The following is a 114,737-nucleotide window of genomic DNA, read 5'->3' as shown; positions in this document are numbered from 1 at the left end:
ATCAGCGACTGGCGCCAACTTTCTGCCGAATGCCGTGCGGGGCGCCACAGGCTGAACATGATTTTTTCCATGAAAGCACCTCTTAGCTCTGGGTTGGCAGATGCCGGGATCGGTACAGCGCATAGTCGCGTTGCATCTGCTGCTCGCTCAGGCCAAAGGTCTCCAGGCTGTAGTCATGACCCGCACGCTTTTCCCGGCCGTTGCCAGACAGCCATTGCTGCGCATCGGTGCGGGCTTTCTCGGTGAAGGGCATCTGGGCGAACTGATAGACGGCCTCCAGCACCTCCATGGGCTTGGCCACGGTGTCCGAGAAGTGGATATCCAGAAAGCGCCGGCTGTCCTGCTGCTCCCGCACTTGCATGGTGTGGTGAATACCACGCGCCATGCGGCTGTTCCACTGGCGGCCTGCAGAGCTTGGGTCAGGCTGGTCGCTGTAGATCTGCCACAGCGTATGCGCCATGCTGGCCATGGAAGGGATGGTCTGCGCGGGCTCGCGATGGGTCAGAATGACCTGAGCCTGGGGAAAGACGGACAGCAGAATTTCCAAAGTGTGCAGATGCTGCGGGGCTTTGAGCAGCCAGCGCTGGCCTTGCGCTTCGCCGCGCTGGCTCTTTTGCCATTGCAGAAACTGCAGCATCTTCTTGAGCTGCGTATAGACGGGGCGCTGATCCTGCTGGTCGAGCCAGGCGGTGTAGCTGGGCACATCGGCGTAAGCGTCCATGGCGCAGAGAAAGGAATGCTCCATGAGCATGAATTCCTCGTCGCACAGCATGGCGCTCATGGGGTGGATGGACAGAATCTGGGGAATCGCCTCAATCGTCTGCGCCACTTCCGCCTTGGCCATTGCAATGCGGTTGGCGCAGTCCTGCGGGCCTTCGCCTTTCAGCGGCGCGGGGTAGCGGGTCTCCCACCAGGCTGCAGAGTAAAAGCGCGGGTCTACGGCCAGTGTTCGCTGCAGCATGGTGGTGCCGGTGCGCGGCAGGCCCACAATGACCAATGGGTCTTCGATCTCGATCTTCGAGATTTCGGGGAAGCGCTGGAGATAGTCCTCCATGAGCAGGCGATTGACCAACTGGCCCACGAGTCGCTCGCGCATCATGGCAATGCCGGTTGTCGACAGCTTGGCTTCGGTGTTCAGGGCTTGCGTCAGAACTTCCAGCGCTTGCCGGTAGTTGTCGTTGCCAAAATCTTTGAGGCCTGGTGCACGCTCACATGCAGCTTGCAGCAGTTCTTCGACGTGCAGAGTTTGGGGTGTCACAGGGGCATTCATACAGTCTCCAGCAACTGGTTTATCGAGATCACTTTGGTGGTGGGATGGCACTGCTCCTTGGCGCCAACCCAGCGCAGGCACATGGTTCCCTGGCGTACGCCGGCGGTCTGCAGCCAGTTGGCAATGCCGGGGTCTTTTTCGCTCAGCACCAGAGTGACGCCGCCGCTTTCGTTGTATTGCGCCTGGTGCTTGTTGATGCAGATCTGGTGGTAGCGGTAGTCCAGAGACTCCAGCCAGTAGTTATTGATCTGCAGATTCCAGAACGAGCATTCCGGCACCTTGTCGATACGAATGACCAGGGCCTGGTCCTCGCGCAGTTCCCAATGCGAGTGGTAGTAGAAAATATTGGGATCACCGCCCACGGACTGGCAGTAGGCCTGATCGGCTGGCGGCAACTGATTGCTATGTGGAAGATAGCTTTGTGCCCAGTCGGCAAATAGCTTCGCCGTGTTCTCGACAAAGGACGTCACGCGCTGCAGCGATTGCGCCAGAACCAAGGGATCCAGAGGGCCGGGGGTGTCCGTGGTGCCAATGCGCTCGATGGCGAGCTTGGCGGGCACTTCGCTCTTGCGATCCATGAAGGTTTGGCGCACCAGCAGCGACACCGAGGCATCTTCCATGGGCAGCCAGTTACCCGGCTGCGGGTCACGGCTGACGATGAGTTCGAAGTCACCGTTCTCGTCAGTCTTGAGCTGTGTGGCGTCGATAAACCCGGTGACAACCATGCGGCCATCGGTTTCATAGCCGCCTTTTTGCGTGCAAAAGCTCAGGTACGAAACCGTGCCACGGTTGCCATGAATGCGGTATTTCATGGACCCGTTGAGGCGTGAGTATTCGTAGATGTTGTCCGGGTTGTCCGCGCCAATCTTGGCGGTTTCGTGCGAGGTCTTGAAGAAGCTGGGAAACGCCGGGTCGGCGAATTCCACATGCATCTCCAGCGCGATGCGCAGCAGTCGGGTCAGATAGCGATAGCCTTCTGCCCGCGTTGCGGGGTCGGCAGGGGTTTCGGGACGCAGAATCTGCTGGCCGCAGCGTTTGAGGTGATCGCAGAACTGCGACCAGGTTTCGCCGCTGAGCAGTTGCTCATTAATGGTTTGGGTATCCATGATCTGGCTTTCTTTGTGTGCCGCGCACTGCCAGGTGGTGGCTGTGTGCGGTGGGTGAAAGAAGAAAGAGGGGCGTTGCAAAGGCTGGCAACGCCACAGTTCATCCAGTTTCTTCAGTCTTCCGCGGCGATGATTTCGCGGGCCACCAGTTCGGCGATGATCTTGTCCACCGCCTCTTGCGCAGTCATCGTGGGGGTGGATATATGAATGTCCGGAGACTCCGGCACTTCAAACGGTGAGTCGATCCCCGTGAAGTTCTTCAGCTCGCCACGGCGCACTTTCTTGTAGAGGCCCTTGGGGTCACGCTCTTCGGCAACGGAAAGCGGTGTGTCGATGAATACTTCGAGGAACTCACCATCCTTCACCAACTTGCGCGCCATTTCGCGTTCTGCCTGGAATGGCGAGATGAAGGCAGTGATGGCAATCAGCCCGGCGTCCACAAACAGCTTGCCCACTTCAGCGACGCGACGAATGTTTTCCACGCGGTCTGCATCGGTGAAGCCAAGGTCGCGATTGAGGCCGTGGCGCACGTTGTCGCCGTCGAGCAGATAGGTATGCCGGCCACGCGCATGCAAACGGGTTTCTAGCAGATTGGCAATGGTGGATTTGCCAGCGCCCGACAGACCGGTAAACCATAGCAAGGCTGGTTTTTGATGCAGGCGTTCGGAACGTGCTTCCTGGTTCACATTCACATGCTGCATATGAATGTTCTGCGAGCGACGCAGCGAAAAGTCGATCAGACCCGCGCCCACCGTGGCGTTGCTCAGACGATCGATCAGGATGAAGCTGCCTGTTTCGCGATTGTCCTTATAGGCATCGAAAGCGATAGGCTGGCTGCTGGACAGATTGCAGACGCCGATTTCATTGAGCGCCAGTTCCTTGGCGGCCAGATGCTCCAGCGTGTTGACATTGATCTTGTACTTGGGGGCGGCGAAGGTGACGGGAATCGTCTTGCCGCCGATCTTCATCAGATAGGGACGGCCGCCGAGCATGGGCTGCTCATGCATCCAGATCAGCGTGACCTGGAACTGGTCAGCCACATCGGAAGGTGCATCCGCAACCGCAATCACATCGCCCCGGCTGCAGTCCACCTCGTCGGCCAAGGTCATGGTAACGGACTGGCCAGCAACCGCCTGCTGCAGATCTCCGTCCTGGGTGACGATGCGCGCAACCTTGGTCACGCGCCCGCTAGGCAGGATGCGGACGCTGTCTCCGGGGTGAATCTGGCCGCTGGCAATGCAGCCCGCAAAGCCGCGGAAGTCGAGGTTGGGGCGATTGACCCATTGCACAGGCATGCGAAACGGCAGCTTTTGCTGGCGTGCTTCGTCGATTTCCACCGTCTCCAGATAGCCCATGAGCGTGGTGCCGCGGTACCAGGGCATGTGCTCGCTCTGCTCGGTGATGTTGTCACCACGCAAGGCCGACATGGGGATGGCCGTGATGTCTTCCAGATTGATCTTCTTGGCGAATTCGCGGTAGTCGGCCACGATATCGTTGAAGATTTTTTCGGAGTAAGCCATCAAGTCCATCTTGTTGACAGCCAGCACGATTTTGCGGATGCCGATCAGCGATGCCAGATAGCTATGGCGCCTGGATTGAGTCAGCACACCGCGGCGCGCATCTATCATCACCACGGCCACATCGGCGGTGGAGGCACCAGTGACCATATTGCGGGTGTACTGCTCATGGCCGGGCGTGTCGGCCACGATGAACTTGCGCTGGTCGGTAGAGAAGAAGCGGTAGGCCACATCGATGGTGATGCCTTGCTCGCGCTCTGCGGCCAGTCCATCGACGAGCAGCGCGAAGTCCAGCTCGCCGCCCTGCGTGCCGACTTTCTTGGAGTCCGCGACCAGTGCTTCCATCTGGTCCTCAAACAGCATCTTGGATTCGTACAGCAAGCGTCCGATCAGCGTGCTCTTGCCGTCATCCACGCTGCCGCAGGTGATGAAGCGCAGCAGGCTTTTCTGCTCGTGTGCCTTCAGGTATTTCTCGATATCTTCAGAGATGAGTGCAGATACATGTGACATCAGAAATACCCCTCTTGCTTCTTCTTTTCCATGGATGCGGCCGAGTCGTGGTCGATCATCCGGCCCTGTCGTTCCGAAGTACGGGTCAGCAGCATTTCCTGAATGATCTTGGGCAAGCTATTGGCGTCGGATTCGACGGCACCCGTCAGGGGGTAGCAGCCCAGGGTGCGAAAGCGAACATTGCGCATCATGGGAACTTCGCCACTCTTGAGCGGCATGCGCTCGTCATCGACCATCAGCAGCGTGCCGTCTCGCTCCACTACTGGGCGAGGCGCTGAAAAATAGAGGGGAACGATGGGGATGTTTTCGAGGTAGATGTATTGCCAGATATCCAGCTCGGTCCAGTTGGACAGCGGGAACACTCGGATTGATTCGCCTTTGTTCTTGCGCGTGTTGTACAGATGCCAGAGTTCCGGGCGCTGGTTCTTGGGATCCCAGCGGTGCTGGTCCGAGCGGAAGGAAAAGATGCGTTCCTTGGCGCGAGACTTCTCTTCATCGCGGCGCGCGCCACCAAAGGCGGCGTCGAAGCCATACTTGTCGAGAGCTTGCTTCAGGCCCTCGGTTTTCATGACGTCGGTATGAATTTGCGAGCCATGCTTGAACGGGCTGATGCCCATTTCAAGACCTTCTGGGTTGATGTGGACCAGCAGGTCCATGCCCAGTTTGGCTGCCATCTGATCACGAAAGCGATACATGTCCTGAAACTTCCAGGTCGTGTCCACATGCAGCAAGGGGAAGGGAGGTTTGGCCGGATAGAAGGCCTTCATCGCCAGATGCAGCATGACCGCACTGTCCTTGCCGATGGAGTAGAGCATGACGGGGTTTTCTGCCTCGGCAACAACCTCGCGCATGGCCTGAATGCTTTCGGCTTCCAGCCTTTGCAAATGAGTCAGCACCACAGATTTCTCCTTGGTTTTTTGTTTTGGGTGCTGCCAACTGTAGGAGTCCGTTAAATCAAATCTTTGCGCGAATTGATGTTTTAGAAGTTGCTGCGCCATGCTCGCCATAGGGTCCAGCTTCGTTGACGTTGGGGTTCTGGCGTAGGTGTTCTTCGGTACCAGCGATACGTCTTGTGCAGTCTTCAAGATGCTGCTGGCCAATTCGTTCGACTGGCTGAGCATCTCTGTGGCAGCAGGCAGATGAAACAGGCGCAGCCGGTCGTGGCTGTCGCTGGCAAGCGATGAAAAGGTGGCTGCGCGTTGCCACTGCATGGCGGCAAGCAGGGCAAAGATCTTGCCCTCGCTGGAGCACCTGAGGCGATCAAAAAAATCTTCCAGATGCGCAGCGCACAGGCTGCCTTCATACGGTTGCCAATACACCTTGCCGCGGTTGTTGACGGCACGCAAGATGCCATGCCTCAGGCGTCCAGGGCAGTTGTTATGGGCTCCAAAATCATCGATCCAGACAATGCTGGCGCTCTCTTTTCGGGCCTGCTCGCAAATATCCAGATAAGTGGTGGCGTACCAGCGCTGCACATTGCTGGATGCCTGCTTCATGCGCTTTGCAGGGCGGTCGGCATTCAGGTTCCAGCGCTGCAGGTACTGGGCGTTGGTACGCTCGGGCAAGTCAAGCTGCTGGCGCTGCAAGATCAGTTGCTGCATGGCTTCCAGCTGCCACAGCAAAAAAGGCAGGCCATGGTCGGCGGGCTGGGTGCTGACCAGTTGCACATAGATGTCCTGCTCCTGTATGGCCGACAAGGAGCGGCCTTCGCCAGGTTTGCGGCCTCGCTCGCGCACAAGGACAGCGCTCCATCCCCCTTCCAGCCAGGCTTTGTGGGCGGCAATGATGGTTGGTGTGGACAGGCCTGTTGCCTTACCGACTTCTTTGAGCGTTTTGCCTTCAAGCCGCAATTTCACGGCTTGAATTCGCAGTGGATTGATTTCCTGGACACTGAGTTTCTTACCAACAGCCATGCGCATTCCTGTTAAACATTCACTCGCTTATTCGCGAAGATCCAGACGCATTTACTGTCGGCCTGTCCTCTGATCGGCGCATAGGCCAAACGGACCACATGAATAACAAAACAGGAGATTTTTGTGACTCAGACTCGAAGCGCACTGCTTGAAGACGTAATGGCCATCACCCGTGAAGCGGGTGCTTTAATCATGAAGATCTATCGCTGCGACTTTGAGGTTCGGGGCAAGCAGGATGCATCGCCCGTGACTGAAGCCGACGAAAAGGCCGAGCGCCTGATTCTTGAGCGTCTGGGCACCTTGCAGTCGCAGTTTCCCGTCGTTTCCGAGGAGGCGGCTGCAGCGGGATATGTGCCTGAGATGGGGCAATGCTTCTGGCTGGTTGATCCTCTTGATGGCACCAAGGAATTCATCAACCGCAATGGCGAGTTCACAGTCAATATCGCGCTGATCGAAAATGGAACCCCTGTGCTGGGTGTCGTTTTCGCTCCAGCGCTGGATCGCATGTACGCGGGAGCCATAGGACTTGGCGCATGGCTGGAGGTGCAGGGAAAGCGCCAATCCATTGAATGCAGGAGCATTCCGGAGGATGGCCTTGATGTGGTGGCCAGTCGTTCGCACGGCGATGCTGACGCGCTTGATCAGTTTCTCAATGGACGCTTGGTGCGGTCACTCAAAAGTGCAGGTTCATCGCTCAAGATTTGTCTGATTGCAGAGGGCGAGGCTGACCTCTATCCACGCTTGGGGCGCACCATGGAGTGGGATATCGCTGCGGGTCATGCGGTGCTGGCCGCGGCAGGCGGCCAGATTCATGCGCTCAATGGAGATGTTCTGAGCTACGGCAAGCGAGATTTGAGTAATCCTCATTTCTATGCCTGCTCGGCAGATTACCGCTGATTTCAAGCTTTCGCGCAGCATTTTCTCCCGCCTTGAATGCCATGAGTGCGAGCACTCACAACCTCTGTGTTTTCTGATAGATGAACTTTGCTGCGACGCTAATTCGAGCTTGCCTGCTTTGCGGGTTGCTAATGAGTGCAGCCTGTGCCGACAAGGCTGCGTCTCGCCAACCCGTCAAAATCGTTGTCGGATTCGAAGCCGGTGGCGCTATGGATACCTTGGCACGCGCGTTTGCAACTCAGCTCTCAGCGCGATTGCAGCGCTCCGTCTATGTGGAAAACAGAGTAGGAGCAGGTGGAGCCATTGCCGCGAACTATGTTGCGAAATCCAGGCCCGATGGGAATACGTTGCTCTTGGCGTCGCCTGCCGAGATCTTCATCAATCCCATTTACACCAGAAGCCAGGAGTCGGGCGAAGTCGCTGACATGGTGCCGGTGGCCAAAATTTCCTCTGCTCCTATTGTTCTTGCCACGCGTGGCGACTCCGCAATACATCAACTGAGTGATATCGCAGCTGCAGCACAAAAAAATGCCCGTGGTCTGAGTTTCGCCTCCTCAGGAATTGGCAGCTTGCAGCATTTGGTGGGCGAGAGTTTGGGCAAAGCCCTGGGTGTGGAGCTATTGCATGTTCCATACGGGGGAGCTGCTTCCGCAACTGCGAGCCTGATGAGCAATCAAGTGGACCTGCTCTTTGCGGGGCTTGCTCCCATAGCCCCCCATCTGCAAAGCCAAAAGATGCACGCATTGGGCATCGCATCGGCCCACAGGTCTAAGCGTTTCTCCGATATTCCTACGTTTCAGGAGAAGGGGCTCCAGGGCGTCAGCTTTGAATACTGGCAAGGAATCTTTCTTCCCAAGGGAGCGTCATCCGAACTGGCTCTATTTCTATCCGCCGAGATCAACAACGTGATCAAAGAAACGGGCTTTGTGGATCAACTAGAAAATACAGGTTTTGAGGTTGCATACAAGGACCACAAGCAATTCAAACCATTTTTGCAAGCTGAGGGTCAGATCTACCGAAGCCTCATTAAGAGAGACAGTTTTTTATATTGACCCCGTGAATTCTTTGGGGCTCAAACTTAACTAGATCATTGGATGTAGAAATCGTCGCGCAGGATCTGCTCTTGCTCGGTTTGAACGGCAGCATGGAGTCTGCTGCGCTTGTTCCAGAGCCCTGGTGGCGGACCTCAAGCAAATAATCGGGCTGGAACTGACATTCATGGTCTCCTGCTGGCCAGAAACCTGGCGTTGACGGTAGCTCGCGATGCGGACATGAGCAGCAACCATCGTTGCCAAGCTACGGCAGGGGGATTTCCGTCCTTTGAAGAGTGTCCGGCGATGGGACATGAGACTTAAATGTATAAATGACGGGAAGTCACTGATCAAGAAAGACACCAGAAGAAGCCGCGATCAGGGCCTCATTTGCCCGCGGGCTGTTTCGGACAAGCCATTGCGCTGCACATGCTGGACTAGAAAATCAAGAAATATCCGGGTCTTGAGAGGCAGGTGTGTGCGGTGTGGGTAATAGGCATAGAAGCCCGGGAAGCTTGCCCAATAGGGTTTCAGTACTTCAACCAACTGGCCTGTGTTGAATGCGTCGGTCATGGATTCGCGCCAGCCGGTAATCACACCGATACCATCCAGGGCCGCGCGCATGGCCGTGTCACTATGGTTGACTGTCAGTGGCCCGCTCACGGAGCGCTCGCTCAGTTTGCCGTCGATATTGAATTCCCACTTGTAGACTGCGCCGCTGCTGCTCATGCGGTAGTTGATGCATAGGTGCTGCTCCAACTCGTCGGGGTGCTCGGGTGTGCCGTGTGTTTTGAGGTAAGCAGGAGATGCACCGAAACACATGGTCAGATCCTGTGTGAGTGGCACGGCGACCATATCGCCCTCCAGTGACTCGCCATTGCGTATGCCGACGTCAAATCCTTCTCGCACGATGTCCACAAAGCCGTCGTCATAGACCAGCTCGACGTGAATGTGCGGATGCAGTGCAAAGAACTCGGCGAGCATTGGCTCGACGAGCACCTGGCCAGCAGGATGGGAGATGGTGAGGCGCAGCGTGCCGCCTTCGACGCCAGCTTGGAGCTGAAGATCCTCGGTCGCTTCGCGCAGGTTGGTGAGGGCCGGGGAAATGCGCTCCAGATAGATTCTCCCGGCTTCTGTCAGATTGAGGCTGCGCGTTGTTCGATCGAAGAGGCGTACATCCAGACGGGTTTCCAGTTTCTTGATCGTCTGGGACAGTGCGGCCGGCGTGACCCCGATGGCGTGGGCGGCGTAGGTCAGACTGCGATGCTGAGCTACCTGCTCAAAGGCAGCCAGATAGGCGAGTATTTCGGGCTTCATGTTCTCTATTTTTAAGTAAAACTTAATAACTTAAATAGATTGCTTGACTTTTTCTTTTGCATTGCCTGGCGCAAACTGCCTCTGCTTCACGCGCTGCTCAGGTGCCTGCAGCAATCACCGTGTCGAAAAAGCAAACAAGAAAGCCCCCCATGCCTGTCAAATTCACTCTCAACGGCAAGCCCGCATCGGCTGATGTGGATCCTTCAACGCCCATCCTCTGGACCCTGCGTGACACACTGGGTATGACAGGGACCAAATTCGGTTGCGGCATGGCCATGTGCGGAGCATGCACTGTGCACTTGAACGGCCAGGCCATCCGTTCTTGCATTACGCCCATATCGGCGGCGCAAGGGCAAAAAATCGACACCATCGAAGCGCAAGCTGCAGACAAGGTGGGCAAGGCTGTCGAGGATGCGTGGGTTCGCAACGATGTGGCGCAATGCGGCTATTGCCAAAGTGGGCAAATCATGAGTGCGACCGCGCTGCTCAAAAGCAATCGCCAGCCAAGCGATGCGGACATCGATGCAGCCATGGCGGGCAATATCTGCCGCTGCGGAACCTATACACGCATCCGTGCAGCCATCCACGATGCTGCCAAAAACCTGTCGGCCTAAAAGAAGGAGCACATCCCATGCCTATTCCCAATCATCTTTTTGCCGACCTGCCCAAAGGTCTGCGTGTGCTGGCGGCTGACTCCATAGATGCAGCCCTAAAGCTCGAGCGGCGCGATTTCCTCAAGCTGGCGACGGCCTCGGGTTTTGCGCTGGGTGTATTTCCCGCGGCTGTGTCGGCACAGGCGAAGGGTAACGAACAGGTTTCTACAAGCGCACTCAAGCCTTACCAGCAGCCATCGGCTTTTGTGAAGATTGATCGTGATGGAGCGGTGACGATCACCATCAACCGTCTGGAGTTCGGCCAAGGCGTGCAAACCGGCCTGCCCATGGTGCTGGCCGAAGAGCTGGACGCCGATTGGTCCAAGGTGCAGAGCGCGCACGGCAATGCCGATCCCGCATATCTGGATCCGGTCATGGGAATGCATCTGACGGGCGGCTCCACTGCCATCAAGAACTCGTATGTCCAGTATCGTGAACTGGGGGCGCGAACCCGCTCCATGCTGCTGGCCACGGCTGCCAGGCGCTGGGGTGTAGACCCGCAGTCCTTGCGCACTCAGGCAGGACAGGTGATCGGGCCTCGGGGCAAGAAGCTGGGCTACGGCGAGTTGGCGGATGAGGCCATGAAGATGCTTGTTCCGCAGCAGGTGAAGCTCAAGGACGCCAAAGACTTTCGCATCATCGGTCATGCCACGGGACGGCTCGATGCACGCGCCAAGTCCAGCGGCAGACAGTCCTACGGCATCGACATGCATCTGCCGGGTATGTTGACCGCAGTTGTGGCACATCCGCCGGTGTATGGAAGCAAGATTCAATCGGTGGACGATGCGGCAGCCAAAGCCATCAAGGGTGTGCGTGCAGTGCTTCGTGTGCCCAGCGTGTGGGGGGGCGAGCTGGTTGCGGTGCTGGCCGATGGTTACTGGCCAGCCAAGCAGGGTCGCGATGCCCTGAAAATCCAGTGGGACAGCGCAGCGGTTGGCAAAGTCGATTCGGCTCGGCAACTGGCGCAGTATCGTGAATTGGCCAGGAAGCCGGGCGCACTCAAGTTCGATGCCGATGTTTCGGCATTGAACGGTGCTGTTCACAAAATCAGTGCCGAATATGTCTTCCCCTACCTTGCCCATACGCCGATGGAGCCGCTGAACTGCACGGTGCGTGTGACAGGTGCAGGAAAGGATGCCAAGGTTGAGCTTTGGTTGGGCACGCAGGCCCCGGGCTGGGAAGTTGCAACGGCTGCGCGCGTGCTTGGCGTGGCACCGCAGAATGTCCGAGTCAATGTTCAGATGGCGGGGGGCGGTTTCGGCCGCCGTGCCAACCCGCGCAGTGACTACGTGGCCGAAGCCTGCGAGATTGCCAAGGCTGCCAGAACATCTGGTATTGACGCACCGGTGCGCATGATCTGGAGCCGCGAGGACGATGTCAAAGGAGGCTATTACCGACCCATGCATGTGCATCGCGCCGAAATAGGTTTTGACGACAAGGGAAAGGTGATTGCCTGGGACCATGTGATCGTAGGCCAGTCGCTTGCCAAAGGCACGGCGTTTGAGGGCTTCATGGTCAAGAACGGAGTGGACACCACTACGGTTGAGGGAATGAAAGAGCCGTACGACCTGCCGATGCGACTCTCGGTGCATCACCCCGAGCTCAATGCGCCGGTTCTCTGGTGGCGCAGTGTGGGCTCTACGCACACCGCTTATGTGATGGAGACCTTGATGGATGAAATTGCCCGAGCTGTAAAGCAAGATCCTGTCGCATACAGGCTGCAGCAGTTTGGCGACAGGCATCCGCGTCACAAGGCCGCGTTGCAGCTGGCAGTCGAAAAGTCGGGCTACGGAAAGCGCCAACTGGCCGAAGGCAGAGCCTGGGGAGTGGCTGTGCACCAGTCTTTCGACTCGGTGGTTGCCTATGTGGTCGAGGCATCGATGAAGGATGGTGCTCCCAAGCTGCATGCGGTTACAGCTGGCGTGCATTGCAATCTGGCGGTGAACCCTCGGAGTGTCGAGGCTCAGGTGCAGGGTGGTGCCTTGATGGGCCTTGGCATGTGCTTGCCTGGGGCTGCGATCACTTTCAAGGATGGACAGGTGGAGCAGGGTAACTTCAATGATTACACCGTGGCCCGCTTAACCGATATGCCCACGATCTCCGTGCATATCGTGCCGAGTGCCGATGCGCCCACAGGTATGGGCGAGCCGGGTGTACCGCCATTGGCCCCCGCTTTTGCCAACGCCATCGCCAAGCTGAGCGGCCATACACCACGTGAGCTGCCTTTCCCGAAAGCGTGAGAGCATGAGCCCGGATCGCTAGAAAAGCTCCTGTTGAGAAGATGTGAGAGTGACGAAGTCCTCTCCGAGGGGGATCAAGATCGAGTCGGCAATCGGCTTGATCTGTTTCGCCAGATAGTGCTCGTAATCGATGCGTGAGCGGCGGATTTCCAAAGGCTCAGGGCCATTCTTGGTCATGACGTATTGGATCCAGCCGCCGTTCTGGTACTGCCTGGGTCGCCCCACGCGATCGTTGTACTCATCGGCAATGCGAGCGGCACGGACCTGTGGTGGCACGTTGGCTACGTAGGCATCCAGGCGATGTCGCAGGCGTTTGCGATAGATGAGCAGATCATCCTTCTTGCCCGCCAGTGTCGAATGGGCGTACTTGATGACAAACTCGCGGTAGGGGACACCTTGGAAGACTCGCGAGAGCAAGCCCTCCTGGAACTGCCGTGCAAGCAGTGTCCAGTCGCTGCGTGCCATTTCAAGGCCGCGGTAGATCATCGATTCGTTTCCGGCGGCATCCACACTCAAGCCGGCATAGCGCTTCTTGCTGCCGACGTCCGAGCCGCGGATGGTGGGCATGAAGAACTTCTTGTAATACGTGTCGAACTCGATCTCAAGAAAGCTTTTCAGGCCTTGCTCTTGGTGTAGTGTTTGAATCCACCACGCGTTGATGTCCTGGGCCAGCCTGGCAGCCACGGCATATGCCTCTTCGGTGGTATGGGACCGCTTGAGCCAAATAAAGATGGAGTCCGTGTCTCCATAAATAACTTCGTATCCGCGCTCTTCGACCAGATCCCTTGTGAGCTTCACCATTTCGTGGCCACGTAAGGTAATGGCTGAGATCAAATCCGGATTGAAGAATCTGCATTCCGACGCGCCTAGCACCCCAGCGAATGAGTTCATCACCAGCTTGAGCGCTTGCGACAGTGGTTCGTTCCTGGTGCGTTTGGCTTCATCTCGGGCCTGCCAGAGGGTGGTCACGATTTCCGGGAGACAGTGCTTCTCGCGAGAAAAGAGCGTGCCCCTTGGGCCTTTGATCAAAAGCTCAGAAGAGCTGGCATGTCGGCCCTCTACCAAACCCACGGGGTCGACGAGGAAGGTGCGGATGATTGATGGATAGAGACTCTTGTAGTCCAGAACCACGACGGAGTCGTAGAAGCCAGGCTTGGAGTCCATGACGTAGCCGCCGGGGGAGGACTTGCCTTGAACATCGCCCACGTTGGGCGCGACATACCCCATGCGGTGCATGCGTGGCAAATAGTGATGGCTGAATGCAGCAATGGAGCCACCGAATTGGTCAAGCTGCAGGCCCGTGGTGTGGGCGCGCTCCATCGCAAACTGCAGCAGCTTCGCCTTTTCGAAGATTCGTAGAACCAGCTCGCAGTCGCGTATGTTGTAGGCGGCAAGAGCGGGCTTGTCTAGCTGGTAGCGCCGCTCGATTTCGGCCATCTTGTCGTATTCGTCCCCGATGTCCTTGCCTTCGCCAAGAAGCTCTTGCGCGACGTTCTCGAGGCTGAACGACGGAAAGCTCCAGACCGCGGCCCTGAGCGCTTCAATCCCGTCAACGACAACTCGCCCTGGCATGGGAGCAAACAGATAGCCTTGTTTGCCGGGATGGGTTCGCCATGCAATGGGCTTGCGCTCACGCCCAAGGAGTAGAGGTGTTGCACATTCGTCCGCAGTTTTCTGCAGCACACGCAGGTCGAACTGAATGACATTCCATCCAATGATGACGTCCGGATCATTGCGTGCAAACCAGTCGTTGAGCCTGTCAATCATGGCTTTGCGTGTTGAGCAATGAATCAGCTCGAAACCAGGCGTTCTTAAGGGTTTGGCAGGAGCCTCACCCAGCATGAAAACGACGCGCTCCGCCATGCCGTCCAGCGCGATCGAATACAGATCTTGGTGCTGACTGGTCTCGATGTCCAATGACACGACCTTCAGAACCGGCCGGAAATCGGGCGCAGGAACAAGCTTGCAGTTCACCAGCGTCGCATGTTCTGTCCGTCCGCCTTGCAGCGTGACGCCCGCCGTGATGAAGCGCTCCATCAAGTAACGCTCATGCGGTCGAACATCGGCTTCCAGAAGGGGGATGCCTAGTTGCTGGAGAGTGCGTGCAAGTCGCCGTAATTGACGAAAACTCCTGGCATAGATACCCAAGACGGGCTCTTGCTGAAAACTCTTCAGTCCCAGTTCCCGCAATTCCGCTCCAGCCAGGGGCGGGAGTTGCGCCTCTACCGCTCCTTTGTGCCGGGCCTCGACGAAAGCCACAGATTTCTGAGCAGTCAGGAGGACCTTCAGGGGGCCTCTATCGGTTGCCAGCCAATACTCAAGCTCGACGCCCGCCGGTGTGTCTCGCCAATTGCGAGTAAGGATGAATCCCTGGCGTTTGGGGAATGGCACGACAGATTAAGCGAGCAAAGGTTTGACAGATTTGAATTTGGATTGTCGGTCACAACAGTACGCAGACATGCAGAGCAAGTTGTAGGATTGATACGTTTGCCTGCGGCCTTTTAAATTACAGCTGTCCAGCGGCTGTTGAGGAGTGCCCCTTGGTGTGGCAAAGAGGGGCATGATTTACGGGTGAAACTATGAGGGATTAGAGCCGCACAAAGTTGTGCTCTAGGCTTGCTATAGTTTTCAAGAGCAGTGGGCCAGTGACCACCGTCACCATTACCTGTCATTGGGCTTTCGTCCACCGAGTGACAGCAGTGCTTCGAAGATCGGCCAGCCGACAGAGCTTTACCTGGGCTATAGGGTTCATTACATCGCGAAAGTCTCCGGCCGCTCTGGAGGGCTACAAAGGAGGTGCGGCGCATCGTCGAGACGCAGGCGGTCATCTTGGCCTGTGCCAGACGTACCGACGAAGATCTGATGCGGATGGAGCAGCTCCTGGAACAGTTCGACGCGTCGGTAGAGGCCCCCGACGGCGAGCCGGCCAATTGGGACTATGCGTTTCACATGTCAATTTTCGCGGCCACCAAGAACACGGTGCTCATGCAGATGGTCAATCCGTTCTACGTGATGACGGCCAGCCGGCGCGCCGCGTTCTTCACCGACCGGACGCGGTGCCGGACCTCCAATGAGCAGCACCGCCAGCTTTATGAGCTCATCAAGCGGCAGGACGTAGCCGCGGCAGAGCAGGTGATGCTGGCCCACATCGGTCGCGTCGAGTCCCTGACCCAGCAGGCGCACAAGGAAAGCTAGTTGTCTCCCGGGCCGGGAATGGCCCGCTGTCTTGAAGAAGGAAGCTTCATGAAAATCGCCGATATCAAAGCCTATCCCCTCTCGTTTCGCGTGAATCCGAGCAAGGGTGTCAACCTTGGCCTTGGCAGGACCATCAAGCGTGACACGGTGGTCGTCAAGGTTACGACCGAGGACGGAGTCGTCGGTTGGGGTGAGTCCCATCACGGACGGGCACCGGGCGCTGTGGCCCATCTGGTTAATACGACCTTGCGCGAACTGCTGCGTGGGTACGACGCACGCGAGACAGTGAAGGCCTGGTCCCGCATCTATCGGATGCAGCTTTCCAGCCACGGCATGGGCACAGCCACGGCGATAGCCATGAGCGGTATCGATACGGCGCTGTGGGACATCAAGGCCAAGTTGGCCGGCATGCCGCTGTACCGCTTGCTCGGCGGCAGCGCTGGCGGTATCGACGCCTATGCCGGCGGCATTTCGCTGGGGTTTCAACCGCCGCAGCAACTGGTCGAGGAAGTACGCGCATTGGTCGAGCAGGGCTACCGCGCCGTCAAGTTGCGGGTCGGCGACACGCCAGCTAACGACCTGGCACGCGTGACGGCCGTAAGGGGGAGTTCGGCACCGCCTTGGAGATTCTGGTGGATGCGAACACCGCGTACATGCTGAACGACGTGCGCAAGGTGATGCCCGGCTACTGCGAGCTCGGCGTGGGTTGGCTGGAGGAGCCGTTCTCGCCGAGCGACTCCTTCAACTACGCCCAAGCAAAACTGTTGGGAAACGTGCCGCTGGCCGCTGGTGAGAATCACTACACGCGCTACGAGTTCACTCGGCTCATCGAGGACCGCGTGATTACCATCCTGCAGCCCGACGTGTCGAAGACCGGGTGCATCAGCGAGGTGATGCGCATCGCCGCGCTGGCGTCGGCGTGGAAGATTCCGATTAACCCCCATACCTGCACGACCGGCCTGAACATGGCGGCGACCATCCATCTGCTCGCCTCCATGGATAATCCAGGGTACTTCGAGGCCGACGTGGCCATTGAGAATCCGTTCCGCACCCAACTCACCAGCCTGCCTTATGAGCTGGACGCCGCAGGTAAGGTGTATCCCCTGGAGCAGGCCGGCTTGGGCATCGAGGTGGATGAGGGTTTCATCGCCGCACACCCCCTGATTGATGGGCCGTGCTTCGTCTAACGCACGTTGTCATCTGATGGTCTGACCGTATATCCCGCAGTTCATCAGGCTGGGCGTCAAGGAAGCGGTTTAGCACGGCCATCGAGAGTTTTGAACGCTGCACTATCGGCTAGCTGCAAGGCGGAATGATAGCCCCGAACAGCGACTGTGACGCTCTGGCGCGCCTTGCTCGGCAAGTTGCCAAATTGCTTGGCGAAGGCGGCGCTGAAGTGGCTGACGTTGGAGTAGCCAAGCATCATTGCCGTCTCGGTCACGTTGTAGCTCTGCAGCAGCTGCTGGGCGCTGCTCATCCGCTGCTCTTGAAACAGGGCGTAGATGGTGCTGCCGAAGTGGTCTTTGAAGCACTTCTTTAGCTTGCATTGGTTCATGCCGACGGCTTTTGCGAGCTCGGCAATGGTTGGAGGGGTGCTGAGATCCTGCAGCAGCAGTACCCGGGCGTTTTCCAGCTGCCGACATTCGCGCACGGAGAGTCGCCTGCAATCTTCGCAGTCGCGGAACGCGGCGAGATGCCAATGCAGGAAGTCGAGGGTCGCCGCGTGCAACAGGAGACGTTGGCACGGAAACGTGGTTAGTAGGCTGGCAACACTTTTGGCCGAACGAATCGATTTTCGGCAGAGCCCCGCATACCGGACGAAGAGTCCAGGATTGCTTTCGGGGCCGAGCATGGGGCGTACTTCTTCCCCCGCCAACTCACACAGCACGTCTGGCGTGACCATCACCGTCAGGTTCTCGAACCGGTCGCAATGCTGGATTTGGAACCGTTCGCCAGCCGAAAAGCCAAGAGAGACGTCTCCTTGGGACAGATCCAAAGGATGGCTCCCGACCCGTCCGGCGAACTTTCCAGCCAGTTGGCAGTTGAGGTGAATGAACTCGCAGTCGCCGTCAAAGGTCTTGGTGCTGGAGACAGCGTCAAGGCTGGTTGCAACCGTATGGCAGACTATCAAGCCCGGCTGCAACGTGACCATGCCGTGGTCGGCATCGGCGGGAGAGGAATACGCTGTCGATTCGTGTGCTGCACCTTCCATGTTGTGAAACCCGCCATGTTTAATTCGCTTTTTGTTGCGAATGAGAATCAATATCAAACATGGTTGATGGTTTTAGCAGACTTTGTAGAAGTTAACAAGTCAATTCCATGCAACGCTATCGAGCGCCATTCGTGCAAAGAATGCGAGCAGGTACCCCAACGGCCGTGGCGTAGGGCGGAACCGGTTCAAGCACGACGCTTCCAGCACCGACGGTTGCGGCAAAGCCGATTTCAATGTTGCCCAGTATCGTCGCGCCTGCTGCAATGAAGGCTCGGTCCCGTATCTTCGGATGGCGGTCCCCGTGCTCCTTGCCGGTTCCACCCAGAGTAACCTTCTGCAGAATCGAGACGTCGTTGCCGATGCTTGCGGTCTCGCCGATGACGATTCCTGTTGCGTGATCTATGAAAACGCGCTGCCCCACCGGAACGGCGGGATGGATATCCACGCCGAAGACTTCAGAAACCCGGCTCTGCAGCAGACGCGCAAGTGTGCTTCTTCGGGCGCTCCATAGTTGGTGGGCAACCCGGTGGCACTGCAGTGCATGGTAGCCCTTGTAGCAGAGAAAGGGCACCAACAGGTTCTCCGCTGCCGGGTCGCGAAGGAGGGTCGTGGCCAAGTCGTCTTTCGCGGCCTCCTCGGCGTCCGGTCCGTGTGCATAGGTAAAGCACTCCTGCCATATGTCCATGGACACCGTTTGGGACGATAGCTTGGTGCTCAGCAGGCAGGACAGCGCCTGCCAGAATGAGCCGCAGCAGAGAATGGATTTGTCGATGAGGGGCCGCAATACAGGGTCTTCCAGCGGCGCGTGCCTGGCCTCTGCTTGAAGCCGTTGCCATACGCACGTGACTGACGCGGTCGGGGGGCGGACCGCGGCCGTCGCCACTGTGGGACTGTTCCTCATACAAGTACCCATTGCTGCTTTTCGGCATGCTGCCGGTCGGGCGATAACGGGGTTTTGAGCACGATTCTGGCGGTTCCTGATGGTCCTGCCTGCCAGTCCAGCTCCAATCCGCTGTTGCTCGCCATGTAGGCGAGTGCCTCATGCTCCATTTGCCGCACAAGCGCCGCAAGTTCCGGGCAATCGAGTCGGGCGAACATAGCGGCGTATGCGCAGTAGGTGATTACGCAAACCAGACGGTTCCCCTCAGTATGGGTTTCATAGCGAAGCACGCCCAATTCCTGGCAGCCTTCCATGAATGCCAGCCAGTAGTCACGCACACCCTCGGCGGGCAGGTCCAGTGCCGTGAAGACGGTAGGGTCCGGCCACAGCCATCGCATTTCCATTCGTCCCGTCTCCAGGAACATCCGACCGTACAGCTGCAATGCCAACGTTTGTCCAAGCATGTCCCGCACTCGGGAGTAGCCCGACGTGAACATGCTGATGTCACGCGTGATATTTGGCCACCAACCGGCGCATGGGCCGACTGCTTCTGACCTGAACGACTTCAACGCCTTAAAGTGCTGCCGCCACCGACCCATGGTGAACAGGACGAATCCGAAAAATGACAGTCCCCTTCGTCTGCTCCGCAAGGTTTTCCAAACCTGGGAGCTCAGCAGAAAGCGCTTTTGCAGCGGGATCATCTTGGGGTGCTTGGGGCTGGCCGTGTACCAGTTGCAGCGGTAGTGGCGAAGCGCACGAACGTCGTGGCTGCTGACGCTGGCGACCCAGCCAAAGTCCAGCCCTTGCTCCGTCAGGCTGGGGATGTCCGCAGGCTTGCTGGTGACACCTCGGCGTGCCAGATGACCGCGCAGGCAAGCCCGCAAGTCTTCACCCAGATGGTCGACGGCATAGACGCCTTGGCATGCTGCAAGATCACCCGCCAGCCAGGCGTCGGCGACAGCGCAGGCCATCGCGGCGGTCAAGTCGTAGGACGACAGCACACCATGTAGCAGCAGTCCGCGCTGCGGAGCGTCGTCCGGATACACCCACAGCACGGTATCAGGGTCTGCATCCTTCTTGCGCTTCATTTTCTGGCCGCTCTTAAAGAACTTCCTGGCGAGCCGCTCAACGGTCTGCGGCGACGGTTGGATGCGGGCCAGCATCCGTGCGAACCCCTGTTTTAGATACTGGATGTGGTAGCGCGCATCCAAATTCGATACGACGCCGGCAAGGGCACTGCGGGACGAGGCGAGGCTGACGGCCTCCAGCGGCGAAAACGGAATGGTTTCGACGGGAGCTTGCTGCCCCGGGAACGAGAAGCGCTCGAGGCCATCCTTCCAAGGGGTGGGGATACTTTGATGAGCACCGGCTACGAGGGTCGCGATTTTGGGGCGGAAACTGGAGAGAATGGCGTAGGGACTTGTTTCCCCGCCACCGTACGCGGCCCCCATATCACCAGAGTCTATGGAGGCGAGATAAGCGCCAACTACCCGAAGAAGGCATCAAGAACCCGTAAGCGATTTTTCTTTTCGTCCACCAGTCGAGGGATATGACGGCAACTAGCCGCCCGACGTTTGCGCCTTCCACATCGCGGCGTACAGACCATTGCCTGCAAGCAGGGATTGATGGGTCCCAGCCTCGACCAAGGCACCTTGGTCCAGAACCAGTATCTGGTCGGCGTGTCTGATGGTGTTGAGCCTGTGGGCGACCATGATGACGCTGCGCCCCGCAGCCAATCGGCCGATAGAGGACTGGATGGAGTGCTGGGAGCGCGGGTCTACCGAGGCGGTTACTTCATCGAGCAGAAGCAGCGGCGCGTCCTTCAGCAGTGCCCGGGCAATCGACAGCCGCTGTCGTTCTCCTCCCGACAGGCTGAACCCCGATTCGCCGACCTTTGTCTGGTAGCCATCAGGAAGCCTGGCGATGAACTCATCACAATGGGCCGCCTCGGACGCCTGAAATACCTCCTCCTCGCTGGCCTGCTCGCGACCGGCACGCACGTTGTCGATAATGCTGCCGTCGAATAGCTGTACCTGCTGGAAAACCATGCTGACGAGGCGATACAAGTGGTCGGAGCCGATATCACGCAGATCCGAGCCGCCAATGCGTATCGCGCCGCTGTCGGGCATATGGAAGCGAGCAAGCAGATGCAACAGAGTGCTCTTGCCTGCGCCGGAAGGCCCAACCACGGCGGTGACGCTACCAGGCGGCACCACGAAGCTGACATCGCGTAGCACATGCCGGTCTCCGTAGGAGAACGACACGTGATCGTACTGCACGGCCAGACCGTCCGGCTGCCTGGCCAGGGCGGGCTCGGGCAGGAGCGGGATGTGCCATAGTTCATCGAGCTTCATTTCACTCTGGCAAGCATGGCGCAGCATCACCAGGTACTCGGCCAGCTCCAGCAACGGACCGATGAACTTGTACGACAGCAGAATGAAAGCGAGCCAAACCAGCGCGGGGTACTCGTGGGAGAACAAGCTCCAACCACCTGCAATGAACAGGACGACGAGGCCACACTCGACGACCAGCCTGAAGAGCATGACCGGGCCGCCACCCCATTTCTCGATCCCCAGGCTGAGCGCCTTAAGTTCGGCGAACGCCAGATCTAGCCGCTGCGACCACACGTGCGAGCGATTGAAGAGACGTAACGTCGCCAGGCCGCCGATAAACTCCACCAACATCCCGGACGTCGCCTTGAACCGCGCGTGTTTGCGCTGGACCGCTTGCTCGAACAGCCGCCGACTGGCAATCAGGGCGAACATGGCCAAGGGTGCGAGCCCAGCAAGCGCCAGGGCCAGGCGCCACTCGATAGCTGCCAGCAGCAGGATCGTCGTCAGCGCCAGGCCTACGGCGGCGACGAAATCTGCCAGAACATGGGCAAAAATGGTTTCGACACGGTTGATGTCATCGGTGAGCAGGTCGGCCATATGCCCCACCTGTTGTCCTCTCAGCACGCCGATCGGCATGTTACGGACCCGTTCGAGCAGCCCCTGTCGATAGCGTTCGATGATCTGGTAACTGTTCAGAAAGCAACATTTCTGGCCGCCGAAGGCGAAACCCCATTGCATGAGGAACAGGCAAACCAGGGCCAGAGCCAGCCATTGCGGACTGGTCACCCAACTGGCTGCCCAGGCATAGCCTGGCCAAGAAAGTTGCAGGACCGCGCCAAGCCATAGCCAGCACAGCAGATACGGCAGCACTTCGGAACACCGCTCCAGCACTCGCAGCGCCAATCCCAAGGTGAGGGCGGAGGTAGGTGCACCACTGCGCCGGATGATGCGTCGAATGCTTGTCCAAGAGGTGACTGCTTCCATGCCTCAATCTCCCACTGCAGTAGATGTTGCAGGCAATGCAGCCGGCTCTTGCCCCCCATCTTGGTAAGGCAGAGCGCCGCGCAGGCTCCAGCGCTCGGCGAACTCCTCATACATCCACATGGACTGGTAGTAGTCACTCTCGCTCATGAGTTGGTCATGGCGCCCGCACAAGGACAACGCACCTTCCTCAAGCACTAGAATCTGATCGGCTTGCTCGACTCCATGCAGTCTGTGGGCAACGACAAGCAAGGTCTTCTCTGGATACTCCTCGCGCAACGCCTGAAAGAACGCACGTTGCGTCAGGCTGTCGGCGAATGCCGTGGACTCGTCGAGCACCAGAACCGCCGCGTCGGCAAGCAGTGCCCGTGCGACCGCCAAGCGCTGGCGTTCGCCGCCGGACAAGCGGGTACCAAGTTCATTAAGCGGGGTGTCGTAGCCAGAAGGAAGCCCCTCGATAAGCGCCTGCGCCTGCGCCACGCGAACAGCCCGGCAGATCTCCGCCTCGGATGCTTGAGGGCGCGCGAGCACCAGGTTGTCGCGCACCGTTCCACTGAAGAGAAATACGTCCTGGGTCGCGAGAGCTATGCAGCGAGTACGCTCCTCGTCGCTGAGGCTGGCGATTGCCTTCCCGTTGAGCGTGACCGACCCCGACTCCGGCGTCAGCAAGCCAGCAATCAGTTGCGCGATGGTGGACTTGCCCGACCCCGACGGCCCCAGCAGCACATTGAAGGTGCCCGAGGCCAGGGACAGGCTCACCCCGGTCAACACCTGGCGTCCGCCGTAGCGAAAGCAGACGTGGTCGAGGTCGACCCGTACAGTGGCAGCCGCCGGCAGACTCGCTCGCCCCGGCTTGCGACTGAGCGCCAGTATCGGTGCCATCCTGCGCAGGCCTGCGAGAATCGGTGGCATGTCCATGATGAAGCGACTGACTTTTAGCAAGGGACGAAAAATCCCAGCCCCCAGCAGCACTGCCACCACCACCTGGGCAACATCGACTTCCCCCCGCGCATTAAGCCATGCGCCAAACGGAAGCAACAGGAGTAGGTGGGCACCCAGGACACTGGTGAACAGCGCCCACCCTGGAACAGTGCTGCGAGTGATCTGATCAGCTAGTTGATAGTAGGCATGAAGCTGCCGTCGCAGCAGCCGGAACCCGGAAGCACTGCGACTGAACACCTTGAGGACCGGCATGTTGCGCAGGTACTCAACGGTCACGTTGTTCAGGCTGGCAGTTGCCCGGCTGAACCGATCTTGGTTTTGACCCACTCCGCGCATGGCGAATGTTGAAGCTAGCAGGGCCAAGGGGCCGACTACCAGCGCCGCCATTGCCAGCCGCCAGTCGACCCAGAGCAAGGCTGTCGTGACACACAGTGGCGCCAATACCGCGGCGGCGACCTCCACGGTGTGATGAGCAATGAATGCCTCCATGCGCTCGACATCCTGGATCACAGACTGCTTCAGCGCGCCCGACCCCTGTGCATGTATCCAGTGCAAGGGCGCATTATCGAGCTTGGCCGCCAGACGGCTGCGCGCACTCGCCATGATTGCGTAGGCAACGTGATGGCTTATCAGGTAGGCGACGCCATAGGCCATGTACTTCAGCGCTATGCCACCCAGCAGCCAGGGAGCCAGAGCCAGAAGTTCCTGGGCGAATGCTTGAGGTGCCCTGAGCAGGGCCTCGACAGCGAAGTACAGGATGGCGAAAGGCGCCAGCTCAGCTAGCACAGCCACAAAGGTCAAAGCCAGGGCTGCCGTCATGGCCAAGCGGTGGCCCACCGACAACTCCAGCAGTATTCGCAGCGCGCCCATGCGAGTTAGGTCATTGCCCATCGGAGATTCGTCATGTGAAGGAATAGGGCGAGCTTACGAGCGGGTAGGGAGTTTCGGCCACCCGGAAAGGTCAGTGATCGAGAGCGAACTGATTCCCGATTCGGGGAGCGAACTTCTCAGGTAACGGGAAACATTGGGGTTGATATGAATCCTGGAAAGGAAGGCCTCCATGCGTACCGCTCGATCACTCCTGTCACTGTTCTTTGCCTTGGCATCCGCCACCGCACAGGCGCAGGGCTATCCACGGACCATCGTTGATGATCGCAATCAATCCGTGGTGATCGAACGCGCACCACGAACCGTCGCATCAATTTCGACCTTCGGGGCCGACGTCATGGCTGCGCTCAACCGACAGGTCGCAGGGCTTTCCACACTCAACAACCAGCGCTCCGCCTTCCTGGGAACTGCCGCAGGCAAGGCCGTTAATCTGGGCGAAGTGCACCAGACCAATCTTGAGGTTCTGACGAAACTGTCGCCGGATCTGACCATCGGCATACGCACGTATACGGAGCCCTTCGCCAAGAAGATCGAGGAGACTGGGGCGTTCCTGGCATTCGACCTGATCACTTTGAATGATTCTGTGAGCGCAGTGGAGCGAGCTACACGGGCGCTCGGTGCGGACAGCCAGGGAGCGGCTATGAACCGGGCATTCCTGGACGAGCTGGATGCAGCAGGCAAACGTGCGCCGGGAAAGGTTAGCGCGGTTTTCCTCTGGCATTGGGGCAATGCTCCGTATGCCTACTACAGCAACCACCTGACAACTCAGGTGATGGAGCGCCTGGGAGCAACCAACGTCCAGGGCGAACCGCCCAAGGGCATGGAATCCGCCGACTCGGCCGTGATAACCATGGAGACCCTCCTGCGGCTGAATCCGGATGTGATCATCTCATTCAAGGGTGATGCCGGACCGTTCGCCAAGCACTCAGCTTGGAGTCGCCTCAAGGCGGTCCAGTCCGGCCGGGCCTGGCGGGTCTCGGACCAGTACATCATGTCGCATGGCCCTATTGCCCGACGGCAGGTACTGCATGAAATGGCGCATCTGCTTTACCCGGGTGTGTTCCCCGTGCCCATGGACATTCCGGCTGCGGCCCGCGCCAAGCCCATGAATTTCGAGCGCTGAGCGGCCATGGACGAGTACGCAATTGATGCGCGGGTGCGCGTCTCTTCTCGGTTGCGGTCGGCCGGGATCACCTGCCTGAGCCTGCTGGCCATCGGCGCGATAGTGGTCGGGACCCTGGCACTGGGCGACTTCGGGATTCCGTTTGGCCAAGCGTTGAAGGTTCTCGTCCACGACGACGGCTCCGACGCAGCCTTCGTGATCCACGAGATTCGCCTCCCCCGGCTGTTGACCGCGACGCTGGTTGGAGCCGCCCTGGGGCTGGCCGGAGCCATCGTGCAAGCGATTACCCGCAACCCACTAGGCGAGCCCGGGCTGCTCGGCGTCACCGCCGGAGCTGCGTTTGCCATGGCTCTGTGCATGACCTACCTCAGTTTGCCCACGTCTGCCGAACTCGCCGTGAGTACCGTCGGTGGGATCGTCGCGGCGACGCTCACGCTTGCCATCGGTATGGGAGCCCGACTGGATCCACTGTACCTGACGCTGACGGGCATGAGCATCAATCTGTTCTTTGCCGCCGCCATCATCGTGATGATGGTGTCCGCCAACGTAGAGGTAAACGGCATCTACTACTGGCTGACCGGCAGCCTGATCAACCGGACCTGGGAGCATGTCGCGATGCTCTGGCCATGGGTTGTGTCAGGTTTGGTCTTGGGCATTGCGTATGCTGGGCGGCTGGATACGATGGTTCTCGACGAAGATGTGCTCACTGCGCTGGGCATGCGCGTGACAGCCTGGCGACTGTTGTTCGGCCTCGTGGTGGTGCTGCTCGCAGCTTCAGCAGTGGCTGCCGCGGGCCCGATCACCTTCATTGGACTGGTCGCACCACACATCGTCCGCCTCGGTCTGGGTTCCAGGGGTGTTCGCCATTGGGCCTTGCTACCGCTTTCGGCATTGGTGGGTGCCGGCCTAGTGTGTGCTGCTGATTTTGCCGCCAAATGGCAGGAGGTGCCGGCCGGCATCCTATGCGTACTTCTGGGCGGCCCAGTGCTGGTCTATCTGGTTGGCCGGAGGGGGACCTCCGATGCGTAGTCCGGCACACCAAGTGGCGATGTACTCAGGAGGCCGATATGCGGCAGTGCTGGCACTGTTGTGCATGGCATTGGCATTACTGGTGCTGGCTTCATTGTTCTGGGGCGCCGTCCCCCTTGCTGCGGGCGATGTCCTGGACGGGCTTCTCTCGCGCCATGCCCCATCGCTGGAAAGCGCCCTTGTCTGGCAACTGCGGCTACCGCGGACTGTGTTGGCGGTGCTGGTCGGAGTGCAGCTCGCCACCGCCGGCCACATCCTGCAGACCGTCATCCGCAATCCGCTAGCTGACCCAGGTGTCGTCGGCATATCCAGTGGTGCCGGGCTGGCTGTGGTCGCCTTGTTGCTGGTGACGGACTTAGCCAAGGCCGACTCGCTGATCGGTACCAATCATGCGTCAATGATGGTCTGGCTGCCAGTGGTCGCTCTACTCGGAGGGCTGGTCGCAGCGGGACTCGTTCTGAGCATGTCTTGGCGTTCAAAGCTCTGCCCGTTGCGCCTCACGCTCAATGGCGTCGCCGTGGGTGCCGTGCTCAATGCGCTGGTAATGTGGACCATCGTCGTCTGGGGCGGCGCACGCACCGAGATCGCGCTGATTTGGCTGGCAGGCAGTCTGTATGGTCGCGACTTCCTGCATGTGCAAGTTCTCTGGCCCTGGTGCTTGGTCGGCATCGTGGCCACCTTGGTTTTGTTGCGGCCATTGTCCTTGCTGCGCCTGGACGATGCGGTCTCGGCCAGCTTGGGGATGCGTGGAATCCGCTGGCGCGCTGCGGCCAGCATCGTGGCAGTCGTACTGGCCGCCAGCGCGGTGGCAGTGACGGGTCCCGTCGGCTTCGTTGGCTTGGTCACCCCGCACCTGTCCCGCCTGATCGTCGGACCGAATGAGCGCCGTCTCTTCGTCGTCAACATGTTGGTTGGCAGTCTCCTGATGCTCGGTGCTGACTGCCTCGCGCGATCCCTGATCAGTCCCCTGGAGATTCCCGCCGGTGCGTTGACCACGCTGATTGGCATTCCGGCCTTCCTCATGCTGCTGCACCGCCAACGGAGGCTTCGCGTATGACGCTGGCGGTAAATCAATTGAGGCTGAGCTACGGCTCGCGCGAAGTGCTCCAGGTGGCGGAGCTTCAGTTCGAGCCCGCCAGTATGGTGTGCCTGCTCGGGCCCAATGGCTGCGGCAAGTCAACGCTGCTCAGAGTTCTCGCAGGATTGAACAGGCCCACAGCTGGTGCTGTTTCCCTCGATGGAAAGCCGCTGGCTTCTTGGAGTCCGAAAGCACTCGCCCGGCGGTTAGCCTTCCTTCCCCAATCGCCGACCGTGCCGCAGGGCGTCACCGTACGCCAATTGGTCGCCCATGGACGCTACCCGCACCAGGGCTTGTTCGCGCGGCAATCCTCCCACGACCGCGAAGTTGTCGGGTGGGCCATGGAGTCTACCGGCATCTCGCACTTGCAATGCCGTGACATCGGCACGCTGTCCGGAGGCGAACGACAACGGGCATGGATCGCGATGATCCTTGCCCAGGAGTCGAGCATCGTCTTGCTGGACGAACCCACCACCTACCTGGACATAGGGCACCAGGCGGAATTGATGGAGTTGCTCGCATACCTGCAGAGGACGCGCCAGCTGACCGTCGTGATGGTTCTGCACGACCTCAACCAGGCGAGCCAATACGCCGACCGGCTGCTGGCTCTGCGAGACGGCCGGATAGTCGCCGACGGGGCACCTCTGGACATCGTCGACTCGCGGCTGAGTGAGCGACTGTTCGGCCACGTCACCCAGCGCATCGACCGCACCTGTTCCGGAAGGCTCGTGCCGTACTGCCTGCCCGTCGGCCCCGCAAGCCCAGGGCGCCCCACACACGAAGATGTGGCTGCTAACCCCATGGCTGAGCGGTCCGAAGTTTTGTCGTACTTAGAGGGAAAATCGTAATGACCAAGCTTTTATCACCCCGGCGACGGCGCCTGTGGGTGCTGGCTCTGACAAGCTGCACAGCGGTACCAGGTATCGCCTTGGCGCAACACGTCGGATTGCAAGAGGAAGATATCGTCGTCTTGCCGGAAATGAACGTCACCGCTCGGCGTACCGAAGAGCACGCCAAGGACTTGCCCTTCAGCGTGAACGTTATCTCCGGCGAAGAAGCAGAGGAGCGGCGCCTGTACAGTCTGGAGGACGCCCTGCGTCAGACTCCGGGCGTCGACGTGATCACCAACATGGGGATAGCCAACACCACGCTGCGTATGCGCGGTGTCGGTGCACTGCAGAAGATCAGCGGGGACGATACGTCCGTGGTGATCAATGTCGACGGTATGCCGATGTCAGCCTCCAATGCCACGTTGGATATCTTGGACGTGGAGCGGGTGGAAGTACTGAAAGGCCCCCAGGGCACCCTGTTCGGACGCAATGCCGAGGCTGGGGCGGTCAACGTGGTGACGCGCAAACCCACTTCATTCTTCGAGGGTAGCCTGCGCGGCGAACTCGGCCAGGACAATCAGCGGCTGCTGGAAGGCATGCTCAGTGGACCTCTGTCCGACTCCGTTTCGGCACGGCTGGCGATCCGCGCATCGGGACTCGACAACTACATCGAAAGCAGCCAAACCGGCAAGCCGTTGAACAAGCCTAGAGACTTCAGTGGAAGAGCGAGCCTGCGTTGGGACATCAGCCCGGACTCCGCGCTCAATCTCAGCGCAGGACGTGAAGTGCTGAAACATCGCGACTGGATCTATCTCCTGCATCCCTATGGTGATCGGCCCAAGAGCGATATTCCGTCGAATAGCGAGCGCAACCGCCGTGAGGTCGACCGCTACAACGCCGAGTTCACCCATCACTTCGACAATTCACTGTTCACAGCCCTGACCGGTTTTGCTCGGACGCACCATCGCAGTACCACGCCCATCTACGAGGGGCGTACCTATACGCAACTGATCGGGTTCCGTCCTGAAGCCATCTGGAACAACCTAGTGCGCGAACGCGTCTTCAACCACGAACTGCGCCTGAGCTCACGACCGGAAGCAGAGACGTTCTGGGTGGTCGGCGCCAATCTCTATCGTTCGGATCGGGACATGGACCGATTCGACTCCTACGACACCTTCTTCCTGGATAATCCCGCCGCCTCCAGTGCCAACCGGGACTTCAGCTCCAGAGCGCATGCGCTGTTCGCAGAGACCTCCTTCCCGGTGGCCCCGGCGACAAAACTCACCCTCGGCGGACGTTACACTTGGGAAAAAAAGCGCTACCACGCCCACTGGTGGGCAAATCCGGAAAATCCCAGCCCTATTCGTGAAGCCTGGGACACCCAATCGCTTTCCGACAACTATGCAACGGGCCGGGTGGCACTGAGCCATGCTTTGACCCCGCAGTTGAACCTCTATGGTATTTACGCCCGAGGGTACAAGTCCGGAGGTTTCGACGAAGAAGGCGTCGGCTTCACCTATGGCCAGCCGGATGGGCCCTACAAACCAGGGGCAGTGAACAGCTACGAAACGGGCCTAAAATTTGAAAGCGAGGACCGACGGCTGACCTTCAACTTGGCAACGTTCCTCAACCAGGTCAAGAACGACCACTTGCTGATGTTCGATCCGCAAACCATGTCGACCCGCAAGAGCAATCGGAATGTGACCAGCCAAGGGCTGGAGGCTGACTGGAATTGGATGATCAACCGCCACTGGAGCGTCAGCGGCGGTCTTGCGTACACCCGCGCCAAGATCAGGGGCGGCGGCGATGCTTCGGGTGCCGACGGTGTTGCGTCAGGAAGCAACGTGCCCGAAGTGCCTCGCTGGGGAGGAGTCCTTTCCATCGCCTATCAACAGCCCTTGGGCTCGATGTTCGGGCTTCCCTCGTCGCACTTGCATGCGCGACTCACCAACCGCTACGTGGGTAGCCGCGCCGGGACGCCCCAAAACAACTTTGACCTGGCGTCATACAACAAGCTGGATTTCAGGATAGGCATACGCAATCGCGATACCGAACTCTACGTCTGGGCAGACAACCTGCTCGACAAGCAGTATGACCTGTACGGCTACCACATCCCTGCGTACATGCCGGGTGGGGCGGATGCCAGGATTGGTGTGCCCGGCCGTGGTCGGACGCTGGGCATTGGCATGACCGTCCAGTTCTGAGAGCCAGGATCGTGGACCGCGACGAGGTCCGTACCTGGAGCATGGAGACGCATGAGGTACCTGAGTGGGCATTGCGGGAGCTCTCTCAGGTACTTGCTCCATGGGAGCGATATCGTGCAGACCAGTACCTTAGCCCCCTGGACCGCAGAGAATACCTCTGCGCACACGCACTACGTAGAGTGCTGTTATCCCACTGCTTTCATCGACCCTTACGCGACTGGATTTTTGAAGCCGACGCCTTCGGCAAGCCTGCCGTTCTCAATCGGCCGCCATGCGGCCGATTCGAATGCAATCTCTCGCACACGAGGGGCGTAGTGGCGGCGATTGCTGCACTCGACCGGGCCGTAGGAATCGACGTGGAGCGCCAAGACAGATCGCTGGAAATCGATCTCGCTGTCCTGGTTTGCTCTCCCGCTGAGGCGACCGTCCTACACGCCACGCATCAATCCAAGAAAAGAGAGAAGCTGCTACAGCTTTGGGTCAGAAAGGAGGCGCTGACAAAGACCATTGGCCGGGGCCTTTCGATGGCACTACCTCTCATGGAGGTGGGCGATCATGGCGTGACCATTTTCTCCAAATCCGTTCCGGACATAGACCGACCCAGCGATTGGCAGGTGTATGATCTGGCAGCGCCTCGCGACGCATTCTTCGCTGCTGCTGCACATAGCGGGGGGAGTTCCATTTTAACGAGGCACTCGCGCATCGCTTGGACACAACTCCGCCATCTGGTGCAGTTGTTTGGTTGATTAGCCTTCGACTCGCGACTAGAAGCCGAGAGACGTGACAAGACTGGGTGAAAGCTCATGGGCTGATGGAGAGGCTGGCTTCAAGCAGTACAAGCGTCAAGCAGCCCGCGATCTCCGCTCGGATGAGTCGCTTGCGTGCCTGCGTCCCGGTCTCGTGTGCCAGAAGACGGCGGCGCATGCGCAGCCATAGCCCGATCGTCACCACATACACCAGAAGGCGCCAAACGAAGAAGTAGAGCGAGGTTTCGCTCAGCCAGCGTTGCCAGCCGTCCAGACTGCCCAGCAACTGGATGCCCACAACATTGGTGCTGACCGCAGCGGCGATCAGCACCACGGCCCACAACAGCGTGCGCCTGGCACGCCGGTTGAACAGACGACCGGCTTTCATGGCGTCTTCTTCGGCGTAGGCCGCTGCAGGCGGTCGAGACGGTCGGGCACCGGGTCGCTTTCATAGACACCGCGCGAGCCAGCGGCACGGGCGCTGTGGCGCTGGATGATGACCATCGGCGAATTGTTCGCGAGTTGCCGACGCAGTTCCAGTTCTGTCTTGAGGTTCAGGATTTAACGGTTCAGCGTGTCCGCTTCCTGATTCACCGCTTCCACGGCCAACTGGTTGGCTGCGACGTTGGGTTCTTTCTTCCCGGTCAACAGCGTGCGCTGCAGGAGCAGGGCTTTCTCCAGCACGGACGCCAGCGCGACCTCCGAGGCCATGCCTTCCGCCAATTGGCTCCATCCGAGTTGGCCCCCCGCCATGCCGGCCATCTTCTCGGCCATGGCGCGGCAAGTGAGCTTTGAACGGTCAAAGTCCGGCCTTGCTTGCAATACGCCATTGGTGAGCAGGTTGTAAAGGCCCGGGTCGGCGCGCTGGATGATGAGCGCGGGCAAAGATGCCACAGCGCTGGTGGCGCTCTGAATCACGTTGCTGTTGATTTCCACCCAGAAGTGACCCTCTAGCCCCCGGTGGGGATGCGGATGAAATCTTGGACTACTGAGAGGTAGTTCATGTATTCATACGAAGATCGAATCCGCGCGGTGACGCTCTACATCCAGCTAGGCAAACGAGTCGCGGCAACCATTCAGCAGTTGGGCTGTGCGCAGCACTGGACCTCGGTCCCTTCGCCGCTGAAGACTATCGATCGCTAAGGCTCGCAAGCCAGTGGCGGCCGCCATCAATCAGCGCATCGCACAGCAATTGCAAGCCCTGGACTCCGCTCAAGCCTTCGCCCTGCTAGAGCAGCATGATGTGCCAGCCGCCCCGGTGGTCGAACCTGCCGCTGTCTCCGAGCTGCCTCAGTTCGCGCAGCGCGGAAAGTTCGATACCGGCGCCGCGATAACGCTGGTCCGCTACCCGGTGCCCATGGCTGGCATGCACTCTGGCTCGCTTGGCCCCGCGCCCGAGCTCGACAATGCCAGGACCTGAGACCATGGCGCAGGTCTTTCGCACGCGCATCACTGAGCTCTTCGGGATCGAGCACCCGATCCTAGGGGGCGGACTGATGTGGCTTTCCGACGCAGACTATGTTGCGGCATTGGTCAACGCAGGCTGCATGGGCTTCATCACCCCTCGCTCCTTCGAGCGCGATGAGGATTTCGCCGCAGCGCTGATGCGCTGTGCCGAACTCACTGGCGGTCGACGCCTTCGGCGTGAACCTGACTCTCTCCAGCCGGCCGGAGGCGAATCACGCTGTCACGCGCTGGCTGGAGATTGCGCTGAGCCACGGAGTGCGCTTCTTTGAGACTGCCGGCTATGCGCCTACTAACGTCATCGAAACGTTGCACGCTGCCGGCGCCGTAGTGCTCCACAAAGCGCCCAGCATACGCCATGCCCTCTCGGCAGAGCGTGCCGGAGCAGATGCCATTGCATTGATCGGCATGGAAGAAGGCGGTCACCCTGGCACCAATGAGTTGCCTACTGTGCTGATGGGGGCGCTGGCCACCGAGCAGTTCAACGTGCCTGTTGTACTAGGCGGCGGTATAGGCCATGGACGTCAGATTGCGGCAGTCTTGGCCCAAGGGATGGAGGGCGTAATGATTGGAAGCCGCTTTCTGGTGTGTGAAGAAATTAACGCCCATCGACGCTACAAGGAGCACCTGCTGGATTGCGATGAGCACTCCACGGTGCGTCTGCTGCACACGCTGGGAAACACCTGGCGCGTGCTGAGAAACGAAACTGCCCGTCAGATCGATGAAATCGAACGAGCAGGGGCCACGGACCATGCGGCCTTCGGTGATCTCATCAGCGGTCGGCATGCCCGCGATCATTGCTATGAAAAGGGCGACTGGCAGCGCGGCATGCTGTCGCTTGGGCCGTCGATCGCCTTCGCTAGGCGTATCGAGCCGATGCGCCAGATCGTAGCTCAGCTGATGACAGAGACTCGGACAGCGCTTGGTCGGCTGCCGACCCTTTATGAGTCGAAGGCAGCGTGACGGCGGTCTTTGGATTCGCCAAATAGACAACAGCTTCTAATGATGATCAGGTTGATAGCAGTTCAAGGAGCAATCCATATGCTGCTATCGGCCATGCTCTCCCAGGCATGCCAAGCTGAACCGGGCGTGCTTCAGGTAATCAGCGCGCGAGTCAACAAATCCACTCCTGCCAGGAAATCGTCTATGTCCATGGCTTCATGCGGATTGTGCGAGCCATTTTCGTTGCGGATAAAGACCATGGCCGAGGGCACGCCGGCATTGGCAAACACTGCCGCATCATGGCCGGCACCGCTTGCCATGCGCTCCAGTTTCATGCCTTGTTCAGCGGCTGCTTCCAGACGGTTCAGCCAGCTTGCATCCATGGTGGCCGGCTCCGTGAACAGGCGTTCGTCGAACTCGAAACGCACGCCGCGGGCGCGCTCTATGGCCTGGCACTCTTCGCGCATCAGGGTATAGAAGCGCTCCAGTGTCTGGGTGTCCTGGCTGCGTACCTCGAAGCTGAAGGCCACTTCGCCGGGAATGACGGAAACGGCATGCGATTGCGCCGAGGTGGAGCAGATGCCCGTGGTCATCACCATGTCCATGCCCATCTGCAGCAGCACGCGCCAGTGTTCGTCCATGCGTGACAGCAGCTCGGCAACCGCCAGCAATGCATCCTTGCGCAGCCAGCGCGGCACGGCGCCCGAGTGGCCGGTTTCGCCGATGCAGCGGATCAGGTTGTGACGGACGTTGCCGCGGATGCCTGTGACCAGGGCCACCGGCCAGCCGCGATTGACCATGACCGGCCCCTGCTCGATGTGCAACTCCAGATAGGCAGATATATTCGCGAGATCCAGCAGCGGCTCGGCGCGTTGAATGGCGTCGATATCGGCGCCGCAGCGCGACATGGCTTCGCTCAGCACGCCTGCGCCATCGCGGTGAGGGCGTTTCAATGTGGCGGCGGGCAGCTTGCCCAGCAGGGACAGAGAGCCGAGGTAGGCCTTTCCGTACCAGGCGCTTTCCTCGCCGCGAAGGGCCAGAACGCGCAGTGGCGGAGCCTGTTCGTGGCGGCCGCGCAGCTGAAGCAGCATCAGCATGCCGGCGACAATGCCTGCCAGTCCGTCGAAGTTGCCGCCCTGCGGCACGGAATCGGCATGCGAGCCAACCACGACGTAGGGTTCCGTCCGGTTTTCCTCTGGCAGACTCAGCCACAGGTTGCCGGCTCGATCCCATTCATGGTTCAGGCCCAGATCTTCGGCCCGGTCCTCAAGTATGCGCAGCGCGGCCGTCTCGCCTTCGCCGTAGCTTTCACGGGTGACGCCAAGGCCGTCGCGGGTGGCATCGCGAATTTCAGAGAGCAGGGCCTGCGCCAGTGCGCTGGTATCCGTCATGGTGTTGCAGGCCATCATGCTCCGCTACCTCCATGTCGGATGGACCAGTCCACAGGCGAGGCCGAGAAGTCCGCCAGTGTGGCCTTTTGCTCGGCACTGAGCTGGCCGCTAGCCAGCAGCGCTTCATGCAGCTGATTCCAGGTCGCCAGAGCATGCAGGGACAAGGCGTGATCCGCAAGGGTGCCAGCCTGGGGGGCATAGAGCGCATAGTCGAGCAGAACCAGCACGTCCTCGACGACGGGACCGGCGCGGCGCAGAGCGGCAACCGTCCCGGCCTTGGAGCGACCGTCTGTGGTGACGTCATCCACCAGCAGGACCTTGGCATCGGCAGGCAGGCGGCCTTCGAGCTGGGCTGTGATGTCCCAGCCGACAGGACGCTTGCGCAGATAGAGCATGGGCAGCTCAAGTCGCTCGGCCAGCCATGCCGCAAAGGCAATGCCCGAGCTTTCGGTTCCCACGATGGCATTGATGCCGCGAGCTGCAATCAGTGGCCGCATGCAGCGGGCTGCGATGTCCATGATTTCGCTGCGCAGAGCGACATCGGACATCAGGACCTGGGCATCCACATAGACCGGGCTGGCCCAGCCCGAGGTGTAGATGAACGGTTGATGCGAAGCAATGCGTACAGCGCCGAGGCCGACCAGGGCCCGGGCAACGCGTGGCGCGTCGGAAGTGGAAAGAAGCATGAGCGTGTATGTTGGCAAAGTGGGCATGTTAAGTAGGCAGGCTTGCGGCAAGAAGTGGCTAAAATTCCTCGAGCCGTTCCAAAACGTGATGGCTTGAGCTGCGCATCTGGGTGTGGATTGCTGCGTCCTGTTTGAAATCCCTGGCTGTGCTTCCGTGCGCCTGCTTGTCATCGCCCCATGTCCGACTTCACTTCGCCGCGCAGCTTTCTGCGCCAGATAGACCTTTCATCGCTGGATCTGTTCGTGCTGATCTGCGAGCATGGCAGTATTGCGCGGGCGGCCGAGCAGGGCGGCATGGTCGCCTCGGCGGTCAGCAAGCGTGTTGCCGAACTGGAATCCCTGGCCCGCACTCCCTTGCTGCTGCGCCATGCCCGCGGGGTGCGCCCGACCCCTGCCGGAGAGTTGCTGCTCGCGCATGCGCGCACGATTCTTCTGGGTGTCGAACACCTGCGCGACGATCTTGGCGAATATGCGCGGGGCGTACGTGGGCTGGTGCGCCTCAGTGCCAATGCCTCCGCCGTGGAGCAGTTCTTGCCCGAGGATATTGCTGTCTTCGTGAAGCATCATCCCGATATCCGCATCGATCTGCGTCAGGCAACCAGTCGCTCGGTAGCGCGTGCCGTGCGCGATCACATGGCTGATCTGGGGGTCTGCAGTCCAAGCGACGAAGTCGAGGGCCTGGAGTCCATGCCGTACCGGCATGAACGCATGGTACTGATCATGCCCAATGACCACGCTCTGGCCCATCATCAGGAACTGGCCTATGAAGAAGCACTGGACTATGCCCAGATCGGTTTGCGCGACAGCAGCATCGTTCAGGAGGTACTCAATCAGGAAGCCCGCGCCGGCCGACGAATGTTGCGCCAGCGCATCGAGGTCGACAGCCTGAGTGCCATGTGCCGAATGATCGAATGCGGGCTGGGTGTAGGCGTCATGCCCGAAGGCGCGTACCAGAGACTGGGCGAGGCTCGTGCTCTGCATGCGGTGCCGCTGACCGATGCCTGGGCAGAGCGCAGCCTCAAGCTGTATGCCAATAGCTTTGCCGACCTGCCTGCGCCGGCCAGACATTTTGCGCAGGCACTGATGCCGAAGGAGTGAGGCAGAGCGGATGGCATGACGCGATATGGGCGCTGCTTGCCTGCCTTTGCTGGAGTTACTTCAGCTGGTCAAGGCCGCTGTCTGCAATTGCGTGTCTGCAAAGCAATGGACAAGTGACGCAGACAGCCTGCATGGCCCAAGCACGTCGGTTTGTGGATGAATCCTGAGCGAATCGCCGCCAGGTCTCAGCTTTTCTTTGCAGCCCACAGATGCTGTGCCCACATGCCGGCCAGCATGGCGGCGACAAACAGCCAGACTTGCGGTGCAAGGGTCGCCAGATTCATCAGCGCCGGGCCGGGGCAAAAACCTGCCAGTCCCCAGCCTATGCCAAACAGGGCTGAGCCTGTCAGCAGCTTGCGATCAATGACGGTGCTGGTGGGCAGTTGCATGGGCTCGCCCAGCAAAGCGGTCTTGCGGCGCTTGGCCCAGGTGAAGGCAATCAAGCCTACGGCTATGGCTCCGCCCATGACGAAGCCCAGCGAAGGATCCCATCGACCGAAAAAATCCAGAAAGTTCTGCACCTTGGCGGGGTTGCCCATACCCGAAAGAATCAGACCCAGGCCAAATACCAGTCCGCAGAGCAAGGCTGCAATATTGATGATCATGATGTTCTCCTTGCTGACTCAAGCAATGACATGGCGCATCACGAACACGGTGATGGCGCCTGTGGCGATAAAGGTTGCCGTAGCGGCCAGAGAGCGCGGCGACAGGCGTGACAGACCGCACACGCCGTGGCCGCTGGTGCAGCCCGAGCTCATGCGCGTGCCGAAGCCCACCAGCAGGCCGGCGGCGATGATGATTGCCGGGCTGGAAGGCAGCTGCATGGCTGGCAGCGGGGCAAACAGCGACCAGACCAACGGCGCGGCAACCATGCCCAGGATGAATGCCAGGCGCCAGCCCCACTGCTTGACGGAAGACCAGGTCGGCAACTGCAGCAATGCACCGGTAATGCCGCTGATGCCGGCCACGCGACCCAGCAAGGCAATGAGCAGGGCAGCGGACAGACCGATCAGCAGGCCGCCGACCAGAGATGTCCAGGGTGTGAATTCACTCCATAAGATATTCATGCTGTCTCTCCTGATTGGCAGAACAATTGATACAAGGCTTGCATCAGCTGCAGGGCGCGGGCATCGGCCAACTGATACCAGATGAATTTGCCTTCGCGGCGGGTGGTGACCAGACCCTCACGCCGCAAAATGCCCAATTGCTGGGACAAGGTAGGCTGGGACACGCCTGTCAGTTGCTCCAACTCGCCCACGGTGCGCTCCTGCAGGGAGAGCTGGCAAAGCAGCAGCAGTCGGTCTTCATTGCCCAGTAGCTTGAGCATGGCCACGGCTTCGCCTGCATGGGTTCGCATGGCATGCAAATCCAGCGTGGCCTGTGCTTCGTCAAAGGTTGGTGAGCTCACTGTTTCACTTTCAAAATATTTTCATATATTATATAAAAAAGTAAATTAATTGGTGTGCTTCGGTGTTTCGGGTACATCGTTTTAGGAGTCACCATGTCCGCCAATGTGATGCATATCGAGCCGTTTTTTGATGCGGCTACCGGTACCGTGAGCTATGTTCTGGCCGATACGATCAGTGGTCAGGCCGCAGTGATTGACCCGGTGCTGGATTTCGAGCCTAAATCCGGCACCCTGAGCAGCTGTTCCGCGGACAAGCTGATTGACCATGTGCGAGGCAATGGCTGGCAGCTGCAGTGGATTCTGGAGACTCACGCCCACGCGGATCATCTCTCCGCGGCCCAGCATATTCGTCACCATCTGGGCGGCAAGGTGGCGATCGGTGCCCATATCCGCGATGTGCAGGCCGCGTTTCGCAACATCTATCACTTCGAGCGCAGCTTCTTGCCTGACGGCAGCCAGTTCGACCATCTGGTGCAGGATGGCGAACGTCTGCCTCTGGGTCAGCTGGAGTTGCTGGCCATGCATGTGCCCGGCCATACTCCGGCCGATATGGCCTACCGTGTGGAGGATGCCGTGTTTGTGGGCGATACCTTGTTCATGCCCGATGTGGGCACGGCACGTGCCGACTTTCCCGGCGGCGATGCGGCGACGCTCTATCGTTCGATTCGGCGCATTCTGGAACTACCTGGACAGACCCGCATTTGGGTCTGCCACGACTACCCGCCGGCTGGGCGCAAGCCGCAATGGCAGACCACGGTACAGGCCCAGCGCGACAGCAACATCCATGTGCATGATGGCGTCAGCGAGGCGGAGTTTGTGCAGATGCGCACCGCACGCGATGCCACGCTGGAGATGCCCACGCTGATTCTGCCCTCGGTGCAGGTCAATGTGCGTGCCGGCAAGCTGCCGCCTGCACAGGATGATGGCCGTACCTATATTCAGCTGCCCATCAATGCCTTTGCCAAGAATGGGCAGCTTCCGCAGGGTCTGCAGCAGTGATTAATGCGCTTTGCTGCTCTGACTGGCGCTGGCCGCGCGTGTGCTGTTCAGCTCATTGAGCTTGAGCTGCAGGCGCACCATGTGCTCGGCATAGACCAGCACTTCCTGTGTGGGCAGAGGCTTGGCGACACGTCTGGCATAGACATTCAGCGTTCCTTGGACTACCTCGGGGTCATCACTGTCTGCATACCAGGCCCAGTCGGCCAGATGGGAGGCCAGCTCCGGATTGCTGTCTGCCAGCGCCACAGCACGCTGAATCACCGGCCTGGCACCGCCAGCTAGCTGCACGATTTCTTTGGCCTCATTGGCCAGGGGCGCCGGGCGCCAGTGCGATGGAATATCGTCCCACCAGCCGCTGTACTCGCTGACCACCATGCGGCCTATGTCCTTGGCCGAGACATAGAGCTCGCGCGCATCGCTTCGCCGGGCCAGCTCCGGCGGTAGCGCCACTTTTTCAATGACCTGATCGCGGCGTACTCCGCTGTTGAGGCCAGCCACCACTTGCTTGGAGATGCTATCCAGCATCTGGGCCTGGGCGGGCAGTCGGTCCTGAATTTCCTCGGGTTTGGTGATGGCCGGGCCATGGGCAGGCAGCAGCAGCTCGGGCTTGAGGGCTGCCATATCGCGCAGAGCCTGGGCCCATTCCTCGGGGTAGCGCTGGCGGCGCTTGCCGTTGCCGGCATTGGGCAAGAAGTCCTGAAAGTAGTCTGCACTGGCCACAATCTTGCGGCCCGGCACGGCAACCCATATCTGGTCTTCGGTCTCGCCGCGGGCATGGGTCAGCACAAAGTCTTCGCCGCCAATTTTGAGTGTGGTCTTGTCCCTGAAAGTCTGGGTGGGCCGAACTGCATCTGCCCAGGTGCGGGGCACATCTGCCACGCTTTGCTGGTTATTGCGCGCAATCAGACCGTTGCTGCGCATATCAAGCTCCATCTGCGTGATGAAACGCTGCTCGGTCACTACATGCGGTTTCTGGTCCATCAAGGCCCAGGCGCCAAAGGCATGGTCGGCATGAAAATGAGTGAGGATGACGGTGTGCAGCGGCTTGTTGCTGAGCTTCTTCAGCGTTTCTGCCAGCGCGGGACCGGCGGGTGCATAGCCGCTATCGACCAGTACCAGACCTTCATCGGTCTCAAACACCACCACATTGACGATGGGAAAGCGCAGCAGCCAGGTGCGCGGGGCCAGCTCTTGTACCTTGAGCTTGGCGCGTGCGTCGGCAATCGCGTTCTGGTTGGTGCGACTGTACATATTGTTGGCCACCGCGATCGATAGCTCGGCGCCAAAGCCTCCGCCTTCCTTGATGGATTGGACCATCTGGGGATTGGCTTTGTAGACCTGGGCCCGTGCTGCCATATAGGCCGGATTCTGGATGCCCGAGACAGCGCGATCATCCGGCTCGTGGGCTTGTGCAGTGCCCATGCCCAACTGGCTCAGTGCCAGCGCCATGCTCAGAATGCTCAAGGAATGTTGTGAGTGTTTTTTCATGAAGAAACCTCTTGCGACTATTCGGGCTTGATGGGTTGAACGGGCTCCAGAATCCAGGAGGGATCGAGCACCTCGGGCCAAGGCTGGTAGGCACGGGCCATCAGGTAAAACAGGTTTTCCTTGGGTGTCGGCAGCCAGTTGGCACGCTTTTCGGGGCCGGGGTCCGTGGGTTGCAGCCAGATGTCCAGACTGCCGTCGGCATTGAACTTCATGCCCTTGGTACGGTCGCCAATGGAGTAGCGGTTGATGGGGTTGTCCACCATGTACTGACCACCAGTCACGAATTCATAAAGAGAGATGGACCAGAAGGCATCGGCGGGCAGGCGACCCTGGGGCAGATGCAGGCGGTATGCCTGTCCCTTGCCGAGAGCCTGATTGTTACCGTCCACACTGGCAGCGAAATAAGTGGCTTCTGCGGCCTCCAGGCCCAGGATGCCGCCCGACATGGCTGCCGACTGGGCACGCATGGCGTGGTTGCTGCCAAACCCGTCAGGCAGGCGATAAGGCGTCCAGCCGTTTCTGCGTCTAGGGTCTGCCGTCTTGCGGTCGGCATTCAGGCGATTCTTGAGCTCGTTTTTCTCGATCTCGGGGGCCAGTGCCAGCCAGCGCTGCTGCACGGGCTCTGGCAGCTTGTCCCAGCTGCAGGCCGCGCCACAGATGCCGACGCGGGCAAAGCGCTCAAGCAGCTTTTGTTCCGTGCCGGGAGGAGGGTTGCGCACCAGAGCCTCGTTGGCCACATCGACAAAGCGGCCCCAGTCCTGCGCTCGGGGCTTGAGACGCGGGCCGTCCTCGGTCGTTGGGAGCACCGGCGCTATGCGAAAGCCGTCCTGAACAGCATGGGCGGCCTTGAGGTCGTCTTCGCCGGTGACAAGCACCCGCAGATTCAGGTAGACATCGCGTGTGGGTGCTCTGACGATCTGATCCACCTGCGGAATCTTGCCGCTCCAGCGCGGGCCGACCAGGGCGACCTTGCGTGACTTTGTGCCCCCAATGCGCCTGCCCACGTAGGAGAAGGTATTGAGGTCTGCGCCAATCATGGCGATCACGTAATAGCGGCCATGGGTTTCAGGCAGAGACAGCACCAGTGGAGATTTCTCCAGATCCAGCCAGGAGGTGGAGTAGAAGGTGTCTCGAATCGGGCCGTTGGCCCAGCGGTCCTTGGGCGTGGCCAGGTGGCGCGAGTGGCGGAAGTGGTTGAGCGTGGTGGCGGTGGGTGAGTCTTTGACCTCCAGGGCCTCATGCCGCATTTTCATGAATTCCTGATAGGGGTAGGCGTAGAGCATGGCCTCGCGGATCAGGCTGTCCAGAGCCTGGTCTTCGGTGGCTGTGGAAGTCTGGGCATGGGCATGGGCCATGCCGAGGCAAAGGCCCAATGCAGCAGTCGCCATGGCGCGCAGCCCGGCGCGGTTCAAATTTGACATGTGATTGAGATAGTGTTTTTGCAGTGATGTCCGGGGCCTGCGCTTTCTTCATCGAGGCCCGGACTTGTCTCCCGCGAGCAGTTGGTGACGCATGCTCAGGCGATGGTCTTGGTGCCGGGCGTGCTCAGGTGCCGGCGTTGCGCGTGGCTTCAGGGGTGAACATGGATGGGTTCATGTCTCCCTTGTTGAGCACGGGGCCCTTGGGGCGCTCCTGGAACATGTTGTAGGCCACGTAGCCGCCACCAATCAGGTCGTGGTAGAAGGCCGTGCCTGCATGCCAGGCGTTGGAGTCGAACGCGTAGTAGTAATTGATGAGGCCTTGCTGCCACAGATTGCCGCGTGCATCATAGAAGTCGCTCATCACGGCGTGGCCGGTGTCTTCGTCAAGGAAAAGCACGCGCTTGCCATAGAGATGGCGATAGCCTTCCTTGAGCGTGGCTTCCAGCACCCAGACGCGGCGCAGTTCATAGCGCATGTAGTCGGGGTTGGCATGGCCGGGCTTGAGCAGATCGGCGTACTTCACGGTATTGGCGTGAATCTTGTACGCATTGGCGGGAATGTAGATTTCCTTCTTGCCCAGATTCTTCCAGTTGTAGCGCTCGGGCGAGCCATTGAAGAGACGGTCGGAGTCAATCGTCATCTTGGCGCCCACGCCGCCGCCCATGGGCTGGTCAAAGCCGTACTCGGGAATCTGGCGCACCCGGCGTGTACCCGGGTCATAGCTCCAGCCCAGACGCTTGTCCTTGCCGAAGTTGACCGGCTCACGGCTGACGCTGACCCCGCCTTTTTCGCGCTCGGGCAGCTTGACCGCATTCATGCCCTGGGCCATGGTGCCTTCCAGCGGCTTGCCGGCCTGCTCGGGGGAGTTCAGCAAGCTCATGCTGCGGTTGTCGGCGCGGCCAAAGACGGTGGAGCCATCCTGCATCACGTAGGCGTTGTCACGCAGTGTGTGTTCGGTGAACGAGCGCAGCGGAAACAGGTTGTTGAAGGCCAGCTCCATGCCGGTCTTGGGGAAGGGGAACGGTATGGCCCCCTTGACTGCGTTGTCGGCGCCCATTCCGTCGGCGCTGATCACGGCGTTCTGCGCATTGGCTTTGGCCGAGGCACAGGCAAAGTCCGGATAGCGGAAGTCGCGGTGGCCCGGATACACGGGGATGCTGAAGGTCTTGGGGTAGCGCGCAAACATGGCCTTCTGGCCTTCGGTCAGATTGGCGGCGTACTTGGCGACATTCTCGGCCGTGATGGAGAAGAGAGGCTTTTCACTGGCATAGGGGTCCACAGGGTGCTGACCCGCATGCGGCGTGTACTGAATTCCAGGTGGTGTTCCCAGCCATTTGCCCGTGTATTCGGGCACGCCGCTGGCGGTGCCGGCCTTTTCGGCGCCGATACAGGTCAAGGACTTGCCCAGCTTTTCAATTTCTTCGGGGCTGCCTTTGGCGGCTGCTGCACCAGCCATGACGCTGGTCACGGTCAGCGCGATCAGGGCGCGGTAGCTCAGGTTGCTTTCCATCACGAATCCTCAAAGATGTATGTGTGCAGCATTTGCACTATCGATCTGCCCGCGAATCGGGCCAAGGTCTAGTCCAGGTCAGCTAGTCGCTGACTTGACGCCTGTCGATGAATTCAATGTTCAAGCGAGCTTTGCGGCTCACCATCGCTCGTTTGGACTAGCCCGTAAGGTCTATCGAAGTCACCTCAGAGACAGACTGCTGCTCCAGCTCTGCGCTGACTCGGGCAAGCAAGGGAAAACCTGTGGTGATTGACCTAGGGAAAACCAAGATGAAAATGCGCTTGAGGAATATCAGGCGTGATGCTTTTGAAAGCGAAAGGCCACCATGGGCCGGGCGGCGTAGGCCGTAAGGACTACCGGTGTCCCAAGGCTCAAGTGACGAAGTGCCTGCTTTGCTGCCGGGCGTTGCCCTTGCTTGGCTCAGTTGCCGGGCATGCCAAACAGGTCATGCGCATCCAGCAGGGCCCAGGCAATCTCGGGCTTGCGCTCGAGCCCCTTGCGGATCGCGGCGGGAATGCTCTGACGTGTTTTGCGGCATAGACCCGGCAGGTCGCCGAGATCGATCTGGATGCCGCGCATGGTGCGGACCTCGTTGTTGCCTGGGGTGATACGTATCTCCAGGCCCAGGAGCGTGTGAATGCGCTGCTGCATATGCTCGAGATCGACCAGGCTGCTGATGCTCTCCAGGCGCTGCAGCAGCTTTTTCTCTTCCTCGCGCGTGAGCTGCAGAATGCGCAGATCGGCATCCGGCATGCTCAGCAGCTGCTCGCGCCGGCAGTCACAGGCGCCGGGTGGGCATTCAACACGGATGGGCAGGTGGAGCGGCTGCATAGGGTGGCAGAGAAAACCAGAGGCAGATGCAAGCATGCTAAGGCCTGCAGTGCCGTGCCGCCAGTGGGGACAGGCCCGGGCAAGGCCTGCGTTTGATGGCTTGCTGGGGCGCATAAGTGAATTCACTTGTCCCAGTTGCTCTCAGGTTTGCCTAGACTCAGGCATTATTGAGGGTTACTACTAAAAGTAGGCTGGCTTGATCTGCCGGCATCTACCAGAACGAAGGCCTGCATTGCCCGCTGCCCGGCAGCGCTGCAGCTGGGATGGGATCAATCACTTTTTATAGCGTCAATCGCATTGTTAATGCGTAATTCGCGATATTTTTCATGATAGAAATTCGGGATTTATCCCTGACATACCAAGGCCCCAAGGGCCCGGTGCACGCCTTGCGTGGCATCAATCTGGAAATCGCTTCGGGCGAAGTATTCGGCATCATCGGCCGCTCCGGCGCGGGCAAAAGCTCGCTGGTGCGCTGCCTGAATCTGCTCAACCGCCCCACGGAAGGCAAGGTCATCGTCAACGGACGCGACCTCATGCAGCTGTCCGACGGCGAGCTGCGCGCTGCGCGCCGCGACATCGGCATGGTGTTCCAGCACTTCAATCTGCTGTCTTCGCGCACCGTGTATGACAACGTGGCACTGCCGCTGGAACTGGCCGGTATTTCCAAGGACGAGATTTACCAGCGCGTGACGCCGCTGCTGGAGCTGGTGGGCCTGGATCATCTGGCCGATCGCTATCCGGCCCAGATTTCCGGTGGGCAGAAACAGCGCGTGGGCATTGCCCGGGCGCTGGCCAGCAACCCCAAGGTTCTGCTGAGCGACGAAGCCACGTCGGCACTGGACCCCGAAACCACGCGCTCCATTCTGGACCTGCTGCGCAAGGTCAATCGCGAGCTGGGCGTTACCGTGGTGCTGATCACCCACCAGATGCTGGTGATCAAGCAGATTGCCGACCGCGTGGCCGTGATTGACGGCGGCGAGATCGCCGAGCTGGGGCCTGTGATCGATGTCTTCACCCGGCCTCAGAAGGCGATCACCAAGAGCCTGATCGACGAAATCGTGCCGCAGCAACTGCCCGAGTCGGTGATGACGCGTGTGAACCAGCTGGCAGCACAGTTGCAGCCCGGCCAGCAAGGCCAGCTGTTGCGTCTTTCCTATGCGGGTGAGAGCGCCTATCAGCCCATTTTGTCGCACCTGATTCGCGAGCTGGGTCTGGATCTATCGATTCTGCACGGCCAGATCGACGAGATCCAGGAGCAGACCTTTGGTTCGCTGGCGGTGTACGCCAGCGGCGAGGCCGCCAAGATTGACGCGGCCGTGGAGCACCTGCGTGCCAGCGGTGTGCAAGTGCAGATCGTGTCCAGCAAGGATTGAGAGCGATGTTTGAGAATTTTTCGGAAATGATGCTCCAGCTGCTGCTGGATTCCTTCTGGGAGACGCTGATCATGGTTGGCGTCTCGGGCCTGATCGGCGGCTTGATCGGTATTCCGCTGGGCGTTTTCCTGCGCCTGACCGACCATGGGGGCATCTTGCAGAACGGCCCGGCCAACAAGGTTGTCGGCTGGATCGTGAATGCGCTGCGCTCCACCCCCTTCATCATCTTGCTGGTGGCCATCATTCCGCTGACGCGTCTGATCACCGGCTCCTCCATCGGCACCTGGGCGGCCGTGGTGCCGTTGACGATTGCGGCGGCGCCTTTTGTGGCCCGTCTGGTGGAGACTGCCTTGCGTGAAGTCGATGGAGGCCTGATCGAAGCGGCCCAGTCCATGGGCGCGACCACCGGCCAGATCGTCTGGAAGGTGCTGCTGCCCGAGGCGCTGCCTGGCATCGTCGCGGGTCTGACCATCAGTTTCGTCAGCCTGACCGGCTACTCGGCCATGGCGGGTGCCATCGGCGGTGGTGGCCTGGGCGACCTGGGTATTCGCTACGGCTACCAGCGTTTCTTGCCCGACGTGATGCTGGTCGTGGTGATCATCCTGATCTTCTTTGTTCAAGCCATTCAAAGCCTGGGCGACTGGGCCGTGCGCCGTCTGAGCCATCGCTGAGCACTGGCGTACATTACAAAAAATTAAGAAAAGGGCTGCTACCTGGAAACAGGCACCGCCCTAAAATGCAGGTTCGAGATTTTTTGAAAGGCCGCTCTTGCTCAAGGGCGGCCATGATTTTTTCTGGGTAGATAACAGCAAATGATGGATGGTTTGATTACCGGCCGACTGACCGGCATCCCCGAGAGTCGCGTAGACCGCAACCGCCGCCCCTATATGGTGGCCCGCATGCGAGCCAATGCCGGCGACGGCTCCTCGATTCCCGTGAATATCGTCGCTTTCGACAACGCACCCTGCGCCGTGCTGCGCAGTCTCTCCGAAGGCGATGCGATTGCCTTGCGCGGCAGCTTCACGCCCAAGGTCTGGATCGACAGGCAGGATGAGTCCCATGCTGTGCTCGACGTGGTGGCCCAGCAGGTGCTGGCAGCACCCACGATGTCCGATCTTTGACAGCCTGTGCATGCAGACAAGCCCGCTACCGTGAAGGAGCGGGCTTTTTTGTGGGCGCTTGGGTTGCTGCATGCAAGCCGTTGCGGCTTGCATTGCCAATCTGTAGTTTGCATCTGAGCAATCTGTCTAAGAAACAGCGCTCCGGCACATGAAACTGACGCTACAGTCTTAGCCACTCTCAATCTTTGGCACAAGGAATCTGCATGTTGAACAAGCGCTCGCTTTTGCGCACCACATTGGCCGTGGCTGCTGCGGCCACCCTGGGTTTTGCCGCCCAGGCCCAGGACAAGACCATCAAGATCGGCGTGACCGCCGGCCCCCACGCGCAGATCATGGAAGTGGTCAAAAAGGTTGCTGCCAAGAACGGTCTGAACCTCAAGGTCATCGAGTTCGGCGACTATGTCCAGCCCAATGCGGCGCTGGCCGCCGGCGACCTGGATGCCAACAGCTACCAGCACCGCCCCTATCTGGATGCTCAGCTTAAGGATCGTGGCTACAAGATCAGCTGGGTGGCCGACACGGTGAATTTCCCTATCGGCATCTACTCCAAGAAGATCAAGGCTTTGTCCGAGCTCCCCACCGGCGCCAAGTTCGGCCTCCCCAACGACCCCACCAATGGCGGCCGCGCGCTGCTGTTGCTGCAGGCCCAGGGTCTGATCAAGCTCAAGGAGGGGGCTGGCCTGAAGGCGACACCCCTGGATGTAGTGTCCAACCCCAAGAAGCTCAAGTTCGTCGAGCTGGATGCGGCCCAATTGCCACGTTCGCTGGACGATCTGGATGCTTCCACCGTCAACACCAACTTCGCGATCTCGGCTGGTCTGAACCCCAAGAAGGATGCGATTGCGCTGGAGTCGGCCAAGAACCCCTATGTGAACATCATGGTGGTGCGCGATGCCGACAAGAATCAGCCCTGGGTCGCCCAGCTGATCAAGTCCTATCATTCCGACGAGGTGCGCCAGTTCATCGACAAGGAATTCAAGGGATCGGTCTTCCCGGCGTTCTGAACGCTCCCCCTGAGCCGCTTTGCGGCTTCCCCCTGAGGGGGACGACGCCATCGCTGCGAGGCGGCTCTTGCTCGGCGTCTCTTTGATGGGGTTTGCCTGATTGAAGGCATTTAACTAAGCGCTGCACCTGCAGCGCTTTTTTTGCTCTCTAGTTGATAGCTTTTTGCGCTGGCTGCACAATGGTTTTCGCTTTTTTTTTGGAAAACCGTGTAATTGCTGGCGCTGGCAGCTATTGTTTTTGCTGCTATTCCATGACCTGAAACCACTCGCCCAGCGGCGCACGCGTGGTCTGGGTCTGGTTGACGGGGGCGGACTCGTCGGCCCAGCCCAGGGCCAGGCCGCAGACGATGTGCTTGTTCTCGGCCAGGCCCAGCACGCGGCGCACGGTGGCCGGGTATGAGGCCAGGGCACCGATGGCGCAACTGCCCAGGCCCATGGCGGCGGCGGCCAGTTGCAGGCCGTAGAGCGTCATGCCCAGATCCATGTAGCCGCCGGGGCCGTAATGGGCGTCGATGGTGACGACCAGCGCCACGGGTGCATCGAAGAAGCGGTAGTTGCGCGCAAACTGCGCTTCGCGCCCGGCGCGGTCGTCGCGCGCCACGCCAAGGGCGCCGTAAAGCGCTTGTGCCGAAGCCACCTGGCGCTTGCGCAGCTGCATGGGCATGGGGCGCGGAAAGTAGGCGTAGTCCTCGCATTCGGGCACCTGGCTTTCAACGTCCTGCAGCAGGGCGGCAGTCAGTTGCTCGCGCAGCTTGCCGCGTACCGCGATCAGCTGGCCTGGTTGCAGATTGCCGCCGCTGGGCGCCTGGCGCGCCGTCAACAGCAGTTGCTCCAGCAGCGCGTCAGGCACGGCATCGGGCAGAAAAGCACGTGTGGAGCGGCGCTGCTGCATCAGCGCCATGCCTGCCGGCAAGTCGAAGCCTTCAGATGTTTTTACGACTGAACCGTTGCTGGACATGGGGTAATAGCTATCAAAAATGAATTCAGGGAGCGGCTTGCAGCCATTGCACCAGGGTTGCCGATCCGATGCCGCCGGCACCGGCGATGGCCGCCAGGGCGAGTGCGGCCTTGGGTGTCGATGACTGGGCCTGATCCTCAAGCTGAGCCAGGCAGCGCACCAGGGCAATCGCGCCTGACGCGCCTATCGGGTGACCGCGCGCCAGGCCGCCGCCTGCGCTGTTGATCTGCTCGGGCGCAAGGCCCATGGCGGTGCAAAAGGCCAGGCCTTGCACGGCAAAAGCGTCATGCAGTTCGATGGCCGAAAGATCCCGGGCCAGCAACGGTGAGTTGTGCGGCCTGGCCAGCGCATGGCTGCCACGGGCCAGCGCCATCTGCGCCGCCGCAATGGCCGCCAGCAGCGGTGTTTCGGGCGCGGCGCCCACGCTGGCGCTGGCCAGCCATTGTGCGCGGGGCTGCAGATTCCAGCGGGCGCAGGCCTCGGGCGTGGCCAGCAGGATCAGGGCCGCACCATCGGCCTTGGCCGAGACGGTCAGGGGGCTGAGTGCGTGGGCCGCGATGTCGTCGGCACTCGCGCCCTCACAGCTGCCCCGGGCCAGCACCGGCATGCGCGCGGCACGAGCGGGCTGCAGCGCACGCGGATAGGCGTCGGCCACAAGTCCGGCCACGGGCACGATTTCCGGGGCGAGTTGAGCCTGGGCGGCCAGGGCCCGGCTGTGGCTCAGCAGCGCATACTGCTCCTGCCGGCTGCGGCTGAAGCCATGCGTGAGCGCATAGTCGGCAGCCGATTGCAACATATCGGGGTCCCTCGCGGGCTCGGGGGCAAATGGCGGGCGCTCGTAGCTTTGGGGCTGCTCGCCTGGGAGTAGCGGGCGGGTCTGGCGAATGGGGGCGCGGCTCCAGGCCTCGATGCCGCCGGCAATCACCACCTCGGCCTGACCCGATTGCAGCAGACCCACGGCCATGGCCACCGCATCCAGGCCCGAGCAGCACTGGGTATCGATGGTGTGCGCGGCGCAGCCATCGGGCAGGCCTGAGGCCAGTGCCAGCATGCGCGCCGGGTTGCCGCCAGCTCCCAGGGCGTTGCCGACGACGACCGCATCCACGGCATGGGCCGGCAATCCGCTTTGCTGCAGCAGTGACAGCAGCAGCGGCCGGCCCAGTTCATGAGGGCTGAGCTGGGCCAGGGCCGAGCCTAGCGGAGCCACCGGGCTGCGGGCCCAGGCAATGATGGGAGTCTTGCTTGGCATGGGCCTCAACTCTGCCACGGCCGCAATGAGGGGAGCAGGGCAGGGGATATGGCAGCTCCCGCAGGCCCGGCCATGCTGGCGCGCAGGGCCTGGGCCAGTTGGCCGTGGTCGGTCTTGCCGCTGGCTGTCTGCGGCCAGTGTTCGCAAACCCACCACTGGCGCGGCACCTTGAAGGCTTCGGTGCGCTCGCGCAGCCACTGGTTCAGCTCCAGGGCCGAAGGCGCCTCGGTCTGCGGCCTCCATTGCAGCACAGCGTGTACCTGCAGGCCTCGCAGCGCATCAGCCTGGCCGTGCAGCGAGACCTGGGCAATCGCCGGGTGGCTGGCCAGCAGGTTCTCCACTTCCTCGGGAAACAGGTTCTTGCCCTGGGTGACGATCATGCGGCTTTGGCGGCCTGCCAGGCACAGCATGCCACGTTCGTCGATATGGCCCATGTCGCGCACGGACAGCCAGTCGCCATCGCGCAGCACGGCCGTGGCGTCATGGGCGTCGCCCACATAGTCCATGAACAGCATGGGACTGCGGATATAGATCAGGCCGTCGCTGGCATGGCTGGTGTCATGCTCGGCCAGCGCATTCTCTGCGGCATCGCTGCCGGTGGGGCGAATGGATAGCTCCACATTGCTGAATGGCCTGCCCACTGCCTGCGGGCCGCTGGCTTCATCGGCATCCATCCAGGCGACAAAACTGGCTTCGGAGGCGCCATAGAACTCGATGATGCGGGCCTTGGGGAACAGAGCGCGCAGCGCCGGTGTGTGGGCGCGCATCCAGCGCGCGCCGCTGATGGTGATCAGCTCGACCTCGGGAATTGGTGCGAGCTGCCGATGCTCGGCCCATTGCAGCATCAGCAGCAACTGGCTGGGCACGGCGACCAGACAGGGGGTGTCGCCGCGCGCCAGGGTTGCGAGACAGCGCGAGGCCGAGAACTTCTCCTGCATGACGGCGCCGCAGCCATACCAGATGCCTTGCATGGCGCCGAACAGAAACAGCGAATGCGAGATGCGCCCCGGTGCCAGCGTGCGCTGGGCGACGACGGGGCCGAAATCCTGCAGGCCGACGCGAAAGCTCTCCGTCCACGACAGATGGTGGCGCTTGAAGCCCTTGGGCAGGCCGGTGCTGCCCGAGGTAAAGCCGGTATAAAAGGCTGCCGTCGGTGCTGCCGATTCCAGCTCGCAGGGCTGCGCGGGCAGCCAGCTTTCAATGCGCTGGCGCACGGCAGGTTGCCAGTCGGGGTCGGCAACCGCCGCGCAGCGGCCGCTGTGGATCACGGCCAGAAAGTCCACCAGCCGCTCCAGCGTTGAGCGGCTGGCATCCAGCAGCAGCATTTGCGGTGCGCGTTGCGCCACCAGACGTGCCGAGCGCTGCTCGACCTCGGCATGCAGATCGCCAAAGGTCCAGGAGCCGGCCTCGCTCTGCAAGGCCACAACATCGGGCCGGTGTTGCGCCCAATAGGCCAGCGGGCCATGAACCAGCTGCCAGAAACCCTGCAGCGGCGCTGCAGCGGACAGCGCGTTCACCGGCGACCGCCAAAACGCCAGTCAGGCATTCCGCGTGCCACGGTGTGGACGATGATGGCGCAGAGAACACATTTGATGAAGTCGCCGGGGACAAAGGCCAGCGTCACGGCAAAGGCCTGACTCAGGCTCATCTTGGCGATCAGCATCAGGCCCAGCACGCCAAAGGCATGCAGGCACAGCAGGCCGCCGATCAAGGAGGCGATGAAGGCGCTCAGCGCCGTGCGACGTGGCGTGCTCTGCGGCAGGGTGGCCATGATGGCGCCGGTCACGGCGGCGGCCAGCATATAGCCGATCAGATAGCCGGCAGAAGGCGCCATGAAGACGCCGATGCCGCCGCGGCCGCCCGACAACAGGGGCAGGCCCACGGCCACGGCCGCGAGAAACAGCGCCATGGACTGCAGGCCGCGCCAGGGGCCGAGCATGACGCCTGCCAGCATCACGCCCAGCGACTGGATGGTGATGGGCACGCCGAACGGCAGGTCGATCTTGGGGATCAGGCCCATCACGGCCATCAGGGCGGCGAACAGCGATACCTGAGCCATGGAGCGTGCGCCGCCGCGCGATACGGTGTGAGAGGGAGTGGTAGTCATCAATGCTCTCCTAGAAACCCAGTCTTGCCCAGAGGGCGTCGGCTACACGGCGCGTGGCCTGCAGCATATGAATCGTCAGCGGTGCAATCAGGCGCAGGCCGCCGCTTTTGCCGGTGCGCAGGCGGTATGCCTCGTCCAGCTTTGTCCATTGCACAAAGAAATGTTCGGTAAAGCGCAGCATGAGTGCAAGCTGCATGGCCACGCGCTCGGTGGGGATGCCCAAGCGGGCCAGCGGGGCGAGCAGCCATTCCAGTACCTCGACCAGATCGCTGGGGCGGGTGGTGATGGTCAGCGCAATGCCCAGGGTCGAGGCGCAGATCAGTCGCAGACTGCTGACGGCTGCCAGCAAAGGGTTGCCCATGAAGGCATGAAAGCCCGCCACCAGCAGCGCCGCGACGATAACCGAGCGCATCAGCCGGCGCGCCACCTGTGTGGCCTGACCCAGCGATATCCAGAGAACCAGGCAAGCCACGCCGCAGCACGCCAACGCCCAGGGGTTGGCTATCAGAAACAACAGCGTACCGAAAACCCCCAGCAGCAAGAGCTTGAGGCCGGCCGACCAGCGATGCAGCCAGGTCGCAACTTCGCTGTAGAGGCTACCCATGCAGGTCTCCGTGCGGGCTTTTCTTCAGCAACTGCTCCTGTACGGAGGTCTCGTAGGCGCTGCAGATGTCGCGGCCAGGGCCGTCGCCACGCAGCCGGCCTTGCTCCAGCCAGATCACGCGCTCAAAGTCGCGCACATGGTCAAGCACATGGGTGGAGACCAGCACCTGTTGCGGTGCGGTGGCAATATCCTGGGCCAAGCGGGCCTGACCGGGCAGGTCCAGGCTGGCAAAGGGCTCGTCCAGCAGCAGCAGTTGCGGCGCCGCAATCAGCAGCGAGAGCCAGCACACCTGCTGGCGCTGGCCCTGGCTCAGACTGCTGACGGCCCGCTCGGCCCAGTGGGCCAGGCCGCGTGCGGCCAGCAACTCGCGCGCCCTGGCTCTGGCTTGCTGCTTGCTCAGGCCCTGGGGGCGAAGGCCCAGGGCCAGTTCTTCCTCCACGGTAGGGAAGATGATCTGATCGTCCGGATTCTGGAACATCAGGCCGATCAGGCCGGGCTTGTGCTCGCGCGCCTGCAGCAAGGGCATGCCATCCACCAGTACTTGTCCGGCCTGGGGCAGCTCGAGCCCGCAAAGCAGGCGGAACAGGCTGGACTTGCCCGCGCCGTTGTTGCCGATCACGCCAATGCGCGTTTCAGTCAGGCTAAGGCTCAGGCCGTCAAACACCTGGGTCTGGCCGCGCTGCAGCCGTATATCGACCAACTGCACACCCTTTTGGGTGGGGCTTTGCAATCCATCACTCATACATCAGCTCCAACTGCGGGAATGGCAGGGCTGCAAGGCGCCGGGCTGGAATGTGGATCACAAGAAACGAAAAGGACTGACATACGGGGGAAATCTGAAACTGTGCCCGGCTTCAAACATACGAGGCAGCGCTGGTGGCGGATTCTAGCGCTGTGAATTTGCTTTCAAAAGCCCGCCATCTGAGCTCTTTTTATGTGAATTTTCTATAAGAATTGATTTCTTTACCTGGAGCGGATGTCTGTTGTCATTTGGCCCGCATTTCGTGGCAGTTGTACCCCTGATGACTGCGTGTTGCAGAGTGAAGAATTTCTGTGTGCCGTTCTTGCCTGCTTCAGGGGCTAACTTCGCTCAAACTGCATACGCACCGGCATGGAAATTGATGCGATTGACTGTGTTTTGACGTGGCTTGCAGGGCTGATGAGCGCAAGTTTGTTGCCGGCGCCTGTCGTCTGGCAGGCAAACCGGGGCGGGATTGGCGGCTTTCGGGCTCAAGCAGGCAATGTACAAGCACCAGAATTTTTCTGAAAAAATCGCTTTTGATCTATCCGGATGTGAAAAAAGCGGGCTCTAGGCCCGCTTTCTGCTGTCCGGCAAAGCCGGATGACATGTTTAGAACTGGTAGCTGAGGCTGGTGCCGGCCATCCATTGACGTCCCGGAGCGGGCTCGTAGTAACGTCCGTTGCCTTCGTTGACGATGACCGAGCCCACATAGTTCTTGTCTGCGAGATTGTCGATGCGGGCAAAAGTGCTGAGCTTCCAGGCGCCCAGGCGTTTGGTGTAGCCAACGCTCAGGCTGGCCACGTTGTAGCTGGGGGCATAGACCTGGTTCTTGTCGTCGGCGGCAATACGGCCCACATGACGCCAGTCCAGGCCCACACGCCAGTCGGTGGCGGGAAGCCATTCCAGTCCCAGGTAGCCCAGATGCCTGGCCGTGCCGGCAATACGGTTGCCGGCGGGAGTGCAGTCCTGGCCCTTGCTGTCGCAATAGCCGCTGCGCAGGCTGGCATCAAGCAAGGTCAGCGCGCCGCTCAGGCGCAACTGGGGCATCAGCCAGGTGCTGGTGCTCAGCTCCATGCCGCGGCGGCGGGTCTTGCCGGCATTCTGATAAGAGGTGCGGCCGTTGTCGTTGCTGGCCACCACAATTTCATCGTCGGTGCTGGTCTGGAACAGCGCGGCAGACCAGTCGCCGCGCAGTCCGGCCACATTGAAGCGTTGCTTGATGCCCAGCTCGGCACTGGTCGATACCGCAGGTTTGAGGCCGAAGTTCAGACCGCCGGCCAGATCGGGGCGGTACGAGATCTCGTTGAAGGTCGGTGTTTCCATGCCGCGACCCAGAGAGGCATAGATATTGGTGTCCTGATTGAGCTCGTGCTGGAGCGAAACAACCGGCAAGAGCTTATGGAATCCGGCATTGCCGCTGTCATTCTTGTCGGCCAGGAAATGGTCGCGCGATTGGAACTGCACATTGCTCCAGCGCAGGCCGGCATCGAGCTTCCAGCGCGGTGCAAAGGCCCAGGAGGCTTGCAGATAGGGGTCTATGCTGGTGAGGGTGTTGCGCTCGTCGCGCACCAGCTCGCCGACCACGCCCAGCTGGTTGCCCGCAAAGTTCTTGTAGCCCTGGCGGTCTTCCCTGACAGTGTTGGCGGCCAGGCCAGCAATCAGGCTCAGGCTGCCGCTGCCCAGCTCGTATTTGCCGCTCCAGCGCGCATCGATGCCGCCATAGTCGCGCTTGAGGCCGATCACTCCGCCTCTGTAGCCGGTCTGCGATGCCTTGGGTGTGGACTGGAACTGCATCATTTCGCGCTGACCGGCATAGGCCATGAGGCGCAGCGCCTGGCCGCCGTCCAGCTGGCGCTCATAGGTCAGGCCGGCCTGGGTCTGCTTCACGCTTTTGCGCGAGTCGTAGAGCAAGGGGTTGGACGCCACAGCCTTCGGATTTGCCGCCCAGTCCTTGGGCGTGATGCCGCCCGGGTCCTTGGCATCGATGTCCACATGATTGGCTACCAGGGTCAATTGGCTGTATTCGTCGGGCTTGACATCGATGCGGGCGTTGAACAGGTTTTTGTCCGCCGCGCTCTGGGCCCGGTAGCCGTCGGTGAGAAAACGGCTGGCGCTGAGCACATAGCCAATCCCGTTGGTTTCGCCCTTGGCCTTGAGGCCCAGGCGCTTCTGGCCGTCGCTGCCCAGTGCAAAGCTGCTTTGCACCGAGGGCGCGCCTTCACCACGTTCGGTATAGGCATTGATCACTCCGCCAGAGGCGTTGCCGTAGAGGGCGGAGTAAGGACCGCGCAGCACTTCCACGCGCTCCAGCGAGGCGATATCGATATTGTTGGTCTGACCCTGGCCATCGGGCATGGTGGAGGGGATGCCGTCCACATAGATCTGAATGCCGCGCACGCCGAAGGTGGATCGTGCGCCAAAGCCGCGAATCGACAGCTGCAGGTCTTGCGCGTAGTTCTGGCGGTTCTGCAGCTGCAGACCCGGAGCTGCACTCAGGGACTCCGAGAGATTGACCTGCAGATTGCGCTCGCGCATGCGCTCGCCGTCGAGCACGGTCACGGAGGCCGGGGTTTGCTCAAGTGCAGACTCCTGCAAGGTGCTGCGCACGGTGACTTCGGACAACTGGGGCAGTTCCGGCTGGGCGGCGGCTTGCTGGGCTGTTGCGGACTGTGCCGTCAGCAGCAGTCCGGCGGCGGCCACAGGCCAGCCTGTCAGATGACAAAGGCGCGAAAAATGCATGTGAATATCTCTGGGGCTTGGGGCGGGCGTTCAGTGCCCTGGATGGCTTGCAAGCTCTGCTGACGCCGACATGCCGCGCTTTCAGGCGTGGCGTACCTGCGTGATTGTCGGCGCCGTGGCAGGTTAGGTCTCAGGCAGCTTGCGGTGCTGGGTCGATTGTATTTGGGCAGCAGTATTTTGATGTTTTTGCCCTGTATGTCCTTCTTGCCCGTGCTGGAGCATTACCCCAGGTTACAAGTGACGCGACTTTCATGCGGCGGTGCAGGCCCCTTGCAGTGATGCCGTTGGGGTAAGATGGCGCCGCGCTCCGGGGTGCACGCCAGTGCTGAGATCTACACCCGCGAACTTGACCCGGTTCATACCGGCGGAAGAAGAGCTTGCAAGCTGACCTCAGGGCAGTGCGTTCTCGCATGGTCAGCAAGCCTTCGGAGCATGACGTCCCCGCTCTCGAAGGAATTTCATGGACAAGGCCGCTTCGCTGGTCGCAGATCTGCTTGCTTTCATCGCAATGGATGACTGCACCGACGACCAGTTCAATCAACTCGCCCTGCGCCTCTTCGCCTACCAGTACGAATGCAATGCGCCGTTTCGCAGCTTTTGCCAGCGACGCGGCGCCACGCTGCGCAATGTCAGGAGCTGGCGCGATGTTCCGGCCGTGCCCATCGATGCCTTCAAGGCCATGGAGCTGCGCAGCGAGCCGCCGTCGCCCGCCGAGCGCGTATTCATGACCAGCGGCACCACGGGCCGCGCTGCGCGCGGACGTCATTTCCATCCGCAGCTCGATGTCTACGACCTGTCCATGAAGCGCTATTTCGCCAGACGTTTCATGCAGGGTCTGGAGCGCATGCCCATGGGCATTCTGTTTCCCGATGAGCAGGCCATGCCCAATTCCTCGCTGGCCCACTATCTGGCCCTGGCCTGTTCCGAATTCGGCTCGGCAGGCAGCCGCTACTATCTGAATTCGGAAGGGCTGGACATGCCGGCCCTGTGTGCCGCGCTGGATGAGTCCGAGCGCAGCGGCCAGCCTTTTGCGCTGCTGGGCGCGAGCTTCAGCCTGGTCCATGTGATGGATGCCCTGCGCGAGCAGGGCCGCAGCTTTCGCCTGCCTGCAGGCAGCCGCGTACTGGATACGGGCGGCTACAAGGGGCAGTCGCGCGAGCTGCCGCTCGAGCAGTTCTATGCCGAGCTTTCGCAGCTGCTGGGCGTGCCGCGCAGTCTGTGCATCAATATGTATGGCATGACCGAGCTGAGCACCCAGTTCTATGACGATGGCAATGCGGTACTGCCTTCGGTCAAGTCCGGTCCGCACTGGATTCGCTCGCGTCTGGTGGAGCCGATCACCGGCAGGGATGTGGCAGCTGGTGAGCGCGGCATTCTGGTGCATTGCGATCTGGCCAACTACAACGCGGTGACCACCATCCTGACCGAGGATGTGGGCCTGTGGGCCGGTCCGCAGGAAAAAGACGGCTTTTTGCTGCTTGGGCGCGCCGAGGGCGCCGCCGCCAAGGGATGCTCGCTGGCGGTTGAAGAGTTTGTGAAAGCTGCCGGCGCATGAGCAAGCAGCGCAAGGTGCAGCGTATCAAGGCAGGCTATCTGCCGGGCCTGGGCGACGAGGAAGTGCAGTGGCAGACGCTGGACTTCACGTCTCGGGACGGGCGGGTGCTGCAAGTCAGCGTTCCCGTGCTGACGGCGCCGCAGATGCAGGCACTGGCCTGCCGTGTGCGCAAGGCCGCGGCCGCCCATCTGCGCCCCATGCCGGTGGCCGATATCATCGATGCCGTCGATCGTGCGATGGCCCGCCTGCTTGACCGTAACGACATCTACCGCCAGCAGGCCGAAGCCTGGCTGCCCGTGGTCAGCGGCTATGACGCCGATATGGTGCGGCTGGGGCTGACAGGATTTTTCAAGACCTTTCGTGCAGCGCAGCTCAAGCGCTTTGTGGCCGAGGATTTTGCCAATCCGGCGGTACTCGATGGTTTTCAACCGGCAGCCAAGGGCGGGGCCGTACGTGCTTTCGGCCCGGATCTGCTGGTGCATAGCTGGGCCGGCAACGTACCTGCGCTGTCGCTGTGGAGCCTGGTCTGCGGCTTGCTGGTCAAGGCCCCTGCGATTGGCAAGCTGGCCAGTGCCGAGCCTTTGTTTGCGGGCTGGTTTGCACGCTTGCTGGCAGAGGTCCACCCGCCGCTGGCCGATTGCCTGGCCGTGGTGTGGTGGCGCGGTGCAGGTGGCGAGGAGGCCGACGCGCTCTATACCCAGGCCGATACGGTGCTGGCCTATGGCGGCAACCAGACGCTGGATGCGTTGCGTCGTCGCCTGCCCGTGACGACGCGCTTTTTGCCCCATGGCCACAAGCTGGGCTTTGGCTTGATCGACGCGCAGGCGCTGGATACGCTCAAGGCTCCGGCCATGGCAAGGCTGGCGGCCTGGGACGTGATGCGCTATGACCAGCAGGGCTGCTACTCGCCCCATGTGTTCTATGTGCAGCGTGGGGCGCCGGTCTCTGCGCGTGCTTTTGCCGACTATCTGGCAGCCGAGCTTGCCAATCTGCAGCGACGATTTGCACGCCGCGAGCTGGATCTGGAAGAAGGGGCGGCGCTGGCACGCTGGCAGCAGAACATGGAGTGGGGCGGTGAAGCACACCAGTTGCTGGGGCCTGTGGATGCGCCCTGGAGCGTTGCCTACAGCGAGAGTCTTCAGCCCTTGGCACCGACCGCGCTGTACCGCACGATTGCCGTGGTGGCTGTGGACCGGCTCGATGCCGTGCTGCCCGTGGTGGCCGCTCAGCGCGACTATCTGCAGACCGCCGGCATTGCTGCCGGCCCCGAAGAGCTGTACCGCCTGGCGGGGCTGCTGGGTGCGGTTGGCGTCACGCGTATCAGCGCCATCGGCTCCATGAGCATGCCCGAGGCGGGCTGGCACCATGACGGGCGCTTCAATCTGCTGGATCTGGTGCGCATGACGGAGATCGAGCAGTCGGCAGAACTGGCGGCCCAGCCGCTGGCCTCTTATGCGGACTGAGGGAGTGGATACAGCCGTGGCATTCATGGAGTTCAAGCAGGCCCGATACAGCTACCCAGGGCGAGCGCCGGTGGTGGATGGCGTGGACTGGCAGATCGGGGCAGGAGAGTTTCACTGCCTGCTGGGGCGCAGCGGCTGCGGCAAGACCACGCTGCTCAAGCTGGCGGCAGGCCTGCTCCGGTCCCAGTCGGGCCATGTCTTGCTGCGCGGCAGCGAAGTGGCAGCGCCGGGGCCGCAACTGGGCTTTATGTTCCAGGCGCCGACGCTGCTGGACTGGCATACGGTGATCGACAACGTGCTGCTGCCTGTGTCGCTGCAGCGCAAGCCCACGCAGCAGGATCAACAGGCGGCCATGCAGTTGCTGGAGCAACTGGGTCTTGCCGAACATGCTTCGCTCTATCCGCGTCAGCTCTCGGGCGGACAGCAAAGCCGGGTGGCGCTGGCACGCGCCCTGATTCTGGAGCCGCCGCTGCTGCTGCTCGACGAGCCTTTTGCGGCGCTGGATGCCATCACGCGTGCCGAGCTGCAGGACGATTTGCTGCGCACCTGCCAGCGGCATGGCACGACGGTGCTCTTCGTCACCCACGACATTAACGAGGCTGTCTATCTGGGTGACCGTATTGCACTCATGCATGGTGGCCGCATCGTGGACGACTGGTCTGTCGAGTTGCCACAGCCTCGCCAGCAGAGCCTGCGTCATGGCGCGGCGTTCAACGACTATTGCGCGCGCATTCGCACATCCATGGACCGGGGTGGCGCATGAGCGGCCTGCTGAACAGAACACATTGGCTGTCTGCATCGCTTTTGATAGCTGTGATCGCAATGTGGGAGCTGGCTGTGAGGCAATTTGGCTTGTCGGCGCTGGTCTTGCCTGCACCCTCGGCAGTGGCGCTGTCCCTGTGGTCGGGTCTCGCGTCCGGCTATTTCTGGCCGCATCTCTGGGCGACCTTGCAGGCCTTGCTGCTGGGCCTGCTCATAGGCAGCGCCGTAGGTCTGCTGTCCGGTATGGCGCTGGCCGAGTCCGAGTTGCTGGAGCGCGTGCTCAAGCCCTATGTGGTGGTCAGCCAGGTCGTGCCCAAGCTGGCCCTGGCGCCATTGTTTGTGCTGTGGTTCGGCTTCGGCATGTTGCCGACAGTGCTGATCACGGCGCTGATCTGCTTTTTCCCATTGATGGAAAACACATTGACGGGCCTGCGGCAGGTGGATGGCCAGCGCCTGCAGCTGTTTCGCATGCTGGGCGCAACCAGGCTGCAGACCTTGCTGCGCCTGAAACTGCCGACCGGGCTGCCCGCGATTCTGGCCGGGCTGCGCGTGGCCGTCGTGCTGGCGCTGGTCGGTGCCGTGGTGGCCGAGTTCATGGGTGCAAGCCAGGGCCTGGGCGCCGTGGTCATTGCTGCCCAGGGAATGATGGACACCACGCTGATGTTTGCGGCGCTGGTGCTGATCGCCGCCATGGGCCTGCTGCTGTATCAGGCCTGCCTTGTTCTGGAGCGCTATTTGCTGCGCTCTCATCACTTTTCAACCTCGCAGTCGGGCGACCGGGCCTGACTGCATCTTCAAACCATTTGTCATGCACTCCAGCAACCAGACTTCGTTCATCTCTCGCCGCAGCCTGCTCGGCGCCTGTGCAGGCCTGAGCGGCCTTGCCATGACCGGCACCAGCATGGCGGTTCCTCTGCAGGGCAAGATTCGCCTGGCCGGCTGGAGCAAGCCCATCAGCGAGATCACCAATATTCTGGTCGAGCCCGAAAAAGGTTTCTTCAAGGCGAATGGCGTGGAGCTGGCCTATCTGCCCGGAGCAGGCGGCGGCGATGCGATCCGCAATATCCTCAGCGGCCAGGCCGACGTGGCGTTCACCGACCCCGGCTCCTTCTTCATGGCTCTGGACAAGGGCGAGAAGCTGGTGGCGATCTACGACATCTATCCGCAGAACGTGTTCAATGTGGTTTCGCTCAAGTCCTCGGGCATTCGCAAGCCCGCAGACCTCAAGGGCAAGAAGATCGGTGTCTACAGCCTTGCCAGCGGCACGCGCCAGAACCTGTTGGTGATGCTGCATCAGGCCGGCCTCAAGGAGTCGGATGTGAGCATTGTCGTGACCGGCCTGTTGAACTTTGCGCCCCTGATGCAAGGGCAGGTTGACGCCACGGCCGCCACGGATACCGGTCTGGCCGTGGGACTGCGCAAGGGCATAGGCGATGTCAATGTGATGCAGGTCAGCGACCACCTCAATATGTCCAGCGACATGTTTGTGGTGCGCGAGGAGGTGTTCCAGCAGAAGAAGGATTTGCTCAAGGCATTCGTCAAGGGCTACCGCGAAAGCGCTGCCTGGATGATGGCGAATCCCGAGGAGGCCTCGGTGCTGGCCAGCAAATATGCCATCGACGGCACGCGTCGCGATATCAATCTGGATGTGATCCGCCTGCGTAACGCTTCTTCCATGCCGGCAGTCCAGGGCCAGCCGCTGGGCAGCTTCGATATGGCCGCGCTGCAAAAAGGTGCCGATGCCTATCGTGCGCTGGGCATGGTGCAGCGTCAGATCAAGGTGGCAGATGTGGTTTTGCCGCTGTAAATATCCCCTTGGAGGCGCGTTGCCTGGGCGGCCTCGCGCCTTGGGGGAGGACAGCATCGTAGCGGGGCGGCGAGGCCGCCAAGGTTCTTGCCTGCTGTCTCTTCCCTGGGATCTGCCAGTGTTTGAACGGAAATCGTGAATATGAGTCAGTCTTCTTCAATGGGCTTGCGCGGCAAGGTGGTGCTGGTGACGGGCGCCAGCCGCGGCATCGGTGCGGCGATTGCCCTGGCGTTTGCGCGCGAGGGTGCGGCCGTGGCCGTCAACTACCTGTCCAATGACGAGGCTGCAGCCAGCACCGTGGATGCCTGCCTGGCTGCGGGCAAGGATTCGGGCGGTGATGCCTGGGCGGTCAAGGCCGATGTGGGCTCGCCCGATGCGGTGCAGGGCATGGTGGACGGCATCGTCCGTGAAGCGGGGGGCATTGATATCGTGGTCAACAATGCCTTCAGGCCCTATGCATTCGATCCGGAACGCCGCAGCCGTTTTGACGATCTGCAATGGGCGGACTATCAGGCCCAGTTCGACGGGGCCGTCGGTGCAAGCTTCAATGTCTGCCGTGCGGTGCTGCCGTTGATGCGCCAGCGCGCGCGCGGCAGCATTGTCAACATTGTCAGCAATCTGGTGGAGCAGCCAGTCGTTGCCTATCACGACTACACGACATCCAAGGGGGCTTTGCTGGCCTTCAGCCGCAATCTGGCCAGCGAGCTTGGGCCAGTAGGCATCCGCGTCAACTGTGTGGCGCCCGGTCTGGTCTATCCCACGCAGGGTACGCAGGACAGCAAGGAGTCTTTTCGTGAATCGCTGATGGCGGCCACGCCGCTGCGGCGGCTGGCACGGCCCGAAGATGTGGCAGGGCCGGTGCTGTTTCTGGCGTCGGAACTCAGCGGTTTCATGACCGGGCAGCTGCTGCTTGTCGACGGCGGTCTGGTGATGCGCTGAGCTGCCGGGCTGCAAGGCAAAGCCTGCCTGCCTTCTTGACCTTACTGCTTGGCGGTTGCCTGGGCGTGATCTATCGCATCGATGATGGCCACGCCGGTCTGCTGCACGCCGGGAGCGTTGAAGCCGGGGCCTGGCGTGACGGCAGGGTGGCTGAGCAGCTTCTCGGCCATGCTGGGCGCTGCGGCAGGAGCGCTGGCCTGTACGGGGGAAGGCGGGTTGGCGGCAGGCTTGGCAGTTGCCTGTTCGGTGGAGTCCAGATAGTCGTTATAGCGCTTGTAGGCCTGACGCTCGCTGCGAGTCTGCTCCTGCTGCTGCTGTGAATGCTTGAAGTATCGATAGGCGACCGTACCCAGAATCAGTGCTGCCACCAGAAATACGGCAATAGCGGTGACGACGAGGTTTTCGTCGGAGCGCTGAGGCGATTGACGGACGGCGGTGGGCATGGGACGGGAAGCTGGCATCTGGGAAAGCATGTTCGAGCAACCGAGACTCGGACCTGATCGGTATCTAACTGTTTTCAGCGTATCAAAAATAGCGGGTTCAGGCCTTCAGATCGGCAGTTTTTTCCAGAACTTCAGTCGGAAATGTCCAAAACCTTGGTCGTGAGCAAGTTTGTTGCGCAAAAAAGCCGGTACGCCCTGGGCGGTACCGGCTTTTGCAGCTTTGCCTGCTATCAGGCAGCGACGGCTTGTGCTTGCTCGATCTGAGCCTTGGCTGCTTCCATGGCGGCAGCCTTGGCGTCGGGGCCCATGGCCACGCCTTCGGCTCGAACGATGGTCACGTCGGTCACGCCCATGAAGCCGAAGATCACCTTCAGGTAGCTTTCCTGGTGCTCCATGGCCTGGCCCGCTTCGCTGGTGGAGTATGCGCCGCCGCGAGCGGAAGCGACGATGACCTTCTTGTCGCCGGCCAGACCCACGGGACCGGTGGCGGTGTACTTGAACGTACGGCCAGCCTGGGCGATGCGGTCCAGCCAGGCCTTCAGCTGCGAGGGGATGGTGAAGTTGTAGAAGGGGGCACCCACCACGATCACGTCAGCAGCCAGGAATTGGCTGACCAGCGCTTCGGAGACGGCGTTTTCCTGGCGTTCGACTTCGGTGGCAGCGGCCTGGCCGGTGCGAAAGCCCAGAGATTGCGCGCTCAGGTGGCTGGGGGCGCTCACGGCCAGGTCCAGGTAGTCCACCTTGGCTTCGGGGTTGGCCTGCTTGAGGTTGGCAACGATATCGGCTGTCAGGGAGCGGGTAACGGAACTGGAGCCAGTGATGGAAGAGTCGATGTGCAGGATTTGCATATTGGTACCTATACCTCTAAAAATGAGTAAAAGAGCACTTCTTGCCCAGCTCGGATGCTGCGTTGCGGCAAAACAGTGATTCGTTTTGAATTGCAATGGGATAGATTGTAGATTTGTTTAGATTCGGCAATAAGTCTGCAAAAATGCGATAGATCGTTCCAAATATCAATTCAATCGAGTCCAAGGATATATGCATGGTGGATCTCAACGACATGCTGTACTTCGTCGAAGTGGTCGAGCGCGGCGGCTTTGCCGCTGCGGGGCGGGCACTGGGTATTCCCAAGTCGCGCCTCTCGCGCCGTGTTGCCGAACTTGAGGCCCACCTTGGGGTGCGCTTGCTGCAACGCACCACCCGCAAGCTGTCTCTGACGCAAGTGGGGGAGACCTTTCTGCGTCATGGCCAGGCCATGCGCGATGCCGCCCTGGCAGCGTCGGATGCCGTGGCCGAAGTCCAGACCGAGCCGCGCGGTACCATTCGTGTGACCTGTCCGGTGACGCTGGCGCAGACCGTCCTGGGCGAGCTGATGCCCGAATTCCTCAAGCGCTGCCCGCTGGTGCAGGTGGAGATGCAGGTCACCAACCGCCCAGTCAATCTGGTCGAGGAGGGGGTTGATGTCGCATTGCGCGTGCGTGCCACGCTGGAGGACAGCGGCTCCATGGTCGTCAAGCGACTCGACAGCTCGCGCCAGATTCTGGTGGCCAGCCCCGATCTGCTGCAGCGCCAGGGCACGCCCAGGTCGCTGGAGGACTTGCAGTTGCTGGACAGCATGGCGATGACGGCAGTCGACGGCCATTCCAGCCTGCTGCTCGTCGGGCCCGAAGGAAAGGAGCACCGGCTGCAGTTGCAGCCGCGCTATGTGGTCGATGACTTGCTGACGCTGAAGTTTGCCGCCCTGGCCGGCAGCGGCATGTGCTGGCTGCCTGACTATATGTGTCAGGACGAATTGACCCGGGGCACTTTGGTGCAGTTGCTGCCGCAATGGGCGCCTCCGCGCGGCATCGTGCATGCGGTGTTCCCCTCGCGGCGTGGGTTGGCACCGGCGGTGCGGCATTTCCTGGACTTCCTTGGGGAGCGCATGCCGGGCAGCAGCATCTCTGCCGTGCAAAAGGCAGCATCGGCCTCGGCGCAGCATTAGCTTCTGCCCATAAGATAACAACAAAACATTCGTTGGGATTTGGGCAGGCCTTGCCCACAATGACTGCCTTGTTATCAGATCAGGAGCACGCCGGGCTTTTTCCTCTGGCCCGGCTGGCGCTCCGAGATTACAGGAGGCAGCATGACATCCCCATTTCGCATCGTGATCGTGCCTGGCTGGCGCAACTCCGGTCCCGGACATTGGCAAAGCCTGTGGGCTGAGCAGCTGGAAGGCGCCGTGCGTGTGCAGCAGCAGGACTGGCTGGTGCCGCACCGCGATGCCTGGGTGGCGGAGCTGGAAAGAGTCTTGCTCTCCGATGCACGTCCTGCCGTCATCGTGGCTCACAGCCTGGGCTGCATCACGACCGCGCATCTGGGCGAGGCTGCCGCGGCGCGCGTTCATGGCGCTTTGCTGGTGGCTCCTGCCGACCCCGAGCGCCGCGCCCAGCTTGCCGACTTCGCCCCCGTGCCCTATGCGCCGCTGCCCTATCGCAGCGTGCTGGTGGCCAGCAGCAATGATCCGTTCTGCCCCATTCGCCGTGCGGGCGCTTATGCCAGGGCCTGGGGCAGCGAGCTGGTGCGTTTGCAGAACGCCGGACATATCAATATCGAGTCGGGCTTCGGCGCCTGGCCGCTGGGGCTGGCACTGCTGCAGTCGCTGACTGAGCAGGGCGGCTGGAATGCTCAGGCCTCGGCCCGGCCCTTGCAGGCAGCTGCACTTGCGGCCTGAAATTCCGGGGTTGTTTCTCTTTAGTGCTTCTTTTTTGATAGCTTCATGCACTCGCTGGTAGAGCGCTTACGGCTATTTTTTACCTTGAACTCGCGTGCTGTTTTATTCTTTATATTGAATTTCAGAAAAACAAAGAAAAATATATTCTTTTGAGTTTTAAGGAGTCGTTCGCACAATGTGTACATCTATACACATTGCTCAAGAAAAGGCAGCGAACCATGCATTCCGTGAAGCTCAAGACATTGTTGGCATCCATCGCACTGGCAGCAGCAGGCGCTGCCTCGGCACAGACTCAACTGCTCAATGTCTCCTATGACGTGGCCCGCGAGTTCTACAAGGATTACAACGCTGCATTCATCGCCCATTACAAGAAGACCAAGGGCGTGGACATCAAGGTGGATCAGTCCCATGGCGGCTCCAGTGCCCAGGCCCGCGCCGTCAATGACGGCCTGGCTGCCGATGTGGTGACTTTCAACACGACCACCGATGTGGATTTCCTGGCCCAGAACGGCGTGGTCGCCAAGGACTGGAACAAGAAGTTCCCGCATGACGCATCGCCCACTACATCGACCATGCTGTTCCTGGTGCGCAACGGCAATCCCAAGAACATCAAGGACTGGTCCGACCTGGTGCGCCCAGATGTGAAGGTCGTGGTAGTCAACCCCAAGACCGGCGGCAATGGTCGCTACGCCTATCTGGCAGCCTGGGGTTCGGTGCGTGAAAAGGGCGGCACCGATGCGCAAGCGGCCGAATTCGTGCAGAAGCTCTACAAGAACGTGCCTGTGCTGGGCAAGGGCGGCCGCGATGCGACCAGCATCTTCTTGCAGCGCAATATCGGCGATGTGCTGATCACCTTCGAATCCGAAGTCGTGTCTGTGGACCGTGAGTTCGGCCAGGGCAAGGTCGACGCCGTCTACCCATCGGTGAGCATCGTGGCCGAGAATCCAGTGGCCGTGGTCGAGCGTACCGTCGCCAAGAAGGGTACGACACAGTTGGCCACCGACTATCTGCAGTGGCTGTACTCTGACGAAGCCCAGGAAATCGCTGCCAAGCATGCGATTCGTCCGCGCTCCGAAGCGGTGCTGAAGAAGCACGCCGACCAGTTCAAGCCCATCAAGCAGTTCACCGTGGCCAAGTACTTCGGTTCGCTGACCGAAGCACAGAAGGTGCACTTCAACGATGGCGGCCAGTTCGACAAACTGTATACCCCCGGTAAGTAACCGGCTCCCCTTGGGCCGCTTTGCGGCTTCCTCCTCTCTCGCTGTGCGGGAGGGACAACATCCTCGCTGCGGGACGGCCCTTGCTCGATGTTTTTTGAGCTGGGCCGTGCTTGATTGACCTCAGTGAAATCCACCCCCCGTTTCGTCTTTGAATATGTCCTCTGCTGCTCTAGCCCCACGCAAGGCACGTAGTGCCAAGCGAGTGTTGCCCGGTTTCGGGTTGACACTGGGCTACACCATTTTCTATCTGAGCATCATCGTGCTTATCCCGCTGGTAGCCCTGCTGTTCAAAAGCTTCTCATTGACCTGGGAGCAGTTCTGGACTGCGGTCTCGGCCCCGGCCGTGGTCGCTTCGTATGAGCTGTCCTTCACCATGTCCTTTATCGCGGCCTGCGTGAACGTGGTGTTCGGCATGCTGATAGCCTGGGTGCTGGTGCGCTACCAGTTCCCCGGCAAGAAGGTGGTGGATGCGCTGGTCGATCTGCCGTTTGCGCTGCCTACGGCCGTGGCCGGCATTTCGCTGTCGGCGCTGTATGCGGGTAACGGCTGGATCGGGCAGTACTTCGAGTCGTTGGGCATTCAGATGGCCTACAACCCCAAGGGCATCGCCATTGCACTGATTTTCATCGGTCTGCCTTTTGTGGTGCGTACCGTTCAGCCGGTGCTTGAAGACTTCGAGAAGGAGCTGGAAGAGGCGGCAACCAGCCTGGGCGCATCGCGCTGGCAGATTTTCTACAAGGTCATACTGCCGCATATCGGTCCGGCGCTGCTGACCGGTTTTGCCATGGCTTTTGCGCGCGCCGTGGGTGAATATGGCTCGGTGATCTTCATTGCCGGCAACATTCCCATGGTCTCGGAAATCACTCCGCTGATCATCATGGCCAAGCTGGATCAACACGATGTAGCCGGTGCCACGGCCGTGGCCGTGGTGATGCTGCTGATCTCTTTTGTATTGCTGCTGCTGATCAACGCACTGCAGGCATGGCAGCGCAAGGCGCAGGGAGGCCGCTGATGTCTTCGATTCACGCAGCGATTCAGGCGCTGTTTCCCAATCTGCTGCCCATCTGGGCGCATCTTTTCACCATCGTCGCCATTGCTCTGCTGTTTCTGGTCGCGCTCTACAAGATCACGGCCCCGCCCAAGAGCGCCAAGCTGGAGAAGATGACCACGACCGAGCCGCGCTGGGTGCGCTGGGTTCTGACCACAGTGGCCCTGCTGTTCATGCTGATCTTCCTGATCCTGCCGCTGCTGTCCGTCTTTGGCGAGGCGTTGCGCAAGGGCTGGGATGTCTATGTCACGTCGCTGGGCGAGCCTGATGCGATCTCGTCCATCAAGCTCACGTTGATCACGGCGCTGATTGCCGTGCCCCTGAATCTGGTCTTCGGTGTGGCCGCCGCCTGGTGCATCGCCAAGTACGAGTTCAAGGGCAAGGCCTTTTTGACCACCTTGATCGATCTGCCATTCTCCATCTCGCCCGTGGTCGCCGGTCTGATGTACGTGCTGGTGTTTGGCGCCAACGGCTGGCTGGGCCCCTGGCTGGCCAAGCATGAGATCCAGATCATCTTTGCCGTGCCCGGCATCGTGCTGGCCACCGTGTTCGTGACCTTTCCCTTCATCGCCCGTGAACTGATCCCGCTGATGCAGGCCCAGGGCAGCGACGAAGAGCAGGCCGCCATCGTGCTTGGTGCCTCGGGCTGGCAGACTTTCTGGAATGTCACCCTGCCCAATATCAAATGGGGTCTGGTCTATGGCGTGATTCTGTGCAACGCCCGCGCGATGGGCGAGTTCGGTGCCGTGTCCGTGGTCTCCGGCCATATCCGGGGCCAGACCAACACCATGCCTTTGCATGTGGAAGTGCTATATGCCGACTATCAGGCGGCAGCCGCCTTTGCCGTGGCATCGCTGCTGGCGCTGCTGGCGCTGGTGACACTGGTGATCAAATCCCTCGCCGAATGGCGTGCCGAGCAGCAGGCCAAGGCCGCTGCCGAAGCACCGCCCGAGCGCCCAGGCCAGATCAGCCTCGCAACGAACAAAACCGCCAAGGCAGCCTGAGCTGCCCGGATCAGAACAAGAGATTCATCATGAGTATCGAAATTCGTAATGTCAGCAAGCAGTTCGGCGATTTTCAGGCCCTGCGCGATGTGAGCCTGGATATCAAATCGGGCGAACTGATCGCCTTGCTCGGCCCATCGGGCTGCGGCAAGACCACGCTGCTGCGCATCATCGCGGGCCTGGAGACGGCCGATGTGGGCAGCATCCACTTCAGTGGAGAAGACACCACCGATGTGCATGTGCGCGATCGCAACGTGGGCTTTGTGTTCCAGCACTATGCGCTGTTCCGTCATATGACGGTGTTCGAGAACGTGGCCTTCGGTCTGCGCGTCAAGCCGCGCAAGGAACGCCCCAGCGAGGCAGTGATCAAGGAAAAGGTCATGAAGCTGCTCAAGCTGGTGCAGCTGGACTGGATTGCCGAGCGCTATCCATCCCAACTCTCGGGCGGCCAGCGTCAGCGTATCGCACTGGCCCGTGCCCTGGCTGTCGAGCCCAAGGTGCTGCTGCTTGACGAGCCCTTTGGTGCGCTGGATGCCAAGGTACGCAAGGAGCTGCGACGCTGGTTGCGCCAGTTGCACGACGAGCTGCATGTGACCTCCATCTTCGTGACCCACGACCAGGAAGAAGCCCTGGAAGTGGCGGATCGCGTGGTGGTCATCAACCAGGGCAAGATCGAACAGGAAGGCACGCCCCAGCAAGTCTGGGACAACCCCGCCACACCGTTTGTCTATGGCTTCCTGGGCGATGTGAATCTGTTCAAGGGTCGTGCCAGCGATGGCCGGGTCTATCTGGACGAAGGCATGCAACTGGACAGCAGCGATGCGCGCGGTGCCCAGGACAGCCAGGCTTTTGCCTATGTGCGACCCCATGATCTGGAAGTGGAGCGCTATTCTCCGGGCCAGAACCTCGACGCCCAGGGACGCCCCACAGGCATCGTGGCTCAGCTTTCGCGCGCCATTGTGGTCGGCCCCATTGCAAGGCTGGAACTTATTCCCTCCGAGACCACACCAAATGCCAGCCATGCCGGTGAAGAGGGGCTGATTGAAGCCCAGATTCCCGCACAGCAGTTCAAGGACATGGGTCTGCGCGAAGGTGAAACCCTGGTGGTGACGCCGCGCCGGGCCAAGGTGTTCCTGGATGAGGCGGCTGGGATTTGACTCCCCCTGAGGCGCTACGCGCCTTCCCCCTCTCTCGTGCGGGAGGGGGACGACACCCTCGGTGCGCGACAGCGCTTCTTCGGTGTCTCCTGCGAAAGGAATCGTGCAGGTACAGGGGGCGTTATCCTTGCCTCAGGCATGATCCATAAATTTCGCAGAAAGAATATTGATGCTTCAATGGTTTGAAACCGCGCCGCGGCGCATCCTGGCGCTCATCAGCGTCGCCTGTGTGGCCATGCTGGCGTTTGGCCTTTACCTGCAGCATGTGGTGGGTCTGGAGCCTTGCCCCATGTGCATCGTGCAGCGATATGCACTGATTTTGGTAGCTATCTTCACAGGCTTGGCAAGCTTTAGAGGCCAAAAAAGCTGGTGGATGAGCTTTGGCATTCTGGCCCTGTTGACCAGCGGTTTCGGTGCGTTTGTGGCGGCACGCCAAAGCTGGCTGCAGTGGTATCCCCCCGAGTTTGCGACCTGCGGCCGTGACTTCTACGGAATGATCGAGCACTACTCCTTCAGCCGCTCCATTCCCATGATCTTCCAGGGCTCGGGCGACTGCGCTGCCATTGACTGGACTTTGCTGGGCGGCTCCATTGCCAATTGGTCGTTTGTCTGCTTTGTGGCGTTTTTCGTGATTCTGGCCGTGCTGTTGCTCAAGGGTGTGAAGCGCTGAATCTCGTTGACGGCAATGCCATAAAAAACCCCGGCAAGCGTAAGCTGCCGGGTTTTTTCATGGTTCTGAAACGCTTGCCACAGCTGTCAATCAAGCGTTCGCAGCTCTGGTTGCGGTATCAGAGGCTTTCCACGCTCTCGCCCACAAATGTCGGCCCCTTGCTGTCCGGCACCCAGCCCGGATAGGTTTCCATGACTTCGGCAAACAAGGCCGAGTCAATCCAGCGCTGCAGCCAGTGCTGCAGATGAGGCCAGGGCTGCTCGTTCCACTGCGCTTCGTCGATGCGCGCGTACTGGCGCACGAAGGGGCGTAGTGCCATATCGGCCAGACTGGGGTTCAGGCCGAACAGATAGCCGGTCTCCTCGAGCTGATCGTTCAGGGCCGACAGCCAGGTCAGCGCATCGGCCTGGGCCTGGTTTACGGCCTCGGCGTCGTGGCGCTCGGGGTATTTGCAGCGGTCAAGAGCCTGTTTGAAGAAGCCGTCGTTGCGCTCGATCAGAGCCAGCATGTCTTCCAGGCTGCCATGCGTGGGTTGCAGCCAGCCATCGGGGTCGTTGCCGCACAGTGCATGCAGCATCACCTCCAGGCTCTGATCGATGACTTTTCCATCCTGCAGCACCAGCACGGGTACCGTGCCCTTGGGCGACGCGTCGAGCAGCGCCTGTGGCTTGTTGCGCAGATTGATTTCACGCAGTTCGCAAGCCAGGCCCGCATGGGCCAGCGCCAGACGGGCGCGTATGGCATAGGGGCAGCGGCGGAAGGAGTACAGGACGGGCAGGGTGGCGGCGGCAGTCAAGGCAGGTGTCTGATGAATGAATAAAACCAAAGCGCCATGGCGCTTGCTGGGCGTGTACTTTACCCGTTGCCCTGAAGCCATGCAGACCTGTGCGGCTTAGCTGCTGCAGAGGACTCACGGATTGATAGCTTGGAGCGCCTGGCATGAAAGGGTTTGGGCCATTGCGGGGTGCAAGCTTCAGTCGGTTTGCAGCTGAGTCATCAGCCACTGTCTGAAGGTCTGCAAGGCGGAGCTGGCCTGGCGTGACTTGAGATAGGTAAGCCAGTAGGCGCCGGTATCGACCTCGTGGGCAAAAGGGCGCACCAGCCGGCCCTGCTGCAGCATGTGCTCGAACATGCGCGCGGGCAGCAGGGCAATGCCTGCGCCCTGGGCGGCGGCCTCGGCCAGCGTCAACGAGGAGTCGAACATGGCTCCGCGTGCCAGCGGGGCAGTCTGGTCCAGGCCGGCAAACCAGCCTTCCCATTCCTGGGTGCGATAGGAGCGCAGCAGGGTTTGCCGGGCCAGGTCGGCAGGCTCACGCAGCTGCTGTGCCAGCATGGGGGTGCACATGGGAGAGAGCGGAGCGCGCAGCAGCATCTGCGCGTGCGTGCCATGCCAGGCACCGTCGCCAAAGCGCACGGCGGCGTCCAGTCCTTCGCCGGCCAGATCCACGCGATTGTTATTGGTCAGCAGCCTGAGGTCTATATAGGGATGCAACTGCTGGAACTGGCTCAGCCTGGGAATCAGCCAGCCGATGGCAAAAGTGCCGACCACACCCACGGTCAGAATTTCGCGTGGTCGTGGCTCTGCCACCTGCTGCAGCGATTGTTCTATACGCTCGAAGCTCTGCGCTACCACGGGCCACAAAGCCTGACCTTCGTCGGTCAGGGCCAGGCCGCGCGGCAGGCGGCGAAACAAAGGCTTGCCCAGGCGCTCTTCGAGATTGCGGATGTGCTGGCTGACGGCGGCCTGCGTCACATGCAGTTCCTGTGCGGCGCGAGTCAGGCTCTGGTGACGGGCGGCCGCATCAAACATGCGCAAGGCGTTCAGTGGTAGCTGCATATCTCAATCTAGATAAAAGTTTTTCTAATGGATCATGTCAATTATTACTGCTGGTTCGTATGAATCTACCGATTTATGCTTCAAACCATGGCAGTTAACCAAAAGAGGATCTTATGCAACGACGCAGCATGCTGACAACAGGACTGGCCTTGGGTCTGGGGGCCTGGGGACTGAGCGGCTGTGCTTTTATCTCTAAACAGCAAGCCGCAGCGGCGAGGGTATTGAGCGACGAGCTGGCGGCGCTGGAAGTTCAGGCCCGGGGCCGATTCGGCCTGTATGTGCTCGATACCGTCAGCGGTGCCGAGGCTGGCTGGCGTGGCGACGAGCGCTTTCCCATGTGCAGCACCTTCAAGACCTTGCTGGCCGCCCGTGTGCTGTATCTGGCGCAAAGAGACGAGATTCGTCTGTGGCGCAAGCTTTACTACTCTCCTTCCGAGGTCGTGGCCTGGTCGCCGATATCCGAAAAATGGGCGGGAGCCAATGGCGGTATGACGGTGCAGGAGTTGTGCGAAGCGATGGTGCTTGTCAGCGACAACACGGCGGCCAATGTGCTGTTGGAGTCCAGCGGCGGGCCGGCGGCGCTGACGCAATGGCTGCGCGAACTGGGTGACGGCACCACCAGGCTGGACCGCAACGAACCTTCGCTGAACACTGCGCTGCCCGGCGATGAGCGCGACACCACGACGCCGCAGGCCATGGTGCAAAGCCTGCAGAAGTTGCTGCTAGGCGATGTGCTGGAGGGCTATGCCCGCGCCCTGTTGCAGCAATGGCTGGTGGCCAGCCGTACCGGCGACAAGCGCGTGCGTGTCGGCATGCCGGGCGACTGGAAGGTGGGCGGCAAGACGGGCAGCGGCGAGAGGGGAACGGCCTGCGACACCCTTATCGTCTGGCCTACCGAGCAATCTGCGCCGCTGGTGGTGACGGCCTATCTGACCGGCAGCCCGCTCGATGGGGCAGGGCGTGAAGCGGTGCTGGCCAGGGCTGGCCAAGCGGTCAAGCGCTGGTATTACGCGATCTGATCAGCGATGGAGCTGCAGGTTCGCAGCTTGTCTCGACGTTGGTTCTGCATTGATGCGACGAGGCTTTGATATTTGTCATTCAATGAGATTGATTCTCATTTTCTGATAGAGTCTGCGCTTTCCCGCTCCGTCGCTGCATGCTTTGCGGCTGATTTCAGAGCCAGGGCGGCATGCCTCGCAAGAGGTCGAGGTGTACCCGTGGTTGCGCACTATTACGCAGAACTCGTCAGTTTCTTTGCTCGCTCGCTCAATAGCCGGGATGCGGCTGCGGATGTCGTGCAGGAAAGCTATGCCCGCGTCTTTGCCATGCAGTCGCGAGAGCTTGCGGTACGGGATTTGCGAGCACTGCTGTTTCGTACCGGCAAGAACATTGTCATCGACGATGCGCGCCGCCGCGCTGCAGAAGCACGCATGCTGGAAACCCTGGCGGTGGTGGGGGCCGACGAGGTGCCCTCGGCCGAGCGTCAGGTGCAAGGGCGACAGCAACTGGTCTTGCTGTCACGGCGCCTGCAAGCCATGCCGCGCAAGCGCCGCGAGGTGTTTGTGCTGGTGCGCATCTATGGCTTCAGTCATGCCGAGGCAGCAGCGCATATGAATATCAGCGAAGCCGCCATTGAAAAACATGTGGTGCGTGCCGTCTGCGATTGCATGGGGCTCAAGTCATGAAGGCCGAGATGCCCGAGCGCAAACGGCTGGAATACGCCTTGTTGCTGATTGCTCGCCAGCATGGCGCAAGTACCGAAGCAGCGCAGGTAGCGGCAGAGGCGCTGGAACGCTGGCGTGCCAGTGAGCCCGCGAATGAACTGGCGGCCCAGGCTGCCATGGCGGGCTGGGCGCAGACCGATGGCAGTGCTTTGCAAGGCGATATGCCCATGCCCGCCACCCAGTCGGCGCGTGCGCAGCAGACGCGCCGTCGCGCGCTGTCCGTGCTGGGGGTGGCTGGTGTGGCAGGCCTTGCCGGCATGCTTGGCCGCTGGCATTGGCTGCAGCCACTGGAGCAAATCGCGCTGCATACAGGCCATGGACAGCAATTGAGCCGCCATCTGGCCGATGGCAGCCAGCTCGATCTGGCGCCTGGCACCGATGCCTCGGTGGTGCTCTACCGTCAGCGCCGCGAGATCCATCTGCGTCAGGGCGAAATTCGGCTCGACGTGGCCCATGATGCACAGAGGCCGTTAGAGGTCCACACGGCCCTGGGCCGCGTACGTGTGCTGGGAACGGTTTTCTCTGTGGCCTTTCGGCCTACCGGCCTGCAGGTCAGCGTCGCCCAGGGCCGTGTGGCCGTGTGGCAGCAAGCCCGCATGGCGGATCAGTACCCCGATGCCATGCTGGGCGCCGGCCAAGGCCTGCGCATCTATGCAGGCGGCGAGCTCGCGCACTACTCGCTCAATGCTTCGGATGTGGGGGCCTGGCGCGAAGGCTGGCTGGTGTTCGACCGCACGCCGCTGACCGAAGTCGTGGCGCGTTGGAATGACTACCTGGCTCAGTCAATGATGTTGGACGATGGGGCTTCTTTGCAATCCCTGCGATTGACCGGCAGCTTCAAGCTGCGCGAGCCTGCCATCTTCATTGCCAGCCTGTCGCGCTCCCTGCCGGTGCGCGTGGAGCAACTGGCCGATGGCCGCACCGTCATCCGTCGGCGCTGACGGCCGACAAGGCCGGATGAAAATTTTTGTCCGGTACAAGCCATTTCATGCGTCTTCACTGTGAAAGCACTTAGACAAGCACTTCACAGGATGCATTTGATGAAAAGAAATCACTCTCATTTTTCTTCTGTTCAAGAGGAGGGGATGGCTGCGGGTTCGCATTGCGGAGGTCTGCGCGCAGTGGCTTTGGCCAGTGCCATGGCCTGTCTGGCTTGGTCAGCTCTGGCGGTATTACCGACGGCTCATGCCCAGGTCGCCAGCAGCCAGACCATGTCCACCTCGCGCAGCCTGAGCCTGCCTGCGCAGCCGCTGGGACAAGCATTGAATGCACTGGCCCGCATCTGGGGGGTGTCGGTCTCGGTTGACGCTGCATTGGTGGAAGGCCGCACGGCGCCGGCGTTGCAGGGCGTGCAGACCTTGAACGAGGCGCTGGCCAAGGCGCTTGCGGGGAGCGGACTGGAGGCCTTTCCTGTCGGGGCGGCCATCACCGTGCGTCGCCACAGCAGCCAGACCGGCATGCTGGGCGAGGTGACGGTGACGGCCCTGGCCCAGCGTGAAGCCACGGAAGGCAGCGGCTCGTATGCCGCCTCGCATGTGTCCCTGGGCAAAGGGCAGGACATCCGCGAGACACCGCAGTCGATCTCGGTGGTGACGCGCCAGCGCATTGAAGATCAGGCCATGAGCAATGTGGGGGAGGTGATGCAGCAGACCACCGGCGTGACGGTGGACTATGGCGGTGCGGGAGGGTTGGGCGGTGCTGCCACCAAGTTTCTGTCGCGGGGCTTCGAGATCAGCAATGTGCAGATCGACGGAGCCAGCGTGGACGCTTTCAGCCAGCAACTGTTCGACCCCAATCTGGCCATGTATGACAGCGTGCAGGTGGTGCGCGGCGCCAACGGCCTGTTCAGCGGCAATGGGGAGCCTGGCGGTGCCATCAATTTGGTGCGCAAGCGTCCCACGGCGCAAAAGCAGATTCTGGGCTCGGTGGGCGTCGGCAGCTGGAGTCGCAAACAGGCCGAGCTGGATGTTGCGGGTCCATTGAATGAAGCAGGGAGCCTGCGTGGTCGTGCTGTGCTCGCGCATTCTGACAAGGACTTCTTCTATCGCGGAGCGGAGTCGCGCAACAGCTTGCTCTACGGTATTCTGGAGGCCGATGTGACAAGCTCCACCCGTGTGAGTCTGGGAGCCAGCTACGACAAGCTCAGGGCCACTCCCTGGCGCGAAGGCCTGCCGCGTGCCGCCAATGGCGACGATCTGAAGCTGTCTCGCAAAACTGCGCTGATGGCGGGCTGGAGCCACTATGACAAGAGCGCCAAGGAGGTCTTTGCGCAGCTCGACCAGCAGTTGGCGGGAGACTGGAAGCTCAAAGCCCAGCTCAATTATCAGAAGGTGGACAGCGATGCGCGGCTGGCCAGCCTCAGCGGAGCCGTTGACCCTGCAACAGGTCTTGGCGCCAACTGGACCGGCTTTTCCAACGACTTTCGTTCGGAGAAAAAAAGCCTGGATGTGCATGCCAGCGGCCCGTTCTCGCTGTTCGGTCGCAAACACCGCTTGCTGCTCGGCGCGGACTGGAGCAAGGTCCGTGACGATCAGGACACCTATTACTCCGAGATGGATACGCCGCTGTCTCTGACCAATGTCTATGAGTTCGATCCCGGCAGAATTCCCCCTGCGGTACGCGAACGCATGACGCGCAGCTATCCCGGCTACGGCGCCACTCAAAAAGGCTTTTATGGTCGTGCCAACCTGAGCCTGACGGATCAGCTCACCGCCATTGTCGGAGGACGTTATGCCAGCTACTCCTACGACACGCCATACATCAACTACAACGCCGATGGCAGTGTTCGCGCCAGCGGTCGCGAGTACTACAGCGAAAGCGGCATCTTCACCCCCTATGCGGGCCTGGTGTATGACCTGGGCAACCAGTGGACGGCCTATGGCAGCGTGACCGAGATCCACAAGTCGCAGGCCAATATGCTGGCCGGGCCGGCACCGGGGGCTGCGCTGGACCCGATCAAAGGCCGCAGCTTCGAGCTGGGCATGAAGGGGGAACTCGCCGATGGCAAGCTCAATACAGCGCTGGCCCTTTACCGTATCGAGCGCAAGGGGCAGGCGGTGCGTGATCCGCTTTATCCGGAAACGGATGTGGGGAATCTGGGCCTGAGCTGCTGCTATGCCGCGCAGGGCAAGATCATCAGCCAGGGGCTGGACATGGAAGTGACCGGTCAGCTGGCACAGGGCTGGCAGTTGTTTGCCGGCTATACCTACAACCACAATCGCAACAAGACCGACCCGTCGCAACTGGTCTATAGCTCCATCACACCCAAGCACCTGTTCAAGCTGTGGAGCACGTATCAGTTGCAGGGTCAGCTCTCGCCATGGACGGTGGGCGGTGGCGTGACGCTGCAAAGCGCCACCTATGTCAGCGGCACGGCCAACAGCTACAACCCGGCATCGGGCCAATACGATGGCAATGCCGTTCCCTTCCGCTTCACCCAGGCCGGCTACGCCGTCTGGGGTGCCAGCGTTCAATACCGCATCAATCGCAACTGGTCTGCTGCGCTCAATGTGCACAATCTGTTCGACAAGACTTACTACAAGACGGTTGGGACCTCGGGCAGCGGCAACTGGTATGGCGAGCCGCGTAGCGTGCTGTTGACCTTGCGTGGCGCGTTCTGAGCGGGCTGACATGCGCGGCAAGTCAGCATCCCGGCCCGGACTTCGCCAGACCATGTCATGGCTGCACACCTGGTGCGGCCTGGTGTGCGGCTGGCTGCTCTGCGCCATTTTTCTCACGGGCTCGATCAGCGTGTTCCGTGAGTCCATCACGCTATGGATGCAGGGGCTGCCACTGGAGGGCAGCGGCCAGCAGGCGCTTTCTCCGCAAGAGCGTCTGCTGGCCTTGCGGCTGGCCGAGCAGCATCTGAGCAAGACGGCGCCGGATGCCAGTATCTGGCGCATCGGTCTGCCGCTGCACACAGGCGATGGGGTAAAGGTATTCGCGCGTGCCCAGGACGGCGATCTGCAGGCCAGCCTAGATGTCCAGACGGGCGAAGTCCTGCCAGAGCCTGCCATGCGTCAGACCGAAGGCGGTCGGCATTTCATGTCCTTTCACTATTCCTTGCAGGGCGGTATCGCTGGCTTCTGGGTGGTGGGACTGGTGTCCATGTGCATGCTGGTGGCGCTGGTTTCGGGCGTGATTGTGCACCGGCGCATCTTTCAGGACTTCTTTACCTTCCGGCCCGGCAAGGGCCAGCGTTCCTGGCTGGATGCACACAATGCGTCGGCCGTGCTCACGCTGCCGTTTCTGTTCATGATCGTCTACACGGGACTCGCGCATTTCTACACCAGCTATATGCCCTGGCCGCTGCAATCGCTGTATGGGCAGGACCGTTCGGCCTACAGCCGCTACGAGTCCGAGTTGAACGCCAGATCCGAGGCGAATACACCCTCGAATGCACCAGCCATTGCAGTTGTGGACCTTGTCAGCCTTGCGCAGCAGGCCCAGTCCCTGCTGACGGAGCCTGTCGTGGGCGTGGTGGTGCAACGACCTGAGGGTGCGCCGGCCACGATACGCTTCACGGAAGCCAAGCCCGATACGGCAGTGACGCGCCGAATGGTCAACAGCGCCAATTCAGTGACCTTCGATGCCGTCGACGGCCAGCTGCTGCAGCTACCCGCCAATTCGCCGTCCAGTAGTTTTGCAAGCGATACCTATCCCGTCATCAGCGCGCTGCATCTGGTCACCTTTGGTGGCTGGACGATGAAGTGGCTGTACTTTGTCCTGGGCCTGGTCGGCACGGCAATGATTGCCAGCGGATCGATCTTGTTTGCGGTCAAGCGCCGTGCAAGAAGCGGTTATGAATGGGGCGCGGCGACGCCCTCCATGTACCGCTGCATCGATGCGCTCAATGTGGCGGCACTGGCAGGCTCGGCGCTGGCGTCCATTGCCTATCTGTATGGCAATCGTCTGCTGCCTCTGGTGCTGGAGGCGCGTTCCAGCTGGGAAATCCGTGTGTTCTTTGCGGTCTGGGTCCTGAGCCTGCTGCATGCGCTGCTGCGCACGGCGCGCCAGGCCTGGTGCGAACAGCTATGGATGCTGGCCTTGCTGTGTCTGGGCTTGCCGCTGCTCAATGTCATGACTACAGGCCAGCACCTGCTGCTGTACCTGGCGCAGGGCGATGGTCAGCGGGCAGGGCTGGAGCTGACCTGCATGGCGCTGGGCCTGCTGGTCGCCTGGGGCGCATGGCGGCATGAAAAGTCGCAGCGTAGCAAGAACATGGCGCAGTTGCGTGCGGGCCGTGGCGTTGTCTCAGGAGGTCTCACATGAAAGCGGCGGCAATGACCAAGGCTCAGACCAGGCACCATCGCTGGGCCGTGCTGCTGCGCGTGCTGATGGCCATGCTGGGCGGCTATGCGCTCACGGCGTTGACCTGCGCCGTGCTGGCCCATGTGCTTGTGGCCGTGGGTGCCATGCAGCGTGCACCTGCCGTGCTGCTTTCCACCTTGCTCAGCTTTGTGCTCTACACCGCAGTGGCGCTCTGGGCCTTCCATGTGCGCAGCCTGCTGCGCGTGATGGCATGGATGGCGGGCTCGGCAGTCTTGCTGACAGCTGCGCTGCAGGCGCTGAAAGGTGTGGCATGAGTCTGTGGCAGGTGATGGTCTGCGCCCTGGCGCTGTGCTTGGCAGGCATGCTGGTGCTGAGCCAGGCCATGGACAGGCATTGCGATCAGCTTGTATCGCGTGGCGAGCCCGGGCTGGCGCTGCGGGTCGTGCTGCGCCTGGCGGGGGCGGCACTGATGCTGATCGCACTGTGGCTGTGCATGGGCTTGTGGGGTGCTGCGGTGGGAACCATCGTCTGGCTGGGCTGCCTCAGTGTGGCCGCGCTGGCACTCACATGGCTGCTCGCCTATGTGCCTGGGCCCGGTGCAGTGCTGGTGGCCATGGGAGGTCTGGTCGCCTTGGCCGGGACGCTTTGGGTGGCATTCACGGGATGAGTTTACGGCATGAGGGCTGCCCGGTTGGAGCCAGCAGGCCCGGACACAGAGGTCTGTCACTGCCACGGCGGAGATGGGCCTGCGCGGCACGACCGCATGGGCATTCCCTCGGGCTTTAGCCGGGTGATTCGCAATAGATGTGCGACTCGGGCGGTCGTTGTAAAAACCTGTGTGGGCAATCGTTGTGGCTATTGCCGATCTGGCAAGCCCTTGGGCGAGCGCAGAATGTGGGTCTTCGCCCATTTTTGCAGCCGCCCCGAAACGATTGCCCGCCCATGCAGCAAGAGCCAGATTTCTTCCACAACCTCAATGAAGAGATGCGCGATGGAAAGCGCTGGCTGGAGCGGACGGTGGTGCTGGCCTATGCCGCGGCAGCGGGCCTGAGCGTGGTGGCTTTCACGCTGCTGGCCGAAGCGGCTTTCGGCTTTTTCGAGAGCATCTACCACGGCGTCCATGGCTGGCTGGTGCTGATCTGGATGCCGGCCATCACGGCGGCAGCGGTCTGGGCCACGCGCAAATGGGCTCCGGGTGCCAGCGGCTCGGGCATCCCGCAGGTGATTGCCACGCTGGAGCCATCGGTCGATGCCAGTCTGCGCAAGCGCTTTGTGTCGCTGTGGCTGTCGTTTGCCAAGATCGTGCTGTCCAGCGCGGGCTTTCTTGCGGGGCTGTCGATAGGACGGGAGGGGCCGTCTGTGCAGGTGGCTGCAGGTGTCATGCATTCGGCGCGACGTTGGCTGGGTCCAAAGTCCGTCATCAACACCCATGCCTTGCTGGTGGCTGGCGGCGCGGCAGGTATTGCCGCCGCCTTCAACGCCCCGCTGGCGGGCGTGGTGTTTGCCATCGAGGAGCTCTCGCGCAAGCTGGAGTCGCGCTCCAGCGGGCTCATCATCGCGGCCATTGTGCTGGCCGGTCTGATGGGGGTCTCGGTCTTCGGCAACCTGAGCTATTTTGGTCGCATTCGTGTGGCAGAGCTCGGCTGGCGTGACCTGCTGCCTTGTCTTGCCGTGGCGCTGACCTGCGGCGTGCTGGGCGGCTTGTTCGCCAAGCTCATGACCCACTCGCTGACTTCGTCCACCGAGCGCCTCAACAAGCTCAGGTCGCGCTTTCCCATCCGCTTTGCGGCAGTGCTGGCCCTGCTGATTGCCGTCATCGGCGTGGTCACCGGCGGCGCCACCTTTGGTGCGGGTTCCGAAGCCGTCAAGCATATGCTGCAGGGCGAGGCCGATGTGCCCGAGTTCTATGTCACGCTCAAATTCATCGCCACCTGGCTATCGGCCTGGGTGGGCGTACCCGGTGGTATCTTTGCGCCCTCGCTGTCGATTGGTGCAGGCGTGGGGAATAACGTTGCATCGATTGTTGGAACTACGGATATAGCTCCTGCATTGATAGCAATGGGCATGGCGGCCTTTCTGGCGGCAGTCACCCAGGCGCCGCTGACGGCCTTCATCATCGTGATGGAGATGGTGGACGGCCACTCATTGGTGCTGAGCCTCATGGCATCGGCCATGATCGCCAGCATGATCTCGCGCATGATTGCGCGGCCGCTGTATGAATCGCTTGCCTTGCACATGCTCCAGGTGGCAAGGGCCTCTTTGCCCAAGGAACCGGAGCCAGAGACTGAAACCGCTGCGGCTCCAGCGGAGTCCACACAGCCAGTGGCGCTGGATGAGTTATCCGAGCCAGGTGCACAGCAAAAGACGCGTCAAGCCTAGGCTGTCGGTTGAATCCATGAGCAGCGTCTACGCGGAACTGGACGAGTTTGGGCCAACGGTGGTTATGCTCGTGTGAAATCAGGAGTTCAGGTGATTCTGGACGCGAGGCGCAACCGGGGAGTCAGGCCTGCATGCTCTTCGAGCGTGTTGCCGTGTATGACGCGCGAGCGTTCTACCCTGAGCGAAGAGTCGCACGCAGTCGATTGACGTTGGATGCCGGACGGCTGCAGGAGTAGTTCCGCCAACCCGATATAAAGGCGTGAGACGACCCTTAGTGCCTCTCAGAGCGACAAGTGTTATCGGGCAAGGCCTTGGGGCTGATACTATCCACGTCACTTACGCAGGGTTCGAAGCACAAACATGCGCCAAGTCGCTCCTACTATCGCCATGGTCTGGGTTAGCTCCGCTCATGCAATACAGCCTGTCGAGGCAGGACTCCAGCCTTTGCTCGACCGCCAGAAAGGCATCCTGCATGAGCAACAGCAACTCGATATGCTGCTTCAAAGCGCCACCACAGAGCCGAAGGCCCGAGTGGATGCCTACCGTGCGTACCTGATGGTCGAGCGTGAGAGGCAAGAGCTGGAATGTGATATCCAAAGAGCGAGAAGTTGGGTGGTCTCGCCATTGGTGAGGTATGCGACGTCTACGACTGAGGCCACTTGCAGCACTGATCTGGCCTATCGTTCCAGCCGGTCATCGTTTTCGACCTCCGACGCTAAGCGTTAGGCAAGCGTCCAGGATACGACTGTCGCCAGTCCTCCCGGTTGGTCCACAGCCGTCACGACCGTCACAAGTGTCAGGTCCATGGGCTTGGACAGTCCGGACAGTCCGGACAGTCCGGAGTGCGCCTGCGGTATCAAGTGCGACCCGGTTTTCAGGTGTTACGCTTGTTTGCGCACCATCACATGCATGGCTCGTTCGCCCTGTCTCACGTCGGCGACCTCATAGCCAAGAGCCCGCATGTCCAAGCCTTGCCAGAGGTTTTCGCCGGACCCCATCAACAGAGGACGTACAGCGAGGTGAATCTCATCGACCAGTCGCGCCTGCAGGAACTGTCGCACGGTGGCTACGCCGCCGCCAATGCGAATATCGCGATCACCTGCGGCTGCCTTGGCTTGCGCCAGCACCGATGCAATGCCATCCGTGACGAAGTGAAAATCAGTGCCTCCCTGCATGCGCAGTGTGGGCCGCGCGTGGTGGGTCAGGACAAATGCGGGTACGTGATAAGGCGGCTCATCGCCCCACCAGCCCTTCCAGCTTTCGTCAGGCCAAGGGCCGCGTACCGGTCCGAACATATTGCGCCCCAGAATCCACGCACCGATGTTCTCGAAGGAGCGTTCGGCCATCTGATTGTCGACACCGGTTTCGCCGATCTGAGACCCCCCATGCATGCGCTGAAAGACTTGGGTTGGGAAGAACCACTCAAGGATCTCAGGCCCGCCGACGCCGAGCGGGTTCTGCAAATCCTGGTTGGGGCCGGCGGAGTAACCGTCCAGCGAGATGCCGAAGCAGAGGACTTTGACTTTCATGACGGAACACCTTTCAGATTGGCGAGCGATGATCAATGGCCTCGATATCAACGTCTGTACTTAGCGTTTCCACATGCCTAGGTCACCCGTCGCATTGCTGAGGCAGGATAGGGTGTTGGGGCCGAAGCCGTGTCGGACCGCTGCTTCGGGTATCCGCCTGAATGGATGCTGCTACGGACTCGGTCATCCAATTCGCTGCTCAGCTTGATCGCGACTGAAACTATCCATCTTCAACCGCATGACCCCACAAAGCCGCAGGCGGTACAGAACTGACAGCCATCTTTTTTGATCATGGCATGTGCTCCGCAGTCGGGACATTTTTGGCCGCTGACGGAGGCGCCGTTCTCAGGCGGAGATGCCGGCGTGGCCGCCGTGCTGGGCGCCGGCTGGGGCAGGCCGCGGTTGGCGATGATGCTTTGAATCGCATAGGCCAGCAGCGCCACTTCGCTGTCATGCCAGAGCGGGATGCGGCTGCCGTCGTCACGCGTCCTGTTGCCGTAGCGCACCGGGCCGCGATCCCAGGCCACTTTGCGCAGATCGGCCAGGGCCTTGTCGAGAAAGCCGCCACGCGCGGCCAGGCTCAGGCTGCGCATGGTGGCCGTGATCCATTGCTGGCTCTCGCCGGTCTGGCCCACTGGCATGAAGAACTCGATGGGACGCTCCACGCCATCGACCACCATGAAGCTGACGACGAGGTAGAGACGCCTTATGCCGTCATGCGTGAAGTATTCGATCTTGTCGACCACGGCATTGAGCGGTCCCTCGGGGCGGCGCTCTATCACGGCTGTCATGCCGCTGGAACCTGAGGAATTGATGGCAGCCTGCGATTTATCGCTAAGCGCTTGAGAGGGACTGGGTGCTGAATCTGTGGAGAGAACCGCGCCCAGCGTGTCATTGGGACGGTAGGTGGCACAGCCCTTGAGTCCGGCCTCCCAGCATTCCATATAGAGATGCTTGAAGTCCTCGAACGGGTAGTCGGCCGGGATGTTGACGGTCTTGGAGATCGAGGTGTCGATAAAGGGCTGGACGCAGCGCATCATGGCCACATGCTCGCTGGCGCTCAGCTCCAGCGCACTGACAAAGCACTCGGGCAGCAGGGCCTCGTCGCCGTGCAAGGCCTTGTAGAGGCGGTAAGCATGGTCTTGCACGGTGTAGAACTGCTCGCCGCCGTCGGCCGTGCGCTTTTTGCGCGTATAGGTCCAGGAAAAAGCGGGCTCGATGCCGTTGGACGCGTTGTCGGCAAAGGCCAGTGATACCGTGCCCGTGGGGGCGATGGACAGCAGATGGCTGTTGCGAAGGCCATGTTTTTTGATGGCCGCGCGCAGTTCCTTGGGCAGGCGCTTGGCAAAGCCACTTTTCAGATACTGCTTGGCGTTGAAAAGCGGGAACACGCCTTTTTCCTGTGCCAGTTCCACCGACGCAGCATAAGCCGCATCGCGCATGGTGCGAGCAATGGACTCGGCTTGTTTGAGACCTTCTTCACTGGCGTAATGCAGGCCCAGCAAAATCAGGGCGTCGCCCAGCCCTGTGAAGCCCACGCCGATGCGGCGCTTTTGCTGCGCCTCGCGCTGCTGCTCGGGCAGGGGCCAGACGGTGGCGTCCAGCACATTGTCCAGCATGCGTACCTGTATGGCGATGGCGGCGCGAAAGGCGTCGAGGTCAAAGAATGCCCGGGTTGTGAACGGCTCGCGCACAAAGCGCGTGAGGATGACGGGGCCTAGATCGCAGCAGCCGTAGGGCGGCAGGGGCTGCTCGCCGCAGGGGTTGGTGGCAGCAATCTGCTCGGCATACCAGAGGTTGTTGTCGGCGTTGATGTTGTCGAGAAACAGGATGCCGGGCTCGGCGAAGTCATAGGCCGAGCGCATGATGGCATCCCACAGCGTGCGCGCAGGCTGGCTACGATAGACCCAGAGACCGTCGTCGCGGCGATGGGCGCCGGCCTGCATCTGTGCCTCGCTGGGACTGGCGACATGCACGAGCTCCCATTCGGCATCGTCCCTGACGGCTTGCATGAAGGCGCTGCTCACGCCCACAGAGACATTGAAATTGTTCCAGCGGCCCTTTTGTCGCTTGGCGGTGATGAATTCCAGCACATCGGGGTGGTCGATGCGCAGCACGCCCATCTGGGCGCCGCGGCGCGCACCAGCCGATTCCACCGTGGTGCAGGAGGCATCGAAGACATCGATGAAGGAGCAGGGGCCCGATGCAAAGGAGTTGGTGCCGCGCACCAGAGCACCGCGCGGTCGCAGATTGGAGAAGTCATAGCCCACGCCGCCGCCGCGCCGCATGGTCTCGGCCGCCTGAGAAAGCGCCGTGTAGATGCCGGGGTTGCCCTGGGTGTCGAAACCATTGGTGGCGTCGGCGACGGGCTGCACAAAGCAGTTGATCAACGTGGCCTTGGTGTCCAGCCCCGCCGCTGCCATGATGCGGCCAGCACCGATGGCACCGCGCTGCAGATTGACCAGAAATTGCTGCTCCCAATGCGTCTGAAGCTCAGGCTTCTCAACGGCGGCCAGGGCTCGTGCCACACGGGCAAACAGCTCTTGCTCGGATTGCTCGCCGTCGGCCAGATATTTTTCGGCCAGCACATCCTGGCTGATGGCCTGGGGAGGGAGTGTGTTCATGGCATGCCTCATGCTAATCGGATATCGACTTTGTAGCGCAGACTGTTTGGTGGTGCTGTGACGCAGCGCAACATCGGCGGTGCACCAAGTGACCAGAGGCCTCCATCGCCAGAACGGGCCCGCCCCAAAATTGTGACAGACCCGCTGAAAATAGACGGAAGAGACCGAGTCGGCGTATGAGGGAGGGCACCGCGCAGGCCGAGCTTCAAACGGTATCGGCCGACAAGAGGGAGACGCGACGATCTATCGAAGGCTACGCGCGGGTCTGAATCATGTCCCCCTCAAAGCGCGCAGCGGCATTCACGACCGCCATCACCGATGCGGTGACGATGTTCGCGTGCATGCCTACGCCAAACCGTGAGCCGGGCACGCCAGGCCATGCGGCTTCGATGATGGCAACGGCACAGGCGTCGGCGCCGTTGCCCAGGCTGCGCTCTTCGTAGCTGTCGATGCGCAGCGGCAACTCCAGCGCAGCGACGGTGGCTGCAATAGGGCCGTTGCCGATGCCTTTGCGCAGCCTGGGTTGCCCGTCGGCATCGTGCCAGTGCAGTTCGATACCCTGGCCTTGCGGGCTGTCGAACAGGCGGTGGCTTTCATAACGCAGTGACCGGGACCCGGCTTGGGCATGCAGGTAGGTGGCTTCGAACAGTTCCCAGATCTGCGTGCTGCTGAGCTCGGTTTCGCTGCTGTCGGCCCAGGCCTGGACGATGGCGCTGAACTCGATCTGCATGCGCCGCGGCATGGTGATGCCCCTGTCCTTCTGCAGCAGGAAGGCAATACCGCCCTTGCCGGACTGGCTGTTGACGCGCACGATGCTGTCATAGGTACGTCCCAGGTCCTGCGGGTCTATGGGTAAATAGGGTACGCGCCATGGGGCGTCGGGTTGTTGCGCCGCAAAGCCCTTGGCAATCGCATCCTGGTGAGAGCCCGAAAAAGCCGTGAACACCAGATCGCCCACATAGGGGTGGCGCGGATGTATGGGCAGGGCCGTAGAGGCTTCGGCGATGCGTGCCACGGCAGCGATGTCGGAGAAATCCAGGCCCGGGGCAATGCCCTGGGTGTAGAGGTTCAGGGCCAGCGTCACCAGATCCACATTGCCGCTGCGCTCGCCGTTGCCGAACAAACAGCCTTCCACACGCTGGGCACCGGCCAGCAGGGCCTGCTCGGCACAGGCCACGCCGGTGCCTCTGTCGTTGTGGGGGTGTACCGAAAGCGTGATGTGCTCGCGCCGTGCCAGACGCCGGTCCATCCATTCGATCTGGTCGGCAAACACATTGGCGGTGGAAACCTCCACCGTGGTCGGCAGGTTGATGATCATGGGGCGCTTAGGACCGGCATCCCAGGCTGCAATGGCGACATTGCACACGGCCAGGGAAACGTCCAGCTCGGCCATGCAAAAGGTTTCCGGGGAGTACTGCAGCACCCATTCGGTTTCGGGGTGCTGCCCGGTCAGTTGCCTGAGGTAGCGTACATGGTGCTCCACCATGGCAATGATCTGCGGCACTTCCATGCCAAAGACGATTTCGCGGAAGGCTGGTGCCACGGCGTTGTACAGGTGCACGATCACGCGGCGTGCGCCGGCCACGCTGCGCACCGTGGTGGCAATCAGGTCCTCACGCAGCTGGGTGATGACCATGGGTGTGACGTCGTGCGGAATCAGTTGCGCATCGATGAGGTGGCGCACGATGTCGAAGTCGGTCTGGGAAGCGGAGGGGAAGCCGATTTCAATTTCCTTGAAACCGATGGCGACCAGTTCCTCGAACAGTCGCAGCTTGCGCTCGCGGTTCATGGGTTCGAACAGCGCCTGGTTGCCGTCGCGCAAATCGGTCGAAAGCCATACGGGCGCTTGCGTCAACGTACGGGCAGGCCATTGGCGGGTGGGCAAGTCCACAACGGGAAATGCGCGGTATTTGGTAGAGGGATCAGCCAGCATAGAGACCTTGGAATGGGTTGCAACAATCACCTGGTCTCCCTGCCCGGATGGAGCTGGCTAAGGCCGGGGTCTGGGAAGACCAGGATGGGACCATGCGCGAACGCGTGCATGCGGACCCCGACCAGATGTCAGAGTCAGTAGGCGTAGCGAAAGCGGGTGGCGGTGTTTCACGGCAAGGTGCTTGATGGGGGCAATGCGGCTACTTTAAGCCGCCGAAGGTATAGACTTCTATCGATAGATATTCATTTGTTGTAGAGATTTGGACATCTCATGGGTTTTGCCTCCCCCGAACATGGCGCGCATGCGCTGGATCTGCAGCATGCCCAGGCCTCTTCGTTGCCTGTCACGGGCGTGGAGCAGCGTTATCCGCCCGGCCATGTGGTGCCGCAACACAGCCATGCGCGTGGCCATCTCATCTATGCGTCTGAAGGCGTGCTACTCGTGGAGTCTCCGGGCGGCCAATGGCTGGTTCCGCCGACGACGGCGGTGTGGCTGCGCCCGGGCATGCTGCACGGGATCACGGCGACCACGGCGGTGCGGGCCTATGGCCTGTTCGTCGACGAGGCCTGGTCCGCACAGTTGCCGGCCCAGGACGGCGTGCTGCATGTCGCGCCGCTGGTGCGCGAGCTGATGACAGCCCTGGTAGCATTGCCCCACGAGGGGCCGCATAGGCCGCGCGATGCCTTGCTGGGCAGTTTGCTGCTGGAGGAACTCAGCGCCCTGGCCCCGCTGCCGTATTACCTGCCCTGGCCCCAGGATGCGCTGATGCGACGTATCTGCGAGAGCATGCTGAGTGCACCGGCGCAGCGCACCACGGTGGAAGCCCTGGCGCGGCAGCACGCGCTTACGCCCAAGACGCTGCATCGCCGCTTTCTGAAAAGCACCGGGATGAACTGGGGCAGGTGGTATCAGCAGATGCGCCTGATGGCCTCTATCCCCCAGTTGCTGCAGGGCATGCCCATCACGACCGTGGCACTGGAAAGCGGCTATGAAAGCCATAGCGCATACTCGGCTGCATTCCGCAAGCAGTTTGGCCGCCCGCCGTCGGAATTCGCCGCTAGGGCGGACAGAGCAACGTTGCGTTAGCCGGTCCTGCAGCGCCCAGCGCCGCGGCTTGCGTAGCCGGTGCCTGTTGCATGCATCTTTTGCTCCCAAAAAAATAGCTTCCAATGCTTGTTTACCAAGCGCTGAAAGCTATTTTTAATAATGAAGGCGGATTAGAGCTTCTTCACCAGCACCTGGCTCTTGCGGCCCCAGTTGTACTTGGCCTTGCGGGCCTCCGGCAGCCATTCGGGCTCCACAGGCTGAAAGCCGCGCTTGATGAACCAGTGCATGGTGCGCGTGGTCAGTACGAACATGGTTTCGCAGCCCAGGGCGCGGGCGCGCTGTTCGATGCGCTTGAGCAGCTTCTCGCCATCGCCCGTACCCTGGCTCTTGGGCGAGACGGTGACGGCAGCCATTTCGGCGGTCTTGGCCTCCAGATAGGGGTGCAGCGCCGCGCAACCGAAGATCACGCCGTCATGCTCGATGACGGTGTAACTGGCGATATCGCGTTCGATCTCGGTGCGGTCGCGCTTGACCAGCGTGCCGTCGCGCTCGAAGGGTTCGATCAGCTGAATGATGCCGCCCACGTCATCAATCGTGGCCTCGCGCAGTTCTTCGAGCTTTTCGTCAATGACCATGGTGCCTATGCCGTCGTGCACATAGATCTCCAGCAGCAGGGCTCCGTCGGTGGAGAAAGGCAGGATATGGCTGCGCTCCACGCCATGCTCGCAGGCGCGCACGCAGTGCTGCAGATAAAAGCCCACATCGGTAGGCTGCTGCGCAGGCGGGAGCTGGGCCAGCAGGCGGCGCGCGGCGTCCAGCGGCAGCTCGGTATCGATGGGGTTGTTCTCGTCGGCCGGGCCGCTGGGGTCCATGCGCACGCCGGGCACTTCGGTGAGGAACAGCAGCTTGTCGGCCTTGAGCTCGATCGCCACGCGGGTGGCCACTTCTTCCATGCTGAGATTGAAGGCCTCACCCGTGGGCGAGAAGCCGAAGGGCGAGACCAGCACCATGGCTTCGGAGCCCAGGGCGCTGCGAATACCTTCCACGTCGACCTTGCGCACCAGACCGGAGTGCATGAAGTCCACGCCGTCGACGATGCCCACGGGACGGGCTGTGAGGAAGTTGCCCGAAATCACGCGCACGCGCGCACCGGCCATAGGCGTGTTGGGGAGCCCCTGGCTGAAGGCTGCTTCGATCTCGTAACGCAGCTGGCCGGCCGCTTCCTGGGCACAGTCCAGCGCAATGGAGTCGGTGACTCGCATGCCGTTGTAATAACGCGGCTCCTGGCCCTTGAGGCGCAATTGCTCGTTGACCTGGGGGCGGAAACCGTGCACCAGCACGATCTTGACGCCCATGGCCTGGATCATTGCCAGATCCTGGACGATGGAGCTGAGCTTGCCCGCATCAATGGCTTCACCGGTCAGGCCCACCACAAAGGTCTGGTGTCGGAACTTGTGGATATAGGGGGCCACAGACCGGAACCAGGGAACAAAGGTGAAATTGAAGACGGTGGACATGGCAGTGCGCGAAAACCTCGAAAAGCGGGAAAAAAGGCCTGCGTCGGGTATTACGCAGGCCTGAGGCGCAAAGTGTAGCGGTTACTCGCTTGCCTTCGCTGGTTGCAGCAGGGTTTTGTGCGCGCTGATCGCACAGTTTGTGGTTTTTGTGGCGCGATGTTTTCAAAAAATGACGACTTGTATTTGAGCAGAGCTCCTGGTGGCAGTCAGCGTCGAAACCATGCGAGGCAAAGATAGACACTCGGTCAATCGTCCGGTTGCCGTTTGTGCAGATCTATCCATACGTTTCATTTCACGGCGCATTCTTCGACCACGTCCAGAGGGCCCCCAGCTCAAGTTGTCAATCCAAGCGTTATAGAGTGAGCACATGTCCTTTACAGGTCATTGCCGTCCCTGCGCATTAGATCAAAGAGCTTGAGATTGCTTTCAGGATATCTAGTCCAGGAGGCGAATCCGAACCACTGTTGGAGCCCTCACATGCTGCCGGCCATCATGGGCAAGATCATGCGCGCGACTCGAATGATGGCCGGACCCAGAACCACCATGATGATGGCCGGGAAGATGCAGGTCACCAGCGGAAACAGCATCTTGGTGGGAATCTTGGCAGCGAGCTCTTCGGCGCGCATTTGCCGTTTGTGGCGTAGGTCATCCGAGAAAACCCGGAGCGATTCGCCTATGCTGGTACCAAATCGGTCTGCCTGCGTCAGCATGGCCGTAAAAGTGTGAATCTCATCTACACCGGTGCGGGCAGCCAGATTTCGCAAGGCTTTCTCGCGAGTGCTGCCGGCACGCATTTCCAGGTTGGTCCAGTGGAGCTCTTCTGCCAGAGCTTCACTTTTGATGCGAATCTCCTCAGTTACCTTGCCCAGCGCGGCATCCAGGCCCATGCCTGCTTCTACGCAGACCAGCATCAAATCGGCAGCATCGGGAAAGTTTTCAAAGATCTCGCGCTTGCGGTGCGAGGCCATCCAGCGCAGAACCAGATTCGGCAGGTAGCAGGCCACAAGAGCTGCCACCAAGGGGAAGAGTAATCGCTGGGTGCTGTCTGCCTTGCTAGCTGTCAGCATGAGAGAGTACACCGTCAGACCCAAAGCAAGGGGCAATAGCGTTTTGACTCCGAAGTACAGCAGTGGTGCACTTTCGTGGCGGATGCCGGCATTCAGAAAGCGCAGCCGCAATGGCGTTGCATCAATGTCTTTGGTGGGTGACGACAGGTGTGCAAATGGGCCGACCAGTTTGACGACTGTTTCTGTCCAGCCCTTGTCCTGAGAGGTTGGTGTCAGTGACTGTAAACGCCGCGCGGCGACTGTTGGCGTTGCCCAGAAGAACAAGGCTCCAGCAGCCAGCATGACGGCGGTGAAAGTGAGCAGGGCGACGATCAACATGGCGTACTCCTTGCGTTTCAGTTGGGCTCATACCCTGATACGGGCGATGCGGCGCAGCAGCAGCAGACCTATGACCATCAGTGCGGCCAACCATTTCAGAATGGTGATGCCAATAGGGTCAGTCCATAGCGGACGCATGAATTCAGGGTTCATTAGATTGAGCAGAGCGGCCAGTCCAAATGGCATCAAACCCAGGATCCAGGCCGACATTCGCCCGTCAGCGGACAGTACGCGGACCTTGGCATGGAGCTTGAGCCGCTCGCGGATCAGGCGACTCAGGTTGCTGAGCATCTCGGTGAGGTTGCCGCCAGATTCGCGCTGTATGAGTACGGCGACAATGAAGTAGCGCAGATCTGTGATCGGCACCCGCTCACCCAGATTGGTCAAGGCCTGATGTAGCGATGTGCCATAGTTGATCTCGTCATGCACCAGGCGGAACTCGCCGGCGATAGGTTCGGTTAGTTCCTCTCCTGCCATTTGCAGGCTTGCGGAAAATGCATGGCCCGCGCGCAATGCTCGCGCTATAAGGTCCAGCGCTTCTGGAAGTTGGCGCTCCATAAGCTTCAGGCGCTGCAGTCGTTTGCGTTGCAGAAACAGCCATGGAAGGGAAGCCAGCGCCAAACCTAAAAGCACGCCCAGCTCCATGGGTTGGCGAAGCATGATGGTTGTCAGCATGCCTAGCGCAAACAACGTTGCACTGCCGAGCAGCAAGCCCGAAACCGTCCATTCCAGGCCTGATTGAACAATGAAACGGTCTAGTTGGTGCGCGCGCGGCATGGTTTGCAGCACCCGCTGCATTCTGGGCATATCGCTAAGTGTGCGCTCCTTGACAAGCTTGGTCGGATTGCTGCGATCATCGGCGGCTGACAAGGCCCTGAGCCGGCGTTCAAGCCGCTTTGCCTCAGGACTCTTGTACTGCTTCCAGATCGTGTGCAGTGCTTCCAGTAGCAGGAGCACGGCTACAAACACCAGACCTATGATTACCAGGACCGAGTGGGAAGAGAAAAAGGACAGCATGGCAGCTCCTTTTTGCCGAGTTCATTGATAGTGACGCTCTGGAGCGAAGATGCTGTCGGGCAGCGCAATGCCGAAGCCTTTGAGCCGATCGGCGAACTTGGGTCTGACACCTGTGGCGTGGAAGTACCCCTGGACTTCGCCACTTGCGCCGACGCCGGTCTGGGTAAAGGCAAAGATCTCCTGCATGGTCACCACATCACCCTCCATGCCAGTGATCTCCTGGATGCTGGTGATCTTGCGTTTGCCATCCGTGAGCCGGAGTGCCTGCACGACTACCGTTATGGCCGATGCAATCTGTTGGCGTGCGGCCTGATGCGGCAGATTGAGGCCTGCCATGCCGACCATGTTCTCGAGTCGAGCCAAAGAGTCGCGTGGCGTATTGGCATGGATGGTCGTCAACGAGCCTTCGTGGCCGGTGTTCATGGCCTGCAGCATGTCTACCGCTTCGGCGCCCCGGACTTCGCCGATAATGATGCGATCAGGCCGCATGCGCAGTGCGTTGCGTACCAGCGAGCGCTGCGTGATTTCTCCACGTCCCTCTATATTGGGCGGTCGTGTTTCCATGCGAACCACATGCGGCTGCTGCAGTTGTAGCTCGGCCGCATCCTCGATGGTGACCACGCGTTCCACAGCAGGAATATAGCTAGAGAGAATGTTGAGCAGCGTTGTCTTGCCGGCACCGGTGCCGCCAGAGATGATCATGTTCACCTTGGCCTTGGCCAGAGCCTCAAGAACCAGGGCCATGCCAGGTGTCAGGCTTTTGAGATCGTTGATCAAATTCTCCATGCGCAGCGGGATATGGGCGAAGCGCCGGATCGACATCATTGGGCCATCAAGGGCCACGGGCGGAATGACCGCATTCACGCGCGAGCCATCTGGCAGGCGGGCATCGACCATGGGGCTGGATTCGTCGATGCGTCGGCCTATGCGTGAGACGATCTTGTCAATGATGCGCAGCAAATGCTTTTCATCGGTAAAGACAACGGGCGTCAACTCCAAGCGGCCCCTGCGTTCCACATAGATCCGGTCGTAGCGATTGACGAGGATGTCCGATACCGCAGGGTCGGCCATCAACAGCTCGAGTGGACCGAAACCCAGCATCTCGTGCTGGATATCTCGGATCAGCATTTTTCTTTCAAGATCGTTGATGGCCGCGGAGTCCTCCGCCAGTAGTCGCTCGGTCATGGTCGCAATTTCCTGCTGCAGTGTCTGCACGGATACTGCATCCAGGGCAGCAAGATCAAACCGCTCCAGCAGCTTGGCATGAATGCGGCTTCTGAGTGCCAGATAGGCCGCAGAGTGACCATAGATGGGGGTGGATGGCGGAGGAGGCTCTGTTGCGGGCATGGCCGACATATCTGCGGACTCAGACACGACCTGCAGCAGAGGCTTGGGCGTGCGTGTCGATGGCGCGGTCAAGAAATCTCGTAGTGACATGACAGTCTCCTTCTGCAATACGGATGCTTACGCCCGGCGAAAGAGCCGGTTCAAAAAATTACCGTTTTCTTCATGAGCCCGAGGTGACAGTGCATCGGCCCAGGCCGTCAGCTCGCGCACCACGCTGCTGCTGCGAGCGGATTCGGCCAGCGGTGCTCCAGCATTGATGGCTGCTTGCACTTCGTGGGCAGAGTCGGGAATGCTGCGCCATTGCTGTTCCAGGCCCAGGGTCTTGCGCACTTCAGACAGCCCGATTTCGCTGCGCCTGTCCACCCTGTTCAGCACCGGATGCAGGCGGCTTTCCGGGTAGCCCAGATCGTGGAACATGCGCAGCAGCTTTTGCGCATTGCGCACGGCGGGTACGTTGGGCAGCAGCACAGGAACAATGCACTGCGCTTTGTCGAGCACGCGTAGAGCCAACGGGTCCAGCACGCGCCCCATGTCCAGCAGCACGAAGTCGTAGTGCGTGGCAGCCAGTTGCACGATGGCCTCAATATGCCCGGGCTCCACTTCCATGGCATGCATGGCATCTTCGGGGGCTGCCAGCACATGCAGGCGCGGTGTGATCTTTACCGTGCTGGCCGTGAGAAAAGAGGCGTCAAGGCGGTGAAGGTCACGTGCCACATCCGCCAATGTCGAGCTTGGCTTGCCTTCATGCAGATAGGGAAGCGCATCGCCAAACTGCAGATTCAGGTCGATCAACAGCACGGAGTGCTTTTGCGCCAACGCCCAGCCCAGATTGGTGGCCAGGAAAGTGGCGCCGGCACCGCCCTTGCAGGGCAGAAAGGCCATGACTTGCCCTTGTGCACGGTTGGGGGTGCTGTCCTGCAATTTGCTGGCAAGACGCTGAACGGCATCGGCCAGCGCCTGCGGCGGCGGCGGCGATGGCAGAACCTCGCGCACGCCCGCCCGCATGGATTGCAGCAGAAACTCTGGTGTCTGCTGGGCGCACAGCAGGACCACGGCCATGCGTGGGTGATGGGTGGTCACCTGCTCCACCGGGGCCAGGTCTGAAGGGTCGCAGCACATACCGTCGACGATCATCAGATCCGGAAGCTCCTGCTGGGCAATCGTGGGCATGCGGGTCTTGCCACCCTCGAAGGTCTGCACCTGGTGCGACTGCTCTTGCAGCACATGGGCCATCTCGCTGAGATGGGTGGTGTTGGGGGAAATAATGGTGATTTTCATAATGACCCTCGCTGGTCAGCCGCATATACCGGGTGCGCCGCTATTTGGATCTGTACCCATGGATTCGCGCGGCAGATAGGTTGAGAAACCCGGCATCGGAATGGCACCCCGCAAGCTGAAGCCGATAGGGGATATCCATTGATAGTTCAGGTTCTGGATACGGACATTGACAGCGCCGCAGGTGGCTGTTGTACAGGCGTTGTTTTGATTGCCTGCAGCGTCGTACCACTCCACTATTACGTTGTCCGTTGTGAGCTGGGGTAGGAATTTCTGCATCCGATCCAGTACCTTGGCTGAGCCCTTGGCGCATACCACGGCGGTGCGAGCTCCCCAGCGCGTGGCTTCATTGGCTGCATTCCACGTCCAGAGCATGCGGGCAAAGTCCATCAGGCCCAGAAAAAATGTCAGAAAAATCATCAGCACCAAGGCAAACTCAATCATCGTGGCGCCTCGTTGCGGGTTGTTAGCTGGTTTTTTCATAGTGGAGCCCTCATCGTGGCGCTGATATCCGCAAAATTCACCGTGCCGAAATTCACGCCAAATGCGCTGGAAATAAGTGGTGTGAACTTGTAGCAAGGTGGGGCCGAGGTGGCGCAACCTGCGATACGGATGGTGACCGTGTTGATGACTGGGGACGCGCCTGCATGCTGCCAGGTAGGCTTGGGAACCTGGCTGACCGATAGACCTACGGCCAGTGGGCTCCCTGTATTGGCCACATTGCCAAAAACGACCAAATTCTTAGCGTTGTTAATCAGCCCTTGGGGATCACTGGTTGCAATGCTGGGATCCTGTACCGAGAGATAACGCGAAGCATCGCGCACGGCCTTGGTCAAGGTGTTGTACTGGTAGAGCGCGCGGCCAAATTCGGTGGTGATAAAAGTCAGTATCAGCAGCAGCGGCAGAATCAGCGCGAATTCAATCAGCGCCACGCCACGATGGCTGGATAAGCGAGGGGATTGCATGGTGAGTTCTCCTTGGCCTATTGCACCAGTACCGGAACCAATGGTCCGCCTGCATTGCCTGCCAGACCTCCTGTAGCGCAGGGGTTGCCGGTCGTGGTAGACGCGTCGCTGATGAACTCGAGCCACATTTTTTCCTTCTTCCCATTGGCGGCCTTCGCCATTGGGTGAAGCGCCAGCACGCAAGCAAAGCCGGTCAGTTGTAGCTTTGGTGCGGCGCAATCCACCACACCTACCGTCATGATTCTGCGATTTCCCCCCTTGGTGTAGTCGGTGCCCGCATAGTTGCCAGTCGTCTTCAAAGCCTTTGTGTCCGGGTTCTTGTTGTCCCCTTCATAGGGCGCATGCGTGCTGCGCTTGGTGCTGAAAAGGGCGTCGTACCGGCCGGGGTTCTTTTCACTATCGTCTGCGGCATACCACGCATAGCCGGTCTCGTCGGGCGGACTGTCAGTTTGGTTGTATGAGCCTTTGTAAATGCCAAAGCGCGTATTCCAGGCATCAACGGCCCCATTGGTTTTGCCATTCTTCGACGGGTCGGTCACGTTGGTGGCAGTGCCGGGCAAGTTGCAGGAACCGTTACCTGCAAGCAGGTTTTTGATTTCATTGGCTCCCCCTCCAGAGCCTGTGTAGTCGAGCCATTTGAACGCACCCGACGCTTCGACTTCGTCGTTGCTGTTTGTGACGCCCGAGAGCCACTCGCCTCGCGAATAGCCGAACGGCGAGCTTGAACTCTTCTGGCAGATTCCGATGGGCATCAAGCAATTGGTTTGGGATGGCGTGCGAGTAGCCACGGCCAGCGCCTTCACCGACTGGCTGGCGCCGTAGCTGGCATTGCCGCTGAAGGCGCCCATAGTCTGCAATAGCCAAGGTAGCAGGCCGGTGCGGGCGTGTTCGCAGCGGGCGTACCTGGCCGTGGTAACTGGGAAAGTGGTGCTGTAGCTGCCGTTAAGCGCATCGCTGAAACTGATGCTTGACGCGGCAATGCCAGCGCTGGCGCCCTGGAAATGCACGCGGTTGAGATTACCCGCAGCGCGGCCTGCATTGACGGCTCGGGTAAGAGCGTCGCTCGCGCCATCCAGTTCCTGGGCCGCTGCCAGTGCACAGCTGTCGGTGGCCGTCTGCAGCTCGGTCTTGACCACAAACAAGCGGCCAAAATCCAGCGCGAAGCCCATAAAGCCCAGTAGAAACAGCAAGGCCAGGGCAACAGTGATAATGATGGCGCCACGCTGCCGCCGCAGCGCGGCGGCAGAACCACGCCGGGGTCGGGCTATGGGCCAGAAATGTGGGTGGTTTTTCATGGTGTGTACCGGGTATGTGGATAAAGGCTGCTTTAGCGAAAAGCCAATACTGTCTTGCGGCAGTAGAGGCTTTCGCTTGGAGAGCAGTCAAATCAAGCGCAGCTTCCAGCAGTCGTCAAGCAAGCCGAGACTCGGTCAATCCAGGCCGAGAAACCGAGATCAGTAACGTTCATCGCAAGAATCAGCGTCAAGGAAACCACGGCGACGATCAATGCATACTCAATGATCTGCGCACCTTCTTCATCGCGGACAAAGGACTGCAGGGATTGGCCAAATTGCTGAGCGATCTTGTTCATGGTGATACCTCTAAAGTAAGTAAGGGACCGAAAACATCTACACGGATTGGATGCCGGTTTGCAGGGCCGGCGGTGAGTGGCGTGCAAGGCCGCGATGCGATCTGCTCTCCTTTCAAATTCAATGGTGTGGAACTGGTAAATCGGCTTCGGGAAATTCCGAGGATTAGGGGGTGCCGCCACCCCCACCACCGCTGGAATTGCTGCTTAGTGAGCCGCCAATATTGATCACATTGACTGCTCGTGGCGGGGTTTTATAGCTTTGCTCGTAGCGGTCCATGGTGTGCGCCGTGGCACGACCATCCATGCCGGTGGCGCTATCCACACCGACGCCAGGAGTCTTGCCGGCTTCAGGGTTGAGGGTCATCTGCATGCGGGCGGTGCGCACAGCCTCGCCAAAACGAGCGTCGTAGTGAGGGGTTGTGCTGCCGCAGCCCGCAAGCAGGGCTGCGAGGGCCACGGGAATTAGGATGCTGCGTTCGATCATGGCTTGCCTCCGGTTCAGGTGGGCGGGTTCAGGGGGGCGGGACGGTCAACCGAGGGCTCGGCCGGTGCTTGCGGTTGCAGCTCCTGAGGTGCTGAAACCGGAGCAGGTGCCGGAGCTGGAGTTGCAGTGCCGGATGGCATGGCTGCGGCGGGCGCCGTCTTCGCGGTTGACGCGGGCTTGGAGCTTTCCAGCGCACCGTTGAGATAGACCTCGGCGCGTGAGGGCGGGACATGGTTGTCGGTGGGCACTCTGGGTACTTCTGCGAGAGCCTGTACCAGGCGCGGAGTGATGATGAACATCAGCTCGGTCTGATCGGTCTGGAACTCGGTGCTGCGGGCCAGCGCGCCGAGTACAGGTATTTCACCCAGTCCCGGAAAGCGTTTGACGGCCTCGGTGATATTGTTTTTGATAAGGCCGGCAATGACCAGGCTTTGCCCGTCATTGAGCTGCACCGTGGTGTCCGCGCGTCGCACCGAAAGCGAGGGAATGACGGAGGTGACGCCATTGATGGCGGTGAAGGGTGAGCCTGTCTGAGACAGGTCGGACACTTCTGAGACCAGCTTGAGATTGACGCGTGAGCTACCCAGTACAGTGGGCGTGAACTTGACGCCGATGCCGAACTCTTTTTCCTCCAGTGTCATCACTGGCACGCCGTTGGTATTGCTCTGCGACACGGGAATAAAGATCTTGCCGCCCGAGAGAAAACTGGCCTGTTGGCCGCTGATGGCCATGATGTTGGGTTCGGCCAGGATGCGGACCAGGCCGTCGTCCTTCTGGCCGTCGATGTTGAGCGAGGCCTTGCCGATGCGCAGGGCACTTAACAGCGCGTTGCCGCCACTGAGGAAGTTGGAGGCGATGGTGTAGGTGTTCTGACCATTGATGGCCTGTTTGGCGAAGCTGGCGCCGAGCTTGTCGAGCAAGGTCTTGCTGACCTCGGCGATCTTGACTTCCAGCATTACCTGATGCGGTGAGGTTGTGCGCAGCAGGTTGACGATCTTCTTGCTGTCGCTGTAGGCGCCGGCGAGCGTCACCACATCGTCCAGGCGTAGCGGATTGCTGATCTCTCCGCTCAGAACCAGGGCATTGTCGGCACCCTGGACGCGAATGCCGCGCTCCTCGGGCATGAGCTCGCTGAGCTTGGTTTGCAGCGGTCCTGGGTCCATGGTGACGATCACGTCCTTGATAAAGCAGGTGCCCTGGGCGTTTTGCAGGATGACGTTCATGGAGCCGGACTTGCGGCCGCGAAAGAACAGGTCTCGCGGGCTGAGCAATTGGACCTCGATATCACCCATGCCGTTCTGCATTTGCGGTTGGGCATTAGCGGCCATGGGTGCTGCTGCCTGGCCCGCTCCGGGCGTCTGGCCGCTCACCAGGATGCGCGCCATGGGCGAGCTCAGCGGAATGACCACGGATTTTCCCAGAGTGACCGTGGTCGGATCCTCCGTGCGGATGGCCGTGCAATTCCTGGCGGGCAGGGTGTTGCGGGGCGCTGCGGGAGCAGCCGTAGCTACAGGGCCGGGGGGCTGGGCAGGTGTGCCCGCAGATTGGGCCAGCACAGGCGTGGAGCTGGCGAGCAGCATGCTGGCTGCTATGTATAGGTGATGGTGTTGCACGGCCGACCTCTCTTAGTTGTTGCGAGTAGAAGATCAGAAGCAGTTGAGAGTGCGAGCACCGCCCTGGATCACTTCGACACAGGTGGCTGTCGAAGCCTGGGGTGCGGGCCTGGCTCGCTGCATCACGGGTTTGGCAGGAGCTGCGACCTTGACCGGTGCAGGGGCTGCCTCTGGTGTTCCAAACAGCTGGTGCTTGGTGATGCCAGCAGTGCTGGTGGGATCTTTGTCAATCTGGTTGCGCAGCACCAGTGAAAGAGTGCCCACGCTGCGTGCAAGATCGAGTTTCTCGGCATCTTCCGGGCTCAACTCGAGCGTGACGGCGCTCACCACCTTGGGTTTGGTCTCGTCACGATCGGCTTCCTGGGCCACGGCCAGAACCAGCACGTTCTCCAACACGGTTTTGCTGATCTGGCGTGACTCTTCTGTCTTGCCGTTCTGCTCCTGCTGGGCATTGACCACCACATCCACGTAGTTGCCGGGCAGGGCGAAGCCCGCAACACCGACTACATCGTTGACGCGTACCGTCATGGCCCGCTTGCCCGGAGCGATGACGGCAGCCAGTCCGCCTTTGGTGCCTACAGGAGCCAGCTTACCTTCGAGCACGGCTTCGCCGCGCAGCACTCCGACCTTGACGACGCGATCCTGTAGCTGTTGCATATCATGGAAAGCGCCATCGGGTATCGAGCCCCGGGGCCAGTCCACCGTGTTCAGCATGTTCGGCAAAATCTTGCCGCCCAGTGGAATGTCGGTGGCAGCGACGACCACCTTGTCGGCGTCCAGGCTGCCGCGCTGGGCCACCCAGTTGGCGGCGTAGACCGCCGCTGCCAGGCTGGCCAGTGCTGCGAGGATAAACAGAACCAAAGCTTTGAGGTTTTTCATGGAAGGCTCCCGCTATGCCGTTGTGTAAGTGGCTATACCCAGGTGAACTGCCGAGCGACCAGGAACGCCAGGGTTCCCAGGGCGATGCTGACGCCGTAAGGCAGCTTGCCTATCGAGTGCGCCGAGCTGGAGCGGGCATCGGGACGGATCCCCGCAGCGACATTGACGTAGAGCAGCTGCATTGCCTCGGCCGAGTTGCGCATCAGCTTGCCGGCCATGCGATGCCAGAGTACGTAGGTGATAGCTACCAGGCCGCCGGTGATGAAGACAAAGAGCACGGTCTGCCAGGCGGCTGCTGGGCCGAGAAAGCTGCCGACCATGGCCATCAGCTTGACGTCGCCAGCTCCCAGGGCATGCAGCAGATAGAGAGGCAGCATCAAGGCCAGACCTACTGCCAGGCCGCCCAGCGCCCAGAAAAAGCCGCCGGTATGAGGGTGAGGGGCCAGCAGGCCGTAGAGCAGGGCCAGAGCGGCACCGCCGAAGGTCAGGCGATTGGGGATGCGCCGTGTGCGCAGGTCGCTGATGCTGGCAGCCAGCAGGAGCAGCAACAGGATCAGCGAACGCGGCTCGGTGAAAACGGCGGCTACGAGTTCGGATGCTGCGCTGAGTTCGGAAGATGTCATGGTCAACCTCCAGTCCTGTGTTCAGCGAATCCTGTTCGGGCCTCAGAGTTGACGCTGGCTGTCTGCTGCGTTCAGCTCATCTGACTGGTGTTCACAGGATTCGGGCTATACGTGACTAAATACAATTTTTCTATCAACTTCATTCTTTTGTTTAATTTTGTGGAAATACTATTTCTATAGAAATCGCTTATCAATATGCGAGTTCGTAAGGATTTTTCTAATCCGCATGAGATGCAAATGTGACGCCGTTGTAGGTTGCGTAAGCATTGGTCTCATGCGCTGGCTGACGCAGATCGGTTCACGCCGCATGGTGGGTCTGGGTCGTGAGCGAGAGACCTGTAAGGCGTGGGCTTGGGGCTCGGAGCCTGAGTGTCTGGGCTCTTTGATAGCTTCTGAGCAAGTCGCGCAGGCCTTCGAAGGCCTGCTTCCTGCCTGGCCGCTGCTCTCGGCGCAGGCTTGGGGGCACGCTGAACTGTGCCCCGAGCGTTACCCATTTTTAGAAGCTTGCAGTACCTACCGGTGCCTGGCCTGGCTGCCTCGGTATGTTGGGTCCGTGGCTTTGGACAGGGTCGGAGCCAGGGTTGAGTAGCCGCTTTGAGGGATGGGGCCGAGGTAATCCTCGACAGCCCGCAGTCATGTGCCGAGGCAGTTTGTTCGCCAGGCGCCAAGGCGGCAGTCTGGCTGCCTGTCTGCTGTGGGGGCAGGCTCAGTCCATCCGATGCAGGATGAGCGCATTCGCATCGGATACGGGTTTATCAAAAAAATAGCTCTTTGCGACTGATATGCAATGACTTCGATGCGGAAAGACCCGGATGCGCTCATCCAGCAATCGCCAGTAGCTCTGATGTTGATAGCAATCGCCTTGCCGGCTTCAGGCGTTTGCCCTGCGCTGGCTGTGCAGGCCGAGCAGCACCAGCACGACGGCTACCAGCGGAAGCATGCCGATATTGATGCCGTTCCAGCCGGCGCTGTGCAGCAACTGCCCTGATCCGAACGAGGCCACGGCCACCGTGCCGAAGACCAGGAAATCGTTGAGTGCCTGCACCTTGGCGCGTTCCGAGGGGCGGTAGCACTCGGTCAGCAGCGCCGTGGCACCGATGAAGCCGAAGTTCCAGCCCACGCCCAGCAAAATCAGCGAGCCCCAGAAGTGGAAGATGTCCAGCCCCATCAAGGCCAGCACTCCGGCCGCGCCTATCATCAGCAGGCCCAGAGCGGTCACGGGCCGCTTGCCATAACGTGCAATTAGCTTGCCGGTAAAGAAGCTGGGCACGAACATGGCCAGCACATGCCATTGAATGCCCATGGCGGCTTCGCCCACGCTATGGCCACAGCCCACCATGGCCATGGGGGCGGCGGTCATCAGGAACGCCATCAGTCCGTAGCTGACCACACCGGCAGCGCAGGCCACGACGAATTGGGGGGTGCGGGCAATTTCTCCCAGAGGCCTGGCGTCGCCAGCCACGGCGGTTTTGATCTGAGGCGGCTGTAGGCGCAGGCCCATGAGTAAGGGCAGGGCCAGCAGGGCCAGCACCGCCTGGCTGTAGAAGCTGCCGGCAAACGGTGTGGCGGGCAAGGCGTCGCGCGTCCAGATCACCACCTGCGGCCCGATGATGGCGGCAATCAGCCCCCCGATCATCACGCGCGAAATGGCCTTGGCCTGTTGCGCTGGCTCGCTCACCATATCGGTGGCGGCGAAGCGGTAGCTCTGCACGCAGGCCGCATAAAAGCCGGCCAGCGCCGTGCCGATGCAGAAGGTGACGAAGTCGCTGTGGGCAATGCCTTGCGCGGCGACCACGCCGGAGATCACGCCCAGAACGGCGCCCAGCACATAGGCCTCGCGGCGGCCCATGCGGTTCATGATCCAGGCGGCCGGCAGTGTGGACAGCGCCAGCCCGAGCTGGTAGATGCTGACCGGCAAGGTGGACGCAGCGGGATTGGACGACAGTTGCTGCCCGACCAGACCGCCCAGTGAGATGATGATGGGCGGAGAGGCACCTCCCAGGGACTGGGCTGCGACCAGCAGGCCCATATTGCGGCTTTGTTGTGTGTTGTTGTCTGATTGCATAAATCGCTTCGCCTGCCCACGCTTGTACTCAGATCTGTCACATCTTGCAGCATTCATATTGGCCGCACATTAAAAGGTTTGCTGCGGGCATGATGCAAATACGAATACGAGCCTGGTGATCGAAGTGAATGGAAGTGATATGACGTTGAAATGCCTGACTGGCCTGGCTGCGGGCCTGAATATCGCGATGGCGCTCATGAGCTGGGCGCCGATGGCGCATGCCGAGACGGCAGACGCCCCGCATGAAGCGGTGGTCTGGTCGGCCAGCTATCGCGGTGAGATCGCCGGCAAGGCGGTCAAGCTGGAGCTGTGGCGGCTCGACGGCGCTGTCGGAGGCAGCTATTGCTACGAGCCCTGCAATCGGCCCGGCGCAACACTTGATCTGGAAGGCTCGGCAAGCGGACAGCTGACGGAGACACCGATGGCGGGTGCAAGCGATCCCAAGCCTTCGGGCCGCTGGTCGCTAGCGGCCTTGCCGGGCATGGCGCCACCGCGTCTGCAGGGCCAGTGGCAGTCCGCGGACGGCAAAAAGCGCTGGCCGGTCAATCTGCTGCGCCAGTCCCCGGATTTCTCCCATGCAGTGCATTACGAGTTGCGTCTGCTGATGGATCAGAAGCTGCGCTCTCTGGCTGACTGCGGCGAACATACGGATCTCCTGGTTTCCGCCATTCAGGTCTATGAGCAGGGGCGTCTTAAGCAAAGCCTGCCAACCGCTGCCGTGGGCAGTTGCTGGCTGGTGCAGCCGCGCTGGGTGGATGCGAATTTTGATGGCTGGCCGGATCTGACCCAGGCGCTGGATCTGCCTGCGGGGCCGAATATTCAGCACCGCACCTGGCTTTACGACCCGGGCACGCAGAAGCTGGTGCTGGGGCCGCAGGCCCTGCAGGACATCAGCTCGCCCGCCTTCGATGGCAAGGCCAGGCGCATCTACAGCGAATGGCGTGCCAGCTGTTGCAGCCATGGTGTAAACATCTATGCCTGGAAGCCCGCAGGGCTGGAACTGGTCGAGCAGGCTGAAAGCTATATGCTGCCAGTGCGCAAGGGCGGCAAGCTCATGGCCTGCTATCAGGTGCCGGACTATGCGCAAGGCCATGTGCGCTGGCCTGCCGGCCTCTACCAGCGGGGCGGCGAGCTGAGTCTGGGACAGGAGCCCGCTGCCGACTGGTGCGATGCCGATCCTGCTGCGAGCATGGGCCAGAACCAGGTGACGGTGCTGGCCGAGCCCAGAGCCGGACAGCCACCCCAGATCCTCAAGGCCTATGGCGCAAGCTACCGCAAGGTCGATACGCCCAAAGGTGCCCGTTACTGCCCCGATATCGCAGTCTTCGATGCCGATGCCCGCAAGGTGGTGCGTGTGCTGATGAGTGAGAACGCCGAGCAGAACTGCGAAACGGAAAATCCCGCAGGGGGGCAGCCCTGAAAGCGGTTTATCGTTATGCATGGAAATCGCTTGCTGCTATCGTTTTGAGAAGGTTTGCTTGTTATACAATTTAAATAATTGAGATTCATTCTCAACAAGCCTTAGCCACGCACTTCGTTTTAGCCATAGGAGATCGATCAAAAACGAGGTCTACATGGCAACCCCAGTTCGTGGCGGCGCAGGCAAGGCGCCGTCGGCTTCAGCGCTCGCATCCACGCAGTTCGCTCCATTCGCGCATTGGCTGTCTTCTGCTGTGTGCTGCAGCCCCCGCTCAGCCGTAGGGCTGGCTGTGTTGGTGGTTTTGAGTGCCGGCGCCCAGGCGCAGTCCCAGACGACGGACCGGCAGGAAAAACGCCTGAGCGAAGTCACGGTTTCCGGCAAGCAGGACGGCAGCGCTCTGCCTGCGCTTGCCCCTGGTGCTCAGGTCGCCAAGGGCGCAGGCTTGGGGCTGCTGGGCAACCTGGATGTAATGGATGCTGCTTTCAACATCACCGCCTACTCCGAAGAACTGATCCGCGACCAGAATGCGGCCACGGTAGCTGCCGTGCTGGAAAACGACTCTTCGGTGCGCTTCACCACCAATACCGGTCATGTCAACGAGAACTATGTGATTCGGGGCTTCGACGTCAACGCCAGCGAAGTGGCATTCAATGGCTTGTATGGCCTGGCGCCCGACAGCCATGTGCCGACCGAGATGATAGAGCGCGTGGAACTGCTCAAGGGCCCGGGTGCGCTGCTCGGCGGCATGGCTCCCAGTGGAGCGGTGGGCGGCGTGGTGAATGTGGTCAGCAAGAAGCCGTTGGCCGATGATCTGACGCGGCTGACCACCACCTTCACCTCGGGTTCGCAGCTGCAGGAGCATGTGGATGTATCGCGGCGCTTCGGCCCCGAGCGCCGTCTGGGCATACGCTTTAACGGCGCGCTGTCCAGCGGGGAGACCGAGGTCGATGACCAGAAGCGCCGCCGCCGTCTGGGCGCCGTGGCGCTGGACTATCAGGGCGATCGCTTCACGCTGGGGCTGGATGCCTATCACTACAAGGTGAACCTGGACAACGGCAGCCCGGTGATGGTGAGCTTTGGCAAGATGAAGAATCTGATCGGCGCGCCGGATGCCAGCAACAATCTGTTCCGCGGCGTCAACACCGAAGTGGAGAACAAATCGGTGGCGCTGCGCGGCAGCTTCGAGCTCAGCGACAGCTGGCAGCTCTACGGCAGCCTAGGCAAGGCCTGGCATGACTATGCTGGCCAGCCCACGGGCACGCGCGTGGTGCTCAATGCCGTGGGAGACGGCTCTGCCGTGGGTCAGACCTATAACCTGCAGGGCTATACCAACAGCACGGCGCTGGATGCGGGTTTGCGAGGCCGCTTCAGAACCGGCGATGTGGGCCATCAGCTGGTGTTCTCGTTCAACGAGCTGCAGCAGCAAAGCGGGCGCGCGCTGCCCATCGTGGTCAGCAGCAGCTACACCACCAATATCTACGACCCGGTGCTGCCGGTTCTGGCAGGCCCGCGCAATGCCGTGCGCCAGGAAAACGACAATGTGATTCGCAGTTTCGCCGTGGCCGATACCCTGAGCCTGCTGCAGGACAGGCTGCAGCTGACGCTGGGAGTGCGCCACCAGCGCGTGAATCAGAAGATGAAGGGCTATGACGAGAGCGCCGTCACTCCCATGCTGGGGCTGGTGGCCAAGCCCTGGGGCGAGGATCTGTCCTTCTACGCCAACTACATCGAGGGGCTGAGCCCCGGTCTCGAGGTGGGCTCCACCTATGCCAATGCAGGCGAGACATTCGCTCCCTACAAATCCAAGCAGATGGAGGCGGGCGTGAAGTGGCGCCGCGCAGGCTGGACGAATACGCTGTCGCTGTTTCAGATCGAGAAGCCTTCGACCACCATCGATACGGCGGCCAATACCCTCAAGCTCAATGGAGAGCAGCGCAATCGCGGCGTGGAGTGGAATACCTTTGGTGCGCTGAGCCCCCGCTTGCGCGTGCTGGGCGGCATCACCTATCTGCAGCCCAAGCTGACCAGCACCCAGGGCGGCAACAACGACGGCCATGATGCTTTCGGCGCGGCGCGCTGGGCGGCCAATCTGGCGGCAGACTGGGATGTGCCGGGCGTGGCCGGTCTGGCGCTGAACGCACGCCTGGTGCATACGGGCAAGCAGTGGGTCAACTCTGCCAACACCTTGCGTGCACCGAGCTGGACGCGCTTTGATGTCGGCGCCCGCTACACCACGCGCATTGCCGACAAGAAGGTGGTGTTGCGCGGTACGGTGGACAACGTCTTTGGTCGCACTTACTGGGCTGGAGCCTTTGCCGACAACTTCCTGACCGTGGGTGCACCGCGCACCGTGCGCATCAGCGCCGCCGTGGACTTCTGAGGCGAGGGACGCATCAATGCATGAACATCTTCAAGGTTTGTGTTTGCTGGTGACGGGCCACAGGCCATCCGGAAAAGGGCTGCGCTCCTTGCTTGTTCCTGGTCTGCTTGCGGCCAGTGTCGGCATCGGCGGCCCGGCCGGTGCGGCCCGGCCCTTGCCTGCTGACACCGCTCAGAGCGCGGCCAAGGCAGCCTCATTGCTTTCGGTGCGGGAGCCGCTCTCCGGCAGGCTGGCGCCGGGACAGAAGCTGAGCCTGCAGCTGGAGGCACCGGCAGGTGCCGTGGTGCGAGGCAATCTGCAGGCGCTGGGCGTTGTGCTGGATGTGGAAACGCCTGACGGGCGCCATCTGCGGAGGCTGAGTCAGGGCGCAGGCGTCGATCACGCATTCACCTGGCAAAGCCGGGGCATGGCGAAGGAGCGTCTGGTGCTGCGCGCAGAGAAGGTCCAGCCCTATGTGTCGGCAGCAAACGGCATGTCGGCGGTGCAGGACGGGCACAGCGGTGCTCCGGCCTATGCTGCGCCCATTCCTGGCGCCTACGAGCTGACGATCACCCAGGTGCTGGCGCCGTTGGCGGCCGGCCATGTGCCTGCGGCAGAGATCGAACCAGAGCCGCTGCGCAGCCCCAGGCTAAAGGCCTTGCAGGCGCGGCTGGCGCAGGGCGGCGACAGCCGCAGCTTCTGGCAGGAAATGGAACGCCAGGGCACGCCGCTGATCGAGCCCTGGGATGCCGAGCACCAGCTGGTGAGCTTTGTCTGGCGCGGCGCCGGGCAGTCCGTGCGGCTGTTCGGAAGTCCATCGGGCAACCATGAGCCTCTGCAGCGCCTCGGAAGAAGCGATGTCTGGTGGGCCAGTTTCGTCATGCCCAGGGATGCACGGCTCAGCTATGGTTTTGCGCCCGATGTGCCAGCGGTCTCGGCCGATGCCATGATTCAGCGCCGATCCATTCTGTCCACCTTGCAGCGCGACCCTCTCAATCGCCAGAGCTGGGGACGGTCTGCGGATCTGCAGGCGGTGCAGGATCGCTACGACGGGCGCTCCGTGCTGACACTGGCCAAGGCGCCGCCCCAGCCCTGGAGCCAGTCCCGTGCCAGCGTGGCAACTGGCCAGTTGCAGCGTCACTGGCTGGACAGCCAGGCGCTGGGCAATGGGCGCGATATCTGGATCTACAAGCCGCAGGGCTGGCAGCAGGCCGATGCGGCTCAGCGTTCCCTGCTGGTGCTGTTTGACGCCCAGGCCTATCTGCGCCAGGTTCCCACGCCCGCCATCGTCGACAACCTGATGGCCGACGGCCTGCTGCCGGCAACGGCCGTCGTGCTGGTGGCTAATGGCGCAGGCGACGCGCGCAGCCGCGAGTTGCCGCCCAACCCGGTGTTTGCGGACTTCATGGGCAAGCAGCTCATGCCCTGGCTCAAGGCACAGGGCATAGCGGCAGGGCCTGAGCGCACGGTGATTGCAGGATCGAGCTATGGCGGCCTGGCCTCAAGCTATGTGGCGCTGCGCTATCCGCAGTGGTTTGGCAATGTGCTCAGCCTTTCGGGCTCCTACTGGTGGGCACCCAAGGGCGAGCCGCCCAATTGGCTGGCTCGCCAGTATGAGCAAGCACCGCAACTGCCCATTCGCTTTTACTTTGATGCCGGCCTATACGAAGGGGCTCGCGGTGGTCAGGCAGGCATACGCGAAACCAGCCAGGAGCTGGGCGATGTGCTGCGTGCCAAGGGCAACAAGGTCGTGCAGCGCGTGCACAGCACCGGCCATGACTATGTGCACTGGCAGGGCTCGCTGGCCTGCGGACTGCTGGCGCTGACGGGGCGCGAGCCATCGACCGAGGGGCTCAAGGAGCAGGTCGCACAGGCTTGCGGGCTCTGAGTCCGGGGAGCACAAAAAAAAGGGGCCTGAGGCCCCTTTTTTGCTTTTGGCCTGCAGCGCTTGTTCGAAAGCGCTGCAGGCTTTTTTATGCAAGCTTCTACTTGAGCTTGTTGCCGCATTCGCCGCAGAACAGGTCATTGGCTGCCACGGGGGCGCTGCAGGCGGGGCAGCTTGGCGCAGCCTGAGTCTGGCGGGCTTTCTCGGCGGCCTCTGCTTCGGCGCGGGCGCGGGCTGCTTCACGCTCGGCAGCCTGCTGCCTGGCCAGTTGCTCGGCTTCGGCTTGCTGACGTGCTTCTTCGGCCGCCTGGGCTGCGGCGCGCTCTTCAGCGGCCTTTTGCTGTGCTGCGCGCTCTGCGGCCTGGGCTTCGGCCCGCTGGCGTGCGGCCAGTTCCTGAGCTTCGGCAGCCGCACGTTCACGTGTCGCACGTTCTCGTGCAGCTTGCTCGGTGGCCTCGGCTTCAGCCTTTAGACGGGCTGCTTCGGCCTCGGCACGCAGGCGTGCCGCTTCTGCTTCGCTACACTGGCGGGCGGCTGCCTCTTCAGCGCTTTGATGTGCTTTTTCCGCCCCATCGGCGGCAGCACGCTCGCGCGCCTGCTGCTCTGCAAACGCCTGCTCGGTGGATGCCGCTGTGGCGGCAGTCAGGCCTGCGGCAGCCGCTGCTGCGCCAGCGCTGGCATTGCTGTCGGTGCCGGGCGGGGTGTCGGTGGCGGAGTGCTTGGCTGTGGCTTCCTGCAGGCGCTCGCTGGCAGCCTGCTTGGCGCGCTCGGCCGCGGCCATGGTGCGTTCTGCGGCAGCCATGGTCTGGGCCTTGGCTTCCTCGGCTTTTTTGCGCACATCGCCAATCAGGCTGTCCAGCGCACCCTCGGCCTCGGCAGGGTCCACGCTTTCACGGGCCTGCAGATAGATCAGATTCATGCCCATGATGGCCACCTGGGCCAGCAGTGCGCCCACCACGCAATAGAGAACGCCCAGGCCGGCGATGAGGCCGGTGCTGCCGCCACCCATCATGCCCATGGGGTTGAAGCCACCACCGTAGCCACGGCCGTAGCCGCCGCCCATGAACATGCCGGCCATGGAGCCATCTCCGGTAATGCTCATGGCCATCCCTGTCAGGGAGACGGTTGCAGGCACCAGTCCGGCAAACAGCATGAAGCAGACCAGGCCCAAAATGACATAGAGCACGACTTCCATCAGCACCACTTCGACCAGGCGCTTGCGCGCGATGCTCAGCACATTGGCCAGCGCAGCCTTGACGGACAGGCCGCTCCACAGCGCAGGGCCCATCAGCGGGCCGACGACCCAAATCATGGCGATCAGCAAGGCTGCGGCGACCAGCACCAGAATCGGGTGGGCCACAAAGGCCAGAATACCGCCGAGCACGGGAATCTTGCAGATGAAGTAAATGACGGCAGCCAGCAGGTAGTAGGCCAGCGTGGCAACAAATATCGCGAGTCCGACCAGCAGGAATTTGGGCAGGCACAGCAGACCGGCCGATGCCGCAGCCGAGAAGGAGCGTACGGGCTCGTTCCTGGCCTTGTCCATGAGCATGATGCCGACGCCCGAAGAGCCAGCCAGCAGCGCGACCACGGCCGCCAGCATGAAGATCAGGTACATGAAGAAGCCGGCCTTGACCAGCATCCAGGCCGCGCCTGCTATCAGTGCACCGGTCAGCAGCAGTGTCAGAAAGCACAGCAGCAGCGGTCGCCACTGAGTCAGTCCTTCGGCGGCTCTGGCGAGGGTGGCAAAACGTATTTCTCCCAGGGGTTGCTCTCTCATTTTTCGTCCTGTCTGGTAGTTGAGGCTGGCTGGTGTGGCGCGATGAGCCGCTGGCTGGCCGGGGGTCAAAGCTTGCCGCGGATCTCGCCGGCTTCGATGGTGTAACGCTCCACGCCGGCGGGCAGACCAGTATCTATCTTCTTGATGACAGTCACGGGTTTGCCGCCTTTGGACTGGGTTGTGCCAGTGGCGGTATTCACGCGCCCGGCCCTGACATCCTCGTCGGACTGATCGACCACGATGCTCGACGAGCCGCGGTTGTCGGCCAGTTCATTGGCCAGTTCCTTGAGCACATTCATGGCCTGGGTATATTCCCTGCGACCCTTGGCGGCCAGCGGCATCTCCACGGTCAGTGCTGAGAAACTGCGCATCTGGTGTGCCTGACCCGACTGTCCGTCGGCGATGCTGACGGTCCTGGTCTGTACCGGCCCAGCCACTGCGCGTTGTTTGGCCGGCAGCTTCTGCATGGCTTGCACGGCCTGGGCCTGCATGCTCTGCGCATGCTGCGTCTCCTGATCCAGAGCGGCTTGCAGACGCGCAAAGCGCTCGTTCTGCCCGCCCGAAACAGCGGTCGCGGGCGCGCCGCTGCCGGGGCCGCAGCTGGGGTCTGCGGAATTGGTGACGCGCGAGAGCATGCAGCTCAGCGATGTGGAGGCATCTTGCAAGCTGGCGCAGCCGCCGAGCAGGGTTGCGGCGCAGGCGAGCACAGTGAGTTTGAGTTTTTTCATGGCTTTCAATCCAGCAGGTCATCCAGGGATGGCGCGGCATTCTTCTTGACTGGAGGTGTTCTTGCAGGGGCCGGCACGGGTGGTTTGCCAGATGCCGGGGCTGAGGACGGCTCCGGGCTGGCCGCAGGCGCGGGTGCGTCGCTGGCAGTGTTTGCTGTCGTCGCTGCGGGGGTGACTGCAGTGGCGGGCGCGTTGTCAACGGCGCCGGCAATCGGGGCATTTTCGGCAGGTGCCGTTTGCGCTGCGGTACTGCCGCCCAGCGGGCCGACCAGGGCGTCGGCCTTGGCCTTGTCTTCGGGCGAAATACCATCCTTGCCGGCTTGGGACGAACTGGATGCGCTATTGCCCGAGCTGGTCAGGCCCTTCATATTGCTTGCCATCATCACACCACCCGCAATGGCTGCGACCAGCAGTGCCAGCGCCACCCATTTGATCCAGGCATTGCTGCCGCGCACCGGTTCCTGGGGAAAGGCCGGCGTGCGGTCATTGCGCTGCGCAAAGCGTGCGGCAGGCTCCGGCTGTGGTGGCCTTGGCGCGGGTGTATCCATGGGCTCGATCAGGGGAGGGGCCAGGCTTGAGCTGTCAATGGTCTGCGAGGCACCTAAAGGCATGGGCGGCGCAGTTGCCACTGCGGCATGGCTATCGCCGGAGTGCTCGAACACCAGGCCGCATCGTGTGCAGAAGCGGGCCTCGGGTTTGCAGACAGCCTGGCATTGGCTGCAGATTTTTTCAACAGCAGTGATTGCCGCTTCCGGTGCTTGTCTGGCGCCGCAGTTCTTGCAGAACTTGGCATTCGGAGAGAGCGGATTGCCGCATTGGGAACAATTCATGGTCTGCAATCGAGAAAAGAGTCCGCGGGAATGGCCGTTCGGCGGCATTGCTGCCTTGGCAATGCGTGGAATATGGGCCGGTTTTTGCGCATTGGCATGAACCGGTACGGACCCTGAAAAATGATTTGTATCTTAGCGGCGCATTTGCCGCAGCCTGTCGGATCGCTTTACGGGAATGTAAGCACGTTCGGTTTTGACAGCTTTTTGTCAGACATGGCGATCCATGAATGGGGTTTGGATTAATGGAGCTGCGCGGAGTTTCAAGGGACTTATGGCGTAAGTGACTGATTTGAAAAGAAGGCAGTAAATCAGGTGCTTTATGGAGGCCGGGATTGCCGGGAAAAGCTCGGATCTCGAAATCTGTTTGATTTTTGCAAATGCTTCAAATGGTTGAGAGTGTTTTGCGCTGTAAAGATTTCAACGAAATACAGGCCTTGCTGAACCCGGGAGTCAGCAAGGCCGGTAATCACTGCTGCGCAACCAGCGTCAGCAGCTCGATTCGCGGCGCCACGCCAAGGCGTACGGCAAAACCGGCCCACAGGCCTGCTCCGCTGCTGACCAGCAGCTTCATATTGCCGACGTCATATTCGCCGCGCACAAAACCGTTGTTGACGGGAGCCACCAGCCAGCGGTCCATGCCCAGAATCAGCCCGCCGTGGGTATGGCCCGATATCTGCAGATTCATGCCCTTGTCCGCGTTGTCGCGCGCGAATTTGGGCTGGTGCGCGAGCAGGATATGAAACTGTGCGCCGGCCTTGCGGGCCTGGGCGGCAACTGCGTCCACATCGGGGGGAACGCCTTCGGCGACCTCGGGGTCGGCGTTGTTGGGCGAGGTCCGGCCGAACACCGGGTCGCCGATGCCGGACAGGGCCAGCTTGCTGCCCTTGATGTTCAGCAGCTGCATGCGGTTTTCCAGCAGATTCAGGCCCAGGCGGCGGAACTCGGCCATCCAGGCGTTGTAGCCGCTGTAGTACTCGTGGTTGCCCGGCGCCGCCCAGACGCCGTAGCGCGCGCTCAAGGCGGCCAGCGGCGCCACATGGGCGCGGCTGGTGGCGACATCGCCGTCCACCATGTCGCCGGGCAGCACGATCAGGTCGGGCGTGGTGGCCAGGGTGCGTTGCACGATGGTCTGCACATAGCTTGCATCATTGACCGGGCTGGCGTGGATATCGGCCAGCACGGCAATGCGCAGGCCCTGCAGGGCGGTGGGCAGGTTTCTGACCGCGATCTGCTGCTCATGCACCCTGGGCGGTTGCAGGGCGTTGAAGACGCCGATGGCGCTCAGGCAGCCGGTCGCCACCACGGCGGCTGCGGTGAGTGCGGGAAGGTGCAGCAGCTGCGCCAGGCTGGTTCGCCCCATGAGTCGGGCGATCAGCCACAGCAGATCGCGCAGCAGTACAAACAGCGCCAGCATCAGCAGCATGGCCAGAATCCAGCCGCCGGGAACCTGCAGGCGCGCCACCACGGCGTAGGGCAGGGCATTCGTCTGCACGGCCTTGAGCAGCAAGGCCGGCGCAATGCCCAGCAAGGCCGTGATCAGCGCGGCCAGCAGGCGGGCAAGACGAGAAGTACCGTTGAGGCTGGAGACAGGCCACCAGAGCCAGAGAGCCAGAAGAGGGATGACGAAAGCAGCAGTCGAAACCATGGGGCGCAGAGAAACCGAAAATTGCCGCGAGCATAGCAAGCGTTGGTGTCCCCGCGATGAACGCTGCTGCAGCCGCTATCGCTCGTACAACGCAGGGCGTTGAAAATTGCGCGGCGCGGCTGCTTTTGTCATCACTGCGCAAGACCGGCCAAGGACGGGGATAATCCCAGCCCT

Annotated in this window: 101 protein-coding genes, 2 pseudogenes and 1 riboswitch (1 of these 104 running past the window's edge); of the genes and pseudogenes, 47 read left to right on the top strand and 56 right to left on the bottom strand. The window is 61.0% G+C overall.

Annotation, left to right across the window (positions count from 1 at the left end; translation table 11 throughout):
• The 5 genes from AAIL67_RS01230 to cysD form a co-directional block, all read right to left on the bottom strand.
• Nucleotides 1-71, bottom strand: partial view of a hypothetical protein gene (locus AAIL67_RS01230; RefSeq protein ID WP_343483192.1) — the 5' portion only. The gene continues 652 nt to the left of window position 1, outside the view; the window shows 71 of its 723 coding nt (coding positions 1-71); it begins with the start codon at nt 69-71; the stop codon falls past the left edge of the window.
• A gap of 11 nt (nt 72-82) precedes the next feature.
• On the bottom strand, nt 83-1,270 hold the full coding sequence (locus AAIL67_RS01225; protein ID WP_343483191.1) for a sulfotransferase: 1,188 nt from the start codon (nt 1,268-1,270) through the stop codon (nt 83-85).
• A complete protein-coding gene (locus AAIL67_RS01220) occupies nt 1,267-2,376 on the bottom strand; it encodes a DUF1214 domain-containing protein (RefSeq protein ID WP_343483190.1) in 1,110 nt (369 codons plus the stop codon). Before AAIL67_RS01220 ends, AAIL67_RS01225 begins: the two co-directional genes overlap by 4 nt.
• Before the next feature lie 113 nt (nt 2,377-2,489).
• Nucleotides 2,490-4,403 carry a sulfate adenylyltransferase subunit CysN gene (gene cysN, locus AAIL67_RS01215; protein WP_034392514.1) on the bottom strand — a complete coding sequence of 638 codons (1,914 nt, stop codon included), beginning with the start codon at nt 4,401-4,403 and terminating at the stop codon, nt 2,490-2,492.
• Nucleotides 4,403-5,401 carry a sulfate adenylyltransferase subunit CysD gene (cysD, locus tag AAIL67_RS01210; RefSeq protein ID WP_255432014.1) on the bottom strand — a complete coding sequence of 333 codons (999 nt, stop codon included), beginning with the start codon at nt 5,399-5,401 and terminating at the stop codon, nt 4,403-4,405. Before cysD ends, cysN begins: the two co-directional genes overlap by 1 nt.
• A 381-nt stretch (nt 5,402-5,782) precedes the next feature.
• On the opposite strand from cysD, the gene AAIL67_RS01205 reads away from it, so the two are divergent.
• The 3 genes from AAIL67_RS01205 (at nt 5,783) to AAIL67_RS01195 (ending at nt 8,265) form a co-directional block, all read left to right on the top strand.
• A complete protein-coding gene (locus AAIL67_RS01205; protein ID WP_207384579.1) occupies nt 5,783-6,331 on the top strand; it encodes a hypothetical protein in 549 nt (182 codons plus the stop codon).
• Between the two features lie 108 nt (nt 6,332-6,439).
• Nucleotides 6,440-7,213: a 3'(2'),5'-bisphosphate nucleotidase CysQ gene (cysQ, locus tag AAIL67_RS01200; RefSeq protein ID WP_034407952.1), complete on the top strand. Its 774-nt coding sequence runs from the start codon at nt 6,440-6,442 to the stop codon at nt 7,211-7,213.
• Nucleotides 7,214-7,422: 209 nt separating this feature from the next.
• Nucleotides 7,423-8,265, top strand: a complete 843-nt coding sequence (locus AAIL67_RS01195) for a tripartite tricarboxylate transporter substrate binding protein (protein WP_343483189.1) — start codon at nt 7,423-7,425, stop codon at nt 8,263-8,265.
• Nucleotides 8,266-8,622: 357 nt separating this feature from the next.
• Here the strand turns inward: AAIL67_RS01195 and AAIL67_RS01190 are convergent, their stop codons facing one another.
• Complete coding sequence (locus AAIL67_RS01190) at nt 8,623-9,561, bottom strand: LysR family transcriptional regulator (protein WP_034407956.1); 939 nt, start codon at nt 9,559-9,561, stop codon at nt 8,623-8,625.
• Nucleotides 9,562-9,710: 149 nt separating this feature from the next.
• Between AAIL67_RS01190 and AAIL67_RS01185 the strand changes: the two genes are divergently transcribed.
• Entirely contained in the window at nt 9,711-10,175 is a 465-nt protein-coding gene (locus tag AAIL67_RS01185) for a (2Fe-2S)-binding protein (RefSeq protein WP_003070120.1), read from the top strand.
• A gap of 17 nt (nt 10,176-10,192) precedes the next feature.
• Nucleotides 10,193-12,454 carry a xanthine dehydrogenase family protein molybdopterin-binding subunit gene (locus AAIL67_RS01180; RefSeq protein WP_343483187.1) on the top strand — a complete coding sequence of 754 codons (2,262 nt, stop codon included), beginning with the start codon at nt 10,193-10,195 and terminating at the stop codon, nt 12,452-12,454.
• Nucleotides 12,455-12,472: 18 nt separating this feature from the next.
• On the opposite strand, the gene AAIL67_RS01175 is transcribed toward AAIL67_RS01180, so the two are convergent.
• Nucleotides 12,473-14,845: a DNA polymerase II gene (locus tag AAIL67_RS01175; RefSeq protein WP_224650701.1), complete on the bottom strand. Its 2,373-nt coding sequence runs from the start codon at nt 14,843-14,845 to the stop codon at nt 12,473-12,475.
• Nucleotides 14,846-15,250: 405 nt separating this feature from the next.
• Between AAIL67_RS01175 and AAIL67_RS01170 the strand changes: the two genes are divergently transcribed.
• The 3 genes from AAIL67_RS01170 to AAIL67_RS01160 are packed head-to-tail and all read left to right on the top strand — an operon-like array spanning nt 15,251 to nt 16,836.
• The gene (locus tag AAIL67_RS01170; RefSeq protein ID WP_063660990.1) at nt 15,251-15,649 is read left to right on the top strand and encodes an FCD domain-containing protein; all 399 of its coding nucleotides are present in this window, start codon (nt 15,251-15,253) and stop codon (nt 15,647-15,649) included.
• Nucleotides 15,650-15,697: 48 nt separating this feature from the next.
• The gene (locus AAIL67_RS01165; protein ID WP_318010656.1) at nt 15,698-16,309 is read left to right on the top strand and encodes a hypothetical protein; all 612 of its coding nucleotides are present in this window, start codon (nt 15,698-15,700) and stop codon (nt 16,307-16,309) included.
• Complete coding sequence (locus tag AAIL67_RS01160) at nt 16,282-16,836, top strand: enolase C-terminal domain-like protein (RefSeq protein ID WP_318010657.1); 555 nt, start codon at nt 16,282-16,284, stop codon at nt 16,834-16,836. Before AAIL67_RS01165 ends, AAIL67_RS01160 begins: the two co-directional genes overlap by 28 nt.
• A gap of 56 nt (nt 16,837-16,892) precedes the next feature.
• Here the strand turns inward: AAIL67_RS01160 and AAIL67_RS01155 are convergent, their stop codons facing one another.
• The 5 genes from AAIL67_RS01155 to AAIL67_RS01135 all read right to left on the bottom strand — a co-directional run bounded on the left by AAIL67_RS01155 (nt 16,893) and on the right by AAIL67_RS01135 (nt 23,867).
• Entirely contained in the window at nt 16,893-17,918 is a 1,026-nt protein-coding gene (locus AAIL67_RS01155; RefSeq protein ID WP_343483186.1) for an AraC family transcriptional regulator, read from the bottom strand.
• A gap of 58 nt (nt 17,919-17,976) precedes the next feature.
• Nucleotides 17,977-18,762 carry a serine O-acetyltransferase gene (cysE, locus tag AAIL67_RS01150; protein ID WP_343483184.1) on the bottom strand — a complete coding sequence of 262 codons (786 nt, stop codon included), beginning with the start codon at nt 18,760-18,762 and terminating at the stop codon, nt 17,977-17,979.
• Complete coding sequence (locus AAIL67_RS01145) at nt 18,759-20,192, bottom strand: hypothetical protein (protein ID WP_197483892.1); 1,434 nt, start codon at nt 20,190-20,192, stop codon at nt 18,759-18,761. The genes cysE and AAIL67_RS01145 overlap by 4 nt, the downstream gene beginning before the upstream one ends.
• 108 nt (nt 20,193-20,300) lie before the next feature.
• Complete coding sequence (locus AAIL67_RS01140; RefSeq protein WP_063661015.1) at nt 20,301-22,058, bottom strand: ABC transporter ATP-binding protein; 1,758 nt, start codon at nt 22,056-22,058, stop codon at nt 20,301-20,303.
• A 3-nt stretch (nt 22,059-22,061) separates the two neighbouring features.
• On the bottom strand, nt 22,062-23,867 hold the full coding sequence (locus tag AAIL67_RS01135) for an ABC transporter ATP-binding protein (RefSeq protein ID WP_343483183.1): 1,806 nt from the start codon (nt 23,865-23,867) through the stop codon (nt 22,062-22,064).
• Between the two features lie 190 nt (nt 23,868-24,057).
• Between AAIL67_RS01135 and AAIL67_RS01130 the strand changes: the two genes are divergently transcribed.
• From AAIL67_RS01130 to AAIL67_RS01105, 6 genes are all read left to right on the top strand, one after another.
• Entirely contained in the window at nt 24,058-25,008 is a 951-nt protein-coding gene (locus tag AAIL67_RS01130) for an ABC transporter substrate-binding protein (protein ID WP_063661016.1), read from the top strand.
• 6 nt (nt 25,009-25,014) lie between these two features.
• Nucleotides 25,015-26,037, top strand: coding sequence for an iron ABC transporter permease (locus AAIL67_RS01125; RefSeq protein WP_343483182.1), 1,023 nt, complete (start codon nt 25,015-25,017; stop codon nt 26,035-26,037).
• A gap of 64 nt (nt 26,038-26,101) precedes the next feature.
• On the top strand, nt 26,102-27,094 hold the full coding sequence (locus tag AAIL67_RS01120; protein ID WP_197483894.1) for an iron ABC transporter permease: 993 nt from the start codon (nt 26,102-26,104) through the stop codon (nt 27,092-27,094).
• A complete protein-coding gene (locus tag AAIL67_RS01115) occupies nt 27,091-27,963 on the top strand; it encodes an ABC transporter ATP-binding protein (RefSeq protein WP_343483181.1) in 873 nt (290 codons plus the stop codon). Before AAIL67_RS01120 ends, AAIL67_RS01115 begins: the two co-directional genes overlap by 4 nt.
• Nucleotides 27,963-30,149 carry a TonB-dependent receptor gene (locus AAIL67_RS01110; RefSeq protein ID WP_343483179.1) on the top strand — a complete coding sequence of 729 codons (2,187 nt, stop codon included), beginning with the start codon at nt 27,963-27,965 and terminating at the stop codon, nt 30,147-30,149. Before AAIL67_RS01115 ends, AAIL67_RS01110 begins: the two co-directional genes overlap by 1 nt.
• A gap of 314 nt (nt 30,150-30,463) precedes the next feature.
• A complete protein-coding gene (locus tag AAIL67_RS01105) occupies nt 30,464-30,895 on the top strand; it encodes a 4'-phosphopantetheinyl transferase superfamily protein (protein WP_343483178.1) in 432 nt (143 codons plus the stop codon).
• Between the two features lie 55 nt (nt 30,896-30,950).
• On the opposite strand, the gene AAIL67_RS01100 is transcribed toward AAIL67_RS01105, so the two are convergent.
• Together AAIL67_RS01100 and AAIL67_RS01095 are read right to left on the bottom strand one after the other, a co-directional pair.
• Entirely contained in the window at nt 30,951-31,283 is a 333-nt protein-coding gene (locus tag AAIL67_RS01100; RefSeq protein ID WP_343483177.1) for a hypothetical protein, read from the bottom strand.
• Nucleotides 31,280-31,828: pseudogene (locus AAIL67_RS01095) on the bottom strand (hypothetical protein); the annotation flags it as partial. The gene AAIL67_RS01100 and the pseudogene AAIL67_RS01095, both read right to left, overlap by 4 nt.
• A gap of 202 nt (nt 31,829-32,030) precedes the next feature.
• Between AAIL67_RS01095 and AAIL67_RS01090 the strand changes: the two are divergent.
• Entirely contained in the window at nt 32,031-32,315 is a 285-nt protein-coding gene (locus AAIL67_RS01090; RefSeq protein ID WP_343483356.1) for a CoA transferase, read from the top strand.
• 191 nt (nt 32,316-32,506) lie between these two features.
• Nucleotides 32,507-33,322, top strand: a complete 816-nt coding sequence (locus AAIL67_RS01085) for a nitronate monooxygenase (protein ID WP_343483176.1) — start codon at nt 32,507-32,509, stop codon at nt 33,320-33,322.
• Between the two features lie 131 nt (nt 33,323-33,453).
• Here the strand turns inward: AAIL67_RS01085 and AAIL67_RS01080 are convergent, their stop codons facing one another.
• Together AAIL67_RS01080 and AAIL67_RS01075 are read right to left on the bottom strand one after the other, a co-directional pair.
• Entirely contained in the window at nt 33,454-34,710 is a 1,257-nt protein-coding gene (locus AAIL67_RS01080) for a Zn-dependent hydrolase (RefSeq protein ID WP_343483175.1), read from the bottom strand.
• The gene (locus tag AAIL67_RS01075; protein WP_034351981.1) at nt 34,707-35,378 is read right to left on the bottom strand and encodes a phosphoribosyltransferase family protein; all 672 of its coding nucleotides are present in this window, start codon (nt 35,376-35,378) and stop codon (nt 34,707-34,709) included. Before AAIL67_RS01075 ends, AAIL67_RS01080 begins: the two co-directional genes overlap by 4 nt.
• A 177-nt stretch (nt 35,379-35,555) precedes the next feature.
• Between AAIL67_RS01075 and AAIL67_RS01070 the strand changes: the two genes are divergently transcribed.
• Nucleotides 35,556-36,476, top strand: a complete 921-nt coding sequence (locus tag AAIL67_RS01070; protein WP_003070090.1) for a LysR family transcriptional regulator — start codon at nt 35,556-35,558, stop codon at nt 36,474-36,476.
• 185 nt (nt 36,477-36,661) lie between these two features.
• On the opposite strand, the gene AAIL67_RS01065 is transcribed toward AAIL67_RS01070, so the two are convergent.
• Genes AAIL67_RS01065 through AAIL67_RS01055 form a run of 3 tightly spaced genes read right to left on the bottom strand, consistent with a single transcriptional unit; the run spans nt 36,662 to nt 37,884 of the window.
• On the bottom strand, nt 36,662-37,081 hold the full coding sequence (locus tag AAIL67_RS01065) for a YeeE/YedE family protein (protein WP_034407969.1): 420 nt from the start codon (nt 37,079-37,081) through the stop codon (nt 36,662-36,664).
• An 18-nt stretch (nt 37,082-37,099) separates the two neighbouring features.
• The gene (locus tag AAIL67_RS01060) at nt 37,100-37,543 is read right to left on the bottom strand and encodes a YeeE/YedE family protein (RefSeq protein WP_034351988.1); all 444 of its coding nucleotides are present in this window, start codon (nt 37,541-37,543) and stop codon (nt 37,100-37,102) included.
• The gene (locus tag AAIL67_RS01055; RefSeq protein WP_343483174.1) at nt 37,540-37,884 is read right to left on the bottom strand and encodes a metalloregulator ArsR/SmtB family transcription factor; all 345 of its coding nucleotides are present in this window, start codon (nt 37,882-37,884) and stop codon (nt 37,540-37,542) included. The genes AAIL67_RS01060 and AAIL67_RS01055 overlap by 4 nt, the downstream gene beginning before the upstream one ends.
• 93 nt (nt 37,885-37,977) lie before the next feature.
• On the opposite strand from AAIL67_RS01055, the gene AAIL67_RS01050 reads away from it, so the two are divergent.
• A complete protein-coding gene (locus tag AAIL67_RS01050) occupies nt 37,978-38,883 on the top strand; it encodes an MBL fold metallo-hydrolase (RefSeq protein WP_343483173.1) in 906 nt (301 codons plus the stop codon).
• On the opposite strand, the gene AAIL67_RS01045 is transcribed toward AAIL67_RS01050, so the two are convergent.
• From AAIL67_RS01045 to AAIL67_RS01030, 4 genes are all read right to left on the bottom strand, one after another.
• Nucleotides 38,884-40,371 carry an MBL fold metallo-hydrolase gene (locus tag AAIL67_RS01045; protein ID WP_343483172.1) on the bottom strand — a complete coding sequence of 496 codons (1,488 nt, stop codon included), beginning with the start codon at nt 40,369-40,371 and terminating at the stop codon, nt 38,884-38,886.
• Between the two features lie 17 nt (nt 40,372-40,388).
• Nucleotides 40,389-41,792, bottom strand: coding sequence for a DUF1254 domain-containing protein (locus AAIL67_RS01040; protein ID WP_343483171.1), 1,404 nt, complete (start codon nt 41,790-41,792; stop codon nt 40,389-40,391).
• A gap of 124 nt (nt 41,793-41,916) precedes the next feature.
• On the bottom strand, nt 41,917-43,302 hold the full coding sequence (locus tag AAIL67_RS01035; protein WP_034351997.1) for a DUF1329 domain-containing protein: 1,386 nt from the start codon (nt 43,300-43,302) through the stop codon (nt 41,917-41,919).
• Between the two features lie 420 nt (nt 43,303-43,722).
• Nucleotides 43,723-44,133 (bottom strand): hypothetical protein, encoded by a 411-nt coding sequence (locus AAIL67_RS01030; protein WP_343483355.1) that lies wholly within the window; start codon nt 44,131-44,133, stop codon nt 43,723-43,725.
• A 326-nt stretch (nt 44,134-44,459) separates the two neighbouring features.
• Between AAIL67_RS01030 and AAIL67_RS01025 the strand changes: the two genes are divergently transcribed.
• From AAIL67_RS01025 to AAIL67_RS01010, 4 genes are all read left to right on the top strand, one after another.
• A complete protein-coding gene (locus tag AAIL67_RS01025) occupies nt 44,460-45,506 on the top strand; it encodes a methionine ABC transporter ATP-binding protein (RefSeq protein ID WP_003070063.1) in 1,047 nt (348 codons plus the stop codon).
• Nucleotides 45,507-45,511: 5 nt separating this feature from the next.
• Nucleotides 45,512-46,177, top strand: a complete 666-nt coding sequence (locus AAIL67_RS01020) for a methionine ABC transporter permease (RefSeq protein ID WP_003070061.1) — start codon at nt 45,512-45,514, stop codon at nt 46,175-46,177.
• 141 nt (nt 46,178-46,318) lie between these two features.
• On the top strand, nt 46,319-46,627 hold the full coding sequence (locus AAIL67_RS01015) for a single-stranded DNA-binding protein (protein WP_012838140.1): 309 nt from the start codon (nt 46,319-46,321) through the stop codon (nt 46,625-46,627).
• A 203-nt stretch (nt 46,628-46,830) separates the two neighbouring features.
• On the top strand, nt 46,831-47,631 hold the full coding sequence (locus AAIL67_RS01010) for a MetQ/NlpA family ABC transporter substrate-binding protein (protein ID WP_182286771.1): 801 nt from the start codon (nt 46,831-46,833) through the stop codon (nt 47,629-47,631).
• Between the two features lie 244 nt (nt 47,632-47,875).
• Here the strand turns inward: AAIL67_RS01010 and AAIL67_RS01005 are convergent, their stop codons facing one another.
• From AAIL67_RS01005 to AAIL67_RS00975, 7 genes are all read right to left on the bottom strand, one after another.
• The gene (locus tag AAIL67_RS01005; RefSeq protein WP_052088205.1) at nt 47,876-48,589 is read right to left on the bottom strand and encodes a nitroreductase; all 714 of its coding nucleotides are present in this window, start codon (nt 48,587-48,589) and stop codon (nt 47,876-47,878) included.
• 25 nt (nt 48,590-48,614) lie between these two features.
• Nucleotides 48,615-49,838 carry a beta-ketoacyl synthase N-terminal-like domain-containing protein gene (locus AAIL67_RS01000; protein WP_343483170.1) on the bottom strand — a complete coding sequence of 408 codons (1,224 nt, stop codon included), beginning with the start codon at nt 49,836-49,838 and terminating at the stop codon, nt 48,615-48,617.
• Between the two features lie 5 nt (nt 49,839-49,843).
• The gene (locus tag AAIL67_RS00995; protein ID WP_034352012.1) at nt 49,844-51,355 is read right to left on the bottom strand and encodes an AMP-binding protein; all 1,512 of its coding nucleotides are present in this window, start codon (nt 51,353-51,355) and stop codon (nt 49,844-49,846) included.
• On the bottom strand, nt 51,352-51,945 hold the full coding sequence (locus tag AAIL67_RS00990; protein WP_343483169.1) for a biotin transporter BioY: 594 nt from the start codon (nt 51,943-51,945) through the stop codon (nt 51,352-51,354). Before AAIL67_RS00990 ends, AAIL67_RS00995 begins: the two co-directional genes overlap by 4 nt.
• Before the next feature lie 10 nt (nt 51,946-51,955).
• Entirely contained in the window at nt 51,956-52,549 is a 594-nt protein-coding gene (locus tag AAIL67_RS00985) for an energy-coupling factor transporter transmembrane protein EcfT (protein ID WP_343483168.1), read from the bottom strand.
• Nucleotides 52,542-53,291, bottom strand: a complete 750-nt coding sequence (locus tag AAIL67_RS00980) for an ABC transporter ATP-binding protein (protein ID WP_343483167.1) — start codon at nt 53,289-53,291, stop codon at nt 52,542-52,544. The genes AAIL67_RS00985 and AAIL67_RS00980 overlap by 8 nt, the downstream gene beginning before the upstream one ends.
• A gap of 609 nt (nt 53,292-53,900) precedes the next feature.
• A complete protein-coding gene (locus AAIL67_RS00975) occupies nt 53,901-56,030 on the bottom strand; it encodes a TonB-dependent receptor (RefSeq protein ID WP_343483166.1) in 2,130 nt (709 codons plus the stop codon).
• Between the two features lie 298 nt (nt 56,031-56,328).
• Nucleotides 56,329-56,420: riboswitch (TPP riboswitch) on the top strand.
• A 70-nt stretch (nt 56,421-56,490) separates the two neighbouring features.
• On the opposite strand from AAIL67_RS00975, the gene AAIL67_RS00970 reads away from it, so the two are divergent.
• The 6 genes from AAIL67_RS00970 to AAIL67_RS00945 all read left to right on the top strand — a co-directional run bounded on the left by AAIL67_RS00970 (nt 56,491) and on the right by AAIL67_RS00945 (nt 62,556).
• Nucleotides 56,491-57,585, top strand: coding sequence for a long-chain fatty acid--CoA ligase (locus AAIL67_RS00970; protein WP_343483165.1), 1,095 nt, complete (start codon nt 56,491-56,493; stop codon nt 57,583-57,585).
• On the top strand, nt 57,582-59,048 hold the full coding sequence (locus tag AAIL67_RS00965) for an acyl-CoA reductase (protein ID WP_343483164.1): 1,467 nt from the start codon (nt 57,582-57,584) through the stop codon (nt 59,046-59,048). The genes AAIL67_RS00970 and AAIL67_RS00965 overlap by 4 nt, the downstream gene beginning before the upstream one ends.
• Nucleotides 59,038-59,811, top strand: a complete 774-nt coding sequence (locus AAIL67_RS00960) for an ABC transporter ATP-binding protein (protein WP_343483163.1) — start codon at nt 59,038-59,040, stop codon at nt 59,809-59,811. The genes AAIL67_RS00965 and AAIL67_RS00960 overlap by 11 nt, the downstream gene beginning before the upstream one ends.
• Nucleotides 59,808-60,596, top strand: a complete 789-nt coding sequence (locus AAIL67_RS00955) for an ABC transporter permease (protein ID WP_343483162.1) — start codon at nt 59,808-59,810, stop codon at nt 60,594-60,596. The genes AAIL67_RS00960 and AAIL67_RS00955 overlap by 4 nt, the downstream gene beginning before the upstream one ends.
• A gap of 22 nt (nt 60,597-60,618) precedes the next feature.
• Nucleotides 60,619-61,617: an ABC transporter substrate-binding protein gene (locus AAIL67_RS00950; protein WP_343483161.1), complete on the top strand. Its 999-nt coding sequence runs from the start codon at nt 60,619-60,621 to the stop codon at nt 61,615-61,617.
• A 141-nt stretch (nt 61,618-61,758) separates the two neighbouring features.
• Entirely contained in the window at nt 61,759-62,556 is a 798-nt protein-coding gene (locus AAIL67_RS00945) for an SDR family oxidoreductase (RefSeq protein ID WP_343483160.1), read from the top strand.
• A 41-nt stretch (nt 62,557-62,597) separates the two neighbouring features.
• Here AAIL67_RS00945 and AAIL67_RS00940 read toward each other — a convergent pair whose 3' ends face one another.
• Nucleotides 62,598-62,999 (bottom strand): hypothetical protein, encoded by a 402-nt coding sequence (locus AAIL67_RS00940; protein ID WP_052057564.1) that lies wholly within the window; start codon nt 62,997-62,999, stop codon nt 62,598-62,600.
• Nucleotides 63,000-63,229: 230 nt separating this feature from the next.
• A complete protein-coding gene (locus AAIL67_RS00935) occupies nt 63,230-63,847 on the bottom strand; it encodes an FMN-dependent NADH-azoreductase (RefSeq protein ID WP_003067966.1) in 618 nt (205 codons plus the stop codon).
• 194 nt (nt 63,848-64,041) lie between these two features.
• Here AAIL67_RS00935 and AAIL67_RS00930 point away from each other — a divergent pair, with 194 nt between their 5' ends.
• From AAIL67_RS00930 to AAIL67_RS00900, 7 genes are all read left to right on the top strand, one after another.
• Nucleotides 64,042-64,983, top strand: a complete 942-nt coding sequence (locus tag AAIL67_RS00930; protein WP_003067965.1) for a LysR family transcriptional regulator — start codon at nt 64,042-64,044, stop codon at nt 64,981-64,983.
• A gap of 141 nt (nt 64,984-65,124) precedes the next feature.
• Nucleotides 65,125-65,712 carry an alpha/beta hydrolase gene (locus tag AAIL67_RS00925; protein WP_253233023.1) on the top strand — a complete coding sequence of 196 codons (588 nt, stop codon included), beginning with the start codon at nt 65,125-65,127 and terminating at the stop codon, nt 65,710-65,712.
• Between the two features lie 218 nt (nt 65,713-65,930).
• Nucleotides 65,931-66,932: a 30S ribosomal protein S9 gene (rpsI, locus tag AAIL67_RS00920; protein ID WP_003079689.1), complete on the top strand. Its 1,002-nt coding sequence runs from the start codon at nt 65,931-65,933 to the stop codon at nt 66,930-66,932.
• 154 nt (nt 66,933-67,086) lie between these two features.
• Nucleotides 67,087-67,944, top strand: a complete 858-nt coding sequence (gene cysT, locus AAIL67_RS00915) for a sulfate ABC transporter permease subunit CysT (RefSeq protein ID WP_034352054.1) — start codon at nt 67,087-67,089, stop codon at nt 67,942-67,944.
• Entirely contained in the window at nt 67,944-68,984 is a 1,041-nt protein-coding gene (gene cysW / locus AAIL67_RS00910; protein WP_343483159.1) for a sulfate ABC transporter permease subunit CysW, read from the top strand. The genes cysT and cysW overlap by 1 nt, the downstream gene beginning before the upstream one ends.
• Before the next feature lie 29 nt (nt 68,985-69,013).
• Nucleotides 69,014-70,141: a sulfate ABC transporter ATP-binding protein gene (locus tag AAIL67_RS00905; RefSeq protein ID WP_063661045.1), complete on the top strand. Its 1,128-nt coding sequence runs from the start codon at nt 69,014-69,016 to the stop codon at nt 70,139-70,141.
• A 166-nt stretch (nt 70,142-70,307) separates the two neighbouring features.
• On the top strand, nt 70,308-70,811 hold the full coding sequence (locus tag AAIL67_RS00900; RefSeq protein WP_197483898.1) for a disulfide bond formation protein B: 504 nt from the start codon (nt 70,308-70,310) through the stop codon (nt 70,809-70,811).
• A gap of 118 nt (nt 70,812-70,929) precedes the next feature.
• Here AAIL67_RS00900 and AAIL67_RS00895 read toward each other — a convergent pair whose 3' ends face one another.
• Both AAIL67_RS00895 and AAIL67_RS00890 read right to left on the bottom strand, forming a co-directional pair.
• Nucleotides 70,930-71,607, bottom strand: a complete 678-nt coding sequence (locus tag AAIL67_RS00895; protein WP_063661047.1) for a glutathione S-transferase — start codon at nt 71,605-71,607, stop codon at nt 70,930-70,932.
• A gap of 177 nt (nt 71,608-71,784) precedes the next feature.
• Nucleotides 71,785-72,648: a LysR family transcriptional regulator gene (locus tag AAIL67_RS00890; RefSeq protein WP_343483157.1), complete on the bottom strand. Its 864-nt coding sequence runs from the start codon at nt 72,646-72,648 to the stop codon at nt 71,785-71,787.
• Nucleotides 72,649-72,761: 113 nt separating this feature from the next.
• Between AAIL67_RS00890 and bla the strand changes: the two genes are divergently transcribed.
• The 8 genes from bla to AAIL67_RS00850 all read left to right on the top strand — a co-directional run bounded on the left by bla (nt 72,762) and on the right by AAIL67_RS00850 (nt 82,022).
• Nucleotides 72,762-73,667: a class A beta-lactamase gene (bla, locus tag AAIL67_RS00885; protein WP_343483155.1), complete on the top strand. Its 906-nt coding sequence runs from the start codon at nt 72,762-72,764 to the stop codon at nt 73,665-73,667.
• 198 nt (nt 73,668-73,865) lie between these two features.
• Entirely contained in the window at nt 73,866-74,333 is a 468-nt protein-coding gene (locus AAIL67_RS00880) for a sigma-70 family RNA polymerase sigma factor (protein ID WP_034379583.1), read from the top strand.
• Nucleotides 74,330-75,313 (top strand): FecR domain-containing protein, encoded by a 984-nt coding sequence (locus AAIL67_RS00875; protein ID WP_253233021.1) that lies wholly within the window; start codon nt 74,330-74,332, stop codon nt 75,311-75,313. The genes AAIL67_RS00880 and AAIL67_RS00875 overlap by 4 nt, the downstream gene beginning before the upstream one ends.
• Nucleotides 75,314-75,457: 144 nt before the next feature.
• Nucleotides 75,458-77,992, top strand: a complete 2,535-nt coding sequence (locus tag AAIL67_RS00870; protein WP_343483154.1) for a TonB-dependent siderophore receptor — start codon at nt 75,458-75,460, stop codon at nt 77,990-77,992.
• A gap of 10 nt (nt 77,993-78,002) precedes the next feature.
• A complete protein-coding gene (locus AAIL67_RS00865) occupies nt 78,003-79,643 on the top strand; it encodes a PepSY-associated TM helix domain-containing protein (RefSeq protein WP_063661052.1) in 1,641 nt (546 codons plus the stop codon).
• Nucleotides 79,640-79,957 (top strand): hypothetical protein, encoded by a 318-nt coding sequence (locus AAIL67_RS00860; protein WP_224650818.1) that lies wholly within the window; start codon nt 79,640-79,642, stop codon nt 79,955-79,957. Before AAIL67_RS00865 ends, AAIL67_RS00860 begins: the two co-directional genes overlap by 4 nt.
• Nucleotides 79,954-80,310, top strand: coding sequence for a DUF3325 domain-containing protein (locus tag AAIL67_RS00855; protein ID WP_063661053.1), 357 nt, complete (start codon nt 79,954-79,956; stop codon nt 80,308-80,310). Before AAIL67_RS00860 ends, AAIL67_RS00855 begins: the two co-directional genes overlap by 4 nt.
• A gap of 275 nt (nt 80,311-80,585) precedes the next feature.
• Nucleotides 80,586-82,022 (top strand): chloride channel protein, encoded by a 1,437-nt coding sequence (locus AAIL67_RS00850; protein WP_063661054.1) that lies wholly within the window; start codon nt 80,586-80,588, stop codon nt 82,020-82,022.
• Between the two features lie 881 nt (nt 82,023-82,903).
• On the opposite strand, the gene AAIL67_RS00845 is transcribed toward AAIL67_RS00850, so the two are convergent.
• The 3 genes from AAIL67_RS00845 to AAIL67_RS00835 all read right to left on the bottom strand — a co-directional run bounded on the left by AAIL67_RS00845 (nt 82,904) and on the right by AAIL67_RS00835 (nt 88,108).
• Nucleotides 82,904-83,551 carry a dihydrofolate reductase family protein gene (locus tag AAIL67_RS00845; RefSeq protein WP_063661056.1) on the bottom strand — a complete coding sequence of 216 codons (648 nt, stop codon included), beginning with the start codon at nt 83,549-83,551 and terminating at the stop codon, nt 82,904-82,906.
• A 230-nt stretch (nt 83,552-83,781) separates the two neighbouring features.
• A complete protein-coding gene (locus tag AAIL67_RS00840; protein WP_063661057.1) occupies nt 83,782-86,175 on the bottom strand; it encodes an adenosylcobalamin-dependent ribonucleoside-diphosphate reductase in 2,394 nt (797 codons plus the stop codon).
• 253 nt (nt 86,176-86,428) lie between these two features.
• A complete protein-coding gene (locus AAIL67_RS00835) occupies nt 86,429-88,108 on the bottom strand; it encodes a 2-isopropylmalate synthase (RefSeq protein ID WP_063661058.1) in 1,680 nt (559 codons plus the stop codon).
• 270 nt (nt 88,109-88,378) lie between these two features.
• Between AAIL67_RS00835 and AAIL67_RS00830 the strand changes: the two genes are divergently transcribed.
• Nucleotides 88,379-89,194, top strand: a complete 816-nt coding sequence (locus AAIL67_RS00830; RefSeq protein WP_253233019.1) for a helix-turn-helix transcriptional regulator — start codon at nt 88,379-88,381, stop codon at nt 89,192-89,194.
• A gap of 131 nt (nt 89,195-89,325) precedes the next feature.
• On the opposite strand, the gene argA is transcribed toward AAIL67_RS00830, so the two are convergent.
• The 14 genes from argA to AAIL67_RS00760 all read right to left on the bottom strand — a co-directional run bounded on the left by argA (nt 89,326) and on the right by AAIL67_RS00760 (nt 103,916).
• Complete coding sequence (gene argA, locus AAIL67_RS00825; protein WP_003067942.1) at nt 89,326-90,672, bottom strand: amino-acid N-acetyltransferase; 1,347 nt, start codon at nt 90,670-90,672, stop codon at nt 89,326-89,328.
• Between the two features lie 473 nt (nt 90,673-91,145).
• Nucleotides 91,146-92,057: a type II secretion system F family protein gene (locus AAIL67_RS00820; RefSeq protein ID WP_063661060.1), complete on the bottom strand. Its 912-nt coding sequence runs from the start codon at nt 92,055-92,057 to the stop codon at nt 91,146-91,148.
• 27 nt (nt 92,058-92,084) lie between these two features.
• Nucleotides 92,085-93,074 carry a type II secretion system F family protein gene (locus AAIL67_RS00815; RefSeq protein ID WP_063661061.1) on the bottom strand — a complete coding sequence of 330 codons (990 nt, stop codon included), beginning with the start codon at nt 93,072-93,074 and terminating at the stop codon, nt 92,085-92,087.
• Nucleotides 93,075-93,095: 21 nt separating this feature from the next.
• A complete protein-coding gene (locus AAIL67_RS00810) occupies nt 93,096-94,421 on the bottom strand; it encodes a CpaF family protein (RefSeq protein WP_231905756.1) in 1,326 nt (441 codons plus the stop codon).
• Nucleotides 94,422-94,538: 117 nt separating this feature from the next.
• On the bottom strand, nt 94,539-95,699 hold the full coding sequence (locus AAIL67_RS00805; RefSeq protein ID WP_063661062.1) for an AAA family ATPase: 1,161 nt from the start codon (nt 95,697-95,699) through the stop codon (nt 94,539-94,541).
• Between the two features lie 15 nt (nt 95,700-95,714).
• On the bottom strand, nt 95,715-96,179 hold the full coding sequence (locus AAIL67_RS00800; protein WP_034362771.1) for a TadE family protein: 465 nt from the start codon (nt 96,177-96,179) through the stop codon (nt 95,715-95,717).
• Nucleotides 96,176-96,661, bottom strand: a complete 486-nt coding sequence (locus AAIL67_RS00795) for a TadE family protein (protein ID WP_063661063.1) — start codon at nt 96,659-96,661, stop codon at nt 96,176-96,178. The genes AAIL67_RS00800 and AAIL67_RS00795 overlap by 4 nt, the downstream gene beginning before the upstream one ends.
• 17 nt (nt 96,662-96,678) lie before the next feature.
• Complete coding sequence (locus AAIL67_RS00790; RefSeq protein ID WP_231905752.1) at nt 96,679-97,956, bottom strand: Tad domain-containing protein; 1,278 nt, start codon at nt 97,954-97,956, stop codon at nt 96,679-96,681.
• A gap of 92 nt (nt 97,957-98,048) precedes the next feature.
• Complete coding sequence (locus tag AAIL67_RS00785; RefSeq protein ID WP_063661064.1) at nt 98,049-98,252, bottom strand: Flp family type IVb pilin; 204 nt, start codon at nt 98,250-98,252, stop codon at nt 98,049-98,051.
• Nucleotides 98,253-98,415: 163 nt separating this feature from the next.
• Nucleotides 98,416-98,736, bottom strand: coding sequence for a hypothetical protein (locus AAIL67_RS00780; protein ID WP_063661065.1), 321 nt, complete (start codon nt 98,734-98,736; stop codon nt 98,416-98,418).
• Between the two features lie 14 nt (nt 98,737-98,750).
• Nucleotides 98,751-100,316 carry a type II and III secretion system protein gene (locus AAIL67_RS00775; RefSeq protein WP_063661066.1) on the bottom strand — a complete coding sequence of 522 codons (1,566 nt, stop codon included), beginning with the start codon at nt 100,314-100,316 and terminating at the stop codon, nt 98,751-98,753.
• Nucleotides 100,317-100,382: 66 nt separating this feature from the next.
• Nucleotides 100,383-101,228: a Flp pilus assembly protein CpaB gene (cpaB, locus tag AAIL67_RS00770; protein WP_063661067.1), complete on the bottom strand. Its 846-nt coding sequence runs from the start codon at nt 101,226-101,228 to the stop codon at nt 100,383-100,385.
• Between the two features lie 32 nt (nt 101,229-101,260).
• Nucleotides 101,261-101,851, bottom strand: coding sequence for an A24 family peptidase (locus tag AAIL67_RS00765; protein WP_063661068.1), 591 nt, complete (start codon nt 101,849-101,851; stop codon nt 101,261-101,263).
• 871 nt (nt 101,852-102,722) lie between these two features.
• A complete protein-coding gene (locus tag AAIL67_RS00760) occupies nt 102,723-103,916 on the bottom strand; it encodes an MFS transporter (RefSeq protein ID WP_343483153.1) in 1,194 nt (397 codons plus the stop codon).
• Between the two features lie 139 nt (nt 103,917-104,055).
• On the opposite strand from AAIL67_RS00760, the gene AAIL67_RS00755 reads away from it, so the two are divergent.
• The 3 genes from AAIL67_RS00755 (at nt 104,056) to AAIL67_RS00745 (ending at nt 109,583) form a co-directional block, all read left to right on the top strand.
• Nucleotides 104,056-105,336 (top strand): hypothetical protein, encoded by a 1,281-nt coding sequence (locus tag AAIL67_RS00755; RefSeq protein WP_343483152.1) that lies wholly within the window; start codon nt 104,056-104,058, stop codon nt 105,334-105,336.
• Nucleotides 105,337-105,490: 154 nt separating this feature from the next.
• A complete protein-coding gene (locus tag AAIL67_RS00750) occupies nt 105,491-107,716 on the top strand; it encodes a TonB-dependent siderophore receptor (RefSeq protein WP_343483151.1) in 2,226 nt (741 codons plus the stop codon).
• A 16-nt stretch (nt 107,717-107,732) separates the two neighbouring features.
• Nucleotides 107,733-109,583, top strand: coding sequence for an enterochelin esterase domain-containing protein (locus AAIL67_RS00745; protein ID WP_343483149.1), 1,851 nt, complete (start codon nt 107,733-107,735; stop codon nt 109,581-109,583).
• A gap of 97 nt (nt 109,584-109,680) precedes the next feature.
• Here AAIL67_RS00745 and AAIL67_RS00740 read toward each other — a convergent pair whose 3' ends face one another.
• The 5 genes and pseudogenes from AAIL67_RS00740 to AAIL67_RS00720 all read right to left on the bottom strand — a co-directional run bounded on the left by AAIL67_RS00740 (nt 109,681) and on the right by AAIL67_RS00720 (nt 114,563).
• On the bottom strand, nt 109,681-111,360 hold the full coding sequence (locus tag AAIL67_RS00740) for a zinc ribbon domain-containing protein (RefSeq protein WP_343483148.1): 1,680 nt from the start codon (nt 111,358-111,360) through the stop codon (nt 109,681-109,683).
• 65 nt (nt 111,361-111,425) lie between these two features.
• Nucleotides 111,426-112,088: a hypothetical protein gene (locus AAIL67_RS00735; protein WP_343483147.1), complete on the bottom strand. Its 663-nt coding sequence runs from the start codon at nt 112,086-112,088 to the stop codon at nt 111,426-111,428.
• A gap of 5 nt (nt 112,089-112,093) precedes the next feature.
• Nucleotides 112,094-112,699 (bottom strand): zinc ribbon domain-containing protein, encoded by a 606-nt coding sequence (locus AAIL67_RS00730; RefSeq protein ID WP_343483354.1) that lies wholly within the window; start codon nt 112,697-112,699, stop codon nt 112,094-112,096.
• A gap of 114 nt (nt 112,700-112,813) precedes the next feature.
• Nucleotides 112,814-112,918 (bottom strand): annotated as a pseudogene (locus AAIL67_RS00725) (zinc-ribbon domain-containing protein); the annotation flags it as partial.
• Nucleotides 112,919-113,384: 466 nt separating this feature from the next.
• Nucleotides 113,385-114,563 carry a metallophosphoesterase gene (locus AAIL67_RS00720; RefSeq protein WP_343483146.1) on the bottom strand — a complete coding sequence of 393 codons (1,179 nt, stop codon included), beginning with the start codon at nt 114,561-114,563 and terminating at the stop codon, nt 113,385-113,387.
• Between the last annotated feature and the right edge of the window lie 174 nt (nt 114,564-114,737).

The sequence above is a fragment of the Comamonas sp. A7-5 genome, assembly GCF_039581385.1.
Lineage (GTDB): Bacteria > Pseudomonadota > Gammaproteobacteria > Burkholderiales > Burkholderiaceae_C > Comamonas > Comamonas thiooxydans.
This window is presented reverse-complemented; position numbering and strand designations above follow the sequence as displayed.

Coding starts and splice junctions, on each gene's coding strand:
- AAIL67_RS01225 (WP_343483191.1), bottom strand. CDS start 1,270: ATGAATGCCCCTGTGACACCCCAAACTCTGCACGTCGAAGAACTGCTG.
- AAIL67_RS01220 (WP_343483190.1), bottom strand. CDS start 2,376: ATGGATACCCAAACCATTAATGAGCAACTGCTCAGCGGCGAAACCTGG.
- cysN (WP_034392514.1), bottom strand. CDS start 4,403: ATGTCACATGTATCTGCACTCATCTCTGAAGATATCGAGAAATACCTG.
- cysD (WP_255432014.1), bottom strand. CDS start 5,401: ATGGCGCAGCAACTTCTAAAACATCAATTCGCGCAAAGATTTGATTTA.
- AAIL67_RS01205 (WP_207384579.1), top strand. CDS start 5,783: ATGGGCTCCAAAATCATCGATCCAGACAATGCTGGCGCTCTCTTTTCG.
- AAIL67_RS01195 (WP_343483189.1), top strand. CDS start 7,423: ATGGATACCTTGGCACGCGCGTTTGCAACTCAGCTCTCAGCGCGATTG.
- AAIL67_RS01190 (WP_034407956.1), bottom strand. CDS start 9,561: ATGAAGCCCGAAATACTCGCCTATCTGGCTGCCTTTGAGCAGGTAGCT.
- AAIL67_RS01185 (WP_003070120.1), top strand. CDS start 9,711: ATGCCTGTCAAATTCACTCTCAACGGCAAGCCCGCATCGGCTGATGTG.
- AAIL67_RS01180 (WP_343483187.1), top strand. CDS start 10,193: ATGCCTATTCCCAATCATCTTTTTGCCGACCTGCCCAAAGGTCTGCGT.
- AAIL67_RS01165 (WP_318010656.1), top strand. CDS start 15,698: ATGAAAATCGCCGATATCAAAGCCTATCCCCTCTCGTTTCGCGTGAAT.
- cysE (WP_343483184.1), bottom strand. CDS start 18,762: ATGAGGAACAGTCCCACAGTGGCGACGGCCGCGGTCCGCCCCCCGACC.
- AAIL67_RS01145 (WP_197483892.1), bottom strand. CDS start 20,192: ATGGGGGCCGCGTACGGTGGCGGGGAAACAAGTCCCTACGCCATTCTC.
- AAIL67_RS01140 (WP_063661015.1), bottom strand. CDS start 22,058: ATGGAAGCAGTCACCTCTTGGACAAGCATTCGACGCATCATCCGGCGC.
- AAIL67_RS01135 (WP_343483183.1), bottom strand. CDS start 23,867: ATGGGCGCGCTGCGAATACTGCTGGAGTTGTCGGTGGGCCACCGCTTG.
- AAIL67_RS01130 (WP_063661016.1), top strand. CDS start 24,058: ATGCGTACCGCTCGATCACTCCTGTCACTGTTCTTTGCCTTGGCATCC.
- AAIL67_RS01125 (WP_343483182.1), top strand. CDS start 25,015: ATGGACGAGTACGCAATTGATGCGCGGGTGCGCGTCTCTTCTCGGTTG.
- AAIL67_RS01120 (WP_197483894.1), top strand. CDS start 26,102: ATGGCATTGGCATTACTGGTGCTGGCTTCATTGTTCTGGGGCGCCGTC.
- AAIL67_RS01115 (WP_343483181.1), top strand. CDS start 27,091: ATGACGCTGGCGGTAAATCAATTGAGGCTGAGCTACGGCTCGCGCGAA.
- AAIL67_RS01110 (WP_343483179.1), top strand. CDS start 27,963: ATGACCAAGCTTTTATCACCCCGGCGACGGCGCCTGTGGGTGCTGGCT.
- AAIL67_RS01100 (WP_343483177.1), bottom strand. CDS start 31,283: ATGAAAGCCGGTCGTCTGTTCAACCGGCGTGCCAGGCGCACGCTGTTG.
- AAIL67_RS01080 (WP_343483175.1), bottom strand. CDS start 34,710: ATGATGGCCTGCAACACCATGACGGATACCAGCGCACTGGCGCAGGCC.
- AAIL67_RS01075 (WP_034351981.1), bottom strand. CDS start 35,378: ATGCTTCTTTCCACTTCCGACGCGCCACGCGTTGCCCGGGCCCTGGTC.
- AAIL67_RS01070 (WP_003070090.1), top strand. CDS start 35,556: ATGTCCGACTTCACTTCGCCGCGCAGCTTTCTGCGCCAGATAGACCTT.
- AAIL67_RS01065 (WP_034407969.1), bottom strand. CDS start 37,081: ATGATCATCAATATTGCAGCCTTGCTCTGCGGACTGGTATTTGGCCTG.
- AAIL67_RS01060 (WP_034351988.1), bottom strand. CDS start 37,543: ATGAATATCTTATGGAGTGAATTCACACCCTGGACATCTCTGGTCGGC.
- AAIL67_RS01050 (WP_343483173.1), top strand. CDS start 37,978: ATGTCCGCCAATGTGATGCATATCGAGCCGTTTTTTGATGCGGCTACC.
- AAIL67_RS01045 (WP_343483172.1), bottom strand. CDS start 40,371: ATGAAAAAACACTCACAACATTCCTTGAGCATTCTGAGCATGGCGCTG.
- AAIL67_RS01040 (WP_343483171.1), bottom strand. CDS start 41,792: ATGTCAAATTTGAACCGCGCCGGGCTGCGCGCCATGGCGACTGCTGCA.
- AAIL67_RS01035 (WP_034351997.1), bottom strand. CDS start 43,302: ATGGAAAGCAACCTGAGCTACCGCGCCCTGATCGCGCTGACCGTGACC.
- AAIL67_RS01030 (WP_343483355.1), bottom strand. CDS start 44,133: ATGCAGCCGCTCCACCTGCCCATCCGTGTTGAATGCCCACCCGGCGCC.
- AAIL67_RS01025 (WP_003070063.1), top strand. CDS start 44,460: ATGATAGAAATTCGGGATTTATCCCTGACATACCAAGGCCCCAAGGGC.
- AAIL67_RS01020 (WP_003070061.1), top strand. CDS start 45,512: ATGTTTGAGAATTTTTCGGAAATGATGCTCCAGCTGCTGCTGGATTCC.
- AAIL67_RS01015 (WP_012838140.1), top strand. CDS start 46,319: ATGATGGATGGTTTGATTACCGGCCGACTGACCGGCATCCCCGAGAGT.
- AAIL67_RS01010 (WP_182286771.1), top strand. CDS start 46,831: ATGTTGAACAAGCGCTCGCTTTTGCGCACCACATTGGCCGTGGCTGCT.
- AAIL67_RS01005 (WP_052088205.1), bottom strand. CDS start 48,589: ATGTCCAGCAACGGTTCAGTCGTAAAAACATCTGAAGGCTTCGACTTG.
- AAIL67_RS01000 (WP_343483170.1), bottom strand. CDS start 49,838: ATGCCAAGCAAGACTCCCATCATTGCCTGGGCCCGCAGCCCGGTGGCT.
- AAIL67_RS00990 (WP_343483169.1), bottom strand. CDS start 51,945: ATGACTACCACTCCCTCTCACACCGTATCGCGCGGCGGCGCACGCTCC.
- AAIL67_RS00985 (WP_343483168.1), bottom strand. CDS start 52,549: ATGGGTAGCCTCTACAGCGAAGTTGCGACCTGGCTGCATCGCTGGTCG.
- AAIL67_RS00980 (WP_343483167.1), bottom strand. CDS start 53,291: ATGAGTGATGGATTGCAAAGCCCCACCCAAAAGGGTGTGCAGTTGGTC.
- AAIL67_RS00975 (WP_343483166.1), bottom strand. CDS start 56,030: ATGCATTTTTCGCGCCTTTGTCATCTGACAGGCTGGCCTGTGGCCGCC.
- AAIL67_RS00970 (WP_343483165.1), top strand. CDS start 56,491: ATGGACAAGGCCGCTTCGCTGGTCGCAGATCTGCTTGCTTTCATCGCA.
- AAIL67_RS00965 (WP_343483164.1), top strand. CDS start 57,582: ATGAGCAAGCAGCGCAAGGTGCAGCGTATCAAGGCAGGCTATCTGCCG.
- AAIL67_RS00960 (WP_343483163.1), top strand. CDS start 59,038: ATGCGGACTGAGGGAGTGGATACAGCCGTGGCATTCATGGAGTTCAAG.
- AAIL67_RS00955 (WP_343483162.1), top strand. CDS start 59,808: ATGAGCGGCCTGCTGAACAGAACACATTGGCTGTCTGCATCGCTTTTG.
- AAIL67_RS00950 (WP_343483161.1), top strand. CDS start 60,619: ATGCACTCCAGCAACCAGACTTCGTTCATCTCTCGCCGCAGCCTGCTC.
- AAIL67_RS00945 (WP_343483160.1), top strand. CDS start 61,759: ATGAGTCAGTCTTCTTCAATGGGCTTGCGCGGCAAGGTGGTGCTGGTG.
- AAIL67_RS00940 (WP_052057564.1), bottom strand. CDS start 62,999: ATGCCCACCGCCGTCCGTCAATCGCCTCAGCGCTCCGACGAAAACCTC.
- AAIL67_RS00935 (WP_003067966.1), bottom strand. CDS start 63,847: ATGCAAATCCTGCACATCGACTCTTCCATCACTGGCTCCAGTTCCGTT.
- AAIL67_RS00930 (WP_003067965.1), top strand. CDS start 64,042: ATGGTGGATCTCAACGACATGCTGTACTTCGTCGAAGTGGTCGAGCGC.
- AAIL67_RS00925 (WP_253233023.1), top strand. CDS start 65,125: ATGACATCCCCATTTCGCATCGTGATCGTGCCTGGCTGGCGCAACTCC.
- rpsI (WP_003079689.1), top strand. CDS start 65,931: ATGCATTCCGTGAAGCTCAAGACATTGTTGGCATCCATCGCACTGGCA.
- cysT (WP_034352054.1), top strand. CDS start 67,087: ATGTCCTCTGCTGCTCTAGCCCCACGCAAGGCACGTAGTGCCAAGCGA.
- cysW (WP_343483159.1), top strand. CDS start 67,944: ATGTCTTCGATTCACGCAGCGATTCAGGCGCTGTTTCCCAATCTGCTG.
- AAIL67_RS00905 (WP_063661045.1), top strand. CDS start 69,014: ATGAGTATCGAAATTCGTAATGTCAGCAAGCAGTTCGGCGATTTTCAG.
- AAIL67_RS00890 (WP_343483157.1), bottom strand. CDS start 72,648: ATGCAGCTACCACTGAACGCCTTGCGCATGTTTGATGCGGCCGCCCGT.
- bla (WP_343483155.1), top strand. CDS start 72,762: ATGCAACGACGCAGCATGCTGACAACAGGACTGGCCTTGGGTCTGGGG.
- AAIL67_RS00875 (WP_253233021.1), top strand. CDS start 74,330: ATGAAGGCCGAGATGCCCGAGCGCAAACGGCTGGAATACGCCTTGTTG.
- AAIL67_RS00870 (WP_343483154.1), top strand. CDS start 75,458: ATGGCTGCGGGTTCGCATTGCGGAGGTCTGCGCGCAGTGGCTTTGGCC.
- AAIL67_RS00865 (WP_063661052.1), top strand. CDS start 78,003: ATGCGCGGCAAGTCAGCATCCCGGCCCGGACTTCGCCAGACCATGTCA.
- AAIL67_RS00860 (WP_224650818.1), top strand. CDS start 79,640: ATGAAAGCGGCGGCAATGACCAAGGCTCAGACCAGGCACCATCGCTGG.
- AAIL67_RS00855 (WP_063661053.1), top strand. CDS start 79,954: ATGAGTCTGTGGCAGGTGATGGTCTGCGCCCTGGCGCTGTGCTTGGCA.
- AAIL67_RS00850 (WP_063661054.1), top strand. CDS start 80,586: ATGCAGCAAGAGCCAGATTTCTTCCACAACCTCAATGAAGAGATGCGC.
- AAIL67_RS00845 (WP_063661056.1), bottom strand. CDS start 83,551: ATGAAAGTCAAAGTCCTCTGCTTCGGCATCTCGCTGGACGGTTACTCC.
- AAIL67_RS00840 (WP_063661057.1), bottom strand. CDS start 86,175: ATGAACACACTCCCTCCCCAGGCCATCAGCCAGGATGTGCTGGCCGAA.
- AAIL67_RS00835 (WP_063661058.1), bottom strand. CDS start 88,108: ATGCTGGCTGATCCCTCTACCAAATACCGCGCATTTCCCGTTGTGGAC.
- AAIL67_RS00830 (WP_253233019.1), top strand. CDS start 88,379: ATGGGTTTTGCCTCCCCCGAACATGGCGCGCATGCGCTGGATCTGCAG.
- argA (WP_003067942.1), bottom strand. CDS start 90,672: ATGTCCACCGTCTTCAATTTCACCTTTGTTCCCTGGTTCCGGTCTGTG.
- AAIL67_RS00820 (WP_063661060.1), bottom strand. CDS start 92,057: ATGTTGATCGTCGCCCTGCTCACTTTCACCGCCGTCATGCTGGCTGCT.
- AAIL67_RS00815 (WP_063661061.1), bottom strand. CDS start 93,074: ATGCTGTCCTTTTTCTCTTCCCACTCGGTCCTGGTAATCATAGGTCTG.
- AAIL67_RS00810 (WP_231905756.1), bottom strand. CDS start 94,421: ATGCCCGCAACAGAGCCTCCTCCGCCATCCACCCCCATCTATGGTCAC.
- AAIL67_RS00805 (WP_063661062.1), bottom strand. CDS start 95,699: ATGAAAATCACCATTATTTCCCCCAACACCACCCATCTCAGCGAGATG.
- AAIL67_RS00800 (WP_034362771.1), bottom strand. CDS start 96,179: ATGAAAAAACCAGCTAACAACCCGCAACGAGGCGCCACGATGATTGAG.
- AAIL67_RS00795 (WP_063661063.1), bottom strand. CDS start 96,661: ATGCAATCCCCTCGCTTATCCAGCCATCGTGGCGTGGCGCTGATTGAA.
- AAIL67_RS00790 (WP_231905752.1), bottom strand. CDS start 97,956: ATGAAAAACCACCCACATTTCTGGCCCATAGCCCGACCCCGGCGTGGT.
- AAIL67_RS00785 (WP_063661064.1), bottom strand. CDS start 98,252: ATGAACAAGATCGCTCAGCAATTTGGCCAATCCCTGCAGTCCTTTGTC.
- AAIL67_RS00780 (WP_063661065.1), bottom strand. CDS start 98,736: ATGATCGAACGCAGCATCCTAATTCCCGTGGCCCTCGCAGCCCTGCTT.
- AAIL67_RS00775 (WP_063661066.1), bottom strand. CDS start 100,316: ATGCTGCTCGCCAGCTCCACGCCTGTGCTGGCCCAATCTGCGGGCACA.
- cpaB (WP_063661067.1), bottom strand. CDS start 101,228: ATGAAAAACCTCAAAGCTTTGGTTCTGTTTATCCTCGCAGCACTGGCC.
- AAIL67_RS00765 (WP_063661068.1), bottom strand. CDS start 101,851: ATGACATCTTCCGAACTCAGCGCAGCATCCGAACTCGTAGCCGCCGTT.
- AAIL67_RS00760 (WP_343483153.1), bottom strand. CDS start 103,916: ATGCAATCAGACAACAACACACAACAAAGCCGCAATATGGGCCTGCTG.
- AAIL67_RS00755 (WP_343483152.1), top strand. CDS start 104,056: ATGACGTTGAAATGCCTGACTGGCCTGGCTGCGGGCCTGAATATCGCG.
- AAIL67_RS00750 (WP_343483151.1), top strand. CDS start 105,491: ATGGCAACCCCAGTTCGTGGCGGCGCAGGCAAGGCGCCGTCGGCTTCA.
- AAIL67_RS00745 (WP_343483149.1), top strand. CDS start 107,733: ATGCATGAACATCTTCAAGGTTTGTGTTTGCTGGTGACGGGCCACAGG.
- AAIL67_RS00740 (WP_343483148.1), bottom strand. CDS start 111,360: ATGAGAGAGCAACCCCTGGGAGAAATACGTTTTGCCACCCTCGCCAGA.
- AAIL67_RS00735 (WP_343483147.1), bottom strand. CDS start 112,088: ATGAAAAAACTCAAACTCACTGTGCTCGCCTGCGCCGCAACCCTGCTC.
- AAIL67_RS00730 (WP_343483354.1), bottom strand. CDS start 112,699: ATGCCTTTAGGTGCCTCGCAGACCATTGACAGCTCAAGCCTGGCCCCT.
- AAIL67_RS00720 (WP_343483146.1), bottom strand. CDS start 114,563: ATGGTTTCGACTGCTGCTTTCGTCATCCCTCTTCTGGCTCTCTGGCTC.